This is a genomic window from Duganella sp. Root336D2 (assembly GCF_001425005.1).
Classification (GTDB): Bacteria; Pseudomonadota; Gammaproteobacteria; order Burkholderiales; family Burkholderiaceae_D; genus Rugamonas.
The window spans coordinates 393,164-508,240 of sequence record NZ_LMDB01000012.1 but is presented as its reverse complement, the minus strand read 5'-3'; the positions used below and the strand labels follow the sequence as shown (position 1 = coordinate 508,240).

General features: G+C 63.8%; 98 protein-coding genes (2 of these 98 only partly in view). 54 read left to right on the top strand and 44 right to left on the bottom strand.

What is annotated here, in order from left to right; translation table 11 throughout:
* Positions 1 to 1,144, bottom strand: partial view of a TonB-dependent receptor gene (locus tag ASD07_RS12430; protein ID WP_229207128.1) — the start only. 1,445 nt of this gene lie to the left of the window's left edge; only the first 1,144 of its 2,589 coding nucleotides appear in the window; it begins with the start codon at positions 1,142 to 1,144; the stop codon falls past the left edge of the window.
* 455 nt (positions 1,145 to 1,599) lie between these two features.
* Here ASD07_RS12430 and ASD07_RS12425 point away from each other — a divergent pair, with 455 nt between their 5' ends.
* The gene (locus ASD07_RS12425; protein WP_055930148.1) at positions 1,600 to 3,423 is read left to right on the top strand and encodes a glycoside hydrolase family 13 protein; all 1,824 of its coding nucleotides are present in this window, start codon (positions 1,600 to 1,602) and stop codon (positions 3,421 to 3,423) included.
* Positions 3,423 to 6,635, top strand: a complete 3,213-nt coding sequence (locus tag ASD07_RS12420; protein WP_055930146.1) for an alpha/beta hydrolase-fold protein — start codon at positions 3,423 to 3,425, stop codon at positions 6,633 to 6,635. Before ASD07_RS12425 ends, ASD07_RS12420 begins: the two co-directional genes overlap by 1 nt.
* Here ASD07_RS12420 and ASD07_RS12415 read toward each other — a convergent pair.
* The 4 genes from ASD07_RS12415 to ASD07_RS12400 form a co-directional block, all read right to left on the bottom strand.
* Complete coding sequence (locus ASD07_RS12415; RefSeq protein WP_055930143.1) at positions 6,632 to 8,266, bottom strand: methyl-accepting chemotaxis protein; 1,635 nt, start codon at positions 8,264 to 8,266, stop codon at positions 6,632 to 6,634. The genes ASD07_RS12420 and ASD07_RS12415 overlap by 4 nt on opposite strands.
* Before the next feature lie 106 nt (positions 8,267 to 8,372).
* Positions 8,373 to 8,879, bottom strand: a complete 507-nt coding sequence (locus tag ASD07_RS12410) for a GNAT family N-acetyltransferase (protein ID WP_055930140.1) — start codon at positions 8,877 to 8,879, stop codon at positions 8,373 to 8,375.
* Positions 8,879 to 9,397, bottom strand: coding sequence for a GNAT family N-acetyltransferase (locus ASD07_RS12405; protein WP_055931804.1), 519 nt, complete (start codon positions 9,395 to 9,397; stop codon positions 8,879 to 8,881). Before ASD07_RS12405 ends, ASD07_RS12410 begins: the two co-directional genes overlap by 1 nt.
* 34 nt (positions 9,398 to 9,431) lie before the next feature.
* Positions 9,432 to 10,733 (bottom strand): amidohydrolase family protein, encoded by a 1,302-nt coding sequence (locus tag ASD07_RS12400; RefSeq protein WP_055930136.1) that lies wholly within the window; start codon positions 10,731 to 10,733, stop codon positions 9,432 to 9,434.
* Between the two features lie 175 nt (positions 10,734 to 10,908).
* Between ASD07_RS12400 and phaP the strand changes: the two genes are divergently transcribed.
* From phaP to ASD07_RS12380, 4 genes are all read left to right on the top strand, one after another.
* The gene (gene phaP / locus ASD07_RS12395; protein WP_055930133.1) at positions 10,909 to 11,547 is read left to right on the top strand and encodes a TIGR01841 family phasin; all 639 of its coding nucleotides are present in this window, start codon (positions 10,909 to 10,911) and stop codon (positions 11,545 to 11,547) included.
* A gap of 159 nt (positions 11,548 to 11,706) precedes the next feature.
* The gene (locus tag ASD07_RS12390; RefSeq protein WP_055930130.1) at positions 11,707 to 13,458 is read left to right on the top strand and encodes an ABC transporter ATP-binding protein; all 1,752 of its coding nucleotides are present in this window, start codon (positions 11,707 to 11,709) and stop codon (positions 13,456 to 13,458) included.
* A gap of 88 nt (positions 13,459 to 13,546) precedes the next feature.
* Positions 13,547 to 15,232, top strand: coding sequence for an ABC transporter transmembrane domain-containing protein (locus ASD07_RS12385; RefSeq protein ID WP_229207151.1), 1,686 nt, complete (start codon positions 13,547 to 13,549; stop codon positions 15,230 to 15,232).
* Positions 15,233 to 15,309: 77 nt separating this feature from the next.
* Positions 15,310 to 17,184 carry a methyl-accepting chemotaxis protein gene (locus ASD07_RS12380; protein WP_082507283.1) on the top strand — a complete coding sequence of 625 codons (1,875 nt, stop codon included), beginning with the start codon at positions 15,310 to 15,312 and terminating at the stop codon, positions 17,182 to 17,184.
* Here ASD07_RS12380 and ASD07_RS12375 read toward each other — a convergent pair.
* Positions 17,181 to 18,734, bottom strand: coding sequence for a hypothetical protein (locus ASD07_RS12375; protein ID WP_055930125.1), 1,554 nt, complete (start codon positions 18,732 to 18,734; stop codon positions 17,181 to 17,183). The two genes, ASD07_RS12380 and ASD07_RS12375, sit on opposite strands and share 4 nt — an antisense overlap.
* Positions 18,731 to 19,606, bottom strand: coding sequence for an ABC transporter ATP-binding protein (locus ASD07_RS12370; protein WP_055930123.1), 876 nt, complete (start codon positions 19,604 to 19,606; stop codon positions 18,731 to 18,733). Before ASD07_RS12370 ends, ASD07_RS12375 begins: the two co-directional genes overlap by 4 nt.
* Before the next feature lie 279 nt (positions 19,607 to 19,885).
* On the opposite strand from ASD07_RS12370, the gene ASD07_RS12365 reads away from it, so the two are divergent.
* Complete coding sequence (locus tag ASD07_RS12365; protein ID WP_307144280.1) at positions 19,886 to 21,958, top strand: GGDEF domain-containing protein; 2,073 nt, start codon at positions 19,886 to 19,888, stop codon at positions 21,956 to 21,958.
* Here the strand turns inward: ASD07_RS12365 and ASD07_RS12360 are convergent.
* Complete coding sequence (locus ASD07_RS12360) at positions 21,955 to 22,278, bottom strand: hypothetical protein (protein WP_055930122.1); 324 nt, start codon at positions 22,276 to 22,278, stop codon at positions 21,955 to 21,957. The two genes, ASD07_RS12365 and ASD07_RS12360, sit on opposite strands and share 4 nt — an antisense overlap.
* Positions 22,279 to 22,329: 51 nt before the next feature.
* Here ASD07_RS12360 and ASD07_RS12355 point away from each other — a divergent pair, with 51 nt between their 5' ends.
* Positions 22,330 to 22,968 carry a hypothetical protein gene (locus ASD07_RS12355; RefSeq protein ID WP_055930119.1) on the top strand — a complete coding sequence of 213 codons (639 nt, stop codon included), beginning with the start codon at positions 22,330 to 22,332 and terminating at the stop codon, positions 22,966 to 22,968.
* Here the strand turns inward: ASD07_RS12355 and ASD07_RS12350 are convergent.
* Positions 22,952 to 23,233, bottom strand: a complete 282-nt coding sequence (locus ASD07_RS12350; protein WP_055930116.1) for a hypothetical protein — start codon at positions 23,231 to 23,233, stop codon at positions 22,952 to 22,954. The two genes, ASD07_RS12355 and ASD07_RS12350, sit on opposite strands and share 17 nt — an antisense overlap.
* A 44-nt stretch (positions 23,234 to 23,277) precedes the next feature.
* Positions 23,278 to 23,733: a hypothetical protein gene (locus tag ASD07_RS12345; protein WP_055930113.1), complete on the bottom strand. Its 456-nt coding sequence runs from the start codon at positions 23,731 to 23,733 to the stop codon at positions 23,278 to 23,280.
* A gap of 109 nt (positions 23,734 to 23,842) precedes the next feature.
* Here ASD07_RS12345 and ASD07_RS12340 point away from each other — a divergent pair, with 109 nt between their 5' ends.
* Entirely contained in the window at positions 23,843 to 24,871 is a 1,029-nt protein-coding gene (locus tag ASD07_RS12340) for a hypothetical protein (protein ID WP_229207127.1), read from the top strand.
* Here ASD07_RS12340 and ASD07_RS12335 read toward each other — a convergent pair.
* Together ASD07_RS12335 and ASD07_RS12330 are read right to left on the bottom strand one after the other, a co-directional pair.
* Positions 24,838 to 26,019 (bottom strand): DUF418 domain-containing protein, encoded by a 1,182-nt coding sequence (locus tag ASD07_RS12335; protein ID WP_055930108.1) that lies wholly within the window; start codon positions 26,017 to 26,019, stop codon positions 24,838 to 24,840. The two genes, ASD07_RS12340 and ASD07_RS12335, sit on opposite strands and share 34 nt — an antisense overlap.
* A 7-nt stretch (positions 26,020 to 26,026) precedes the next feature.
* On the bottom strand, positions 26,027 to 26,980 hold the full coding sequence (locus ASD07_RS12330) for a LysR family transcriptional regulator (protein WP_229207126.1): 954 nt from the start codon (positions 26,978 to 26,980) through the stop codon (positions 26,027 to 26,029).
* An 86-nt stretch (positions 26,981 to 27,066) separates the two neighbouring features.
* On the opposite strand from ASD07_RS12330, the gene ASD07_RS12325 reads away from it, so the two are divergent.
* The 11 genes from ASD07_RS12325 to ASD07_RS12275 all read left to right on the top strand — a co-directional run bounded on the left by ASD07_RS12325 (position 27,067) and on the right by ASD07_RS12275 (position 33,664).
* Entirely contained in the window at positions 27,067 to 27,906 is an 840-nt protein-coding gene (locus tag ASD07_RS12325; protein WP_055930105.1) for a phytanoyl-CoA dioxygenase family protein, read from the top strand.
* Complete coding sequence (locus ASD07_RS12320) at positions 27,903 to 28,721, top strand: sugar phosphate isomerase/epimerase (protein ID WP_055930102.1); 819 nt, start codon at positions 27,903 to 27,905, stop codon at positions 28,719 to 28,721. Before ASD07_RS12325 ends, ASD07_RS12320 begins: the two co-directional genes overlap by 4 nt.
* A 119-nt stretch (positions 28,722 to 28,840) precedes the next feature.
* Positions 28,841 to 29,407: a DUF4240 domain-containing protein gene (locus tag ASD07_RS12315; RefSeq protein ID WP_055930099.1), complete on the top strand. Its 567-nt coding sequence runs from the start codon at positions 28,841 to 28,843 to the stop codon at positions 29,405 to 29,407.
* Between the two features lie 26 nt (positions 29,408 to 29,433).
* Entirely contained in the window at positions 29,434 to 29,808 is a 375-nt protein-coding gene (locus tag ASD07_RS30800) for a hypothetical protein (protein ID WP_156397980.1), read from the top strand.
* 314 nt (positions 29,809 to 30,122) lie between these two features.
* Entirely contained in the window at positions 30,123 to 30,545 is a 423-nt protein-coding gene (locus tag ASD07_RS12305; RefSeq protein WP_055930093.1) for a hypothetical protein, read from the top strand.
* On the top strand, positions 30,542 to 30,979 hold the full coding sequence (locus ASD07_RS12300; protein ID WP_055930091.1) for a hypothetical protein: 438 nt from the start codon (positions 30,542 to 30,544) through the stop codon (positions 30,977 to 30,979). The genes ASD07_RS12305 and ASD07_RS12300 overlap by 4 nt, the downstream gene beginning before the upstream one ends.
* A complete protein-coding gene (locus ASD07_RS12295; protein ID WP_055930089.1) occupies positions 30,973 to 31,335 on the top strand; it encodes a hypothetical protein in 363 nt (120 codons plus the stop codon). The genes ASD07_RS12300 and ASD07_RS12295 overlap by 7 nt, the downstream gene beginning before the upstream one ends.
* A gap of 32 nt (positions 31,336 to 31,367) precedes the next feature.
* Positions 31,368 to 31,820 (top strand): nuclear transport factor 2 family protein, encoded by a 453-nt coding sequence (locus ASD07_RS12290; RefSeq protein ID WP_055930086.1) that lies wholly within the window; start codon positions 31,368 to 31,370, stop codon positions 31,818 to 31,820.
* Between the two features lie 22 nt (positions 31,821 to 31,842).
* Positions 31,843 to 32,337 (top strand): DUF4184 family protein, encoded by a 495-nt coding sequence (locus tag ASD07_RS12285; protein ID WP_055930084.1) that lies wholly within the window; start codon positions 31,843 to 31,845, stop codon positions 32,335 to 32,337.
* A gap of 21 nt (positions 32,338 to 32,358) precedes the next feature.
* Positions 32,359 to 32,664: an NIPSNAP family protein gene (locus ASD07_RS12280; RefSeq protein ID WP_055930081.1), complete on the top strand. Its 306-nt coding sequence runs from the start codon at positions 32,359 to 32,361 to the stop codon at positions 32,662 to 32,664.
* Between the two features lie 97 nt (positions 32,665 to 32,761).
* Complete coding sequence (locus ASD07_RS12275; protein WP_055930078.1) at positions 32,762 to 33,664, top strand: alpha/beta hydrolase fold domain-containing protein; 903 nt, start codon at positions 32,762 to 32,764, stop codon at positions 33,662 to 33,664.
* Here ASD07_RS12275 and ASD07_RS12270 read toward each other — a convergent pair.
* Genes ASD07_RS12270 through ASD07_RS12265 form a run of 3 tightly spaced genes read right to left on the bottom strand, consistent with a single transcriptional unit; the run spans position 33,639 to position 36,247 of the window.
* Positions 33,639 to 34,349 carry an anaerobic ribonucleoside-triphosphate reductase activating protein gene (locus ASD07_RS12270; RefSeq protein ID WP_055930075.1) on the bottom strand — a complete coding sequence of 237 codons (711 nt, stop codon included), beginning with the start codon at positions 34,347 to 34,349 and terminating at the stop codon, positions 33,639 to 33,641. The genes ASD07_RS12275 and ASD07_RS12270 overlap by 26 nt on opposite strands.
* Positions 34,342 to 34,515: an anaerobic ribonucleoside-triphosphate reductase gene (gene nrdD / locus ASD07_RS32065; protein ID WP_156397979.1), complete on the bottom strand. Its 174-nt coding sequence runs from the start codon at positions 34,513 to 34,515 to the stop codon at positions 34,342 to 34,344. Before nrdD ends, ASD07_RS12270 begins: the two co-directional genes overlap by 8 nt.
* Positions 34,516 to 34,525: 10 nt before the next feature.
* Positions 34,526 to 36,247, bottom strand: coding sequence for a ribonucleoside triphosphate reductase (locus ASD07_RS12265; protein ID WP_055930072.1), 1,722 nt, complete (start codon positions 36,245 to 36,247; stop codon positions 34,526 to 34,528).
* A 141-nt stretch (positions 36,248 to 36,388) separates the two neighbouring features.
* On the opposite strand from ASD07_RS12265, the gene ASD07_RS12260 reads away from it, so the two are divergent.
* Genes ASD07_RS12260 through ASD07_RS12245 form a run of 4 tightly spaced genes read left to right on the top strand, consistent with a single transcriptional unit; the run spans position 36,389 to position 37,960 of the window.
* The gene (locus ASD07_RS12260; RefSeq protein ID WP_055930069.1) at positions 36,389 to 36,820 is read left to right on the top strand and encodes a nuclear transport factor 2 family protein; all 432 of its coding nucleotides are present in this window, start codon (positions 36,389 to 36,391) and stop codon (positions 36,818 to 36,820) included.
* Positions 36,817 to 37,140: a low molecular weight protein tyrosine phosphatase family protein gene (locus tag ASD07_RS12255; RefSeq protein ID WP_055930067.1), complete on the top strand. Its 324-nt coding sequence runs from the start codon at positions 36,817 to 36,819 to the stop codon at positions 37,138 to 37,140. The genes ASD07_RS12260 and ASD07_RS12255 overlap by 4 nt, the downstream gene beginning before the upstream one ends.
* 32 nt (positions 37,141 to 37,172) lie before the next feature.
* A complete protein-coding gene (locus tag ASD07_RS12250) occupies positions 37,173 to 37,409 on the top strand; it encodes a hypothetical protein (protein WP_055930064.1) in 237 nt (78 codons plus the stop codon).
* Between the two features lie 38 nt (positions 37,410 to 37,447).
* On the top strand, positions 37,448 to 37,960 hold the full coding sequence (locus tag ASD07_RS12245) for a DUF6714 family protein (RefSeq protein WP_055930061.1): 513 nt from the start codon (positions 37,448 to 37,450) through the stop codon (positions 37,958 to 37,960).
* 192 nt (positions 37,961 to 38,152) lie between these two features.
* Here the strand turns inward: ASD07_RS12245 and ASD07_RS12240 are convergent, their stop codons facing one another.
* From ASD07_RS12240 to ASD07_RS12225, 5 genes are all read right to left on the bottom strand, one after another.
* The gene (locus ASD07_RS12240; protein WP_156397977.1) at positions 38,153 to 38,563 is read right to left on the bottom strand and encodes a hypothetical protein; all 411 of its coding nucleotides are present in this window, start codon (positions 38,561 to 38,563) and stop codon (positions 38,153 to 38,155) included.
* A gap of 261 nt (positions 38,564 to 38,824) precedes the next feature.
* Entirely contained in the window at positions 38,825 to 38,986 is a 162-nt protein-coding gene (locus tag ASD07_RS30110; protein WP_082507281.1) for a Sir2 family NAD-dependent protein deacetylase, read from the bottom strand.
* 163 nt (positions 38,987 to 39,149) lie between these two features.
* Positions 39,150 to 41,465, bottom strand: coding sequence for a CHASE domain-containing protein (locus tag ASD07_RS30105; RefSeq protein WP_082507280.1), 2,316 nt, complete (start codon positions 41,463 to 41,465; stop codon positions 39,150 to 39,152).
* A gap of 77 nt (positions 41,466 to 41,542) precedes the next feature.
* Positions 41,543 to 42,610, bottom strand: coding sequence for an HD-GYP domain-containing protein (locus ASD07_RS12230; protein ID WP_055930055.1), 1,068 nt, complete (start codon positions 42,608 to 42,610; stop codon positions 41,543 to 41,545).
* Positions 42,611 to 42,649: 39 nt separating this feature from the next.
* Positions 42,650 to 42,961 (bottom strand): hypothetical protein, encoded by a 312-nt coding sequence (locus ASD07_RS12225; protein WP_156397976.1) that lies wholly within the window; start codon positions 42,959 to 42,961, stop codon positions 42,650 to 42,652.
* A 123-nt stretch (positions 42,962 to 43,084) separates the two neighbouring features.
* Between ASD07_RS12225 and ASD07_RS12220 the strand changes: the two genes are divergently transcribed.
* From ASD07_RS12220 to ASD07_RS12165, 12 genes are all read left to right on the top strand, one after another.
* A complete protein-coding gene (locus tag ASD07_RS12220) occupies positions 43,085 to 43,540 on the top strand; it encodes a MarR family winged helix-turn-helix transcriptional regulator (protein ID WP_055930050.1) in 456 nt (151 codons plus the stop codon).
* A 111-nt stretch (positions 43,541 to 43,651) separates the two neighbouring features.
* Positions 43,652 to 44,650: an alpha/beta hydrolase gene (locus ASD07_RS12215; RefSeq protein ID WP_055930047.1), complete on the top strand. Its 999-nt coding sequence runs from the start codon at positions 43,652 to 43,654 to the stop codon at positions 44,648 to 44,650.
* Between the two features lie 178 nt (positions 44,651 to 44,828).
* A complete protein-coding gene (locus ASD07_RS12210) occupies positions 44,829 to 47,192 on the top strand; it encodes a M1 family metallopeptidase (RefSeq protein WP_055930043.1) in 2,364 nt (787 codons plus the stop codon).
* On the top strand, positions 47,192 to 47,680 hold the full coding sequence (locus ASD07_RS12205) for a DUF6702 family protein (RefSeq protein ID WP_055930041.1): 489 nt from the start codon (positions 47,192 to 47,194) through the stop codon (positions 47,678 to 47,680). Before ASD07_RS12210 ends, ASD07_RS12205 begins: the two co-directional genes overlap by 1 nt.
* The gene (locus tag ASD07_RS12200) at positions 47,661 to 49,673 is read left to right on the top strand and encodes a TonB-dependent receptor (RefSeq protein WP_055930038.1); all 2,013 of its coding nucleotides are present in this window, start codon (positions 47,661 to 47,663) and stop codon (positions 49,671 to 49,673) included. Before ASD07_RS12205 ends, ASD07_RS12200 begins: the two co-directional genes overlap by 20 nt.
* Positions 49,674 to 49,687: 14 nt before the next feature.
* On the top strand, positions 49,688 to 50,401 hold the full coding sequence (locus ASD07_RS12195) for a 2OG-Fe dioxygenase family protein (protein ID WP_055930035.1): 714 nt from the start codon (positions 49,688 to 49,690) through the stop codon (positions 50,399 to 50,401).
* A gap of 42 nt (positions 50,402 to 50,443) precedes the next feature.
* The gene (locus tag ASD07_RS12190) at positions 50,444 to 51,805 is read left to right on the top strand and encodes a hybrid sensor histidine kinase/response regulator (protein WP_055930031.1); all 1,362 of its coding nucleotides are present in this window, start codon (positions 50,444 to 50,446) and stop codon (positions 51,803 to 51,805) included.
* Positions 51,787 to 52,593: a response regulator gene (locus ASD07_RS30100; RefSeq protein ID WP_082507278.1), complete on the top strand. Its 807-nt coding sequence runs from the start codon at positions 51,787 to 51,789 to the stop codon at positions 52,591 to 52,593. The genes ASD07_RS12190 and ASD07_RS30100 overlap by 19 nt, the downstream gene beginning before the upstream one ends.
* 74 nt (positions 52,594 to 52,667) lie before the next feature.
* On the top strand, positions 52,668 to 53,555 hold the full coding sequence (locus ASD07_RS12180) for a DUF6662 family protein (RefSeq protein WP_055930029.1): 888 nt from the start codon (positions 52,668 to 52,670) through the stop codon (positions 53,553 to 53,555).
* Between the two features lie 10 nt (positions 53,556 to 53,565).
* Positions 53,566 to 54,105 carry an FMN-binding protein gene (locus tag ASD07_RS12175; RefSeq protein WP_055930026.1) on the top strand — a complete coding sequence of 180 codons (540 nt, stop codon included), beginning with the start codon at positions 53,566 to 53,568 and terminating at the stop codon, positions 54,103 to 54,105.
* A complete protein-coding gene (locus tag ASD07_RS12170) occupies positions 54,105 to 54,896 on the top strand; it encodes an FAD:protein FMN transferase (protein ID WP_055930023.1) in 792 nt (263 codons plus the stop codon). Before ASD07_RS12175 ends, ASD07_RS12170 begins: the two co-directional genes overlap by 1 nt.
* Positions 54,893 to 55,342: a hypothetical protein gene (locus ASD07_RS12165; protein WP_055930020.1), complete on the top strand. Its 450-nt coding sequence runs from the start codon at positions 54,893 to 54,895 to the stop codon at positions 55,340 to 55,342. The genes ASD07_RS12170 and ASD07_RS12165 overlap by 4 nt, the downstream gene beginning before the upstream one ends.
* Positions 55,343 to 55,414: 72 nt before the next feature.
* Here the strand turns inward: ASD07_RS12165 and ASD07_RS12160 are convergent, their stop codons facing one another.
* Complete coding sequence (locus ASD07_RS12160) at positions 55,415 to 56,368, bottom strand: LysR family transcriptional regulator (protein ID WP_055930017.1); 954 nt, start codon at positions 56,366 to 56,368, stop codon at positions 55,415 to 55,417.
* 92 nt (positions 56,369 to 56,460) lie between these two features.
* Between ASD07_RS12160 and ASD07_RS12155 the strand changes: the two genes are divergently transcribed.
* Complete coding sequence (locus ASD07_RS12155) at positions 56,461 to 56,991, top strand: ester cyclase (protein ID WP_055930013.1); 531 nt, start codon at positions 56,461 to 56,463, stop codon at positions 56,989 to 56,991.
* On the opposite strand, the gene ASD07_RS12150 is transcribed toward ASD07_RS12155, so the two are convergent.
* Together ASD07_RS12150 and ASD07_RS12145 are read right to left on the bottom strand one after the other, a co-directional pair.
* Positions 56,988 to 58,235, bottom strand: coding sequence for a DUF1501 domain-containing protein (locus ASD07_RS12150; RefSeq protein ID WP_055930010.1), 1,248 nt, complete (start codon positions 58,233 to 58,235; stop codon positions 56,988 to 56,990). The genes ASD07_RS12155 and ASD07_RS12150 overlap by 4 nt on opposite strands.
* A gap of 11 nt (positions 58,236 to 58,246) precedes the next feature.
* On the bottom strand, positions 58,247 to 59,608 hold the full coding sequence (locus tag ASD07_RS12145; RefSeq protein WP_055931792.1) for a DUF1800 domain-containing protein: 1,362 nt from the start codon (positions 59,606 to 59,608) through the stop codon (positions 58,247 to 58,249).
* Between the two features lie 140 nt (positions 59,609 to 59,748).
* On the opposite strand from ASD07_RS12145, the gene ASD07_RS12140 reads away from it, so the two are divergent.
* From ASD07_RS12140 to ASD07_RS12105, 8 genes are all read left to right on the top strand, one after another.
* Positions 59,749 to 61,152 carry an efflux transporter outer membrane subunit gene (locus ASD07_RS12140; RefSeq protein ID WP_055930007.1) on the top strand — a complete coding sequence of 468 codons (1,404 nt, stop codon included), beginning with the start codon at positions 59,749 to 59,751 and terminating at the stop codon, positions 61,150 to 61,152.
* A 13-nt stretch (positions 61,153 to 61,165) separates the two neighbouring features.
* On the top strand, positions 61,166 to 62,311 hold the full coding sequence (locus ASD07_RS12135; protein WP_055930004.1) for an efflux RND transporter periplasmic adaptor subunit: 1,146 nt from the start codon (positions 61,166 to 61,168) through the stop codon (positions 62,309 to 62,311).
* Between the two features lie 9 nt (positions 62,312 to 62,320).
* Positions 62,321 to 65,419: an efflux RND transporter permease subunit gene (locus ASD07_RS12130; RefSeq protein ID WP_055930001.1), complete on the top strand. Its 3,099-nt coding sequence runs from the start codon at positions 62,321 to 62,323 to the stop codon at positions 65,417 to 65,419.
* 10 nt (positions 65,420 to 65,429) lie between these two features.
* Entirely contained in the window at positions 65,430 to 65,894 is a 465-nt protein-coding gene (locus tag ASD07_RS12125) for a GyrI-like domain-containing protein (protein ID WP_055929999.1), read from the top strand.
* A 12-nt stretch (positions 65,895 to 65,906) separates the two neighbouring features.
* Positions 65,907 to 66,392 carry a DUF1003 domain-containing protein gene (locus ASD07_RS12120; RefSeq protein WP_055929996.1) on the top strand — a complete coding sequence of 162 codons (486 nt, stop codon included), beginning with the start codon at positions 65,907 to 65,909 and terminating at the stop codon, positions 66,390 to 66,392.
* An 84-nt stretch (positions 66,393 to 66,476) separates the two neighbouring features.
* Positions 66,477 to 68,825 (top strand): VIT domain-containing protein, encoded by a 2,349-nt coding sequence (locus ASD07_RS12115; protein ID WP_055929993.1) that lies wholly within the window; start codon positions 66,477 to 66,479, stop codon positions 68,823 to 68,825.
* Positions 68,822 to 69,607: an archaeosortase/exosortase family protein gene (locus ASD07_RS12110; RefSeq protein ID WP_055929989.1), complete on the top strand. Its 786-nt coding sequence runs from the start codon at positions 68,822 to 68,824 to the stop codon at positions 69,605 to 69,607. The genes ASD07_RS12115 and ASD07_RS12110 overlap by 4 nt, the downstream gene beginning before the upstream one ends.
* On the top strand, positions 69,604 to 70,122 hold the full coding sequence (locus ASD07_RS12105) for a hypothetical protein (protein ID WP_055929987.1): 519 nt from the start codon (positions 69,604 to 69,606) through the stop codon (positions 70,120 to 70,122). The genes ASD07_RS12110 and ASD07_RS12105 overlap by 4 nt, the downstream gene beginning before the upstream one ends.
* On the opposite strand, the gene ASD07_RS12100 is transcribed toward ASD07_RS12105, so the two are convergent.
* From ASD07_RS12100 to ASD07_RS12080, 5 genes are read right to left on the bottom strand one after another with little or no spacing between them, the layout of a single operon-like run.
* Positions 70,119 to 71,498, bottom strand: coding sequence for an efflux transporter outer membrane subunit (locus ASD07_RS12100; RefSeq protein WP_055929984.1), 1,380 nt, complete (start codon positions 71,496 to 71,498; stop codon positions 70,119 to 70,121). The genes ASD07_RS12105 and ASD07_RS12100 overlap by 4 nt on opposite strands.
* Positions 71,495 to 72,613, bottom strand: a complete 1,119-nt coding sequence (locus ASD07_RS12095; protein WP_055929981.1) for an HlyD family secretion protein — start codon at positions 72,611 to 72,613, stop codon at positions 71,495 to 71,497. The genes ASD07_RS12100 and ASD07_RS12095 overlap by 4 nt, the downstream gene beginning before the upstream one ends.
* On the bottom strand, positions 72,610 to 74,235 hold the full coding sequence (locus ASD07_RS12090) for an MFS transporter (RefSeq protein ID WP_055929978.1): 1,626 nt from the start codon (positions 74,233 to 74,235) through the stop codon (positions 72,610 to 72,612). The genes ASD07_RS12095 and ASD07_RS12090 overlap by 4 nt, the downstream gene beginning before the upstream one ends.
* A 38-nt stretch (positions 74,236 to 74,273) precedes the next feature.
* A complete protein-coding gene (locus tag ASD07_RS12085) occupies positions 74,274 to 76,553 on the bottom strand; it encodes a catalase (protein ID WP_082507276.1) in 2,280 nt (759 codons plus the stop codon).
* Positions 76,554 to 76,568: 15 nt separating this feature from the next.
* Complete coding sequence (locus ASD07_RS12080) at positions 76,569 to 76,829, bottom strand: hypothetical protein (RefSeq protein ID WP_055929975.1); 261 nt, start codon at positions 76,827 to 76,829, stop codon at positions 76,569 to 76,571.
* A 136-nt stretch (positions 76,830 to 76,965) separates the two neighbouring features.
* On the opposite strand from ASD07_RS12080, the gene ASD07_RS12075 reads away from it, so the two are divergent.
* The 3 genes from ASD07_RS12075 to ASD07_RS12065 all read left to right on the top strand — a co-directional run bounded on the left by ASD07_RS12075 (position 76,966) and on the right by ASD07_RS12065 (position 81,200).
* Positions 76,966 to 79,122 carry a hypothetical protein gene (locus ASD07_RS12075; RefSeq protein ID WP_055929972.1) on the top strand — a complete coding sequence of 719 codons (2,157 nt, stop codon included), beginning with the start codon at positions 76,966 to 76,968 and terminating at the stop codon, positions 79,120 to 79,122.
* 84 nt (positions 79,123 to 79,206) lie between these two features.
* Entirely contained in the window at positions 79,207 to 80,004 is a 798-nt protein-coding gene (locus tag ASD07_RS12070) for an ABC transporter substrate-binding protein (RefSeq protein WP_055929969.1), read from the top strand.
* A 71-nt stretch (positions 80,005 to 80,075) separates the two neighbouring features.
* A complete protein-coding gene (locus ASD07_RS12065) occupies positions 80,076 to 81,200 on the top strand; it encodes a branched-chain amino acid ABC transporter substrate-binding protein (protein WP_055929966.1) in 1,125 nt (374 codons plus the stop codon).
* Here the strand turns inward: ASD07_RS12065 and ASD07_RS12060 are convergent.
* The gene (locus tag ASD07_RS12060) at positions 81,163 to 82,068 is read right to left on the bottom strand and encodes a LysR family transcriptional regulator (protein WP_055929963.1); all 906 of its coding nucleotides are present in this window, start codon (positions 82,066 to 82,068) and stop codon (positions 81,163 to 81,165) included. The genes ASD07_RS12065 and ASD07_RS12060 overlap by 38 nt on opposite strands.
* A gap of 103 nt (positions 82,069 to 82,171) precedes the next feature.
* On the opposite strand from ASD07_RS12060, the gene pcaD reads away from it, so the two are divergent.
* On the top strand, positions 82,172 to 82,963 hold the full coding sequence (gene pcaD / locus ASD07_RS12055) for a 3-oxoadipate enol-lactonase (RefSeq protein ID WP_055929960.1): 792 nt from the start codon (positions 82,172 to 82,174) through the stop codon (positions 82,961 to 82,963).
* Here the strand turns inward: pcaD and entS are convergent.
* From entS to ASD07_RS11985, 14 genes are all read right to left on the bottom strand, one after another.
* Positions 82,960 to 84,189, bottom strand: coding sequence for an enterobactin transporter EntS (gene entS, locus ASD07_RS12050; protein ID WP_229207125.1), 1,230 nt, complete (start codon positions 84,187 to 84,189; stop codon positions 82,960 to 82,962). The genes pcaD and entS overlap by 4 nt on opposite strands.
* Before the next feature lie 16 nt (positions 84,190 to 84,205).
* On the bottom strand, positions 84,206 to 91,393 hold the full coding sequence (locus ASD07_RS12045) for a non-ribosomal peptide synthetase (RefSeq protein ID WP_055929958.1): 7,188 nt from the start codon (positions 91,391 to 91,393) through the stop codon (positions 84,206 to 84,208).
* A gap of 9 nt (positions 91,394 to 91,402) precedes the next feature.
* Complete coding sequence (locus ASD07_RS12040) at positions 91,403 to 91,615, bottom strand: MbtH family protein (protein ID WP_055929955.1); 213 nt, start codon at positions 91,613 to 91,615, stop codon at positions 91,403 to 91,405.
* Positions 91,612 to 92,835, bottom strand: coding sequence for an enterochelin esterase (fes, locus tag ASD07_RS12035; protein WP_055929952.1), 1,224 nt, complete (start codon positions 92,833 to 92,835; stop codon positions 91,612 to 91,614). The genes ASD07_RS12040 and fes overlap by 4 nt, the downstream gene beginning before the upstream one ends.
* Positions 92,832 to 94,484, bottom strand: coding sequence for a PepSY domain-containing protein (locus ASD07_RS12030; protein WP_055929949.1), 1,653 nt, complete (start codon positions 94,482 to 94,484; stop codon positions 92,832 to 92,834). Before ASD07_RS12030 ends, fes begins: the two co-directional genes overlap by 4 nt.
* 3 nt (positions 94,485 to 94,487) lie before the next feature.
* Complete coding sequence (locus tag ASD07_RS12025) at positions 94,488 to 94,784, bottom strand: hypothetical protein (RefSeq protein WP_055929946.1); 297 nt, start codon at positions 94,782 to 94,784, stop codon at positions 94,488 to 94,490.
* Positions 94,781 to 95,029, bottom strand: coding sequence for a hypothetical protein (locus tag ASD07_RS12020; protein WP_055929943.1), 249 nt, complete (start codon positions 95,027 to 95,029; stop codon positions 94,781 to 94,783). Before ASD07_RS12020 ends, ASD07_RS12025 begins: the two co-directional genes overlap by 4 nt.
* On the bottom strand, positions 95,007 to 98,120 hold the full coding sequence (locus tag ASD07_RS12015) for a multidrug efflux RND transporter permease subunit (protein WP_055929941.1): 3,114 nt from the start codon (positions 98,118 to 98,120) through the stop codon (positions 95,007 to 95,009). The genes ASD07_RS12020 and ASD07_RS12015 overlap by 23 nt, the downstream gene beginning before the upstream one ends.
* Positions 98,121 to 98,123: 3 nt before the next feature.
* Positions 98,124 to 99,281 carry an efflux RND transporter periplasmic adaptor subunit gene (locus ASD07_RS12010; RefSeq protein ID WP_055929938.1) on the bottom strand — a complete coding sequence of 386 codons (1,158 nt, stop codon included), beginning with the start codon at positions 99,279 to 99,281 and terminating at the stop codon, positions 98,124 to 98,126.
* Between the two features lie 16 nt (positions 99,282 to 99,297).
* Positions 99,298 to 100,131, bottom strand: coding sequence for a 2,3-dihydro-2,3-dihydroxybenzoate dehydrogenase (dhbA, locus tag ASD07_RS12005; protein ID WP_082507275.1), 834 nt, complete (start codon positions 100,129 to 100,131; stop codon positions 99,298 to 99,300).
* An 8-nt stretch (positions 100,132 to 100,139) separates the two neighbouring features.
* Positions 100,140 to 101,000 (bottom strand): isochorismatase family protein, encoded by an 861-nt coding sequence (locus ASD07_RS12000; RefSeq protein WP_055929935.1) that lies wholly within the window; start codon positions 100,998 to 101,000, stop codon positions 100,140 to 100,142.
* Positions 101,001 to 101,015: 15 nt separating this feature from the next.
* A complete protein-coding gene (locus ASD07_RS11995; RefSeq protein WP_055929932.1) occupies positions 101,016 to 102,590 on the bottom strand; it encodes a (2,3-dihydroxybenzoyl)adenylate synthase in 1,575 nt (524 codons plus the stop codon).
* On the bottom strand, positions 102,587 to 103,699 hold the full coding sequence (locus tag ASD07_RS11990) for an isochorismate synthase MenF (protein WP_055929929.1): 1,113 nt from the start codon (positions 103,697 to 103,699) through the stop codon (positions 102,587 to 102,589). Before ASD07_RS11990 ends, ASD07_RS11995 begins: the two co-directional genes overlap by 4 nt.
* Positions 103,700 to 103,777: 78 nt before the next feature.
* Positions 103,778 to 105,727, bottom strand: coding sequence for a TonB-dependent receptor domain-containing protein (locus ASD07_RS11985; protein ID WP_055929927.1), 1,950 nt, complete (start codon positions 105,725 to 105,727; stop codon positions 103,778 to 103,780).
* A 128-nt stretch (positions 105,728 to 105,855) separates the two neighbouring features.
* Here ASD07_RS11985 and ASD07_RS11980 point away from each other — a divergent pair, with 128 nt between their 5' ends.
* Positions 105,856 to 106,755 carry a LysR family transcriptional regulator gene (locus ASD07_RS11980; RefSeq protein WP_055929924.1) on the top strand — a complete coding sequence of 300 codons (900 nt, stop codon included), beginning with the start codon at positions 105,856 to 105,858 and terminating at the stop codon, positions 106,753 to 106,755.
* Here ASD07_RS11980 and ASD07_RS11975 read toward each other — a convergent pair.
* Entirely contained in the window at positions 106,706 to 107,659 is a 954-nt protein-coding gene (locus tag ASD07_RS11975; RefSeq protein WP_055929920.1) for an alpha/beta fold hydrolase, read from the bottom strand. The genes ASD07_RS11980 and ASD07_RS11975 overlap by 50 nt on opposite strands.
* A gap of 160 nt (positions 107,660 to 107,819) precedes the next feature.
* Here ASD07_RS11975 and ASD07_RS11970 point away from each other — a divergent pair, with 160 nt between their 5' ends.
* From ASD07_RS11970 to ASD07_RS11955, 4 genes are all read left to right on the top strand, one after another.
* Positions 107,820 to 108,752, top strand: coding sequence for an alpha/beta fold hydrolase (locus ASD07_RS11970; RefSeq protein ID WP_055929916.1), 933 nt, complete (start codon positions 107,820 to 107,822; stop codon positions 108,750 to 108,752).
* Between the two features lie 183 nt (positions 108,753 to 108,935).
* Positions 108,936 to 111,023 carry a type VI secretion system Vgr family protein gene (locus tag ASD07_RS11965; protein ID WP_229207124.1) on the top strand — a complete coding sequence of 696 codons (2,088 nt, stop codon included), beginning with the start codon at positions 108,936 to 108,938 and terminating at the stop codon, positions 111,021 to 111,023.
* Positions 110,998 to 112,500, top strand: a complete 1,503-nt coding sequence (locus ASD07_RS11960) for a DUF2169 domain-containing protein (RefSeq protein ID WP_162246554.1) — start codon at positions 110,998 to 111,000, stop codon at positions 112,498 to 112,500. Before ASD07_RS11965 ends, ASD07_RS11960 begins: the two co-directional genes overlap by 26 nt.
* An 18-nt stretch (positions 112,501 to 112,518) precedes the next feature.
* Positions 112,519 to 115,077: the 5' portion of an RHS repeat-associated core domain-containing protein gene (locus ASD07_RS11955; protein ID WP_082507274.1), read on the top strand. The gene runs 2,403 nt beyond the window's last position; 2,559 of the gene's 4,962 nt are visible here — the first part of the coding sequence; it begins with the start codon at positions 112,519 to 112,521; its stop codon lies off the right edge, out of view.

Sequence of the window (115,077 nt, the reverse complement as noted above, 5' to 3'; positions counted from 1 at the left end):
CGCGCCCCGGGTTCATGGTCGGGAAGCCGCCGGTGCCCAAGGCCAGCGCAACGGAGTCCAGGTATGGATTGCCGGCTGCGTCGCTGATCTGCAGGTTGTTTTCCAGGTTCACTTCGTCGCGTTTGGCCTGTGAGTGGCTCAGGTCAGCCACCAGGGACCAGCCATCCAGCTTCCATTCGTTGTTCCAGCCGATAGCGCGGATATCATCCTTGCGCTTGTCGTACATGCCGCGCACCAGCGGATACACGCCGGTTGCGGTGCCGGTGGCGAACGAACCGTTGTTGGTGGTGACATTCTCGAAGTTCAGGCCAGGCGTGTTGTTGCCGTTGTAGCCGCCGACGTGCACTTCGAACTGGTTCGCGGTGTCTTCATGCTTGAAGCGGGATGCGTAGACGTCGACCATCGAGGTGAAGTTCTTGCTTGGGCGGTATTGCAGCACGCCCATCAGGCCGTCGCGCTTGTTGTAGCCGCTGCGTGCCAGGGACTTGATGCCGTCGGTGACCATGGTACCGGCAGGCACGCCTGGGCGGGACTCATTCTTCCATGGCTCATACAGGCCGGTTTCGCGGGCCAGTACCGGGGAATCCAGGTGGGCAAAGCCGATCGCCACGCCGATGGTGCGGTTGGCAAACTGGTCGATGTAGGTCGCGCTGAAACGGCCGCCGCGCGAATCGGTGTCAGCGATGCTGCCCAGCGAGTTCTTTTCCATGCGGGCGTTCAGCGACACGGTACGGCCACCGAAAGCCAGCGGCCGCACGGTCTGCAGGTCCAGGGTACCGGACAGGCCCTGGCCGACCATGCCGGCGTCAGGGGTCTTGTAAATGGTGACCGCGCCGATCAGTTCGGACGGGTACTGGTCGAATTCCACGCTGCGGTTGTCGCCGGTGGAGACTTGCTCGCGGCCGTTCAGCAGGGTGGTGGCGAAGTCCGGCGACAGGCCGCGCACCGAAATGTTTTGCGCACGGCCGGCAACGCGTTGTGCGGCCAGGCCTGGCAAGCGGGCGATGGACTCGGCGATCGAGGTATCCGGCAGCTTGCCGATGTCTTCCGCGGAGATAGCCTCGACGATGGAAGTGGCGTTTTTCTTGACGGAGATCGCGTCTTCAATACCGCGGCGGATGCCGGACACGGTCACAGTTTGCATCGGCGCGTCAGCTGCCTGGCCGGTGGTCGTAGTCTGCGCGTACGCAGAGCCCGCGAAGGCGGATACAAATACAGCACACCCAGCCGCAACCGGACTCAGTCGGAAAGCGGTATTGCCTCGCTTGTTGGCGAAGATAGTCATCAAAGTCCCCTCACTTATTAAACATTCTTTCCCGCAACCTACACAGACCGGTTTATTTCAACTACACGGGAATCCTTGGAAAGCGAACGCTCTTACGGACGCTCTGAGGCGGATTCTGTACTAAAACTAGATTTGGTGTCAATGAATGACCATCATCATTACTATGTATTTCTGCCCTTCCCTACGGCCTCGCCCTGGGATTTCCGACCGCCACGTTGTATTTCGGCTACAAATTCAGGCGAAAGGAGGTGTAGTAGAACTACAAGCAATTTAGGTGTATTGTCGGGCCCATAAGACCTTCCACCGGAGAACTGATGAAGAAGACCGCTGTCACCGCCCTGCTTGGCCTGAGCCTGCTGCAAGGCGCATACGCCGCCCCGCCGACAGTCCAGCATTTGGAACCGCCTTTCTGGTGGGCTGGGATGCAGAGCCCCAAGTTGCAACTGATGGTGAATGCGTCCAAGGTGGCTGACCTGGAACCGTCCATCGACTATCCGGGCGTGCGGATAGCCAGCGTGAGTCGGGTCGCCAACCGCAATTACCTGTTCATCGACCTGGTGCTGGCACCGGACGTGGCGCCCGGCCGCTTCGACATCCGTTTCACCGCGCCCGGCAAGCAAGGCCTTTCTTATAGCTACCAGTTGCTGGCACGCGCGCCTGGTTCTGCGCAACGCCAGGGCTTTGATACTTCCGATGCGATTTACCAGGTCATGCCGGACCGCTTCGCCAACGGCAGCCCGGCCAACGACAACGTGCCCGGCATGCCGGACAAGGCCAACCGCTCCGAGGGCAACGGCCGCCACGGAGGCGACCTTGCCGGCATGACGGCGCACCTCGACTATATAAAGGACATGGGTTTCACGCAGGTCTGGCCAACGCCGCTGGTGGAAAACAACCAGGATATCCACTCCTACCACGGCTACGCGGCAACCGACCATTACAAGATCGACGCGCGCTATGGCAGCAACGAAGATTTCCGCACTTTTGTGGCGCAAGCGCGTTCGCGCGGCATCGGCGTGATCCAGGACGTGGTGTTGAGCCACATTGGCAGCCGCCACTGGTGGATGAAGGACATGCCAATGCAGGACTGGCTTAGCTACGACGGCAAGTTCACGCCGACCGCCCACCACCGCGTCGCCAACATCGATCCGTACGGCAGCAGGGAAGATGCGCGCAACTTCACCCAGGGCTGGTTCGGGCAGCACATGCCGGATATGAACCAGACCAACCCCTATGTCGCGAACTATCTTATCCAGAACAATATCTGGTGGATCGAGTATGCCGGCCTTTCGGGCCTGCGCGTGGATACCTACGGCTATTCCGATACCGCCTTCCTGACCGAATGGTCGAAACGGTTGCTGGCGGAATACCCCAAGCTAAATATGGTGGGCGAGGAGTGGAGCACGCGGATTCCTATCGTGGCGCGCTGGCAGGCGCTAAACGCGCCAAGCATGATGGACTTCCCTCTCAACGACGTGCTGCGCAAGGCGCTGGGCGATACCGACGGCACCTACCGCCTGTACGATGTCTATGAAACGCTGGCGCAGGATTATCTCTACCCCAACCCATCCAATCTGGTGCTGTTCGAAGGGAATCACGATCTGTCGCGCAGCTTCAGCATGGTGAACAGCGACCCGGCCCTGCTTCGGATGGCGCTGGCCTTCACCTTGACCGTGCCGCGCATTCCGCAGTTCTATTACGGTACCGAGATCCTGATGCCGAGCACCGTGAAAGGCCGCGACGATCCATCCTACCGTCACGACATGCCGGGCGGCTGGGCAGGTGATAAAGTAAATGCCTTCACCGGCGAAGGCCTGGGCGCCGAGCAGCGCGAGATGCAGGCCTTCGTGAAGAAACTGGCCAACTGGCGCAAAACTTCCAGTGCGGTCCAGCACGGGAAGATGATGCAGTTCGGGCCTGAACAGGATACTTATGTGTACTTCCGTTATGACGGCAAACAGAAGGTCATGGTTGCGCTGAACAAGAACGCCAAGGACATCACGCTCGACGCCGACCGCTTCCGTGAAATGCTGGCCGGCGTGCGCAGCGGCACGGACGTGATTTCGGGCCGCAGCATTCCGCTCTCGGGTAGGTTCACGCTCCCTGCCCGTTCGGTGCTCGTGTTGGAGCTCCAGTAATGGCGCGCCGCGCGCTGCTCTCGGCAGCCATCGCGGCCGCATTCGCCGGCGCCGGCGCGCTGGCGAGCGGCCCGGCGCTGGCGAATACCAGCGTGGAGCTCCCCTTCGGCCCCCACAAGGCAAGCTTTGCGACCCCGGATGCGCAAGCGACGCTGCGCAGCTATACGCAGGCTACCACCATGCCCTTGCGCGACAACGCGCCGCAGTCGATCACCTTCAACGAACAAGCCGGCCTGCCCAAAGTCCGCAGCGGCAGCCTGGCCTTCGACGCCCTGTTCGCACTGGCGATGACGGAAATGAAGCAGGATTCGGTGCAGGCCATCCGTGACGGCAGCTACAAGGGCGGCCAGCCAATTGCATGCGAGTGCTTCGAAACCGGCGAAAAATGGCACTACGTGTGGACACGCGACCTTTCCTATGCCGCCAACCTGGGTCTGGCGATGCTCGATCCGCAACGCACGCGCAACTCGCTGCTGTTCAAGTTATCCGGCTACCGCGGCGGCAAGCCGCCACTTGCAGCAGGCAGTGAAGATGGCCTGCAAATCGTGCAGGACACCGGCAGCGGAGGCAGCTGGCCAGTCAGCACCGATCGCGTAAGCTGGGCCTTCGGCGCAGAACAGGCACTCAAGTCGCTGCCTGCGGAAGAACGCACGCAGTTCGCCGCAACTGCCCTGCAAGCACTGCGCAACACTGTCGAAAACGACCGCCTCGCCGCTTACGATCCCACCACCGGCTTGTACAACGGCGAGCAATCATTCCTCGACTGGCGCGAACAATCTTACGCGGCCTGGATTCCCAGCGATCTGTCCAGCATGGCAACGTCCAAATCGTTGTCCACCAACGTCGCCCACTACAAAGCGCTGACGCTGACGGCCGAACTCGCGCAGCAGGCGGGCGACAGCGAGGATGCGCAGCGTTACATGCGCTGGGCGACCGCCCTGAAAGTCGCGATCAATGACCGCCTGTGGCTCAAGGATGCCGGCATGTACAGCAGCCTGGCCGCGGGCCACTTCGACGGCGCCGCCATGCACAAGTTTGACTGGCTCGGCCAGTCGCTCGCCATCATCACCGGCGTGGCCGACGCCGAGCAGGCGCAATCGATCCTGGCCCACTATCCGCATGGACCGTTGGGCGCCCCGGTGATCTGGCCGCAGCAGCCGGGCGTGCCCGTGTATCACAACCGCGCCTTGTGGCCATTCGTTACGGCCTACGGCCTGCGGGCCGCGGCGCAGTACGGCAACGTGGCGGTGGCCGATGCCGCCTATGCCAGCTTGCTGCAGGGGGCTGCCCTCAACCTGTCGAATATGGAGAATATGGAGTGGCAAGTCGGCGATCCTGCCGCACCGGCCATCAATTCGCGCCGCCAGCTTTGGTCAGTCGGCGGCTTCCTGGGGATGGTAGTGCAGCAGGTATTTGGCATCGGTGTTGATACCGAGCGGCTACACGTCAATCCGTTCATTACTTCCCGGCTGCGGCGCGAGTGGTTTGCGGGCAGCGATGTGATCGAGCTTTCCGGCCTGGTCTTGCACGGCAAACGCCTGCACATCAAGATCAAGATGCCGCCGGCGGTTGCCCTTGATGGTTATTACATGCCGGTTGGCGGCAAAGTAAATGGCAAGGATGCGCGCAGCCCGGTTGCGTGGAGCGAGCTGGCGGACGACAACCTGATTGAAGTGGAAATGGGAACGCTGGTGCCTGGCCGGAAGCAGATCACCGTTGCGGGCAACGAAGCTGCATCCACCGCGCCACCGGAACCAGTCATCCAGCGCGCGCCATCGGCCGGAGCCGCCGTTCTTCGCATCGCGCCGGGCGCAGGAACGCAGGAAGGCACCCGCTTCAATGTGTACCGCGACGGACAGCTCGCTGCCGCCAACGTCGCCGCCGGCAATTGGCCAAGTGCTGGCGGGGCAGGAGCAGGAGGAGCGGATGCGACGGCATCGTGCTACGCCGTAGAGGCGATCTCCCCGGCCAGCAGTTTGCGCAGCCATCACTCCCGCCCGCTCTGCCTCGCCGCAACAGGCAGCCCTGCCGGCGAAGGCATCGATGTCATCGGCGCGGCCGACAGCGTGACCGTCACAAAAGACGGCCGATACAACATCCAGCTCCGTTACGACAACCACGCCCACCAGGTCAACCTCGGCATCACCAACGCGGTACAGCGCCTGCAATTACGCGACAAGCACGGTGCGGTAGCAGCGGAGGGCATCATCCAGATGCCGCACAACGCCGCCGCCAATGGTCCTGCGTGGTCGACACCCCTGCCCCCCGCGCTCAAGCAAGGCAGCTACCGGCTCGAGCTGCAGCCTTTCTACAATATGAGCAGCCTGCAAGCCAATGCGAGCTATGCGGATGCAGGCGGCAGCAGCGGCGCCCGCAACCACGCCGACGTGCAGGCAGCGCGCATCCTGCCGGCGCCTGCGCCAAGCCGCCCGCCCCGGCATGGCACCTTGCAGCTGGTCGAAAAATTCAAATCGCCCCAACTCGGCAATGAACGCACGCTGCGCATCTACCTGCCGCCAAGCTACGGCAGCGACAACAAGCGCCGCTATCCCGTGCTCTATATGCACGACGGCCAGAACCTGTTCGACGCCAGTACTGCCAGTTACGGCACCGAATGGAATATCGACGAAGTGGCAGACCGCCTGGTACGCCAGGGTGAAATGGAAGAAGTGATTGTCGTCGGGATCGACAACACCACCGATCGCATCGCCGAATACACCCCCTGCTGCGATCCCAAGCACGGTGGAGGAAAGCTGAACGCCTACGCCGACTTCGTCGCAAAGACGGTCAAGCCATGGGTGGACAAACAATACCGCACCAAGCCAGGCCGCCTGCATACGGCGGTGATGGGCTCATCGCTGGGCGGCCTGGCGTCGATCGGCATTGCCCAGCGCTACCCGCAAACATTCTCGATGGCCGGCGGCGTCTCCAGCTCCTTCTGGTGGAACAACCAGGAAGAAGTGAAGCATCCACCGAAACGAATGCCGGTCAGGTTCTATATCGATGTGGGAACGGTATATGACGGCCAGGAGGACAGCGAAGCGTTCCGTCAGGCCCTGGTGAAGAAAGGCTACCGGGAGGGCCGCGACCTGCTATTCCTCGTCGACCAAGGCGGGCGCCATAACGAGCAATCGTGGGCTGGCCGCGTGCACGTAGCGCTGGCCTGGTTCTTCGGCAAACCAGGCCCCGCCGCGCAACGGAAAGCGCCTTAAGCCGGCAAGGCCCGCAAGCTGCGGCTTGCCGACAGTTTCATGTGCGGGCCGCCGCCAGCCGACTCGCGCACTTTAAACACCGACACTGCTTCCTCCAGGCTTGCCGCCTGCTGCTGCAAGGCCTCGGCGGCGGCCGCCGCCTCTTCCACCAGCGCCGCATTCTGCTGCGTCACGGTGTCCATCTGGGTAATCGCATCGCTGATCTGCTCGATGCCGTCACGCTGCTCGCCGGTAGCAATCGCAATCTCGCCGATGATCGATGTGACACGGCGCACGCTGTTGACCACTTCTTCCATGGTCACACCGGCTTCGCCCACCAGGCGGCTGCCCTCTTCCACCCGCTCGACGGAATTGCCGATCAGTTCCTTAATTTCCTTTGCCGCCGCAGCCGAGCGATGCGCCAGGTTGCGCACCTCTCCCGCCACCACCGCAAAGCCTCGTCCCTGTTCCCCGGCACGCGCCGCTTCCACCGCCGCATTCAGTGCCAGGATATTGGTCTGGAACGCAATGCCATCGATCACGCCGATGATATCGACAATCTTGCGGGACGACTCGTTGATCGCACCCATGGTCTGCACCACTTCCGACACAGTGGCGCCGCCGCGCACGGCGACATTGGACGCTTCGTCGGCCAGCTTGCGCGCCTGGGTCGCATTCTCGTTGTTCTGCCGCACAGTGCTGGTCAGTTCAGTCATCGACGAGGCAGTCTCCTCCAGCGAGCTGGCTTGCTGCTCGGTGCGGGTCGACAAGTCCATGCTGCCGGTCGCTACCTCGCTCGACGCACTGGCAATGGTCTGGGTGCCAGTGCGTACGCGGCTCACGATGTCGGACAGGTTGCCGCTCATTTGCTTGAGCGCCGCCAGCAGTTCGCCCACTTCATCCTTGGTTCGCACATCCACGTCGACGCTCAGGTCGCCCGCCGCCACATTCTTCGCGATGTCAATCGCCTGGTCCAGTGGCCGCGTAATGCCTTTTACGATCCACCACACGATCGCCGCACCGATCAAAGTCGTCACCACCAGCACCACCAGCAGCGTGATGGTGGCGGAGCGGTTGGCCGCTTCCGCGGTCGCCACCGCTTCGGCTGCATTTTTCTTGGACTGGGAATCGATGAACTCAACGATTTCGTCGATCTTCTTGGTCGGCGGGCGGTCCATGCCGGCAACGGCCTTATCGAGAATCTTGTAGCTTTCCGGATTGGCCGAATCAAACTGCTTGAGCGCTGCCATATAGTTCTTGCCCAGCTCTTCGTGCATCTTGATCGCTTCATCATCCAGCGTAGTCTGCAGGTTCAGCTTGTTCAGCATACCCGACAGCTTCTGCAGCTCGGCATTGGTGGCCTGGGCGCTTTTGACGAAAGCCGCGGAATATTTTTCCAGCTGCGCTGGATCATGGCCGCGCACCAGGATGTTTTTCCACTCCTGCACCTGGATCTTGAACTCAACCTGCGCGCCGCGCGCAGTATCGACAGCCTGTGTCAAATCGACCGAGCGCTGCATGCTTTGCGCATTGCTGGATTTGATAAAACTGATTGCGCTCCAGCCCTGGTAACCGACCGTCAATAGAGCCAGCATGAAGAAAGCGCCCAACAAGCCTAAGCGCACTCCGATCTTCAGATTGCCGAAGTTCATGATGTGTTTCCCCCAGGTAAAAATGGCAGCGTTATGCCTTCAGGACTGCAATCTTCATCATGCGCCCTAAAGTACTAAAAGCCAAGAAACCTGTTTTCGCTACAACCTAGTTGTGGCGCGGGGGAAACTCCATGCGGTAAAGATCCGTTTTCCCCGTATCCAAGCGCTCAACGAAATGCATGCCGAGTTTTTTCAGCAGACCTGACGAAGCGGTATTACCGGGCGAAACGATGCCAAGCAAGCGCGGCAAACCAACGATATCTCGGCCATAAGCCATCGCAGACGACGCCGCTTCCCAGGCATACCCCTGGCCCCAGAAGTCCGGCAGGTAGGCATAGCCTATATCGGTATCGGGCAAGGTGTCGCGCTTGATCAAGCCGCACATGCCGATGGTCGCGCCATCTTCCTTGCGGACCACCATCCACAGCGAATAGCCCAGCTGGGCCTGCATGGCGATCGGACCGGCCAGCAAGGCAGCGCGCGCACCATCCAGGTCGCGCACGCCCTTGTCGCCAATATTTTCGAGGAAAGAAGGCTCGTTCACCAGGCGCAGATAGAACGAAGCATCATCAACAGTTGCGGGACGCAGGGTCAGTCGTTTGGTATCGATCATTACTCCGGCCAATCGTTAGGGTCGGCCAGGAACTTGTACATCACATACACGTCAACAAAACCGAGCTGTTTGTGCCGATAGGCGCGCGGCAGCGTGCCTATCACGGAAAAACCGAGCCGCTTCCACAGCAGCACGGCAGAAACATTGGTACTTACAACGTAATTGAACTGCATGGCGAGGAAACCGTCGCGCCGCGCCTGTTCCAGGCAATGGCGTCCCAGCATCTTGCCGATGCCCACGCCTTGCGCGGCGGGGCTGACCATGAAGGAAGCGTTGGCAACGTGCGAGCCGCGGTCGAGCTGGTTGGGCAGCAGTCGATACATGCCCAGCAGCCGGCCAGTATTCAGCACCGCCACCCAGGTCTTGATGCTGCGCCCGAACCAGAAAGCATGGCAATCTTCGCGGCTGGTCTCCGCCGCGAAGTAATAGGTGTCACCGCTGGCGATCAACTCCTGGAAGATTGTCCACATGGAGTCGAAATCGGCCTCAGTAACCGGGCGGATGACGATGTCTTTCAAAGCTGCTCCCAACGGCAGGAATGATGCTGAATTTTCATGCATTTTTCATTGCAAGTCCAGCACGCCGGGACAGGCGGAAATCGACTTGCTGCGGCCGGCCCGGCAAGACCAGGCGCGCCGCTGCACGCGGCGATTCCGCCACCACCTGTCCGCGCCGCAGCACCAGCGTTCGTGCCGCCCGCAGCCGGATGGCCTCCACAGGATCGCCAGCACCCAGCAGTACCAAATCGGCGTGACAGCCGGGCTGCAAGCCGTAGCCATCGAGGCCGAGGATTTTCGCCGGTGTTTCCGTCACAGCCTTGAAGCAGGCGCGCATGGCGTCCTGCCCGGTCATTTGCGCCACATGCAAGCCCATATGGGCTACTTCCAGCATATCGCCCGATCCCAGGCTGTACCACGGATCCATCACGCAATCGTGGCCGAAAGCGACGTCGATGCCATGCGCCAGCATTTCCGGCACGCGCGTCATGCCGCGGCGCTTGGGATAGGTATCGTGCCGGCCCTGCAAAGTGATGTTGATCAGCGGATTGGCGATGGCGGCAACGCCAGCTTCACGGATCAGCGGCAGCAGCTTGCTGACGTAATAGTTGTCCATCGAATGCATCGATGTCAGGTGCGAGCCGGCCACGCGGCCTTGCAATCCAAGGCGCTGCGTATGGTAAGCCAGTGTCTCGATATGGCGCGACAGGGGATCGTCCGACTCATCGCAATGCATATCGACGCGCAAGCCCTTCTCGGCCGCGAACTCGCACAGCACGCGCACCGACTCGGCGCCATCGGCCATGGTGCGTTCGAAATGCGGGATGCCGCCGACCACGTCGACACCCATTGCGATCGCGCGTTTCAGGTTGGTCAGCGCAGTCGGGCTGCGCAGCACGCCATCCTGCGGGAAAGCCACCAGCTGCAGGTCAAGGTAAGGTGCCACGCGGCGCTTTACATCAAGCAGCGCCTCCACTGCCAGCAAGCGGTCGTCGCACACATCCACGTGACTGCGAATCGCGAGCAAGCCGCGCGCCACGGCCCAATCGCAATACTGCAGCGCGCGTTCCACCAGGGCCTCCTGCGTCAGCTGCGGCTTTAGCTCACCCCACAAGGCAATACCTTCCAGCAGCGTGCCGGACTGGTTCACACGCGGCAGGCCGTAACTGAGCGTGGCATCCATATGGAAATGCGCATCGACGAAAGGCGGCGCGACCAGGTCGCCTTCGGCATCGATCTCACGCGCGCCCTTGGCTTGCAAAGCAGGAGCGACTTCGGCGATGCGGCCGTTGTTGATGGCGATATCGATGCCATGGCGGCCATCGGGCAAGCTGGCATTGCGGATTACAAGATCCATCGCATAGCTCCACAGGTTGGGGATGGCCGATTGTAGGCAGGCCGCGCAGGCCACGCAATGTTGCAGCGCATAACTTTTGCTTTAATAGTCGGCAAAAATGTCTTTCCATTACCATATTTCGTCGCTAGAATGGGTTTATTGCAGCGCACCATTTCCCATCGATCCAGGAGAAAATATGTTTTCGATTCCCGAGCAATTTTCCGCAGCCACCAAGTCGCAGCTGGAAGCGCAGCTGAAAATCCTCAACAACCTCGCCACCACTGCCTTCGAAGGCGCGCAAAAGGTGATTGCTCTCAACCTGAGCACCACCAAAGCCTCCGTCGAAAAGAGTTCCGCCGCCGCGCGTGAACTGCTGGAGGCGAAAGATCCGCAAGAATTCTTCGCCAAGAGCAGCGCCCGCGTGCCCAACTTCGACGGCCTGTTCGCCTACAACCGCGAACTGTTCAGCATTGCCAGCAAGACCCAGGCGGAATTGTTCCAGGCAGCGCAAGAGCAATTGAAAGAAGCCGGCACGCAAGCCGTAAACCTGCCGAAACTGTCCGCACCGATTGCCGCGCCAGCGCCGGCGCCGGTAGCAGCCCCTGCTCCAGCCCCTGCTCCAGTCCCGGCACCTGCACCGAAGGCCGCCAAAGCCGAGCCCAAGCCGGCACCAAAAGCCGAAGCCAAAGTCGAAGCAAAGCCCGATGTAGTGGAAAGCAAGCCGGAAGTCAAAGCCGAAGCAAAAGCCGACGCCAAGCCAGTCAAAGCAGCCGCCAGCTTCCCCGATCCAAAAGCCGCCAACGCCAACGCCAACGGCAACAAAGCTCACAAGTAATTTAAAAGTCGGGGTCAGGTCCGGCAATCGGACAAATCGCATAGCGATTTGTCCGATTGCCGGACCTGACCCCGACTTTCATCGCAGAGGCGCGCTCGGCGAGAAATTCTGCGCTGAGGTATGCTTGCAGGCTCTTGGCAGCATTTTCCTTCTGAGCATATGAGTTTATCGCGCCTGATCGGTGGCTTCGTCCGTAGCCATTGGCGTCCTTACGCAGCCGCCGGCGCCATGCTGGCCGGGGTTGCCATCATCGGTATCAGTATCCCGCGCCAGATCGGCTTGATGGTCGATGGACTGGCGGCGGGCAAGCTTGGCCGCGAAGCTTTGTGGCAGGCCATCGGCTTGCTCCTCATCCTGGGTGTGGCGAACTATGGCTTGCGCGTTGCGTGGCGCATGAAGCTGTTCTCGGCCGCTTATCAACTGGGCGTTGAGCTGCGCACACGTTTCTATCGCCGCCTGTCGCTGCAAGGTCCGCAGTTCTTCCAGAAGCAGCGCACCGGCGACTTGATGGCCTTGGCCACTAATGACATTGATGCCATCGAGATGGCGGCGGGCGAGGCGATGCTGGCTGGCTTCGATGGTTCGCTTACCCTGCTGCTGGTGCTGGGCATGATGCTGGTCGGCGTCGACTGGCGCCTGGCCTTGTTTGCGCTGATCCCTTTCCCCCTGATGGCCTGGGCCTTCTGGCGCATTTCGTCGCACATCCATACCGCTTCTGCCGATTCGCTGAAGCGGTTCAGCGCTTTGAACGACCACGTTCAGGAGACGCTGTCCGGCGTGCGCACCTTGCGTGCGCTTGGACTGGAACAGCGCAGCAGCACGCGTTTCGAAGAACTGGCCGGCGCCGCTGCCGATGCCAGCCTGACCGCGCAGCGCTGGGAGGCGGCTTATGAGCCGGCAGTCGGTCTTACGCTGACAGCAGCTACCGGCCTGTCGCTGGGCCTCGGCGGTTTCCTCGTGTGGCGCGGCGAACTGACAATTGGCGAACTGACTTCCTTCAGCATGTACCTTGGCCAATTGATCTGGCCGATGTTTGCCGCGGGCTGGGTGCTGTCGCTGATCGAACGCGGCCGCGCCGCCTATGCGCGCCTGCAGCCGATGCTGGATGCTCCGCTGACCATTGAGGACCACGGCAGCTTGCCCCGCGTCGCTCCCGGCAACCTGGAATTGCACGGCGTGGGCTTCGCCTATCCCGGCCAGCACGAACCGGCTCTGTCGGACATTTCGCTGACGCTGAAGCCAGGCCAGACCCTGGGCCTTGTCGGGCCGACCGGCTCCGGCAAATCGACGCTGCTGCGCGTCCTGCTGCGCCAGGTGACGCCTACCCAGGGTAGCGCCACCTGGAGTGGCCACGCGCTGGACCGGTACACGCTGCAGGCACTGCGCGCGGCAATCAGCTGGGTGCCGCAGGAGTCCTTCCTGTTCTCGGCTTCGATTGCGGACAATATCGCACTGGCCAAGCCCGGCGCCACCCGCGCGGAAGTCGAGCGTGCGGCCGACCTGGCGGCCATCCACGACGACATCCTGCTGTTCCCGCACAAGTATGAAACCGAAGTGGGCGAGAAAGGCATTACCCTGTCCGGCGGCCAGCGCCAGCGCGTCGCAATCGCGCGCGCCCTGCTGTCGGACAACGACTTGCTGCTGCTGGACGACGCCCTGTCGGCGGTCGACACCGGCACCGAAACCGCCATCCTGCAACACCTGGAAGAACTGCGCCGCGCCCACGCCACCCGCAGCGCCATTATCGCCAGCCATCGCCTGAGCGCCGTAGTGGATGCGGACCAGATCGTGGTGCTGCAGCGCGGCCGCATCACAGAGTCGGGCTCGCACGAGGAACTGCTTGCGCTGAACGGCTGGTATGCCAGCCAGTGGCGCTACCAACAACTGGAGGCCAGCCTTGACGCAGCCTGATAAACAAAGCGCTCCCGAACAGACGCGCCAGGCTGTCGGCCTGCTGAAGGAAGCCTCCGCTGCGGACCTGCACCACCTGGGCTGGGCCATGCTATGGCTGGTCTTCGCCGCCGGCATGGAGGTGCTCGGCCCCCTGCTGGGCAAGCGCCTGATCGACGAGCACCTCCTTCCCAAGCACCTGGATTGGGCCCGCATGGCCCTGCTCCTGGGCGGCGTGCTGCTGACCGGCTGGATCGCCACCTGGGTGCGTTACCGCCAGTTGGTGCGGCTGTCCGGCGTGGCCATGCGTTCAGTGCAGCGCCTGCGCGAACGGGTCTACAGCCACGTGCTGCGCTTGCCCATGGCGTTCTTCGACCGCGCCATCACAGGCCAACTGGTTTCGCGCGTTACCAACGACACCGAAGCCGTGAAGGGCCTGTACATCCAGGTCCTGTTCGTGATCCTGGACAGCACCATCGTCCTGCTCGGCACCGTCGCCGCGATGGCTTGGCTGGATTGGCGCCTGATGACCATCGTGGTCGCGCTGCTGCCTTTCGTGCTGGTGATCGTCTGGGCCTACCAGCGCCTGAGCGCACCGGCCGTGACGCGCGCCCGCCAGCTGCGCAGCGACATCAACGCGCAGATCGCCGAATCCATCGGCGGCATGACAGTGCTGCAGGCGAACAACGCGGAGCTGCGCTTCGGTGAGCGCTTCGCCGGCACCAACGCGGAGCACTACACCCAGCGCCTGGCCGAAATTCGCGCCAACGCCTGGCTGCTGCGTCCCGCCCTGGACATGCTGAATGTCCTGTTGCTGGCGTCGGTGATCTATATGTTCGGGCAGCGCGACATGAGCGCGGCGGAAGTCGGCGTGCTGTATGCATTCATCAACTACATCGCGCGCGTGATCGAACCGCTGATCCAGATCACCATGCAGTTCAGCCAATTGCAGCAGTCGGTGGTGGCGACATCGCGCGTGGCGATCCTGCTTGCGGAGCAGATTGCACCGGAGCACCGCAGCGGCGCCAGCGCCCACACGCGCCATGCCGCCAACGATGACGGCGCCCCTGCCATCGATATCCGCGCCCTGGATTTCGAATACATCGAAGGCCAGCGCGTACTGCACCAGTTGTCGCTGGCGATCCCGCAGGGCTCCTTCTTCGGCATCGTCGGCCATACGGGAAGCGGCAAGTCGACCTTGTTGTCGCTGCTGCTGCGCTACTACCCCGCCCCGCACGGCAGCATCCGCATGAACGGCATGCTGCTGGATGAAATCGATAACGAGCAGTTCCGCGCCGACGTCGGCCTGGTGCCGCAAGACCCCTTCCTGCTTGCCGCTTCCGCGCGCGAGAACATCGACATGGGCCGCGGCCTGTCGCAGCAGGAAATCGAAACAGCGGCGCGGGCGGCGCATTGCCACGACTTCATCATGGCGACGGAAGATGGCTACGATACCGTGCTGGGCGAAGGCGGCTCGCGCCTGTCTTCCGGCCAGAAGCAGCTGGTCGCCATTGCGCGCGCGCTGGCGGGTAAGCCGCGCATCCTGCTGCTCGATGAAGCTACTTCGCGCATCGACTCGCATACGGAGCAGATCGTGCAGGTGGCATTGAACGAGTTGCGCGGCCAGGTCACCATCATCGCCATCGCGCACCGCCTGTCCACGATCCGCGAGGCGGACCGCATTGTCGTGCTGAACCATGGACGCATTGTGGAACAGGGGCCACACGAAGAACTGATGCAAATTGATAATGGCCTGTACCAGCGCCTGTATCTCCTGCAACAGCTTGCCGCCTGACTTCCTGTTTCCGCACGAAAAGTATTACTAGTCGATTGGTAGTAGAGGTATGCTGTCCTACAGAGGGGGGCAGCGCCATGCAAAAGAACCTATCCATCAAACGTATCTTCATTGCGTTTTTCGCCATCACGGTCGTGCTGGCAACGCTGACAATGCTGGCACTGCTGCGGGTCTCCAGCAAGGAGGCCGAAGCCAAGCAGGCCGCCGATTCGCGCTACCAATCCTACCTGCTGGCCGACGAGCTGCGGCAAAGCTCGGACGACCTTACGCGCCTCGCGCGCACCTACGTGGTGTCGGGCGAAGCCGCCTACGAGCAGCAATACATGGACATCCTGGCCATCCGCAACGGCCAGAAGCCGCGCCCTGAAAACTATGAGCGCATCTACTGGGACTTCGTCGCTGCCGGTTCGCCCGTGCCGCCCTCCCCGGGACAGACCATCGCCCTGTCGGAGCTGATGAAACGCGCCGGCTTCACGGGCCAGGAATTCGCCAAGCTGAAGGAAGCGGAGGCCAATTCAAACGAACTGGTTCGCACCGAAGTGATCGCGATGAACGCGGTCAAAGGAAAGTTCGATGACGGCAAGGGTGGCTTCACCCGCGACGGCCCGCCTGACCCCGAGATGGCGCGCCGCATCATGCACGACAAGGCCTACCACCAGAACAAAGCCAAGATCATGCAACCGGTGAACGAATTCCTGGCGCTGCTCGACGAGCGCACCAGCGCCGAGGTGGCGGCTGCCAGCGCTGCGTTCGACAAGGCGCAGTTGCTGGCGCAAGCGTTGCAAGCCATGTCGGTGATCGCCGCAGTTGCTTGCCTGCTGTTCGCCTACCGCTATATCCGCTCCGGCCTGCAGCAGGCGATCGATACCGCCGAATGCATCGCGGGCGGTGACCTGAGCCGCGATATCGCCTCCAGCCGCAGTGATGAGATCGGACAGTTGCTGCAGGCGATGGAGCACATCAACAAGGGACTTGCCGAGATGATCGGCAATATCCGCAGCAGCACCGACCAGATGACGGTGGCCACCAGCGAGATCGCCACCGGCAATGCCGACCTGTCCGCCCGCACCGAAACCCAGGCCTCCTCGCTGGAGGAAACGGCTAGCGCGATGGAGAACCTGACCGATACCGTACAGCAGAACGCCAGCAATGCGCAGCAGGCCAACCAGCTGGCGGCCGATGCTGCCCATGTGGCGGAACAAGGCGGCGAGGTGGTGTCGCAGGTGGTCGTCACCATGGGCGCGATCAAGGATAGTTCAGCGCGCATCAGCGACATCATCGGCGTGATCGATGGCATTGCGTTCCAGACCAATATCCTGGCGCTCAATGCGGCGGTGGAGGCGGCGCGCGCCGGCGAACAAGGACGCGGCTTTGCCGTCGTTGCGTCGGAAGTGCGCAACCTGGCGCAGCGCAGCGCGGCGGCGGCCAAGGAAATCAAGGAGTTGATCGGCGCCTCGGTTTCGCGTGTCGAAGAAGGCGGGCGGCTGGTCGATGCGGCTGGCGATACCATGCAGCGCATCGTCGCTTCGGTTCACAAGGTGGCCGGCATCATGGGGGAAATCACCAGCGCCAGCCAGCAACAAGGCAGCGGCATCGGTGAGGTGAACCAGGCGATCGGGCAGATGGATACCATGACGCAGCAGAATGCCGCGCTGGTCGAACAGGCGGCAGCTGCGGCAGAAAGCTTGCAGGAACAGGCCCAGTCACTGGCGCAGGCAGTCAGCATCTTCCGCCTGAAGGGCGGCAGCAGCGCCACCGCAATCGCCAGGACGGCCGCCGCTGCGCGCGCCGAACCTGCCGCCGCAGCCGCGACGGCAACGCGCCTGCCGGCGCCGCGCCCCCGCGCAACCCCTGCCGGCAGCAAGCCCCGCGCTGCGGTGCGCCCGAAGCCGGACACGCAAGCCGCGACCCGTACCCCCGCCCCTGCAGGCGACGACTGGGAGGAGTTCTAAGCCTGGCGCCAGCGGCTGTGGGCGAAAGCCGCCGCCCACGCCAGGCAGCCTGCCAGCGCCCATGCAACCGCAGTGCCCGCGCTGGCCGAGCCATTAAAGCCAACCAGGTCCAGCGCCGCTTCCTTGGGAGAGTTGAGCGCGATATACCAGGTGAACAGGAACAGCGCGAGGAACAGCCGCGCCCCCCGCGTCAGGCCGCCCAGCAGGCTGGCTGCCGAGGCCAGTGCCAGCACCCCGGCAATCGCCGCTGACGCCCGTACCGGCGCATCCAGCGACCAGCGCAAGGCAATAATGGCCAGCGGGAGGGCGAGCACCAGGCTGGCCGCCCACTGCCGCAGGAAGCGCCGCACGACACCGCCCGGCAGCGCGCCGGTCATGGCATCGGCCCCGTTCTGCCAATCGCGCGGCACGATGCCGCATACAATCACGCCCCAGCAAGCAACCCCGCCCATCATGACGCCAGTCAGCGCCCCGGGCGCCACCACCGATGCGGCGACCGTACCCGCGGCCAGCGCCAGCGCCGCCGAAGGCGACATTGACAGCACCAGCGCCACCTCCGCCAGCACCTCGCCCGCAAAGCCCGGCACGCGCATTGCCAGGCCAGGCAATGGCCGCACCGCCCACGCCACCGGACGCAGCGCACGGTCGACCAGCGCCAGCAGCCGGTTGCCGCGCGTCGAACGTGGCCGCACGCGGTCCGGTGAATAACGGTGGAAGAACAGCGTTGCCGGAGTTAACAGCAGCAGCGACAACAGCAAGGTAGCCACCCTGAACCCCCACGCTTTCAGCGTCCACAAGGAATCCGGGATGACCAGCACCGCTCCAGCCGGATCGAAAGCAGTGCGTCCCAAGACAAAGTTAGTGGTCTCGAAGTGCTCGCGCAGGGTCGTCACTGCCACCGACAATCCGGAAAAATCGATGAACATCGGCCATAACGCTCCCGGACTCTCGGTCACGCCAATGAGGGCGCCGAACTGCAGGCACCAGAGGAAGAAGAACAGCACGTCGCCGCGCTTGCCAACCAGCGCTCCGACATTGTCGAACAGGACCGCGCACGCAGCCGCGTAGCTGATAATCGGCAGCAGCATCAGCACATAGGTCTGCAGGTAGACCAGCAACTGGATCGGCCCCTCGCCGCGCAAAGCGTGCAGCGCCAGCGTGGAACCGAGGTACGCGAGCACGAACAGCATCAGGTACGCCATCCCGCCCAGCCAGCGTCCGACGGCCAGCAAGGCGTTGCTGGCGCCAGTGGCGGCGATCACCGCTCCCATGCCGCTTTGCAGGTCGTCGGCCACGCGGCCGCGCACCAGGTAGAAGCCCGCCAGCCCCAGCAGCATGCCGGCGATATGCGCGCTGCCAAAGGCCAGCGCCTGGCTGGTGTACAGCACGCGCCTGCCATCAATCACCATCATCGTGACGCCGTCGGCCGGATCGGCAATCGCAAGCCAGCACAAGGCCATCGCCGCCAGCAGCGCCGCCAGCGTGGACAAGCGGCGCAGCCGCAAGCGCACTTCGTTGAGCGCGATGACGCGCAAGGCCTGGGCAATCATGCGGCCTCCGCCGTTGGTTCCGTCAACGCGTAGCGCTGCGCCATCAGCGCCTCTTCCAGGCTAGGCTCGACCGCCTGCGCACCAGCCACAGGCTGTCCCGGATGCGCCACGCGCAACTGCACCTGCGCGCCCTGGCGCTGCGCCTGCAGTACATGAAAGCGGCTGCGCAACGCATCGTAGTCGGCCGCATCGACGCTGGCCTGCCACACCTGGCCGCGCGCCCGCTGCAGTATGGCGTCCGGGGTTTCCAGCGCCAGCAAGCGGCCCCTGCGCATGATGGCCAACTGGCCGGCGATGCTCTCCACGTCCGGCACGATATGGGTCGAGACGATCACCAGCTTGCCGAAGCCCAGCTCGGACAACAGGCGGCGGAAGCGCAAGCGCTCCTCCGGGTCCAGGCCAGCAGTCGGCTCATCCACGATCAGGATATCGGGATCGTTCAGCAGCGCCTGCGCGATTCCCAGCCGGCGCCGCATGCCGCCGGAGAACGAAGCTGCCGGGCGCCGCGCGTGTTCCGACAGGTTCACCAGTTCCAGCAGGTGACGGATGCGGGCCGGATCGCGCACGCCCTTCAACGCCGCGAAATACTGCATGCACTCCAGCGCCGTCAGGTTCGGATACACGCCAAACTCCTGCGGCAGGAAACCAAGGCGGCGCCGCATGGCATCAGGATTCCGCACAATATCTTTGCCGTCGAACAGGATGCTGCCGGCAGTCGGCCGCGACAGCGTAGCGACCAGCTGCATCAAGGTCGTCTTGCCGGCGCCATTGTGACCGACAAGTCCAACAACGCCGCTACCAAGTTTCAGGGAAACGTCGTCTACCGCTTTCAGGTCGCGGAAAGCTTTGCTGACATTGCGCAGTTCGAGCATTTTGTTTTCGCCTCAAGAGTGTTAGTGAGGCGGAATGTATCGGGTGCCCAAGCGCTGCGCGCGGCGCGTGCGACGAACGGTTGAATTCGAGGTCCAGGCGGAAATTTCTCTTAAGTAATTACACAAGTAGAAATTCCACTTGTATTTTCCCCACAGTTAAGGCGTCTATCATGAAAATAGTGAGTCATATTGCGGATTTCCTGCTTGCAACAGGCATATAATGAACCGCACACGCTGCTCATGCGACCCCAAGGACACAAGTTGCCAGGCTTTCCGGTTTTGACGATTTCCAAGCGCCTCCGCACGCTGGTCGGCGCCTGCCTGCTTGCGCCGCTCCTTGCGTTTGCCCAGTCGCCACTCGACAGCGAAATTGCCCAGATCCGCGAATTGGTGCGCTTCGTCCCCGAAAAAGCGCTGGTCCAGTTACAGCAGATGGAGCCGGTGGCACGCTCCGCCCCGCCCCTGACCCGCGCCGAATTCCTCGCCCAGCTCAGCCTGACCCACCGCAGCCTTGGCAAGCTCGACGTCGCGCTCGCCCTGGCCGAAGAACTGCACGACTTCGGGCGCGCACAGGACGACAGGATCATCATCGCCAAAGGCTTGCTGACCAAGGCCTATGTCCGCTCCGCGATGAACGAACGCCAGGTGTCGCACGAAATGGCCTTCGAGGCGGAAAAGCTGGCCAGCGCCACCAGCGACATGGTGCTGCGCGTGCAGTCGACCATCACCGCCGGCCAAAGCTACGCCGAACAGGGCAACTATCCCGTGGCCCTGATCCGCCTGCAGTCGGCAGTGGAATTGGCGCAGAAGGTCGAGCATGACAAGGTGCCGCTGGCCAGCGCGCTGAATGCCCTCACCCTGTTCTACACGCAGGTGCGCGAGTACGACAAGGCGTGGGAAACGCTGGGCGAAACCTTCGAAGTGTCGGAATCCCTGGAATCGCCGGGCCGCATGGCAATCGCCAACAACACCGAATATGGCCTGGCAGTCGATACGCAGCAATACAAGCGCGGCATGCGCGCCCTGCTGGCCAACCTGGAGCTGACCCGCAAGCTCGGCGCCAAGCGCATGATCGCCACCACGCTGGTGAACCTGTCCGATATCAACCTCAAGCTGCATGACTTCCCTGCTGCACTGCGCTTTGCCAACGAAGCGTCGGCGGCGGCACGCGAAGCCAAGGACGATGCCAACGAAGCCACAGCGCGCATCAATGCCGGGCAAGCCTACATGGGAACCAATAAGGTTGCCGAAGGCAAGAAGTCCTTTGCGCTCGGCATGGCCTACTTTGAGAAAACCGGCGACAAGCCGGAGCTGCAAGCCCTGTTGACCGAGTACGGCGAAGCGCTGGAGCGGGTGGGCGACTACCAGGGTGCGGTGGAAGCCTACCACCGCGAACGCCAGATTTCGAACGAACTGTTCGAGTCGCAGCGCAAGAAGACCATGTGGGAGCTGCAGGAAAAGTACGACACCGAAAAGAAGAAGCGCCAGATCGAACAGCTGTCGCATGAAAACCAGGCCAAGGGTGCGGAGCTGACCGCGCGCCGCCTGCAGCAGCGCATCTGGTGGCTGCTGGCGGTGGTGTTCGCGCTGGCTGCCGTGATCGTCGGCCTGCTGTATCGCAAGGTGCGCCAGGCCAATGCCCAGCTTGAAGTGAAGAACCTGGAGTTGAAGGCGCAAAGCTCGCTCGATCCGCTTACGGCGCTGTACAACCGCCGCCACTTCCAGGACTACATGCGCACCCACAACCAGGTGGAGCGGCGCGGCGCCAACGGCGAAGATATCGTGGGCGCCCTGTTCCTGCTGGACGTCGACCATTTCAAGCACGTCAACGACACCTACGGCCACGCGGCCGGCGACGCGGTACTGAAGATGATTGCCGAAAGCCTTCGCATTGCGCTGCGCGAGACCGATATGATCGTGCGTTGGGGCGGTGAGGAATTCCTGGCCTTCCTGCCGGCCATCCCGCGCAACGGCGTGGACGAGATTGCGCGCCGCATCCTGAACTGCATATCGTCGCAACCGGTGCCGTTCCAGGACCACATGATCCACGTCAACGTCTCGGTCGGCTTTGCGCCGTTCCCGCTGGCGCCGGGCGGCTTGCCGCTGCCTTGGGAGCGCGCGGTCAACCTGGTGGACATGGCGCTGTACCTGGCCAAGGCCCATGGCCGCAACCGCGCCTACGGCGTACGCGGCTTCAGCAACTTCGAGCAGACCTCGATGGAAGCCATCGAACAGAACCTGGAACAGGCCTGGCGCGCCGGCTTTGTCGACCTGACGCTGGTGTTGGGCGGCACGCCCGACGAGCCGCCGCCTTCCAACGTGGTGGCGCTGAAAAGCAAGTCGGGAAACTAGTTCTTTTCCTTGCGCGCGTCGCGGGCCGACTCCTGCATCTCCTTGCCAGCCTGCTCGACTTTTTCACCGATCTTCTCAGTCGCCTTGTTCAGCTTTTCGCCAGCCTGCTGGGCCGCCTGGTCCAGTTTCTCGCCGGCCTGGCCCAGTTTTTCTTCAGCCTTGCTGGCGGCCTGGTCCAGCTTCTCGCCCGCCACGCTGGCGGCTTTGTCGATCTCGCGGCCGGCCTGCTCCGCCGGGCCAATGCGCTTGTCTTCCGGTTTCTGGCAACCGCCCAGGGCCAGTACAAGCGTGGCAAACAGCACGGCAATCATGCTTTTCATGGTGTCTCCTTTCCTTCCTGCATATTGAAAATGTTACGCTAGAATACTCCAATGGACGCGCACATTCCCATCCTTAAGCGGGCGGGCATGGTGCTGGTGGTGCTGGGCACCTGCGACTTGCTGGCCATACGGTCCGGCCTTTTCCTGCTCGGCGCAGCAGCCGGTATCGGCTTGCTGTTCGGCAGCCTGCATATGGCTTCCCTGGTACGCTGGATTGCCGCCTTCGGCCTGTGTGCGCTTGGCGTGATGATGCTGGCCTGGCCCCTGATGCAGCCGGTCGACCTGACCCTGGCCCAACTCAAGCTGCAGCCGCGCGTTCTCCCCTCCCTGCTCACCAGCGCAACCTGGCTGCTGCTGCTGCACTGGCTGTACCGCACCCTTGGCGCGCCAGCCGTGCTGGCTGCGCGCCGCGCTGCCGGCCACAAACCGCGCCATATGGGACTGGCAGCTGGCAGCGGCGCCGCCCTGTCGACCATGCTGTGCGCCGCGCTGGCGCTACTGCTGCACGGCGACGATGCGGAACGCGCACGCCGCGCCGCCGAACGCCAGTTCGGGCCGGATTACCGCTATCACGTGGCAGCGCTGAAGGTCGAAGGCAAACGTGTTGAAGGGCTGGTCACTGCGTGGAACGGCAACGAGATACGCAACATCCCGGTGGCGTGGCAAGAAGATGCTAGCGGCGACCGATGACAAAGGCGCCAACCAGCGCGGCCACGCCGAACACCAGCAAGGTGCTGCAAAAAGCCAGGTTGAGGAATTTCGAGAGGTTCAGCACCCCGAGCACGGCGGCGGCCAGGAAAGCCAGTCCGATGAACAGCAGCCAGCCGGCCGTATCGGCAGCCGACAAATCGGTTCCGCGCGCTTGCACATGGCGCATGAAGGCACGCCGCATGGCGTTGGATGCCAGCAACACCAACAGGAACGCACCGCCCGCCGCTAAAAGGCTTACCTGCATCTGCCCTCCACTATTTGGCTGTGGGCAGATGGTAGCACCGAGTCTTAATCGGCGACGATCTTTTTGGGCGGCGGCGGCGGGGCAAAGGCGACGTTATCGCCATCCGGTGCGGAATCCTGGGCATCCGACTCTTCAAGCCAGCGATCCAGGCTGGCACGGCGGCGGATGGTGATGCCTTTGTTACTGATGTAGCCGATCTGCTCGAAGTTATCCAGCTTGCACACCATCTTGGACGTGGTCGGCAGGTTGTCGCGCAGGCGGTCGTAAGCCTTGCGCGCCTTCTGCTCCCACTTGGCCAGGGTCGGCTCGTTGAAGCGGTTACTTTCGTAATAGATGGTCAAAGTGTGGTCGTGATTGCCGTAGCCGACTACCGCCGCCCCCTTGCGGATGGCAGTCAGGATATCTTCCTTGATGTTGGAAGTCGGGACGAAGATGGCCGCCCGGCTATCCGCTTCATCGGGCCGCTGCAGCGGTAGGTCCTGGCCAAACTGTACACCCATCAATGTTTCTCCCCGGCTATATTCACCCGATTCTACCTCGCGCCCCTTCCCGGTTCAAGCAGCGTCACGCCGTATAATGCGCATGCCTCATCCTCTTTATAGCCTGATAATGACAGCTTTTCCACCTGCCGCCCATGATTCGGCAGCCCGCAATGTGCGCGACCTGCTCGCCCACGCCATCGAATACGCCGCGCCACAGCAGGCTTTGGTGGTGTTCGACCGGCGCAGTCCACTGTCCCAAGTGCTGGCCGACGCCTACCGCGCAGCCCTGCCCGAAGGCCGTTTCATCGATTTCGACACGGTACAGCCGGATGACGTGCTTGCGGCTTTCGAGCAACTACAGCCCGGCGACCTGGTGGTGCTGGTACAGACCACCAGCTTCCGCCTCAACGAATACCGCATCCGCATGGAGCTGTTCAAACGCGGCCTGAAGGTGATGGAGCATATGCATTTGTCACGCATGCCGGGCGAGCAAGGTCTTGTCTATATTGATGCATTGGCTTATGACCCGGCGTATTACCGCGGCGTCGGCCACGCGTTGAAGGCGCGTATCGAACGCGCGCAGTCGGGCGTGGTGGAAAGCGGCGGCGAAAGGCTGGTGTTCGCTTCCCCGTTTGAAGAGGCCAAGCTGAATATCGGCGACTACAGCGCGATGAAGAATGCCGGCGGCCTGTTCCCGATCGGCGAAGTGTTCACCGAGGCGCAAGACCTGGAAGCGGTCAACGGCCGCGCCAAGGTGTTTGTATTCGGCGACACCACCTTCCACGTCAACCGCCCAGCCACTCCAATCACCATGATCGTCGAAAAAGGCCGCGTGGTCGGCGCCGAGAACAGCACGCCGGAATTCGACAATATGCTGGCCATCATCCGCGCACACGAAGGCGACGTGTGGGTGCGCGAACTCGGCTTCGGCATGAACCGCGCCTTCTCGCGCGAACGCACGGTGGACGATATCGGCACTTATGAACGCATGTGCGGCATCCACCTTTCGCTGGGCGCCAAGCACGGCCAGTACCAGAAGCCCCAGTTCAAACGCAAGGATGCCCGCTTCCACGTTGACGTCTTCGTCCAGACCGACGCGGTCTACCTCGACGACGACCAGGTCTACCGCGACGGCGGCTGGGCTCCTGCTTCCTGAGGCGCCCACTGCCAGTTGGTAATGGCGCGCAAGAGCCATTCTGCCGGGCCGTAGGCGTGGTGCCTGAGCCACCGGGCGCTGAGGGCCATTTGCGTGAAGTAGATTGCCGGTACCAGCGCGAGCACGGCGATTGGCGGAAGTTCGTCACACAAGCGCATGCCGTAGCCGGTGAACAGCAAGGCCATGGCCAGCGACTGCATCAGGTAATTGCTTAACGCCAGCTTGCCCATCGGCGCCAGTGCCGCGATCACACGCGCGCCGTAGCGGCTTTCGAACAACAGCATCAGGGCCACGACATACGCCGCCGTCAGGATCGGCGCAGTCAGGTAGCTGAGCGCGGTGGCGAAAATCATCAGCACCCCGCCCGGCGCGAACTCGGCTGCGGCCGCATACAGCAGTGCGCCGCCCAGCCCGAACGAGGCGCCAAGGCGCAAGATGGGCCGTACCAGCTGCTCGAACGAATCGACACCATCGAGCAAATGCGCACGCCCCGCACCAAGTCCGAGCAGGAACATCGCCAGCGCGCTTGGCCCCTGGCCAAACATCAGGAACGCGACAGTCGATGGAAACTCGTCCATGATGAATGCCTGCGTGCTGCCCGCATTCGCATGGAAAGCGGCCACCTTGGCAAATACCGCCTTCAGTTCCGGCGGTCCCGCTTCCGGGGAGAGCATGAGCACCACGCCCAGCACCACCAGCATGCACGCCGCCAGCATCAGCAATAGTGCAGCACTTTCGGCAGTTCGCCACTGGCGGCCATACCAGAACAGCAGCAGTAAGCTCAGCAAGCCGTACAAGTGCAGGATATCGCCATAAAACAGAAAGCAGCCATGCAGCACGCCCAGTGCTACCAGCCCCGCAGCCCGGCGCAGCATGCGCGGGCGGAATGCGGCGCCGGCACGGTCGGCCGCCGCCAGCTGCAAAGTAAAACTGTAGCCAAACAGGAAGGAGAACAGCAGGTAGAACTTGGCTTCGAACAGCAGCGCAACGATGAAACGCACCGCCACGTCGAGCCCGCCCGCATAGCGCGGGTTGTTCACGCCGGAGGCGAAATAGGGGTCGGCGAACGACCAGATATTGACGGCCAGGATGCCGAGCAGCGCAAAGGCGCGCAAGGCGTCGACCTGCAGGAGGCGGTGTTGGTTCATCCCGTGATTATATATTTAGCAACCCCGCGTCTGCCAAGGCCTTGTCCCAAGGAGGCACGGGCTGGTATTCCGCCACCAGGAAATCGATCAGCGCCCTCACCTTCGGCGATAGCTGGCGCGTGGCCGGGTACAGGGCGCTCAAATGGTTCAGGGGCAGCTCCCAGTCGGACAGCACCGGCACCAGCCGTCCCTCGATAATGTCGCGCCATGCCAGGAAGGTTGTCGTGTAGACGATGCCGAGCCCGCGCAGGGCGGCATGCTGCAGCACCATCCCGTTATTGGCAGTGAAGGCGGGCGTCACCCGCACCGTAGCCTGCTCCTCGCCGCGCGCGAAATGCCAGGCGATGCCGCCGGTCAGGTGGCTGAAATGCAGGCACTGGTGGCGATGCAGGTCGTCCGGCACCTCCGGCCGCCCGGCCCGCGCCAGGTAGGCCGGCGAGGCGCACAGCACGCCGCGGCAAGGCGCCAGGGGTCGTATCGCCAGCGCACGGCTATCCGGAATCCCGCCCACACGGATGGTCAGGTCGAAGCCATGCTCGATCGGGTCGAGCAGCGCATCATCCACATGCAGCAAAGGCGACAACTGCGGATGCGGCAGGCTGAATCGCGCCACCGCATCGGCCAGCCATTCGCTGCCGAAGCTGGACGGCGCCTGTATCCGCAGCGGCCCCGCCAGCTCGATGCCGGCATGCGTCACCACCCGAGCTGCTTCCTGCGCCTGCAGCACCGCCAGGGCGCAAGGTTCAAGGTAGGCCTGCCCGGCATCGGTCAGGCTCACGTCGCGCGTGGAGCGATGCAGCAGGCGCGCATTGAGCCGTTCTTCCAGCGCGATCACATGCTTGCTCACCATGGCGCGGCTCATGCCAAGCCGGCGCGCCGCGCCGCTGAAGCTGCGCTGGCGCGCCACCTCCACGAAGATTTCCATTGCCTTGAGCTGGTCCACGGCAACAATTGTCTCCATTTTGGAGACAATGTGTCAACCGTTTGCGCATTGTTCGCACCCAATGGCTTCCCTACAATGACCTGCATTAAGAAAAGGAGCACAGCATGCTGACCGACGCCCAGAAAGCCCAATACGCCAAGGATGGCTTCATCGTCATCCCCGGCTTCAAGACCGCAGGCGAAATCGCCGCCCTGCGCGCCCGCGCCGCGCAAGTCGTCAACGACTTCGACCCGGCCGTTGCGCAAGGCATCTTCACCACCAAGGAGCAGGAGAAGAAAGCCGACGATTACTTCCTGGCCTCGGACAACACCATGCGCTGCTTCTTTGAAGAAGAAGCTTTCGGCCCGGACGGGCAACTGAAACAGGCCAAGGAACTGTCGATCAACAAAATCGGCCACGCCATGCACGACCTGGACCCGGCCTTCCGCGCCTTCACCGCCGATGCGCGCCTGGAGCAGATCGCCCGCGACATCGGCCTGGCCGAACCGCAAGTCTGGCAATCGATGTACATCTTCAAGCAGCCCGGCATCGGCGGCGAGGTGCGCTGGCACCAGGATGCCACCTACTTCGACACCACCCCGATCAGCGTCACCACCTTCTGGTTCGCACTGGAAGACGCCACGCTGGAAAACGGCTGCATGTGGGCTGAACCTGGCGGCCATCGCTCTCCGCTGCGCGAACGATTCATCCGCGAGGGCGACCAGGTGCGCGTGGAAAAACTGGACAACATGCCGTGGCCAACCGACGCCACCGCCGTGCCGCTCGAATGCAAGGCCGGCTCTCTGGTCTGCTTCCACGGCCTGCTGCCACACTACAGCGCCCCGAATCGTTCGCCCGTTTCGCGCCACGCCTATACGCTGCACGTGACCGATGGCCGCACTGAATACTCCAAGCGCAACTGGATCCAGCGTGACGCATCCTTCCCTGTGCGAGGCTTCCTGTGAAAATCAGTATCTTCGCGCCGCACTGGGGCAGCAATGAGTTGCCGCCGGACGTCTTCATCGCCAAGGTAAAAGAGGCCGGCTTCGACGGCATCGAAATGTCGCTGCCGCTGGACCGCGCCCAGCGCGACAACTGGGTCTATAAGGTCGCCAACGCAGGACTGGATCTGATTGTCGCCCAATGGGAGACAGTGTTTCACAGCGACTTCGAAGCGCATAAACAGGCACTCGGCGAACTGCTGCGCAACGCCTGCGAGGTGCAGCCTGTGCTGGTCAACTCGCACACCGGCAAGGATTGGTATACGCCGCAGCAAAACGAAGAGCTGATCGCACTCGCCGCCGACATCTCCACAGAATACGGCGTGCCGGTGGTGCACGAAATCCATCGCAGCCGCTTCAGCGGCCACCCGATGCTGCTGCTGCCTTACCTCGATCGCCTGCCGCAACTGCACCTGAACGCCGACCTCTCGCACTGGTGCGTGGCTTGCGAATCGCTGCTGGAAGACCAGGAACTGACGCTGGCCAAGGTGCTGCCGCGCGTGCGCCACATCCACGCCCGCATCGGCCACCAGCAAGGCCCGCAGGTGGCCGACTTCCGCGCACCGGAAAACGCCGATGCGTTGAAGGCCCACCTGTCCTGGTGGGACCGCATCATTGAACTGCGCCGCAACGACGGCGCCGAACGCATGACGCTCACGCCGGAATTCGGCCCGGCGCCTTATACCTTCACCTTGCCCTACACCGGCCAGCCGGTCAGCAATGCTTGGGACCAGAACGTGGCGATGCTGGACCTGCTGCGCAAACGCTACTGCATGTGATTCAAATCCGCTTCGTGAGCAAAGGGCATGATGATTCATGCCCTTTTTCTTTTCCCCGTTCAATGTCATACTGCTAATTGTATATTCGCAATATTTCTTTTGACGCAAACGGAATCACCATGGATAAAGCAGGCTTTTGGAGCATCATCGACAAATCGCGCAATGCTGCCGGCGGCGATCCGTATGAGCAACTCGGGACTCTTGGTGAACTCCTGCGTGAGCTTTCGCCGGACGAAATCGTCTCCTTCGACTACCACTTGAGCGCATACCATGCGCGTGCCTATCACTGGGATCTCTGGGGCGCCGCCTACATCATTGGCGGCGGCTGCTCGGACGATGGCTTCATGGACTTCCGCGGCTGGCTGATTTCGCGCGGCGAGAAAGTATACGAATCAGCAATGGCCAATGCCGATTCGCTCGCCGAATTCGTGGAAGAGCATGACGACGATTGCCAGGTTGAGGGCTACCAGTACCTTGCATCCGAGGCCTGGGAAGAGAAGACCGGCAAACCTTCCGAAGACTTCCCCGAACACGACCTCCCCAATGGGCGAGAGGTTGAAGGCACCCGATGGGAAGAGGAAGATACTTGCGCATGCGCGCATGCGCAAGGCAAAGCGTTTTCCCCCGCTCGATACACGACCCTTGGCCTCCGGGCCAACAGCCCGCTCGGCGTTTCGGCACGCTAAAGTAAAGATACCAGGAGTGATTTCAAATGGAATGCTTTGAACATTCAGGTTCCAATTCGGTCGGCGTCTGCAAGGCCTGCGGCAAAGCGGTCTGTCGGACCTGCGTGGTTGATGCAGGAGTCGCTATCGCTTGTTCCGACCGTTGTGCCAAAGAAGCGGCCGACGTGCACGAAATGAACCAGCGAGGAAAAAAGCTATACGGCATCGGGACGGATCGAAAAAATCTGCCTAGCGGCGTCGTGATGTGGCTTCTGCTTGGAGCGCTTTTCAGCGGATATGGGATCTACGCGTCGCTGCGTTCCCGCGAACCCGAATGGTTCCTCTTGCTCTTCGGCGCAGTATCATTTTTCATCGCATGGCTTGCCTACTACAGGGCGAAAGACGTCGGCATCCAGTGTTAGGAGTTAAATTGAGATCCTCGACACTTTTCTGTGAAGACCTGGCAGCGATCCTGGCTAGGGAACTCGCCAGCGGCAACTCCTTGACCGAAAAACCGGCTGTTACGGATTGGCCTGACAAAGGTTCTGTTTTCGGACATTTGACCAAAGACCTTACGACGCCAACGAGCGCTCTACCCGATACTATTGAAGCTTCGATCTGCAACGACCCGCATTACGGCTGGTATCAGGAACTTTTCTGCCGCAAGCATCGGCATCTTCTGGTAGCAGGCGTTCCAAAACCAGGTCTGCCAATGTGGACCGATTAGTCAGGGAACATGGAAAACACGAAACTGAAGGTGGGACTTATAGTCGTCATCGGCGTCTTGTCCGGTCTGGCGTGGTTGTTCGGCTCTGGACTGATGTCCGTCTATCTCGACATTGCCCTCAGTACAGGCAACGGTTCGATGCTGAAATTAGGATTATCAATCCTGCTGTGTTCCTTCCTCTTCGGCGTTGCCGGTGCTTTGCTGACGATGTGGGCTGGCGAGCGCCTGCCTGAAGCACCCTATATTCACCTGCTGGCGAACGTAGTTTGCGTCTTGTTCACCGCAGCCTTCATAGATGGACCAGTTGCGCTTGTCCTGATATTGTTTGAACAAAAGCTCTGGGCATTCTTGTCCGGTGGGGCGATTGTGTTCTTTATCGCTCGCCGAAAGCGAGTCTTTCAACCAGCCATTGCACCTGCACCTAACCGATGAAATACCCCGACGTCCTTGATCCGCTAAAAGTCGGCGAGTACCCGGCCTCCGCGAAGTCTGGCGGCGGCTACGTGTGGGACGCTGTCCTCGAATACCGCGTATGGTGTCATCCGGAGCGCGGCGCGCCTGACGAAGATGACGGAAGCGATTACTACTACGCCTTCGAAACGTTCGAAGAGGCGAAGGAGTTTGCCGACCAAAATCCCGGGACAGAAGCCCCCCTTGCCTTGGTCCTCCAGCGCGAGTACATCGACGAACCCGAGCCGGGCGAGTATGTCCATTGCCGCGAAGAGCGAATTACGGAGTGGCCTGTCACTTTCCTGACCAGGCCCGCACGCGACGAATTTACTATTCCCGACTTCCTCGCGCCTGACGCTCCATCGAACCGGCTCGAAATCCTGCGCGGGCACGCGCCACGGGCCAGGAAATGCTGACCATCGCCGCAATTCTGCTTTTCATCACCGGCGTCGCCCACTCGTATCTCGGCGAGCGCTACATCCTCATTCGCCTCTTCAAACGCGATAACCTGCCCACGCTTTTCGGTGGAACCGACTTCACAACGGGAACGTTGAGATTTGTCTGGCACCTCCTCACCTTGGTCTGGTGGGGTATCGCCGCCCTTGTCATGCTTGCATCCGGTGATCAGCTGCAGGCCGGAACGGTACTGCGTGTCTTCAGTATCGTTGCTCTGCTATCTGGCCTGTTCCCGCTCTGCTTCACCCGCGGCAGGCACCTGTCCTGGATAGTTTTCTTCGCCGTCGCAGCCCTTCTCTGGTTAGGATCGCCATGATTGCAGCTTTCAAACTGGCTAAGGAATAGCCTATGTACCACGCTATCGTACGCCGCAAAATCACGCAGGTATTTGCTGGGCTCAGCGCAGGACGCATCGAGGCCGTAACCGATGAACTGGCTCCGCACGCCACGCACTATTTTGTCGGCACACATGCATTATCAGGAACACGCAGGACTCCCGAAGCGATTCTCGCCTGGTACGAGCGGCTGCTTCGCCTGCTGCAGGGGATCAACTTCACGCTTCACGAGGTGAGGGTTTCGGGTTGGCCATGGCACACGCAGGTCGAGGCGATTTGGACCGAAACAAACAACGGCACCGACGGCGTCAAAACCACTGCGGAAGGCGTGAACCTGATCGAAATCCGCTGGGGTCGAGTAACCAGCGTCCGCATTTATCCCGATACTGCAGCGTTGGAACGAACCCTGAACCGCATTGCCGCCAAGGGCACGGCGGAGGCGATGGCAACTCCTATCATTTCATAAGCTTCGTATTGGTTCCCGCGCAATGCCGATTACCCCATTTCACTTTGGCCCAGGGGCCGCAATTCACGCAATCGCACCCAAGCGAATCAGCTTCATTGCGTTTTGCGCCGCGAACGTCCTGATCGACATCGAGCCGTTCTATTACATGCGTACCGGGCAGTTTCCGCTCCATCGCTTCTTTCATACCTATATCGGGGCGACGCTCATCATTTTCCTGGCCATTGCGCTATTTATCGCAGTGCGCGCCGGCGCCAACCGACTACGGCTGCCGAATCTGTTTGGCTGGCGCGATTTGAGCACTGCCAGCGTAGCAACGGGTGCCGCATTCGGCAGCTACACTCACGTCGTATTCGACAGCATCATGCATTCGGATATCCGGCCTTTTGCACCGCTCAGCGATTCCAATCCACTCCTGAGGGCGATCCCTCTCGACACCTTGCACTGGTCATGCGTTCTAGCTGGGGCGATCGGCATAGCGATCCTGCTCATGCGAAAGCTGCGCGGCGCAAACGATTAAATTCAACCATAAAGGGGCCCCATGATCACCTGCTACCTCCGCTACATCATCGACCCGTACAAGCTCAAGGAATTTGAGCGTTACGGTAAAGTCTGGATTCCGCTAGTAGAGAAATTTGGCGGCACCCACCACGGCTACTTCCTGCCGTCGGAAGGCACGAACAATGTCGCCCTGGCGATGTTCTCTTTCCCGAGCCTGGCGAAGTATGAGGAATACAGGATCAAGTCTCTGGCGGACCCGGAGTGCCAGGCCGCTTTCAAATATGCCGAAGATACCCGTTGTATCGTCAGCTATGAACGAAGCTTCTTCCGTCCGGTGTTCGCTTAGGCAGTATCCCGCCTGGTCAAGTCGGCGTAATTTAACCTTGACTCGACTCAGCTCCGCGTCTAAACCGTATAGTCTGACACCTTTTAAAAGCTAGCCTATGAGCGAGCTCGATCAATTGGAGGCCATGTTTCGCGCCCGGCCAGCGAACCTCAGCATTGAGCAGCGCCGGGTAGCGTGCGATGAGCTGGCCGAGCGCTATCCGACAGCGCCAGACGTTCAGGTAACGCCCGTCATCGCCAATGGCGTTCCGGCCGAATGGACTTCCACCCCTGCCGCGCGTGATGATGGCGTCATTCTCTACCTGCATGGAGGCGGTTTCGTTTCGGGTTCCCTGGCAAGCCATCGCCATTTCGTAAGCGAGTTGGGGCGCGCCGCGGAAATGAAAACACTCGCCCTCGAATACCGGCTCGCCCCCGAATTCCCCTTCCCTCATGCCCTGGAAGATGCAATCAACGGGTATAAGTATCTGCTGGATTGCAGCCGCCAGGTTACAGTCGCAGGAGATAGTGCGGGTGCTGGCCTGGCGGCTGCCATGCTGGTGCGCTTGCGGGAACTTGGCTTGCCCCAGCCGAAAGGCGTTGTCCTTTTCTCGCCTTGGGCCGACATGAGCATTTCGGCCGACAGCTACACCCGTAACGCAGAACGCGACCCGGTGCTGAACCGGGAGCTCATGCAGTTCCTGGCCGCACAGTACCTTGCCGGCCAGCCGAGGAATACTCCCCTGGCCTCTCCCGCTTTCGCGGACCTGCGCGGCATCGCACCGCTCACCATTTTCGTTGGCGCGACCGAAACGCTATTGGATGACGCGATCGCCCTCGCCCGATCAGCAACCCTGGCGGACGTCCAGGTGCGGCTGGAGATATGGCCGAAGATGTTCCACTTCTGGCCGAACTACTACCCGCAACTGGCAGAAGGCAAAAATGCCTTGGACATGGCCGGGACAATATTGAGACAGGCCGTTTCAACGAAACTGATCAGCCGTCCGCACGCCTTAGCATAAACTGGCGGAACTTCGATTTCACCTGCCCGATCAATTCGCCGTCCAGCCCGCCCTCGCTGGAGGAATTCACCAAGTCCTGGACTCGGCATCCCGCAGAGCGAAAGTCCTGCAGCACATAAGTCTCGCATCCCATGTCCGAGACCTGTTGCGTCAGTGTGACAATATGCTGGCGTGTGGTCAACTTGGGATGCACCGTGGTCCTGAATTCGTATGGCACGCCGCTTTCAATCACCAGGCGTGCCGCTGCATGGGCTGCTTGCGCACTGCCGCTGGCGCCAGTCAGTTCGTCGTAGGCATCGAATGCGGTCTTGATATCCAACCCCACCCAGTCCACCAGAGGCAGTACCTGTTTCAAACGCTCTGGGTAGATGCCTGCCGTGTGCAGGCCGATCTTAAAGCCAAGACCTTTCACGCTGCGCATGGCGTTTTCCAGCGCAGGATCGAGGGTCGGCTCGCCGCCGGAGAAAACTACGGCATCCAGCATCCCTGCCCTGCCTGCGAGGAAGGCAAGTAAATCACGCCATGCAATTGCCGGCTCAGCGTCGCGAGGCTGCAGGTGCGGGTTATGGCAGTAGCCGCAGCGCCAGGGACAGCCCTGGACAAACACCACGGCCGCCAGCTCTCCAGGATAGTCGGTCGACGTGAACTTTGCGTAGCCGCCAACCTTGAGCTCCCTGTCAGCCATTATTCTTGCGCTCGACGAAATAAGTGCGCTCGTTGAATTCGCCCTTCTTGCCGACGTTGAAGGACGAGTATGGACGGTGGTAGCCCATCACGCGCGTCCAGATTTCGCAAGGATGGCGTTCGGCGTTGGTGAGCGTGATCTCCCGGGCTGGTTGGTTAGCGGTCATGCATATCTCCTCAGTTAAGTGAAAGTTCGCGCGATTTGCGCGCAATGATGTCCTCATCGCATCTCGGACAGAATTCGTGCTTGCCGCTCAAGTAGCCGTGTCTTGGGCAGATCGAGAATGTCGGCGTAATGGTGATATAGGGCAGGCGGAAGCGCGTCAGTGCGCGCTGCACCAGGCGGCGGCAAGCATCGGCGCTGGATACCTGCTCGGTCATGTACAGGTGCAGCACCGTGCCGCCGGTGTACTTCCTTTGCAGTTCGTCCTGCCGTTCCAGCGCCTCGAATGGATCGTCGGTAAAGCCAACGGGGAGCTGCGAAGAGTTGGTGTAGTACGGCATTTCCTTCGTGCCGGCCTGGAGGATCGCCGGCATGCGGGTTCGGTCTTCCTTGGCAAAGCGGTAGGTTGTGCCTTCGGCCGGAGTCGCCTCCAGGTTGTACATATGGCCGGTCACTTCCTGGAACTCCAGCATGCGGGCGCGGATATGATCCAGCAGGCGGGTGGCCAGCGCAGCGCCGGCTTCGGTGGTGATGTCTTCCCTGTCGTTGGTGAAATTGCGGATCATTTCATTGATACCGTTCACGCCGAGCGTGGAGAAGTGGTTGCGCAGCGTGCCGAGATAGCGTTTGGTATAGGGGAACAGGCCACCGTCCATCAGGCGCTGGATCACCTGGCGCTTGATTTCCAGGCTGGTCTTGCCCAGCGCGAGAAGTTCGTCCACGCGGCCAAGGAGCGCCGCCTCATCACCCGCATAAAGGTAGCCAAGGCGCGCGCAATTCAATGTGACCACGCCAAGCGAGCCGGTTTGCTCCGCCGAACCAAACAAGCCGTTGCCGCGCTTGAGCAGTTCGCGCAGGTCGAGCTGCAGGCGGCAGCACATGGAGCGGATCATGTTCGGCTTGAGTTCCGAATTCACAAAGTTCTGGAAATAAGGCAGGCCGTAGCGCGCCGTCATCTCGAACAGCATTTCCGCGTTAGGGCTGTGCCAGTCGAAGTCCGGTGTGATGTTGTACGTCGGGATCGGGAAAGTGAAGGCGCGCCCTTTGGCATCGCCGCGCATCATGACTTCGATATAGGCGCGGTTGATCATGTCCATCTCGGCTTGCAGCTCGCCGTAGGTGAAGGGCATTTCTTCGCCGGCGATCACGGGCACCTGTTCCCGCAGGTCTTCCGGACAGGTCCAGTCGAAGGTCAGATTGGTGAACGGCGTTTGCGTACCCCAGCGCGACGGGACATTCAGGTTGTAGATCAGCTCCTGGATGGTTTGCAGTACCTGCTCGTATCCCAGCTTATCCTTGCGCACATAAGGCGCCATATAGGTGTCGAAAGAACTGAATGCCTGCGCACCGGCCCATTCGTTCTGCAGTGTACCGAGGAAGTTGACGATCTGGCCGGCGGCGCTGGACAAGTGCTTCGGCGGCGCCGATTCCACTTTCCCCGGCACGCCATTCAGGCCTTCGCTCAGCAAAGTACGCAGCGACCAGCCGGCGCAGTAGCCGGCCAGCATGTCGAGGTCGTGGATGTGGATATCGGCATTGCGGTGCGCCTCGCCGACTTCACGCGGGTAGACGTGATCGAGCCAGTAATTGGCGACCATCTTGCCCGAGATATTGAGGATCATGCCGCCCAGGGAATAGCCCTGGTTGGCGTTGGCATTCACCCGCCAGTCAAGCTGCTGGAGGTATTCATCGATCGAGGATTGCACATCCACGGTTGTCTTGCGAATCGGCGTCATCGTTTTTAATAACTATATGTTGTGTCTTTATGGATATTACACACTAAATGTAGTTAAAGACCAATGTGAACCGCCGTTTTTTGATTTCCTTGACCTGGTTTAAATTTGATAAGATTCCTGCAAAATTCCCGGAGACCAGCCATGTCCTTCATTCGCGCGCTTTGTCTTTTAGCTGCCCTTGCCTTTCATTCAGCGATGGCGGCGCCCACGCCGGAGCAGGAAGTGATGGCCCTCACGCAAGCGGCGTGTGAAGCGTTTCGATTACGGGATATTCCAGCACTGGAGCGCTTGCTGGCTCCCGAGTTCAATCTCGTGAGTTCGAACTCCGAAGTCCAGAGCCGTGCGCAAGCGATCCAGGAAGTTCGCGACGGCGATCCGCAATACGATCGCTTTGAGAATCACAGCATGACGGCACGCGTATATGGCGATGCGGCCGTTGTCCAAGGCATCACCTCACTCAAAGGACGCTCCGGCGGCAAGCCGTTTGCGCTGGATGTCCGATTCACTGATACGCTAGTGCGTGTTAAAGGAAATTGGACGATCGTAGTAAGCCACGTAACAAGGATTCAATGAAACGAGCACTTTTCATCTGCACACAAAACCGCTTGCGCAGCCCGACGGCGGAGCATGTATTCGCAAGCTGGCCTGACGTGGAAACCGATTCGGCCGGCCTGGGCAATGATGCCGACGTGTCGCTGTCGACCGAGCAGATAGCGTGGGCAAACATTATCTTCGTGATGGAGAAGGCCCATCGCAACCGCCTTTCCAGGAACTTCCGGGCGCACCTGAACGGAAAGCGTGTGATCTGCCTCGACATTCCAGACGATTACGAATACATGCAAGCGGAGTTGGTGCGGCTTCTGGAACTCAAAGCCGGCAAGTTCCTGCGCTAATACTGCTCACATATGCAAAGCGGAGAATGGGGATGCCCACCAAAAGCGTTGACGGTTACGAGATCGAGTTCACAGGCGAACTGCTGGAAGGCACGAAGCAATGGGGCGCCTACGTTTCCATCTTCGCACCATCTGCGAACCCGATGCATATGACCCACATCTATCCAAAACGGCGCGTGTCGGCGGATCTTACCTTATTGGACCAGCATGCCGCCGAGGCCGAGGCGGAGCGCGCCGCATTGAAGATCGTGGAAGACCTGCTCCCCTGAGCAAACCCGATCTGATCTTTCAGAATATTTGAGTGAACATGAACCTGGTCAGTCTAATCACAGGCATTGAAGATGCGTTTGATGGCACCGCACGTGCAGAGACGTCATTGCGGCAGTTTCAATTAACCGATAAGTATGGAATGTCGCGGGAAATTACTGCGGATGAGTGGACGGCGGCTGGCAAGAAACGGGTAGATAGAACTTGGCAAGAAATTCCCGATGAAGAGATCGAAGAATGCGACTGCTTACTTGCTCACATGGGAGCCGAAGAATTTCTCTATTATTTGCCCGCATACATGCGTTACAGTTTAAAGAACCACCATAGGTCAATCTGGGAAACTGATGTGCTTGGAATGACCATTTCTTCGCTCTTACCATCGACTAAGAATGAGGATTTACGTGCATACGCCATCGCACAGTATTCGGCTCTGAATGAGATCCAAAGGCAAATCGTCATTCATTTCCTTAAATTTACTGCGAGCTTGGAAGATGACGTAAGGCATTCAGACGCCCTTAAAGCGCTCGCCAGTTATTGGCAAAACGCAGTTTGATGTGCGCTAAGATGGCGGCCCCGCTTCAAGCCGGCCTCAAAGACTTTATAGGGCGTCCGCAATGGGGAAGCTGCCCCCATCTGACACTAGATGTCAGACTCTGTCTCGATTCTCAAGTGTTGCGCTCAGACTTGTAGCTAGGCAGGCACCACAGGCGGGTTCCGCCCATTGCGGACATTGAATTGTCGAGACTCAGACGCAGTAATTCCTTGAATTTTTTGCGTCGGGATTCATCAAGGTAACGCCGAAATCTTCGGTGCGATTGAATTCTTCTAACTGAGCCAGGACAAGTTGAGAGTTCATCGCCGCACCAAAAAGCTCAAAGAAATCGTTAGCGGCCACGCCCCTTTTCCAACAAGCTTCCATTCGAGCGCAAACGTCAGCAGCTTCAGGCCATCCTCCTTCTTGCACAGCAGAAAAGTTGTAATGGGGCCAGCCAGCGATATCCTCAAGCTGGCAAGCGTCGCCGACGCACAGTGCTGATAATTCGATAGTCCCATGCCAAGGGAATATGCCGATATCGAGCCGCCGAATTGATTTCCCTGCAAAGGCAACTTTCGCCGCCTTCAATTTCGCTACAAACGCGATTTCAATTTCCGTCAAAGTTATATCGTTCGGCAATTTATCACCCTATTCAAAGAATGACCGGCGGCTTCTGGCCGGCTACTTCCGGCCTCACGATTGTCGAAGTCGCCCAAATGCAGTCGGTCAACAGAAGGGGGCGACTGTACTTATTGCGCATTTGCTTTCTTTTCGATGCATGTTCCGAAACCAGACTTGAATGTTTCTACTGGCTGAACATTGATTACTCCATCATCGTCGATCAAACCAACAATCAAGGAGCAAGCAGACGCTTCAGTGTTCTTATAATAGACGAGCCTTCCAGCCTTCTGGGCTGGCCACCTCCTCCCAAGAATATGAGCGCCAAAGTCCGTTCGAATCGCGGAAAGTGGGTAATCCACTTTCCGCGCTAATGCCAGAACCGGTAAAGACCACTACCTTATTAGGGACGACATCTGGCTTCATATTAGGCGGATTGGATATAAAAGTTCTTCAAATTCTAATCGATGGGGCCAATGGTTGAAGGTCCGTTATTGGCCGTTTTCAATCGCCATGTCGGAAACACGTTACCACTGGAGCGGGATTCTAAATATACAACTTCAAGTTTGAGCTAATACAACTTCATCAACTACTGCGCGTGCAGCAGGTCGGTTTCCGTCAGATCGTCTTTGGCGGGAACTTTGCGCGGCAGGATGATGATCGCGGTAGTGCCTTTGCCAACCTCGGATTCAACCTGGATGGTGCCGCGCAAAACGCCGGTGACAAGGTTGTAGACGATATTCATGCCCAGCCCGGAACCGCCCTGCCCCATCTTGGTGGTGAAGAAGGGATCGTACACCTGGCGCAGCGTGCGGGCGCTCATGCCATTGCCATCGTCGGCGAAGCGCAGTTCGACGTTGTCATCGTCCATTTCAACGGCGCTGATGGTGATGTGCCCCGATTCGCGTCCCTCGAATGCATGCATGATAGCGTTCTGAATAAGGTTGCTTAGAACCTGCCCAATGCTGCCCGGGTAGGACATGAAGGTGAGCGTCTCCGGCATCCACACCTTCACTTCGCAGTTGGCGCGGCGCAGTTGGGCCGAATACGTGGCAAGCGTGTCGTGCACTACGCCATGCAGGTTGAACGAGCGCCGTTTATCGGAAGTCTGGTCCACTGCCACCTGCTTGAAGGAGTGGATCAGGTCAGCCGCGCGCGTCAGGGAATTGGTGATGATGGAGCACGCCATGCGGGCATCCTTCAGGTGCGTATCGAGCGTGGAGCGCTTGATGCCGCCATCGGCGAGCTGGCGCTCGAATTCCTTGCACATATCGCTCAAGGCCGTCGCAGTCAGCAGGCTGTTGCCGATCGGCGTGTTCAGCTCATGCGCAATGCCGGCCACCAGGGCTCCCAGCGACGCCATTTTTTCCGACGTGATCAGGTTGGCCTGCGCCTGCTTAAGTGTCAACAGCACGGCCGACAAATCCTTGTGCGCCATTTCCACATTGGACTTTTGCAGCGCCAGCTCGCTCAGGCTGCGTTCCAGCCCATGCTTGGTGTCGACCAGCGCTGCCTCGGTCTGTTTGCGCTCCGTGATATCGATAATCACCCACACGCAGCCCTTGCGCGGCTCCTTCTCGTCCAGCATGCGCCCATTCACCATGCACCACAGGCGCCGGCCATTGGCGCTGGCCAGCTCCAGTTCGAAATGCATCGAAGTGCTGTCGGTCACGCAGGCGAACGGATCACTCAGCCCGCCTGTCAGCATATTGCAGGAACGTCCGGCCAGTTGCCCCGCCTGGTAGCCCATCATCTCCTCCAGCCCGCGGTTGCAGCGCACGATCACGCCGTTGACAAACAGGCCGATGCCGACAATGGCGCTATCCTGCAGCGCGCGCAATTCGTCAGCCGTAATGCGCAGCTTTTGCGCCAGGGCACGGCGCCGTTGCAGCGTCATGATCTGCGCGCCGATCAGGGCACTGATAACAAAGCCGGCGAAGCCGATAACGGAAATCAGCCTCATGTCACGGCTGTAGCGCTCGCCCGCATGGCCCTCAAAAGCCATCACCCAACGCCGCTCTCCGACATCGAGCGGGATCTTGCCGGACAGGCCGGGCAGCGCCGGCAAGCGCGCGCCCGAACCAAGTTTTCCGAAGCTGTTGAACATGAGGTTATCGACCGTGGGCGGCATGTTGCCGCCATCACTGAGATAGCCCGCATCGTTGATGCTGACGTAGAGATGCTGCAGCATCGGGCTATCGATTGTTTCCGACATCAGGTCGTTGACGCGGAAAACAATGGCGACGAAGCCCGTCAGTGCCGCATCGCGTTCCTGTTCCGTCAACAGCGATGCGCCGCGGCGGTAGATCGGGGCGCGCGCCACGAAGCCTGGCTGGCCGCTGGCGTCCTGCACCAGCGTGATGCGTTCTGTGGCCACCACGCGGCCGCTCGCCTTGCCCAGTTGCAGGGCCTTGTAATGCGGAGGCAACGCGGCAAGATCAAGGCCGAAGGCGTTTTCATTGCCCCGCATCGGCTCGTTGTATTCAATCAGGAAGTGCTCCGGCCGCACCGATGCCGGGTGCACCTTGTAGTCGGGGTAGCCGCCGCTTTGCAGGCTGTCGTCGGCGCGGATCTTTGTCGCATAAACATCCAGTTGGCTGGATGGCACGCGCCGCACGAACTGGATGGCCTGGAAGCCGGGATAGCGGCGCTTGAGGTCCAGCTCACGCACGTAGCGGCTGAACTCCACGCGCGAGACATCGCCCTTGACCGCAAACACCCCCTTAATGCTAAGCAGCATGTCGAAATAGGTTTGCAGGCGAAGCTGGGTGTCGCGCGCAATCTTTTGCGTATCGCGCTGGAAGGCTTCATTGGTCTGGCGGTCCTGCACATTCACCACGAACATGCAGACCCACACGGTAACGCAAATACCGACAATAAAGGCCAGGTATCCGTGTATGCGCATGCTTGCTCCGACGGGACTTTGGAGACGACTATAGCATAGGGAAATCCACAATACGCCGGGGAAACGTTCAGCCGTTGTTACTCTGTCGCATCATGGTATCGAAGCGCGATTTCCTTGACGTTTTCCTCGGCGGCCAGCAAGGCGTCAACCACATCCGGGTCGAATTGCTCGCCGCTGCCCTGGCGGATCAGCTCGATGGCGGTCTCATGCGTGAAGGCCGGGCGGTACACGCGCCTGGACACCAGCGCATCATAAACATCAGCCACCGCAACCAGGCGCGCCGATACCGGAATGGCATCGCCGGCCAGGCCTTGCGGATAGCCGGAGCCGTCGTATCGCTCCTGGTGGCTAAAGGTGATTTCGCGCGCAAAGCGCAGGAAGGCATTGGAGAAGCCCAGTTCGCGCTCCACCCCGGCGATGGCATCCCGGCCATGCACGGTGTGCTGCTTCATGACCTCGAATTCTTCCGGCGTCAGGCGGCCCGGCTTGAGCAGGATCGCATCCGGAATACGCACCTTGCCGATATCGTGCAGCGGCGCCGCCTTGAACAGCAGGGGAATATGGGCTTCAACCAGTTCATCGGCGAAGCGGGGATTGCCCTGCAACTGGCGCGCCAGCGCCAGCACAATGTGCTGGATGCGGCGCAGGTGCGATGGATCTTCCTCGTCGCGCCATTCGGCCAGGCTGGCGATGGCCCAGGCCGCGGCATCGGCGATCTGGCCCAGTTCATTGAGCTGGCTGCGCTGGCGTTGCACCTTGGCGCGCGCCTCCCGCAGCTGCAGCTGGGTGGCAATGCGCGCGTGCAGCAATTCCGGCACCAGCGGGCGCGCCACCACGTCCGAAGCCCCTTCCGCAAGGGCGCTTTGCTCCTGCTCCGGCTGGCCGCGTTCGATCATGGCGATCATGGGAATGCTGGCGGTGTCCGGGTTGCCGCGCAGGCGCCGGCAAACGGCAAAGCCATCGCGCACCACATCGACCAGGATCAGCTCCGGCCGCGGCAGCTGCCCTGCCGCCGCCAGCGCGGCGTCGCCATCGTCGACCGCGCGCACGGCGTACTTGTCTTCCAGCAGGTGGCTGAGCTGTTGCAGGTGGTCGGCCGATCCATCAACGATCAGCAACAGCGGCTTGGTCTTTGGGCTCTTCATTGCGGCATGATACCGCACGGGAACTTCGCGTAGGGATGTTCAGTCGGCAAGCGCCGGCGAACCATCCGGCAGGAAAGCGCCAAAACAACGGGTGCATTCGATACAGAACAAGTGTGCCACCCGCACGTTCTTCTGGCGCAGGACCAGTTGCAGATGGCCTTCTTCGCAAATCGGGCAGGTTTCGCGCATGGTGCCGCAGGCAAGCACATCATCCGCCAGGTAGTTTTCGTCGTAGCGCACGCCATCAACGACACGCTGCGGGTCCAGTTCGACCAGGAAAAGCGCGGGCTCCAGGCCTCGCTGGTCGGGCACTGGGTAGGCGCCTGAATGATAGTGATTCATTTGATTCATTGTCATCCCCTTTGCGCAGCGCAGGTTCCGGGCACTTTAACGATAGTCAAAGATTCCTCATCAGGCAAGGTCAAGGGAAAAATTTGCTTGCAATTAGATCGTGCACTATCTATACTCCGATCCATGGATACGAAAACATTTGACCTGGAACAGGTTCCCAAGCTCGACCAGCAACTGTGCTTCGCTTTGTACTCGACCTCCCTGGCGATGAACAAGTTGTACCGCAAGCTGCTGCGCAAGCTGGGCCTGACCTACTCGCAATACCTGGTGATGATGGTGTTGTGGGAACAGGACGAGCAGACGGTTTCCGCCCTGGGCGACCGCCTTTTCCTCGACTCGGCCACGCTGACGCCGCTGCTGAAGCGGATGGAGCAGGCTGAACTGGTCACCCGCACCCGCTGTCCGCAAGACGAGCGCCAGGTGATCATCGCCCTCACCGCGCACGGCAGCGAATTGCGGAATGAAGGCGCCAAGCTGCCGGCCTGCGTGCTCGGCGCCAGCGGATGCGACCTGGAACAAGTGATCCGCCTGCAACGCGAACTGTCCGTGTTGCGCACCAGCCTGATGAATAACTCGTAAGAAGTAACGCGTAAGAACGAATGTCCACCTTTGTTCCTGACCCCAAGGTGGACATTTTTTAAAACCAATTAAGTAGTACGCTATTTAATCGTTAACTAAAGGAGCTTGACCATGAAAACCGTTATCGCCGCATCTGCCCTTACCCTCTTCGCCGGTTCCGCTTTCGCCGCCAGCCTGCCGGGCGTCGAACCGCATACCGCGCAATTCCTGAAAGCCATCGAAGGCGGCGCGCCGCTCGAGTCGCTGAGCCCTGCCGATGCCCGCCAGGTCCTGGTGGGCGCGCAGAAAGGCGCCAAGCTGCCGGCCGCCGACGTCTCCGAAAAGGTAATCGAAGTCGACGGCGAAAAGATCAAGCTGCACGTGGTGCGTCCCGCCGGCGCCAAAGGCGCGCTGCCGGTCTTCATGTTCTTCCACGGCGGCGGCTGGGTTTTGGGCGATTTTCCCACCCATGAACGCCTGGTGCGCGACCTGGTGGTGAATTCCGGCGCCGCTGCAGTGTTTGTTGATTACACCCCTTCACCGGAAGCCGGCTATGGCGTGGCAATCAAGCAAGCCTATGGCGCAAGCAAATGGGTCGCCAGGAATGGCAAGGAAATCAATGTCGACGGCTCCCGCCTCGCAGTGGCCGGCAATAGCGTCGGCGGCAATATGGCAGCGGTCGTGGCGCTGATGGCGAAAGACCAGGGCCAGCCCAAGCTGCGCGCCCAGGTCCTGTTATGGCCGGTCACCGACGCCAATTTCGACAACGCGTCGTACCAGCAATACGCCGATGGCCACTTCCTGACCCGTAATGCCATGAAATGGTTCTGGGACAATTACACGACCGACCTGGCGCAACGCAAGGAGATCTACGCATCGCCTTTGCAGGCTTCGAGCGAGCAGTTGAAAGGCTTGCCGCCCACCCTGATCCAGACCGCCGAATTCGACGTGTTGCGCGACGAAGGCGAAGCTTATGGCAAAAAACTCGATGCCGCCGGTGTCGAAACCACCACCATCCGCTACAACGGCATGATCCACGATTTCGGCCTGCTGAACGTGCTGAGCAACGTACCCGGCACCAAGACCGCCATGCGCCAGGCTGGTGAAGAGCTGAAATACCGCCTGAAGTGAAAGATGAAAGTCGGGGTCAGCTCCGGCAATCGGACATTCGCGCAGCGAATGTCCGATTGCCGGAGCTGACCCCGACTTTCACAACGGATGTTTCAGGTTTTTTACAAATAAACGAAATGTCGTAGGGAAAAGCTCTCTAGAATAGCCCAGCATTTATTACAACAAGCCTGGGGATTCGATGAAACGCTTTCAATTCGGTGTTGCCGCACTCTGCCTGACGGCGACGGCTTTCGCTGCCGATCCATTCGATGACAAATTCCGCCAGCTCGAGGAGCTGCTGCCTGCCGCCAATCAGTACCGTACCGCCTCCGGGGCTCCGGGCCATGCCTATTGGCAGCAGCGTGCGGACTACACGATCCGCGCCACGCTGGATGAGGCCAACCGCGCCATTTCGGGCAGCGGCCAGGTCACTTACCACAATAACTCGCCGGACACCCTGCATTACCTGTGGCTGCAGCTCGACCAGAACATCTACAAATCGGATTCCGATGCCCGCATGACCATGACCGCGCCTTCGCGCGAAGCCTGGGGCCGTGCCAAGAGCGATGAAGAAGGCATGAAGTACGATGGCCTGCGCAACATCCTGGCCGGCCGCGACTTCGACGGCGGCTTCAAGATCGCTTCCGTCAAGGGTCCCGGCGGCGCGCCGCTGAAGACCACGATCAACCGCACCATGATGCGCATCGAGCTGCAGCAGCCGCTGAAGCCGGGCGAGAAGTTCAACTTCTCCATCGACTGGACCTACAAGATCAATGAGCAGAAAGTACTTGGCGGCCGGTCCGGCTACGAATACTTCGCCGAAGACAAGAACGCGCTGTTCGAAATCGCCCAGTGGTTCCCGCGCATGGCGGCCTACTACGACGTGTACGGCTGGCAGCACAAGCAGTTCCTGGGTTCCGGCGAGTTCACGCTGGAATTCGGCGACTACGACGTACAAATCACCGTGCCGGCCGACCACATCGTGGCCTCCACCGGCGAGCTGCAAAATCCGAACGAGGTGCTGAGCGCAAGCCAGCGCGACCGCCTGGCCAAGGCCCGCACCAGCAAGACGCCGGTTGTCATCGTGACTCAGGCCGAAGCCGAGCAAGCCGAGAAGAACCAGGCCAAGGGCAGCAAGACCTGGCACTTCAAGGCCAAAAACGTGCGCGACTTCGCCTGGGCCTCCTCGCGCAAGTTCATCTGGGATGCACAGGGCTACAAGAAGGACGGCAGCAACCTGATGGCCATGTCCTACTATCCGAAGGAAGGCAATCCGCTGTGGGAGAAGTATTCGACCGCAGCCATCATCCACACCATCGAGCAGTACAACAAGTACAGCCTGGATTACCCATACCCGACCGCGATTTCCGTCAACGGCCCGGTGGGCGGCATGGAGTACCCGATGATCTCCTTCAACGGCCCGCGCCCTGTGAAGGACAAGAAGACCGGCGAAATCACCTACACCAAGCGCGCCAAATATGGCCTGATCGGCGTGGTCATCCACGAGGTCGGCCACAACTACTTCCCGATGATCGTCAACAGCGACGAGCGCCAGTGGACCTGGATGGATGAAGGCCTGAACACCTTCGTGCAGTCGCTGGCGCAGGAGGCCTGGGAAGACAACTACCCGGCCGGCCGCGGCGATCCGCGCTTCATCGTCGACTATATGCGTTCCAAGAACCAGGTGCCGATCATGACCAACTCGGAGTCGCTGCTCCAGTTCGGGAATAACGCCTACGCCAAGCCTGCCGCGGCGCTGAACATCCTGCGCGAAACAGTGCTGGGCCGTGAGCTGTTCGACTACGCCTTCCGCGAATATGCGCGCCGCTGGAAATTCAAGCGCCCTACCCCGGCCGACTTCTTCCGCACCATGGAAGACGCTTCGGGTACCGACCTTGACTGGTTCTGGCGCGGCTGGTTCTACACCACCGATGCGGTGGACGTGTCGATCGATGGCATCAGCGAATACGGCGTCAGCACCAAAAATCCTGAAACGGAAAAAGCCTGGAAGAAGGCGCAGCGTGATGCGGAGCCGGTCTCCATCATCGACCAGCGCAACAAAGGCATGGTGCACAAGGTGGACGAGCAGCCCGCCCTGAAGGACTTCTACAACGAACACGACGAGTTCACCGTCACCAACGCCGACCGCAACAAGTTTTCCGAGTCGACCAACGACCTGGAACAGTGGGAAAAGGACTTGCTGGCACAGGGCAAGCACCTGTACCTGGTGGACTTCTCGAACCTGGGCGGCCTGGTGACCCCGCTGGTCCTGCAGCTCGAGCTGAAGTCGGGCAAAAAGTACATCGAGCGCGTTCCTGCCGAAGTGTGGCGCTACTCGCCGAAGAAGATCACCAAGGTCATCGTGACCGACGAGCCGCTGGTGTCGCTGGTACATGACCCGTACTGGGAAACCGCCGACATCGACCAGTCGAACAACGCCTGGCCGCGCAAGATAACGCCTTCGCGCCTGGAGCTGTTCAAGTCGCACCAGCCGGATAACATGATGAAGGACTTCAACACTCCGCTGAAGAAGAAGCAGGACGCGGAAACTGAAGCCAAGTGATGATCCGCTTTAAAGCAGTCCTGGCGGCTGCGCTGCTCTGGTGCAGCGCAGCCGCGCAAGCCCATAATTTTCACGTCGGCTTGACGGAGATCAGCTTCAACCAACGCACGGGCAGCACGGAGGTGGTGCATACCTACACGGCGCATGACGTGGAAGCGCTGCTGATGAACCTGTACCAGCGCCAGTTCGACCTTGGGTTGGAGGAGGATCAGGCCGTGTTCCGTCGCTACCTCGAAAAGCAGTTCCGCATCAGCGTCAACGGCAAGCCTGTGGCGCTGCACTGGGTCGGCATGCAAGCCAATGTCGACAGCATCACCGTGTTCCAGGAGATCGAAAAAACCGCACTGCCGCCGGGTGCCGTGCTGCTGGATGGCATGCTGACTGACTTCCTGCCGCAACAAGTCAACAACGTCAACGTCAGCGCTCCGGGCCGCCCGCCGGCTTCCATCGTTTTCAACCGCGATTGCCGTGAACAGCCGCTCCCCTAAGCGGCGAACAGCACTGGCATGTGCATGCCTGCTTGCGCCCGCCGCGGCTTATGCCGATGATCCTTTCACGCAGCGCGTGCTGGTCGAAGGCGCGCGCGCCAGCCAGGTTGGCGTAGCCGATTCCGCCGGCATGGGCAGCGTGACGCAGCGCCAGCTCGAGGCGCGCACCATTTACCGTCCGGGCGAATTGCTGGAAGCAACGCCCGGACTGGTCGCCAGCCAGCATAGCGGCGAAGGAAAGGCCAACCAGTTCTACCTGCGCGGTTTCAACCTCGATCACGGCACCGACCTGCGCACCACGGTGGACGGCATGCCGGTCAACCAGCGCAGCCATGCACACGGCCAGGGCTGGACCGACCTGAATTTCATCATCCCTGAACTGGTGGCGCGGCTCGATTACAGCAAGGGGCCGTACAACGCCGGCAGCGGCGATTTTTCCTCAGCCGGCGCCACTGCAATCCATTATTCCAGCCGTTTGCCACAGGACCAGGCCAGCACCACGGCGGGGCAGAACGGCTATGGCCGCGCCCTGCTGGCCGGCTCGCGCGAATCCGGCGCCAGTGGAGCGTGGCTGTATGCGCTGGAGACCGTGCACAGCGACGGCCCGTATACACGCGGCGACAATTATCGCAAGCTGAACGCGGTGCTGCGCTACAGCGAGGGCTTCGCCAACAACGGCTACGCCATCACCGCCATGGCGTATCGCGGCGCATGGAATGCGACCGACCAGATCCCGCAACGCGCAGTGGACAGCGGCCTGCTGGGCCGCTTTGACGGCATCGACCCGACCGATGGCGGCCTGGCGCGCCGTTTCAGCCTGTCCGCCGGCTGGGCCCGCAGCGACGACAAGCAGACCAGCCGTGCCAACGCCTACATCATCAACAACCGGCTCGAGCTGTTCTCCAACTTCACCTATTTCCTCGACGACCCGGTGCATGGCGACCAGTTCGCCCAGCCCGACCGCCGCGTCACCAGCGGCTTCGACCTAAGCCATAGCTGGCATGACCATATGGACGACATGGCCTGGAGCACCACGCTGGGCCTGCAGGCGCAGAACGACAATATCTTCAACGCCTTGCAGCGCACGGCAGCGCGGCAAGTGCTGGCGACCGTCCGCGCCGACCATATCGTCGAAACCAGCGCCGCCCTCTACCTGCAGCAGCGCCTGCGCGTGACTTCGTGGCTGCGCGGCGAGGCCGGCGTGCGGCTGGACCGCTACCGCTTTGCAGTTGGCGATGCGCGCGCCGACAAAACCCTGGCCAGCCCGAGCATCAGCCTGGCCTTCGGCCCCTGGTCGCGTTCCGAGTTCTACCTGAACGCCGGCCGCGGCTTCCACAGCAACGATGCGCGCGGCGTGACGCAGGCGCAGGATCCGGCCACGCCCCTGGCCCGCTCGCGCGGCCTCGAATTGGGCTTGCGTAGCGAAGCAGTCAAAGGCCTGCAGACGGTCCTGGCCCTGTACCGCCTGGACTTCGATTCGGAACTGGTCTACCTGGGCGACGCCGGCAGCACCGAAGCGGGCCGCCCGAGCCGCCGCTACGGCATCGAGTTTTCCAACTACTACAAGCCGTTCAAATGGCTGTCGCTGGATGCCGACCTGGCCTTTGCGCGCGGCCGCTTGCAACATGCGGCGCCCGAAGGCGACCGCATCCCGGGTGCGGTCGAAGGCGTGGCCCAACTGGCCGCCACCTTTACCCCGGCCGGCCCCTGGTCGGGCGCCCTGCGCCTGCGCTGGTTCGGCCCGCGCCCGCTGGTGGAGGATAATTCGGTGCGCTCGAAAGCCAGCGCCATCGTCAACAGCCGGCTGGCCTACAAGCTGGCCGCCCGCACCACGCTGGAGCTGGAAGCCTTCAACCTGGCCAACCGCCGGGTATCGGCCATCGACTACTTCTACGAGTCGCGCCTGAAGGGCGAATCCGGGCCCAGTGCCGGCATCCATTTCCACCCGGTCGAGGCCAGGTCTTTCCGCCTCAGCCTGAATTGCATATTCTAAGTACAATAAAGGGCATGATGACGCCCTTGCCCCAATTGATCCACACCCTGCGCAGCGCCGGCTACGCCCTGCTCAAGCCGGCCGACGTGGCCAGCCTGGCTGGCTGCACCCTGGATGAACTGAATTCCCTGGTCCCAAGCTGGGACGACCTGGCCACGGACAACTACCTGAAAGACGGCGGCCGCTATCGCCGCCGCCGCCATTCCTGCTTCGTGCAGGACGGCCTGGCGCTGGACCAGACCGAACACCGCGCCCATTGGCAGCCGGTCGAATACAACGCCCTGCACGGCGGCATGCGCCGGCTGTTCGAACCTGTGGCAGCGGAGACCGTCGCCAACCCGGCCTGGAGCAAGCTGCTCGCCGCCATCGGCCAGTCCTGCGCCCAGGTGCGCGGCCAGCATCCCTGGTACGTCGAAGCCCACCAGTTCCGCATCGACACCACCGATGGCATCGGCCGTCCCACCCCGGAGGGCGCCCACCGCGACGGCGTCGACTTCGTGGCAGTGCTGCTGGTTGGACGCCACGGCATCAAGGGCGGCGAGACCCGCGTGTTCGAGGCCGATGGCCCGAACGGCAAACGCTTCACCATGACCGAGCCATGGACCATGCTGCTGCTGGACGACGCGGCTGTCATTCATGAATCGACCCCGATCCAGCCCGTGGCCGATCATGGCCACCGCGACACACTGGTCATCACCTATCGTGACGGCGGTTTCCAAGGCGGGTGAAAAAACGGTATAGTCTGATCACCCAACCATTTTGGAGGTGACTTGGACTCCAGCTACGATATCGCGCCCGATGAGCTGGAAATACTCATCGTGGAGGACAGTCCGACCCAGGCCGAGCGCCTGCGGCGGCTGATCAGGTCCTCGGGCTACCACGCCCGGGTGGCCGCCAACGGTAAACTGGCCCTGGGCGAGATCCACGAACACAAGCCGCATCTGGTCCTGTCCGACATCGTCATGCCCGAGATGAACGGCTATGAACTGTGCCGCGCCATCAAGGCCGACCCTGCCCTGCGCGACATCCCGGTCATCCTGGTCACCTCGCTGACCGATCCCAAGGACATCATCCGCGGCATCGAATGCGGCGCCGATAACTTCATCCGCAAGCCCTACGCCGAAGACTACCTGCTGAACCGCATCGGCCAGATGCTGGTCAACCAGAAGCTGCGCAAGAATTCCAGCATGGAGGTCGGCATCGCCCTCTACCTGGGCGACCAGAAGCACTTCATCAACGCCGAACGCCAGCAGATCCTCGACCTGCTGATTTCGACTTACGAGCAGGCGGTGCAGGTCAACAGCGAGCTGCAGGCGCGCGAACGGCAGGTGATCGAACTGAATATGCGCCTGGCCCACCATGCGGGCGAACTGGAAACCATCAACCGCGAAATCGCGCTGAAGAACCTGGAGCTGGCCGAAGCGAGCCGCATGAAGTCGGCCTTCATTGCCAATATGTCGCACGAGCTGCGCACGCCGCTGAACGCCATCATCGGCTTTACCGGCGCGCTGCTGATGAAGCTCCCCGGCCCGCTGACCGATGAACAGGATCGCCAGCTCAACACCATCCGCAACAGCGCGCGCCACCTGCTGTCCCTGATCAACGACATCCTCGATGTGGCCAAGATCGAAGCGGGCAAAGTTACGCTGACGGTGGAGCCGGTGCAATGCCAGCAGCTGATGGGCGAAGTGGCCGATACCCTGCGCCCGCTAGCCGGACAGAAGGGCCTGGAGGTCCTCATTGAAATGCCGCAGCAGCCGATCACCCTGCAAACCGACCGCCGCGCACTGGCGCAGATCTTGATCAACCTGGCCAACAACGCCATCAAGTTCACCGAGAAAGGCATGGTCAAACTGGCGCTCAGGCAGCGCACCGACGACGAGCAGGCGGTGATCACGGAGTTCAGCGTGACCGACAGCGGCAGCGGCATCAAGCAAGAAGACCAGGCCAAGCTGTTCCTGGCGTTCTCGCAACTGGATAGCACCTCGACCCGGCATGCGGAAGGCGCTGGCCTTGGCCTTTACCTGAGCCAGAACCTGGCCAACCTCCTCGGCGGTTCGCTGTTCTTCAGCAGCGACTTTGGCAAAGGCAGCACCTTCACGCTCGCACTCAAATGTCGGCACGCATCCTGATCATCGAAGACAACCAGGCCAATATGGACCTGATGACGTACTTGCTGCAGGCTTTCGGCCATCGCCCCTTGTGCGCCACCGACGGTGAAACGGGTGTGGCGATGGCCATCAGCGAGAAACCCGACCTGATCCTGAGCGACCTGCACCTGCCCAAGCTGGATGGCCTGGGCGTGGTGGCGCGGCTGCGCGCCGAGCCGGCCACGCAAGCAATCCCGGTCCTGGCTGCCAGCGCCCTGCCCGTCACCGACGGTTGCGCGGCCTTGCGCCGCGCCGGTTTTTCCGGCTGCCTGCCAAAATCGCTGGAGCCGGACGTCCTGATTCCGGCACTGGAGTCCTTCCTGCCTGCGCACCTGCGTTCCGGCAGCGCGCCGCCTGCACCCGCGCCTGCTGCCGCGCAGCCCGACGCCGCGCCGCCTATGGCGCCGGCCGCGCGAGCCCACGTGCTGCTGCTCGACGCCGCACCCGAGAATGCCGGCCTGGTCGCTGCCATCCTGGCGCATAGCGGCTACACGGTCAGCACGGTATCCAATCCGATGGATGCCGGCGCCCTGATGGGCGGCCACTCCTACCACCTGGTGCTGTGCGAACTGGGAATGCTGGAGGCTGGCCGACTGTCCTTCCTGAGGGATGCACTGGAAATGGCTCCCGGCCTGCCAGTGCTGGTGATTCGTCCCGACGACGAGGATGACCTGGGTGGCTTGGGAGCGGGCCGCCGCCGCCGCTTGCTATCACACCCGCTCGACCCGCAGCAACTGGTCGCCGCAATCGAGGCGCTGCTGCACGATTAAGGGTTTCCCTCACTTGAAATGATAATGATTCGCATTTATGATTGCGCATTTTTCAACTTTATCAAACCAGTTCAATGCGCAATCATGTCTTTTTGGCTGCCGGCCTGCTGGCTGCCGCCTTGCCCGCTGTAGCGGATGAAAACCTGTTCGGCTATGTCCGCGGCTCCGAAGTCCTGCCAAAAGGCAGCGGCGAGTTTTACCAGTGGGTCACCCAGCGCAACAACAAGGGCACTGGCCATTACCGTGCGCTCGACACCAAGACCGAAGTCGAATACGGCGTAACTGACCGCTTCCAGGTATCGGCTGAAGTGAACGGCCTGGCCGTCAAGAGCCAGGGCCTGCTGATCAACGGCTACCTGCCGAAAGACATCGACTCCAACCTGCGCCTGCAGGGCTTTGAAGTCGCCGCCAAATACAACTTCCTCAGCCCGGCCAAGGACGATTTCGGCCTGTCCGCCTACACCTCCGTCGAATATGGCCGCCTCGATGTGCATTCGGGGCAGCGCAAGCGCGAACTGGAATTCGAAGCGCAGCTGCAGGCACAGAAATACTTCCTGGAAGGCCAGCTGACCTGGGTTGGCAATATCGGCCTGCGCGCCGCGCACGAAAAACGCAAAGCGATTGCGGACCTGCCGGAAGATTTCGAGTGGCCTGCCGATCCTGAGATGGAAATCTCGACAAAGATCGGCACCGGCCTGTCCTACCGTTTCGCGCCAGGCTGGTATGCCGGTGTGGAAGCGCTGTTCGAAAACGAGTACGAAACCGAAGTTGGCCAGGAACGCTGGTCTGTTTTCGGCGGTCCTTCGCTGCATTACGGCGGCAAGCAATGGTGGGCGACCCTGACCGTGTTCCGCCAATTGCGCGGCGGCGGCGAGCGTTACGACGGCCAGCCGGCAAAACAGCTGCATCTGATCGAGCGCACCAAAAACGAGCTGCGCCTGAAGGTCGGCTACAACTTCTAAGGAGCCCACCATGAGTGCACATCGCTGGAATGCCTTGTTCCTTCCCGTTGCGGTGCTGGCTGGCCCTACCGCATACGCTACCGACTACCTGACGGTGGCGCAGGCGCAGGAACAGTTGTTTCCAGGCGCCCAGTTCAGCGAGCAGGCGCTGAAGTTCAGCAGCGAGCAGCGCGACCGCATCAAGGCCGCTGCCGGCGTGCGCCAGCGCAACGACGAAATGAAACTGTGGCGCGCCGAAAAGAACGGCAAGCTGCAAGGCTGGCTGATGGTCGATGAAGTGATCGGCAAGCACGAGTTCATTACCTACGCCACCGCCATCGGGGCAGACGGCAAGGTGCTCGGCATCGAGATCATGAGCTACCGGGAAACGCATGGCGGCCAGGTGCGCGAGCAATCGTGGCGCAAGCAGTTCACGGGCAAGTCAGTCTCCGATCCTTTCAAACTGGACCAGGATATCCAGAACATCAGCGGCGCTACCCTGTCGTGCCGCAATGTGACGGATGGCGTCAAGCGCCTGCTGGTGATCCAGCAGATGTTCCTCAAGGCGTGATGGGCGTCGTACGCCGCATGCGCCCTGCACTGGGCACTTTCGTCGAGGCGGGTGCCAGCGCCAGCGCGGGCCTGCCCGCCCTCGACGCGGCGTTCGACAGCCTGGCGCTGGCACAACAGCGCTGGAGCTTCCAGGACCCGTCCAGCGAGCTGTCGCGCATCAACGGCAGCAATGGCAACTGGGTGGCCGTGCATGGCCATACCGTGCGCCTGCTGCACCTTGCACGCGGTCTGATGCTGGCCAGCGGCGGCTATTTCGACTTTACCGTCGGCGGCGCGCAAGTAAGGCGCGGCAGCCTGCCCGACCATGGCGGCTTGCCGGCGCTGGAGCGCGGTTCGGCGCAGGATGTGGAGCTGCGTCCGGGCGCAGTCCGCCTGCGGCGCCCGGTGCGCCTGGTGCTGGATGGGATTGCCAAGGGTTTCGCCGTCGACCTCGCGTGCCGTGCGATGCGCGGCGCAGGCGCCCCCACCGGCTGGGTCAATGCCGGCGGAGATATCCGCGTCTTCGGCGACATCGAATTGCCGCTCGCCCTGCGTGGCGAGGATGGCGGCGTACAGCCTTGCGGCGTGCTGCGCAACGCTGCTTTCGCCAGTTCGCAGGTGGCCGCTGTGCCCAGCGATTCCTTCCCTTCAGACATTATCGGTCCCATCGGGCTGGCGCCGCAACAAGGCGTCTGGTCGGTACTGGCCCGCAGCGCGTGGCGCGCCGACGCATTGACCAAGGTGGCCGCCATCGCACCTGGCGATTCACGCAAGCAGCTGCTGGAACGCCTGCGAGGACGATTGGCATGAAAGGCTATCCGCATTGGTTCCTGCGAGCACTGATAGGCGCAATGCTCTTGATGCTGGCCACCGGCTTGCTGCTGGCGCCCGGCACCCTGGTCATGCGAGCCGAGATGGACCTGCCCTGGCGGCTGCCTGGCGGCGCACGCGTTTACACCGCCATGCTGCATGCGGCCGGCGGCTTCGGCCTGGCGGCATTTACCGGATCTTTATGGAGCCTGCATATGCGTGCAGGCTGGCGCCGCAGGAAGCATCGCGGCAGTGGCTTGTTCCTGGGTTCCTTGCTGGTGCTGCTGTGCATGAGCGCAGTAGCGGTCTACTACCTGGGCGAAGAACAAGCGGGAACGATCGCAGCGCTGCTGCACCTGTTATTGGGTGTCGTCCTGCTCGGCCCATTCGGCTGGCACTGGCTGCGCGGATACCGCAGCCGCCATCACCATGGTCCGGCGCGTTAAGCCAGCACCAGCCAACCCAGCGCAAGCAGGCTGAACACTGCGGCTGCCATGCCCAGTGTGTTCTCCGAGCGCTCATCGGCGCTGGTCAGCTTCCAAAGAAATTTCAGCATTCTTGTCCCCAACCGCGTCCCAACGCCATGCAGCCGTCAGGCCTGCCTGCAAGTAATCGAGGAAGAGGCGAACCCGAAGCGGCAAGTTGCGGCCGTGCGGCAAAATCGCCTGCAGCGGCGCGGCTGGCATGCTGTGCTGTGGCAACAGGCGCTGCAAGCGCCCGGCCAGCAGGTCATCGCCTACATCCCAGATCGATTTTACTACCAAGCCAGAACCTTGTAGCGCCAGTGCGTGCGCGGCCTGGCCGTCATTGGTGAGGAAGGTGGCCGCCACGCGCACGCTGGCCGATTCCGTGCCTTCGAAGCGCCAATCAGCCCGACTGCTGTCGCCGATCAGGATGCAGCGATGCGCGCTTAGCTCAGCAGGACGTGCCGGTGTGCCATGCTGTGCCAGGTAGGACGGTGCGGCGCACAGTACGCGAAAATTCGGGGCCAGCCTGCGCACGACGAGGTTGGGATCTGCCACGTTGCCGAAGCGAATCGCCATATCCTGGCCGGTTTCCAGCAGGTTCACCACGGTATCGGTCAATTCGAGCTGCACTTGCAGGGCGGGATGCCGGCGCTGGAAACCGGCAACAATCGGCACGATATACTGCCGCCCCAGTTCAGCGGGAGCACTCAGGCGCAGCAGGCCCTCCACCTCGCGCCGGCTATGCGTGAGCAGGGACTCCGCCTGTGCCACCTCCTCCAGGATGCGCAAGACACGCGCATGGAACATTGCGCCCTCGGATGTCAGCGTCTGGCGCCGGGTGGTGCGCTGCAAAAGCCGCAGGCCGACGTTTTTCTCCAGTTGCGCCAGGCGCTTGCTCACCACCGATAGCGGCAGCGCGAGTTCGCGTGCGGCGGCAGACATGCTGCCTGCGGCAACAATCTGCGCAAAGGCCCTTAGCGCAGGCAAGTCGTCTAGCATCGTCATTCTCCGCGAATTGGAAAATATGTATTCGTTGTCAGGCGCTATTTTAGCGATTCCCAAGCGGATAGCATGAGATCCTTTCCACAGGAGATAATATGAAACACGCTACTGCCCTGCTGTTGGCCGCGTTCGCGATGACCGCCTCGCACGCCGCGCCGGACCCGCAACTGGTCCGCCCGCGCACGCAATTCGTCGATCCCTCGCTGCCGGCAGCACTGGCTGAAGCCAGCGTACTCGCAGCCCGCCGCTATGCATCGTTCTGGAACAGCGGCGACGAGGCAATGGCGCGCGCCGCGCTGGCGCCCGGCTTCACCGACCGCACCCTGCCGCCCGGCCGCGCCCAGGGCTTGCCGGGCCCGCTGGCCGCTTCCGCCTTCGTGCGCGGCGCCGTACCCGATATGCGCGCCGACATCAAACAGTTGATCGTCAGCGGCGACCGCGCAGTCGTGCACCTGCGCTTTCGCGGCCATTTCACCGGCAGCTTCAAAGGCGTGCAAGGCAGGGGACAGGCGATCGACTTCATCGCCACCGACATCTACCGCATTGCCGGCGGCCGCATTACCGATAACTGGCACATCGAAGACAACCTCGCCTTCCTGCGCCAGCTCGGGGTGCTTGCGGACTAAGCCAGCAACTGCAAGCGCGCACCGGACGGCAGGCCGGGGAAAGTCCGAGCCAGCGCGCTATCAGGCAGGCGCAGGTGGCGCTCGGCGACATGGGCCAGCACGTGGCGGAAATCGGTGGTGACCGGCAAGTCGCGCCCTTCGTTCAACTGGGCGTCGGCCAGGCCTTTCCATTCGCCGGCCACCTTGCCGCCCTGGACTTTCCCGCCCAGCAGCCACATGGCGTTGCCATGGCCATGGTCGGTGCCGCGATTGCCGTTTTCGCGCGCGGTGCGGCCGAATTCGGACATCACCACGATCACCGTATCGTCGAACAGCGGGCCAAGGCGCTGCGCCAGGGTTGCCAGCCCTTGCCCGAGCGGCTGCAGCCGGTTGGCAAGCTGCCCGGTGCCAGCGCCCTGGTTGGCGTGGGTGTCCCAGCCGCCCAGTGCAATGAAGGCGAGCTGGATATTCTGGTTATTGCGCATCAGCGTGGCGAGCCGGCCGGCATCGTCGGGGAAGCCGTTCGGCAGCGGGGCGCCATTATCGGCGGCCTGCATTTCGGACATGATGCCGCTGTTGGCCGCGGCCATCACCTCTTCATGGGCCTGGCGGCCGGCCTGGTACACCTTGCCATAGCGCTCATTGCCGGCATACAGCGCGTCGAAGGCTTTCGCAATCTGCGGCCGGTCGAGCGGCGTGGATCGCGTGCCGGCCGCGCCGTTGGCCAGGTTGGTGGCCGGCAGCGCACCGGAAAGCACGCGCGGCATCACAGGCCCGATGCTGAGCGCCCGCGTCGGCGTGGTGTCGCCCGGCAGGGCGCCCAGCAGGCGGTTCATCCAGCCATCCTGCGTGCTCTTCACCCCCGGCGTGGCCGATTCCATATAGTCTTGCGCGTCGAAGTGGGAACGGCTGGCATCGGGCGAACCGCTGGCGTGCACGAAAGCCAGCTTCTTCTGCTCCCACAGCGGCATTAGCGGTGCCAGCGCGGGGTGCAGGCCAAAGTAGCCATCCAGGTTCAGCGCGCCGTCCTCGGCGCCCGGTTTGGCCAGCGCGATATTCGGGCGCAGGCGCGCATATTCGGGGTCGGACACCGGGGCCACCACGTGCAAACCGTCCACCGCGCCGCGCAGCATGACAACGATCAGTTTTTTCGCGGTCGGCGAGGTGCTGCCCGGCGCCATGGTGGCTGCCCAGGCATCGGGGCCGAGCGGCAGCAGCAGGCCGGCGCTGGCGGCAAAGGCATTCAGGAATTGGCGTCGTTGCATGGCGCGCTCCGTTAGCGTTGCATGAAATCGGGGCTGCCGAGCAGCATGGCGGCACGCAGGTGCTCGTTGCTGCCGGCGACGGTGGCGGCGGTCTGCCTGGATACCGACGTGCCGAGCGCCTCCTGCACCTTGTCGGCATCGGCGCCGGCAGAAAGCGCCAGCGCGTAGCTGATGCGGCGGCTAAGGCCATCCGGATTAAGCCAGGCGCCTTCGGTATTCTTGTAGCCGTCCGGCGTCTGGCAGCCGTACAGCGGCATGCCGAGGCGGTTCAGGATGCCCACCAGCGGCTTCACTTCGGGCAGCGGCATGGCGGCCGCGCGCGAGGCGGAGACCACGTACTGGTACGGCGTCTTGAACTTGGCGCCGGCGTACTGCTGGTCCATGAATTCCGGGCTGGCAAACAGGGTGCGCAGCACGGCGCGGATATCGCCCTTGCTGGCGATCCAGCCCTGCGCCATGCGCTCCACCAGGGCAGGCGGCGGCTGGTCGGCCACGAAATACTGCGCCAGCTTGCGGCTGATATTGCGCGCGGTGGCCGGATGCACCGCCAGCACGTCCAGCGCATACTCGCCTTCGGCCTCGCCGCGCGCGCTCACCGGCTTGCCCAGCCAGGTCTTGGTGCCGTTGTCGTGGCGGCGCGGATCGAACGCAAACCGGGCATCGCGCTTGGGACGGTAGGTCCAGCCGGTCAGCATGCGCGCCAGTTCGGTCACGTCCTTCTGCGTATAGCCGCCGTCCACGCCCAGCGTGTGCAGCTCCATCAGCTCGCGCGCATAGTTTTCATTCAGGCCGCCGGCCTTCGAGACCCAGTTATCCAGGTAGAACAGCATGGCCGGATGATGGGCCGTGGCGCCCAGCATCTGGCGGAAGGAGCCGAACACGTATGGACGGATCGCGTCGCGCTCATAGCTGGTGACCAGCGCGCGATCCTGCCCTTTGCCCGAAAATACGTTGAAATGGTTGTACCAGAAGTCAACCATCACTTCTTCCAGCTGGCGCGGGCTGTCGATGGCGCGCAGCAGGCGGGCTTCGGCGGCTTCAGACGCCATCTGCTGCACCACCTCGCGGCGCTCGCCTTTGTCGCCATTTCGTGCTTCCTGGAATCGTTCCAGCGCGTCGCCGGCGCTCAGTTGCAGCGTTTCCAGCTTGTCCAGCCGCTGGGCCAGCTCCACGGGCAAGGGCGGCGGCTTGAGTTGCTCATCGATATAGGCTTGCACGCCGGCCTGGCGCACCCGCTCGATGTCGCCAGGCCGCGGCCCGTATGCCAGCCGGTTCAGGACATGGATAGCAGCCTGCTCGCCAGCCAGCGGCGCCGCCCACAGGGCAGCTTGGGGTAGCGCCGCTAGCACGGCGCCGAGTATCCAGCCTCGCATGATGTCGTCCCAATACAATGATTCGCAGAGCTTTCTTTATACGCTAGGCGCCGAATTGAGGGCAAAGACTCCTTTGTATCAGGATGTTAATAGTTTGATTTGTATGCTCTAATTCACGTTGCGCAAAATGAAAGGACGGCATGAAGAGATATCAGGTCCCGCTATCGGTGGTGGCCATGCTGGCGCTAAGCGCCTGCGGCATCACCGGACCGGCGAACAAGGTCGCGGCGGATGCGCCGCAACAATGGCAGGCCCCGCTGCCGCATAACGGCAGCACCGGCGAACTGGCTGATTGGTGGCAGCGCCAGTCCGACCCGCTGCTGGTGCAATTGATTGAAGCCGCCCAGGCGGCCAGCCCCACCATTGCCAGCGCCCAGGCGCGCTTTGCCGCAGCCAGCGCCGAGCGCACCGCCGCCGGCGCCGCCCTCGCCCCTTCGCTGACCGGCGTATTGACGTCAACCCGCATGAGCCAGCAGTCCGCCAGCGCGCCAAGCAATACCACCACCCAGCTGCTGGCCCAGGCCCAGTGGGAAATCGACCTGTTCGGCGGCGGCCGGGCGCGCCGCAATGCCGCCATCGCGCGCCATGAAGGCGCCCAGGCGGGCTGGCACGAAGCCCGCGTCAGCGTGGCGGCTGAAACGGCCAACCAGTATTACAGCCTGCGCGCCTGCGAAAAGCTGTCGACCGTGGCCCGCATGGACGCAGCATCGCGCACCCATACCGCGCGCCTGACCGACATCACGACCAAGGCCGGCTTCCAGTCGACGTCGGCCAACGCCCTGGCCCGCGCCAGCGCCGCCGATGGCAATAACCGTGCAGTAGCCCAGCGCGCCGCCTGCGACAGCGAATTGAAAGTGCTGGTGGCGCTGACCGCCATCGCGGAACCGGACCTGCGCGCGCGCCTGGCCGACAGCGCGGCCAATGCCGTGCTGTCACCGGCCGCCGGCGTCGCCATCGATTCGCTGCCGGCCCGGTTGCTGGCCCAGCGCCCGGACGTGTTCAACGCCGAACGGGAAGTGGCGGCGGCCAGCTACGACGTCGCCAATGCGCGCGCCGAGCGCCTGCCGCGCCTGGGCCTGTCCGGCTCCGTCGGGCGCGGCCGCCTGCATGCCGAAGGCCAGGACATCAGCGCCAATGTCTGGACCATCGGCCCGCTGCAAATGACCCTGCCGATCATCGACTGGGGCGTGCGCCGCGCCAATGTGGATGCTTCACGCGCCCGTTACGACGCCGCCGTATCGAGCTACAAGGCCAGCGTGCGCCAGGCCGTGTCCGAAGTTGAACAGGCGCTGGTGGCGCTGCAAAGCACCCAGGAACGCGCCGGGGATGCCCAGACCGCGCTGGAAGGCTACCGCATTTTCTTCACCGCGACCGAAGAACGCTACAAGAACGGGCTGGCCAGCCTGCTCGAACTGGAAGACGCCCGCCGTACGCGGCTGGCCGCAGAAAACACAGTGGTGAACCTGGAGCGCGAACGCAGCGCCGCCTGGATCTCCCTGTACCGTGCAGCAGGCGGCGGCTGGACCGCACCCGCAGCGCAATGAGACTGGATAATCTATGAAACCACTGCACCGCACTCCCTCCGCCGTCGCCGCCATCGCCGTTGCCGCCGCCCTCGCCGCCCTGGCGCAGGCGCCTTCCGCCATGGCCGAGGACAAGAAACCGGCCACCGCCAAGCCCGCGCTGACCGTCAGCACCGTTCGCCCGCAAAAAACCAGCCTGCCGATCCGTCTTACCGCCAACGGCAACGTCGCCGCCTGGCAGGAAGCCATTATCAGCAGCGAATCGAACGGTTTGCGCCTGTCCGACGTCAAAGTCAACGTCGGCGATGCAGTCACCAAGGGCGAAGTGCTGGCCGTGTTTGCACCGGAAACCCCGCAGGCGGAAGTGGCGCAGGCCAAGGCCGCGCTGATGGAAGCGGAAGCCGCCGCGGCGGAAGCCAAGGCCAACGCCGACCGCGCCCGTTCGATTGAAGACACCGGCGCCTTGAGCGCCCAGCAAATCAGCCAGTACACCACGGCCGAAGCCACCGCCAAGGCGCGCGCCGCCTCCGCCAAGGCCATGTTGGCCTCGGCCGAACTGCGTTTGCGCTACACCAGGGTTGTCGCGCCCGATGCGGGCGTGATCTCGGCCCGCAGCGCCACCGTCGGCGCGGTCGCAGGCCCCGGCACCGAATTGTTCCGCATGATCCGCCAGGGCCGCCTGGAATGGCGCGCCGAAGTCACCGCGGCCGACCTGCGCAACGTCAAGCTCGGCGGCAGCGCCGTGGTGAAGGCCGCCAACGGCAGCGAACTGACCGGCAAGGTGCGCATGGTGGCGCCGACCATCGACCCGCAAACCCGCTCGGCCCTGGTCTACGTCGACCTGCCGCCGAACAGCGGCAAGCAGGCGCCATTCAAGGCAGGCATGTTCGCTTCCGGCCAGTTCGAGCTGGGCGCCTCCGATGCGCTGACCGTGCCGCAGCAGGCGATTACGGTGCGCGATGGCTTCAGCTACGTGTTCCGCCTGAACCAGGACCAGCGCGTGAGCCAGGTCAAGGTGCAGCCGGGCCGCCGCATCGGCGAGCGCATTGAAGTGCTGTCCGGTTTGGCGCCCGACGCACAGATTGTGGCTGCCGGCGCGGGCTTCCTGAATGACGGTGACCTGGTGCGCAATACCGGCGCGCCAGCCCAGGCCTCGACGCCGATCAAGCCGGCACGCTAAGGAGGCGCCGTGAATTTTTCAGCCCTCTCAATCAAACACCCGGTTCCGGCAATCATGCTGTTCATCCTGCTGTCGCTGGCAGGCTGGATGGCCTACCGCGCCAATCCGGTGCAGGACTTCCCGGACATCGAACTGCCGATCGTCACCGTTTCAGCGTCCCTGCCGGGGGCCGCCCCTGCCCAGCTGGAAACCGAAGTGGCGCGCAAGATCGAAGATTCGGTCGCTACGCTGCAAGGCGTGAAGAATATCTATGCCAAGGTGCTGGACGGCACCGCCACCATTACCGTCGAATTCATCCTCGAGAAGAACCTGTCCGACGCCGTCAACGAAGTGCGCGATGCGGTCACCCAGGTGCGTGCCGACATGCCCGGCGAGATGCGCGACCCGGTGGTAAGCAAGGTTTCCACCGCAGGCCGCGTGATCCTGGCTTTCAACGTCACACCGAAAGAAGGCACCAAAGTCGACGACGCGGACCTCAGCTGGTATGTGGATAATGCCGTCGCCAAGAAGCTGCTGTCGGTGCAGGGCGTTGGCGCGGTCAAGCGGGTCGGCGGCGTGAGCCGCGAAATCCGCGTCGAGCTCGATGACGAACGCATGGCAGCGCTGCGCGTATCGGCGCTGGATGTGTCGCGCATGCTGCGCCAGGTGCAAAAAGAAGCGCCGGGCGGGCGCGGCGACGTCAGCGGCGCCGAGCAATCGGTACGCACCATCGCCACCGTAAAAAGCGCGCAGGAACTGTCGCAGATGGATATTCCGCTGGGCGACGGCCGCCATATTCGCCTCGAGCAGGTGGCCAACGTGACCGATACGATTGCCGAGCCGCGCTCCGAGGCATCCCAGGACGGCAAGCAGGTCGTCGCCTTCGAAATCTTCCGCACCAAGGGCGCCAGCGAAACCCAGGTCGCCGCCGACGCGCGCGCCGCAGTGGAAGAGCTGCGCAAGGCGCATCCGACCATCGACATCACGCAATCGATCGACAACGCCGAACCGGTGGCCGAAAACTTCTCCGGCTCGATGGAACTGCTGTACGAAGGTGCCATCCTGGCCGTGCTGGTGGTGTTCTGGTTCCTGCGCGACTGGCGCGCTACGCTGGTGGCCGCGTCCGCGCTGCCGTTGTCCGTGCTGCCGGCCTTCCTCGGCATGTACTGGATGGGCTTCACGCTCAACACCGTGACCCTGCTCTCGCTGGCGCTGGTGGTCGGCGTGCTGGTGGACGACGCCATCGTGGAAATCGAGAATATCGAACGCCACCTGCACATGGGCAAGACACCGATGCAGGCAGCCATGGAAGCGGCCGACGAAATCGGCATGGCGGTGATCGCCACCACCTTCGCCCTGGTGGCCGTGTTCCTGCCGACCGCCTTCATGGGCGGCATTCCCGGCAAGTTCTTCAAGCAGTTCGGCTGGGCCGCAGTGCTGGCGGTGCTGGCTTCGCTGGTGGTGGCGCGCCTGCTGACGCCGATGATGGCGGCCCACCTGCTGAAAGCGACCGACAAGGCGCAGCAGGAAGACGGCTGGATCATGCAGCGCTACATGAAGACCATGCGCTGGTGCCTGAACAATCGCGGCAAGACCGCACTGGCGGCAGGCGCCTTCTTCATCGGCTCGATCATGCTGGTAGGCCTGCTGCCGACCGGCTTCGTGCCGCCGGCCGATCGCGGCCAGACCATGGTCAACCTGGAACTGCCGCCGGGTTCCACGCTGGCCGAGACCCGCGCCATTGCAGAACGTGCACGCCTGGCCATCATGGAAGTGAAGCCGGTGACCAATGTGTTCAGTTCCATTGGCGGCGGTTCCTCGGGCGATGCGTTCGCGCCCGGCGCCGCTGCCGAAGCGCGCCGTGCCGTGCTGACCATCACTACCAGGCACCGCAACGACCGCAAGGAATCGATGCCGCAGATCGACGATATGATCCGCGAGAAGCTGTCCGCCCTGCCCGGCGCCCGCTTCACAGTCGGTCCGCCGGATACCGGCGTGAAGATGCAGCTCGTGCTGCGCTCGGAAGACCCGGTGGCGCTGATTGATTCGGCGCGCAAGGTCGAGCGCGACCTGCGCACGCTGCACGGCATCGGCAACGTGACCTCCAGCGCCTCGCTGGTGCGTCCTGAAATCATCGTGCGTCCCGACTTTGCCAGGGCCGCCGACCTGGGCGTAACCGCCAACGCCATCGGCGAAACGGTGCGCGTGGCGACCGCCGGCGATTACGACTTCGAGCTGACCAAGATGAACCTGGCCGAGCGCCAGGTGCCGATCCGCGTCAAGCTGCCGGACAGCGTGCGCGCCGACCTCGATGCCATCGGACGCCTGACCGTTCCCGGCCGCAACGGCCCGGTCATGCTGGCCAATGTCGCATCCATCACGATGGATTCGGGACCGGCACAGATCGACCGCCTGAACCGCAGCCGCAATGTAACGCTGGACGTGGAACTGGGCAGCCGCTCGCTGGGTGAGCTGGACGAAGAAGCACGCCAGCTGCCTTCAATGAAAAACCTGCCGCCAACCGTGACCCGCGCTGAACTCGGCGACACCCAGGAGATGCAGAACCTGTTCGCCAGTTTCGGCATCGCCATGCTGATCGGCGTGCTGTGCATCTATGGCGTGCTGGTGCTGCTGTTCCACGACTTCCTGCAGCCGCTGACCATCCTGGCCGCGCTGCCGCTGTCGATCGGCGGCGCCTTCGTGGCACTGCTGGTGACGCAGAAAGCGCTGTCGATGCCGTCCATGATCGGCCTGATCATGCTGATGGGGATCGTGACCAAGAATTCGATCCTGCTGGTCGACTATGCGATCCTGGCGCGCGCCGACGGCATGAGCCGCTTCGATGCGCTGGTCGACGCCTGCCACAAGCGCAGCCGCCCGATCCTGATGACCACCATCGCCATGGGCGCCGGCATGATGCCGCTAGCCATGGGCTGGGGCGCCGACCCGAGCTTCCGCTCGCCGATGGCGATTGCGGTGATCGGCGGCCTGATTACTTCAACCCTGCTGTCGCTGCTGGTGGTGCCGGCCGTGTTCACCTATGTGGACGATGCAGAGCACCTGCTCAAGCGCATCGTCCACAAGGTACGCAAGCATCAGAAGCACGCACCGGCACCCGTTGCCGAATAAGGAGCCTGCCATGAAAGTCCGCGCCATCGAAATTGCTCCCGCCCGTGTCGCCTTCCTGCGCCACACCGGCCCCTTTGGACCGGCATTGGGCGAATTCTGGCGCGGCGTCGTGGCGCCCTGGATGCGGGACAACGGCCTGCTGGGGCGGGTCACTTATGGCGTAGCGATGGATGATCCCGGCAATACGCCGCCGGAAAAATGCCGCTACGACGCCTGCGTCGAAATCGGCCATGATGACCCGGCGCCGCCGCCGGCGGCGCTGGCCACCATTCCCGGCGGGCGCTACGCGGTGGCCGATTACTACGGCGACCCGGCCGGCATCGGCGAAGCGTGGCATGCCTTCTACAGCGAGGGCCTGCCCTCAGCGGGGCTGGCAAGCCGCCCCGGCCCCTGCTTCGAACGCTATGCCGCCGACTTCCGTGCAGATCCGGAAACAGGTGAATTTGCCTGCGAACTGTTCATCCCGGTCGACTAAGGAAAGAATGTCATGAGCGCCCAGCCAGGCCACGACGGCGACCACCTGCGCTTCCACCGCGAGCATGAACACCTGAGCAAGACGTTTGGCGCGGACACCTTCGGCCTGAAAGCGGAAGCCTTCGCCCGCTTCTTCGGTACCCCGCTATTCCTGGGGGCACAGACTATCATTGTCGCGCTGTGGATCGGCGCCAACATATGGGGCTTCGCGCATTTCGACCGCTACCCCTTCATCCTGCTGAACCTTGCATTCAGCCTGCAGGCCGCCTACGCGGCGCCGCTGATCCTGCTGGCGCAGACCCGCCAGGCCGAGCGTGACAAAGCCCATAATGATGCCGACGCCCGGCACCGGGAAGCGCTGGCGCAGCAGGCGGCGCGCCATACGGCACAGATGATGGAGCTGCTTCGCCAGAATACCGAGTTGACCGAGACCACCAAGCAGCTGGTCGAACGCATAGACAAGCTGACTGCTGAAGTGCACGGCCACCTTCTGCATTAGGCGGCGCGCAGCTTCACACGAAACACATAGTCAACGCACATTCATCAACTAGGATTGCGCTTCCCTATCCACATTGGAAGCGCAATGCCCGAACACTCCTCCGCAGAAGACCTGCCGCGCCGGCCGCGCCAGCCCCATGGCACCATCGCCTTTGTTGCGCTGTTCGGGGTGGTGCTGCCCATAGCCGCATTGCTGTTCGAATCATTCACCGGCATGTGCCGCCAGATCTTCTTCGATCCCCTGCCAACGCCGCTTCACTTCATCCTCTACGCCACGATACCGCTGGCAAATGCGCGGCTTCTGCTGGCGCTCGTGCGCGGCGAAGCCGTGCCGCCGCGCTGGGCCTTGCTGCACACCTTCTCTGCCGGCGTGGCCGTGTTTTACAGCCTGGTGTTCCTGCCGATATCCCCCATTGCAGCAATCGCGATTATCGCCTTCGGCATCGGACTGCTCGGGCTTTCGCCGATGCTTGCCCTGCTATGCGCCGTCTTTGCCCGCAAGGCTTTGAAATCTCGCAGCGGCCAGCCGCCCGGCAAGCTATGGAAAGGCATAGCGCTCGCCTTTCTTGTACTGCTGGCGATTGATGCCCCTTCCACTTTGACACGGATAGGCATGCAGATGGCCGCATCGGATTCTGCCGCGACCCGGCTGCGCGGCATCCAGCTCCTGCGCAAGGCCGGCGATGAAAAAATGATGCTGCGCCTTTGCTACCGGCAGGCGGGGCAAGCGACCGACTTGCTCGGCACCCTGTTCACCAGCCAGACGGAGAGCGACCCGGAGCAAGCAAGAACCACCTTCTATCGGGTGACGGGCACCGTGTTCAATTCCCATCCCGCCCCACTGCACCGCTCGATGCGCGATTGGGAGCGCACTTTCGACAATGACCGGGGAGGCACCAGTGTAGGCCAGCGCGTCAACGACATAGCCCTTGTGGCCTCGCGCATGGATGGCTCGATCGATGCCAATGCCGCGCTGGGCTACATGGAATGGACCATGGAGTTCCACAACAAGTCACCGGGCCAGCAGGAAGGCCGGGCCGAAATCGCCTTGCCGCCGGGCGGCGTAGTTTCGCGCGCAACGCTTTGGATTGACGGTGAGGAGCGTGAGGCTGCCTTCGGCGGCCGCGCACAAGTGCGCGAGGCCTACGCAAAAGTGGTCAGGCAGAGCCGCGATCCATTGCTGGTCACCACGGCGGGCAACGACCGGGTGCTGGTGCAGCTGTTCCCGATTCCTCCTTCGGGCAACATGAAAATCCGCCTGGGCATCACCGTTCCCATGGCTCCTCCCGCGCAAGGCGCGATGCATCTCCAGCTGCCGGCTTTCAGCGAACGCAACTTCGACCTGGCCCCGGACCTGCGCCACGCGGTTTGGTTCGAATCGACGGCCCCTTTGAAAGGCAGCCCTGGACTGAATGCACAAGCGGGTCCCCGCGACCTGTATGCCGTCCGTGGCGAGCTGGAAGAGCCGTCGCCATGGCAGCCGATGCACACGGTCTGGGCGCCCGCTAGCCGTCCGGCAGCGCTGGCCTGGAGCCCCGACCAGATAAGCAATGACGGAAAGATCGTCGTCCAGAAGTTCAGCGAAACCGCAGCCATGCCGCCCCAGCGGGTTGCCGTGGTCATTGACGGCTCCTTGTCCATGCAGCAGCGCAAACGCCAGCTGCTTGAAGGGCTGGCATCCTTGCCCGCAAACAGCGAGATGGCCGTGGTATTTGCCGACGATGAAAAGCCGGCGCTGTTCCTTCATAACAGCGCCAACTCGCTCCTCACGCGCCAGTACCTCGCGCAGCTGGAATTCAAAGGCGGACGCGATAACAGCGAAGCACTGGGCGCGGCGTGGGACTGGGCTGCCATGTCGTCACGCGGCGCGATCGTATGGATACATGGCGCACAACCGCTGGCATCGCAGTCGGCTGAAGCCTTGCGGCAGCGCTTTGAACGCCGTGCAAGCCAGGTTGCCCTGTATGACCTGGCGCTGGAGCGTGGGCCCAACGAGATTGCCCAGCAACTCAAGGGAGTAAGCGCTGTACCCGGCTTCGGCAACGTGGGCGATGACCTGCGCAAGCTGTTGGCGCAGTGGCAACCGGGAGCCACGCAAACGGTCCTGTCCCGCGAGCGCCGCAGCGGCAGCGGCATGCCGCTATCCAGCCGTAGCTCCCAGCACCTGGTTCGGTTGTGGGCAGCAAACGAAGTCACTGCCATGAGCGCGGACCCGGGCCGGAGCGGCGCTGCCGTCACGCTGGCCACGCGCTACCAGCTGGTCACTGCCGTTTCCGGCGCCGTCGTGCTGGAAACACGCGAGCAATATAAGGATGCGGGCCTGGAGCCAGTGCCGCCTGGCAGCGTGCCAACCATTCCGGAACCGGAAACCTGGGCCATGATCATGGTAGCGGCCCTCATGCTGGCATGGCATCGCCGCTACCGCAGCCAATGAAGCTGCCGCCATTTTCGCTGCTGCTGGCCGCCTTATGCCTGGCGTTCTGGCCAGCCCTGCACTGGTTCGTAGCCGGAACCTTGGATGGATCGAACGACAGTGCCGGGCTGCTGGCCATTGCCGCTGCTGCCGCCAGCATCGCTTTGACGCCGAAACGCGCTGCCTTGGCCCGTCCGCTACTGCTGCCGAGCGCATGCCTGGCCGCCTACCTCGCCGCCACTGCATGCCACGTTCCTGTTCCGGCTCGCTCCCTGGTTTTTGCGCTGGCGCTCACCACGCTGGCCAGCAGCCTGCGGCTGGGCAAGCGTTTTGACATGGCCTTGTTCGCGCTGTGCATCCTGGCGCTGCCGTTTGCGGCGACCTTGCAGTTCTACCTGGGTTATCCACTGCGCGTTATCGCTGGCGACCTGTCGGTATTCCTGCTGCGCATGAACGGCATCGCGGTCGCGCGCGAGGGCGCCATGCTGGCATGGCACGGACAACTGGTTGCCATCGATGCTCCTTGCAGTGGCGTAAAAATGCTGTGGGCCGGACTGCTGCTGGCCGCCACCTTGGCTGGCGCAGTCCGGCTGTCGTCCTTGCGTACGGCCGCCGCCCTGATGCTGGCAATCGTCGCCGTCGTCGCCGCCAACGCCGTCCGCGCCACGGCACTGTTCTATATGGAGGCCGGCATCGTGCAGCTGCCCGCTACAGCCCATGGCGCCATCGGTATTGTCAGTTTTGCTGCCGCGGGTGCAGGTATCCTCTTCATGACCCGCCGCCTGGAGCCGCCCGCAGCATGAAATCGCTCGCCACCATTGCATTTGCCGGCCTATGCGCTTTAGCGTCCCTCGCGCCGCTGGCTTTCGAGAACAACGCCGGTGCCCGCGTAACCGCCGGCTTCCCGGGATGGCCCACAAGCTTCGAGGGCCGAAAGCTCACCCCGCTTCCCCTGACGCCGATCGAGACGCGCTTCCAGCAGAACTTTCCCGGCCGTGTCGGCCGTTTCAGCGATGGCGAGCGCGAAATCGTCATCCGCTGGGTGGACCAGGGCACGCGCAAGCTCCACGCAAGCAGCGACTGCTTCAAGGCGAACGGCTACGAACTTACCGTGCAGCCAGTCAAAATCGTCGGGCAAGAGCGCTGGTCCGGCTTCATTGCATCGCGGGGAACGCAAAAGCTGGAGGTTCACGAACGCATCGCCGATGCCTACGGCGGACAGTGGAGCGACGTCTCGGCATGGTATTGGGCCGCGCAACTGGGCCAAACGAAAGGCCCGTGGTGGGCCATTACCGTTGCGCAGAACGTTGGCAGCTAGTCGCCCGCCCAGCCGCCGCCCAGCGCCCGGTACAAGTCCACGCTGGCGCCCAGCAGGCGGCTGCGCAACTGGAGGCGCGTCACGTCGGCATTGAACAGGGTGCGTTGGGCATCGAGTTCTTCCAGGTAGGACGCGTAGCCATTGCGGTAGCGGTTGCGCGCAATGCGCAGCGTTTCTGCCGCCGTGGCGCGGCGGGCGTCGTTCTGCACCGTCTGCTCGCGCAGGCGCTGCAAGGCGCTCAGGCTGTTTTCAACTTCGGCAAGCGCGACGCGCACTGTTTGCTCATAGGCTACCAGCGACTGGTCGCGCTGCGCGGCGGCGGCATCGGTCTGGGCCTGTACACGGCCGCCGTCCCAGACCGGAGCCGCCAGCCCCGCGCCCACCCGCCACAGGAAGGCCGGATCATGCAGGAACTTGCTGAAATCCGTCGATTGCACGCCGCCGGTAGCGGTCAGGCGCAATGTGGGCAGTAATTGTTCGCTGGTCGCCTGCACGCCGGACTTCGCCGCGGCTACACCATGCCCGGCGCGCGCGATGTCCGGGCGTCGTTGCAGCAGGGTTGATGGCAGGCCGACCGGGATTACCGGCGGCGACAGCTCGTCCAGGGTCTTGCCGCGCGCGATCGGACCGGGGCTGCTGCCGGCCAGCAGGGACAGCGCGTTTTCCTGCTCGCTGATCTGCCGCAGCAACTGGGGCACCTGCTCTGCTGCCGCCTCGTACTCGGCCTGCGCCTGCAGCCATTCCAGGCGCGAGGTATAGCCGGTTTCAAACTGCCGCTGCGCAAGCCGGCGCGATTGCTCGCGCAAATCCAGCGTGGCGCGCGCCAGGTCAAGCTGTGCGTCAAGCCCGCGCAACTGCAGGTAGCCGTTGGCCGCCAGGGCCGCCACCGACAGTTGCGCAGCATCCGCATTGGCGCGTTCCGCGGCCAGCGATTGGGCCGCGGCTTCGCTGGCGTGAGCCAGGCGCCCCCACAAGTCGATTTCATAGGCGGCCTGGAATTCGCCTGCAAACAGGTTGGTGATGGCTGGCACGCCGTTGTAGGCCAGCGTGCGCGTGCGCACCGGAGTCAAGGTTGCACCCAGCGTCGGCGCCCGGTTCGCATCCGCTGCGGCCAGCCGGGCGCGAAACTCCGCCACCCGCAGTTGTGCCAGCCGCACATCCGTATTGTGCCGCAGTACGCGCGCCACCAGGTCCGACAGCGCCGGATCGCCATACGCCTGCCACCACTCGCGCTCCAGCGCAGCCTTTTCCATGCCGGCTGCCTGGCTACGCCATTGCGCGGGAACCGATAGCTGCGATTCAATCGGTGCGGGGATGCGCGCGGCGCAGCCAGCCAGCACCAGGGCTACCCCTGCGGCGGCAGCGCTGCGTTTCATGGCCGCGCCCCGTCCGTTTTTTCATTCAGCACCGAGGCTGTATCGATGCTGACGATCACCGACATCCCCGGGCGCAGGCGCTGTGCCAGCTTCTGGCCCTGGTCAATCTTGATGCGAACCGGAATCCGCTGCGAGATCTTGACGAAGTTGCCTGTGGCATTATCCGCCGGCAGCACGGCGAACTCGGAGCCGGTAGCGGGCGATATGCGTTCGACCTGCCCGGTCAGCGTCGCGCCGTCCAGCGCGTCGACCTTGAAGGTCGCCCCCTGCCCCACCTGCACGCCGTTCATCTGCGTTTCCTTGAGGTTGGCGATGACCCACATGTCGCGCGGCACCAGCCCCATAAGCTGGGCGCCTGAACCCACATAGGCGCCGCGCCGCACATTCACCTGCCCCAACTGTCCATCTGCCGGTGCAATGATGCGCGTGTTGTCCAGGTCCACGGTCGCGGCCTTCAGCGCCGCCTCCGCATTCGCCACCGTAGCCTCCAGCGCGCCGCGATTGACGGTGACCGACTGCGCTTGCTGCCGCGCGATATCGACATTCGCCCTGGCCTGCGCTACCGCCGCTTGCGCCTGCGCGCGGGCCGCACGCTGGGCGTCCTGCTCGCGCACCGACAGCGAGCCGTCGCCGACCAGTTGCTCCGCACGCCTGTAGTCGGCCGAGGCGCGCGCAGCTTGCGCCTGCGCGTTTGAGAGCACCGCCTCTTGCAGTGCAATGCCTGCCTTGGCGCTGGCGCGCGACTGTTCCCAGTTCGCCAGCGCTGCCTTTTGCGCAGCCAACTGGGCCTGCGCCTGCTCGAAACGCTGGCGGTAGATGCGCGAATCCAGCTCCACCAGCAAATCGCCCTTGCGAACGAACTGGAAGTCCTGCACTTTCACGTCCGCGACATAGGCCGGCAACTGCGAGCCGATCACCGTCACCTGGCCACGCACAGTGGCATTTTCGGTCGACACGATAGGGCTGGTGAAAGGCGGCAGGCGCCACGCGTACAGTACAACCAGCACACCGATCAAGGCGATCAGGGCGAAACCGACGCCCGACAGCCATTGCGCGCGCCGGTCGGGCGCAGGGGGCGCTGCGGCAGTTTCGCTTGCTGGTGGTGATGTGCTCATTGGCCCCCCGAGTTGGAAAGTGAAACCTGTGCCATGCCAGTCTGCGCATCCTGTGCCGGCGCCGCCGCCCGGGTGGCAGTGCAGACCTGCCACGCATAATGCAGGGCCATCCACGCCAGCGTGCCGCAGGCAACAAAGAAGATCATCAGGAAAACATCGTTATAGGCCAGGATATTGGCTTCCCTCGTCGCCGCCCCGCTCAGCGACGGCAGGCCGAAAGCCTGCACGCGCGCCGCCACCTGCGGGTCCTGCAGCGTCAGGTGCTCGACCAGCTGGCTCGAATGGAATTTTTCACGCACGACCTGGAAGGTGCCCACCAGCGCCGAGCCAAGCAGGCTACCCAGGTTCTGCGTCATCGAAAACATCAGCGAAAAGCTGATCAGGTTGCACGGTTGCGCAATTACGGCGCCGAAGCCCGATACGAAGATCGGCCCCAGGAAGAAAGTACCGCTGAACGCCAGCAGGAACTGGCTGAAATACATCTGCTCCGGGCGCGTCAGGCTGCTGGCCTGCGAATCGATCCACGCTCCGGCAGCCATCAGCGCCAGCGCGAACATCAGCATTGGCTGCAGCCGCTGCGGCGTGATGATCAGGGCACTGCTCAGGATGCCCAGCGCGCAACCCGCCAGGGCCACCAGCCACAAGGTTTGCATCTGGTCGTTGTTCAACCCGATCGCCTGCAGGAAGCCCACCGCACCGCCAGCTTCCGACTGCACCACGCGGATCAGCAGCACCGAGATCGCCAGGCGTGTCATGCTGGTTGTGGTCAGCCAGCGCGTGTTGAGCAGGGGCTTGCGGCGGTTATGTTCGATTGCCACCGCCGCCGTGAACAGCACGATGAAGGCCACCAGCGCCCAGCCGATCCAGCGCGCTTCGAACCACCACACCGTGCGGCCCAGCGCCAGCACCGCGCACAGGAAAGCGACTCCGGGCGCAAACAGTGCAAAAGTCACGAAGTCCATCTTCTCGAATGCTTTCACGCGGTCGCCCGGAGGAAGCTTGAGCAGCAGCACGCAGCCGAAGGACACCAAGGCCATGCCCAGTTCAAACGAGTACAAGCCGCGCCATTCGCCGATGGACAGCAGTTCGGAGGAAAAGATGCGCGCCAGCGGCAGCGATAATTGCGCAAAGCCGATGCCCAGCACCACGCCTTTCAAGCGGTGCTGCGCTGGAAAAGCCTGCAGCACGTAGTACAGCCCCAGCACCGTCAGTGCTGCGCCGCTGATGCCGTGCGCCGCGCGCACTGCAATGGCCGACGCCAGGCCGTGCACGAACAGGTGGGCCACCGTAACCACGGCATACAGCAGCAGGAACAACTCCGTGAACAGGCGCAGGCCGAACTGCTGGCGGAACTTCACCAGCAGCAGGTTCATGGAGACATTGCCCATGACGTAGGCCGCCGGCAGCCACTGGATTTCCGCGCTGGTCACGCCCAGCGATCCCTGGGCATACACCAGGTTGACCGTCACCAGCGCGTTACCGAGGCCGCCGGTCAGCGCCACCACCAGACCTACCAGCAGGAAGGCCAGCCGCTTGGGCGCCGAGTGCAGCGGCGTAGAGGGAGAGCCCGGCAACAGCGGGCGCTCGTGAGGCAGCCATTTTTGTTGGGCGTACTCATCCATTGGGCTAGTCTACACCGCCCCAGGGTGGCTGCCTATATTCATACAACCGGCGGATCGGTCTCCCTGTCGAACACGCGCGGGCCGGCCAGGGCCGCGATGAATGCCGCCAGCGCCGGCTGCAAGTCGGCCGGCGCCGTTCCCACCAGGCCCGGGTCGGGGGCGCCGCCCGGCAAGGTCGCTGGAATTCCCGCCGCCGCCAGCAGCGTTGCGCCGGCCCCGACCACCATCAAAGGCTTGCAGTGACGGTATTGCAGGGTCACGAACTCCACTGCCAGCGCGTTGGCGGCCAGTGCCTCGGCTGCCGCACTCCCGTCCGGCACCACGACAGCATCGAACAGCACCGCCGGCCCGGTCTCCAGCGACATATCGGCTTCCAGGCCACCGACCAGGCCGACATGCGGCGCCACCAGACGCGTGACCGCCCCCTGCGCTTCCAGCTCGGCCTGCAGCGCATCCACCATGGCCTCGTCGCAGCCGGCGGCAACCAGCAGCGCCACCTTGCGCCCATGGACACCGGCCTGGCCCGGCCGCGCCATCAGCGACAGCGCCGGCGACGGCTGGTAGGTGGGCAGCTCGCCCGTGGTAGCCATCGGTTGCGGATCCGGCGCCTTGGTGCCGAGGCGCAGCGCCACCATATCCGCCAGCGCCGCATCGACATTGACCAGCATGGACAGGGTGCGTTCGCGGATCGCCGGCACCTGCACCTTGCTCAATTCGAAACTGAAAGCATGGGCGATGTGCATCTGCTCGACCGGCGTCTGGCTTTGCCAGAACAGGCGCGCCTGTGAATAGTGGTCGGCGAACAGCTCCGGCTTGCCGCGCACCTTATCTTCCTGCATCGGCTCGGGGAAGGACATGAAGCCCATGCGGCCGGCCTGGAACGGGCAACCGCCGCCCAGCGAGTTCGGTTCATAGGCAACGCGGCCGCGATGGATAGCCTGCCGGTGCATGCCGTCGCGCTGGTTGTTGTGCACTTGCGCGAGCGGCGCATTGATCGGGATTTCGTGGAAGTTCGGCCCGCCCAGTCGGCTGATCTGGGTATCCACGTAGGAATGGATGCGCCCCGCCAGCAATGGATCGTTGCTGAAATCGATCCCGGGAACCACATGCGCGGCGCAGAACGCCACCTGCTCCGTCTCGGCAAAGAAATTGTCCGGGTTACGGTCCAGCACCATGCGCCCGACTACCTGCAGCGGCACCAGTTCTTCCGGTACGATCTTGGTCGGGTCCAGCACGTCGAAGGGGAATTCGGCCGCTTCTTCTTCCGTGAAGACCTGCAGCGCCAGCTCCCACTCGGGGTATTCGCCCATCTCGATCGATTCCCACAGGTCGCGCCGGTGGAAGTCGGGATCGGCGCCGGAGATGCGCACCGCCTCGTCCCACACCAGGGAATAGGTGCCCTGCCTGGGCAGCCAGTGGAATTTGACGAAGCGCGACTGTCCCGCCGCATTCACCAGGCGGAAGGTATGCACGCCAAATCCCTGCATGGTGCGGAAGCTGCGCGGGATCGCCCGGTCCGACATCACCCACATCAGCATGTGCATGGATTCCGGCATCAGGGACACGAAATCCCAGAAGGTGTCATGCGCGCTGGCCGCCTGCGGCATCGCGCTGTGCGGCTCGGGCTTTACCGCATGCACCAGGTCCGGGAATTTCATCGCGTCCTGGATGAAGAAAACCGGGATGTTATTGCCGACCAGGTCCCAGTTGCCTTCATCGGTATAGAACTTGACCGCGAAGCCGCGCACGTCGCGTGCGGTGTCGGTGGAACCGCGCTCGCCGGCGACAGTGGAAAAACGCACAAACACCGGTGTGCGCTTGCCGGCGGCCGCGAATGGCGAGGCGCGCGTCAGTTCGGACAATTCGCTGTAGCACTCGAAATACCCATGCGCAGCGGAGCCGCGTGCATGCACTACCCGTTCGGGAATCCGCTCGTGGTCGAAGTGCGTGATCTTCTCGCGCAGGATGAAGTCTTCCAGCAGCGCGGGGCCGCGCAAGCCGGCCTTCAAGGAATTCTGGTTGTCCGATACGGGCACGCCCTGGTTGGTAGTGAGCGGGCGGCCGGCGGCATCGGTACGCAGCCGGTCGAGCGGGCCGTTGCCGGGATTGACACCCTGCGGCGGCACGCCCGCGCCGGCCTTGGGCGAAGCGGCGCTTTCGCTCGCGCTGCTGGCTGTTTCCAGCGGGTCCGCAGGGCTGGTATTGGCCCCTGTGGACGGTATGCCGGCGCCGTGCTCCGCAGCCTTGTTAACGTTATAGGGAAACTGCGCGGCCAGTCCAGCGCCGCGTTTAGCCGGGTCAGGTTTGCTTGTGGGCACGGCGCGCTCCCCGGCTTAGTGCTTACGCGTACCGAGCAGCTTGGAGACAGCGTAGCCAGCGGCCAGCGCTACCAGCAACGATTTGCCGGGGCTCTGGCGCACATAATTGCGGCCGGATTCCGCAAATCGTTTATAGGCAGCGTTCAACTGGTCGCCTTTGACGCCTACCTGGTCGGTGATGCTGGTGATATTGTCGGCTACTTTATCGATGGTGCTGTGCATGCCGGCGCGCAGGTCTTTGGCTGGGTTTTCGCTGCGGGTGATGTTGTTATCCATGATCGGGTTCCTCGTCGTTAGGGTTGCAGTGGAAGGGTCAAGATAAGGCTGCACGCCTGCGCCCACCGTGCGCCACCTAACGATGCGCGGCCGCGATTTCTGGCAACCTGCAATTGTCCCCGTTGAAAGGTGCCGCGTGATTCCTATCGACCCTGTCAGCAGTGCCACCACTGTCACTCCGGCAACGCTGGGCGATCGTGTGGCGCCTGCCACCGCCACCCCGCCGCCCGCCGAAACGGCACCTTCGGTGTCTTCGCTGGGCCTGTTCCTGTCCAACCTGGTGCTGGCGCAGCGGCGCTTGCGCGAGCTTGCCGCCAATGGTGGCGATGCGGCGGCGTTCGCCGCGGCGGCACGGCAGCTTGTCGATAACGCGAATGCCAATGCGCCGCCTTCGCTGGCAGCGGTCTTGACATCGCAGCAGGCGGCGCTCGGCCGGGCTGGCATCGATGTCGCCAGCGGCGGCACGCTTTCGGCGGATGAGGATTCATTGACTGCAGCATTCAATGCGGCACCGCAGCGCGCCTTGTCCGCGCTGGGCGAGGCGGCCGCAGTCGTCGGCGATGCTGCGGCCGCGCTGCAGCCCGATGCCGCCGCGCAGGAGTTGGCGACACCCTCCCCCAACCTGGCCGAACTGACTACGCAGCAGCGCGTTGCCGCCGATCAATTGTTGGAGGCGCGCCAAGTTGCGGGCGCGGCCCTGGCTGCCGATGAGCTTAACGATACGCAACAGCAGCGCCTGGCCGAGGCACAGGCCGCAACGACACGGCAACTGGAGAGTACGCGCGAGCAAGACCTGGCAGCCCAGGCCCTGGCTGATCGCCTCAATGCCGAACGCCGCGCGGCGCTGCAGGAAGCAGAGGCCGGCCAGCTGGGCCGCACCCGCGCCGAACGCGCCGCTGCCGACCGCCTCGACACCGCGCGCCGCCTGGTCGCCGAGCAGGCCGGAACACTTGAGTCGGAACAAGCCGTTGCTGCACGGCTGGCCCTGGCGCGCCAGCAAGCCGCGACCGCCAATGCCGAAGCCGGGAACGCAGCGACGAACGATGCGCGCACAGCCCTGGCGCGCCAACAGGCAGCGGCCACCAACGCCGCGGCAGAAGCCAGCGCAGCCGGCGAGGCGCGCCTTGCCCGCGATCGCCAGCAAGCCCTGGCCGCCGAAGCGCGCCTGGCCCGGACCGGCCAGCAAGGCGCTGGCGCCCCTGCCTCGACAGCCAGTGACGAAGCGACACCCGCCGCGCTGGAAGCCAGGGCTGCGGAAGCCGCGACGACTGCCGCACGCACGCGACAGGTCCGGAGCAATGCCACTGCAGCAGAGGCAAGACGTATGGAAGACGACGCCGAACGCACCCGCGCAGCCGCGGCCACCCAAGCACTGTCCCTGCAAGACCGCCTGACCGCACAGCGCCTGGAGGACGCGCGCGACGTCACCCGCGACCTCGAAATCGAACAAACCGAATTGCGCCTCGAAGCGCGCAGGCAAGCCTTGCGCGAAGCACAGGCCGCCGCCCAGGCCGCTGCAACCCTGGCAAGCAACGCTGCCATTGCGCCGCCCGGCGCGCCGCCCAACCCGGCCACCGCTGGCGCCCCGGCAGCACCAGACGGCACAGTTACGCCAGGCAACACGGCGATCCGCCCAGCGGAGGCCGCCATCAGCGCCGCCGGCCCGCAAGTCAGCGGCGCCACGGCCACCGGCATCGCGGCCGGCCCGGGTCCAGGGGCAGCGGCAGGCACCGGTATCGGTATCGGCCAGCCTACGCTCACCGCCGCGGCAACGGCGTCTGCCGCCGCTGCCGCGCAGGAAGCCAGCACCGCAGCCGAACGCGCGGCCCAGGCTGCCGAGGCGGCACGCCGCGCCGCAGCCCCGGCTTCGCTGCAAACCCAGCGCCAGCAAGCCACCGACCCGGCCATTGCGGCCGCCGTGGCAGCCTACCGTACCGGCGATATCGCGGCGGCGGCAGGTCGCCCACCTGCCACCGCACCCGCCATCGAGGCAGTTCCGGCACCGGTGGCCGTGCCCGCCACCACGCCGGTCGCCCCGGTCCAGTCCCGCCCCGTCCAGCGCGCCGGCGAAGCGGCAACCGGACGCGGTACCGGCACGGGCACGGGCGCGCAACCCGGGGGTGGACGCGCCGGCGCAGCGGCCGGCGAGACTGCCGGCGAGACTGGCGGCGGGACAACGGGCGGCGGCACGCCCGGCGAAGGTGCGTTGGCCCGCAACGGGCCAGCACCCGGCGCCGCAGCTGCAACGGGAACGGCACCCGCCCTCGGCAGCCGAATCGACAACAATGCCTGATCTGCAAGAGAAACGTTGCGCCCTCGCACTACCTGCTGCGCAATTTGCTAGCCCGCCCTGCCAGACCCCTGCATAATCAGGCGCATGATTTCCCACGCCCGGCGCCGCCTGCTGCGCACCGCCCCACTGCTCCTGGCCAGCGCCCTTGGCTTGCCTGCCAAGGCCGAGCCGCAGCCGGTCACGCTGATTGTGGGCGAATCGCTGGACGAAAGCGGCAAGGTCAAACCGCTGCGCCCATGGCAACGCGAACTGTTCGAATACCTGGAGGCCGAACTGGGCGTCAAATTCCAGGTCCGCCTGTACCCCTGGGCCCGTGCCGAACGCAATGCCCGCAACGGCGCGGGGCTGGTCTTCGGCCTGCCCAAGAACCCCGAGCGCCTGCGCGAGCTGCGCTACAGCGAAGCCGCCGTCAGCAACACGCTCTGGATCGTCACCCGCAGCGACGCCACCTTTCCGTTTGCATCGCTGGCCGACCTGAAAGGCAAGTCCGTCGGCGCCGTACGCGGCTATGGCTACGGCGCCGAGTTCGAACAATCGCGTAACAAATTGTTTCGCGTCGAAGAGGACATCCCCTCGCGCGCGACCCGCCTGCAGCGCCTTTTCCTGAAACGGGTGGACGCTGTGCTGCTTTACCAGCCAGGCTGGCAGAATGCAGCAGAAGTGGAAGCCGAACTGCGTACCTTTGCCGCCCCGCTGGCGCGCGAGCTGTCGCTGCCGCAAGGCCTGACCCTCAGCGTGCTGCCGCATCCGCTGCAGGTCGGGAACCAGCAGTTCTTCGCCATGTCGAAGGGCAAGGATGAAGGACTGATCGACCGTATCAACGCCGCCCTTGCACGGCAGCAGAAGCCCGCCTCGCTCCCGAAGACCCGTCGAGCGCCATGATGCGGTGCGGCTTGCCGCGCGGCCCGGATTGTGGATAATCACGCCATCGACAAATAAAGGGAGACCCCTCGATGAAGCTGAAGCACTCGGTAAGCGCGGTGGCGCTGCTGGCAATGGCCGCTGGCGCCTGCGCGCAGGACACGGTGGTAAAGATCGGCCATAGCGGCCCACTGTCCGGCGCACAAGCGTTTTCCGGCAAAGACAATGAAAACGGCGCCCGCCTGGCCGTCGAGGAACTGAACGCCAAACCGATCACCGTCGGCGGCAAGAAAATCAAATTCGAGCTGATGTCGGAAGACGACCAGGGCGACCCGAAAGCTGGCGTCTCGGCCGCACAGAAGCTGGCCGATGCCGGCGTCAAATACGTGGTCGGCCCATACAACTCCGGCGTCGCCATCCCGGCATCGCGCATCTACAACGAAGCGGGTACCCTGATCGCACCGGTGGCGACCAACCCGAAGTTAACGCAACAAGGTTACAAGAACATCTTTCGCATCAACGCCAGCGACACCCAGCTCGGCTCCAGGATGGCGCTCTACGCTGCCAATGAGCTGAAGGTGAAGAACGTCGCCGTGATCGACGACCGCACCGCCTTCGGCCAGGGCCTGGCGGAAGAATTCAAGAAGCAGGCGCGCGCTTCCGGTATGCAGGTCGCGGGCCACGAGTACACCACCGACAAGGCGGTCGACTTCACCGCCATCCTGACCAAGCTGAAGTCGAAGAACGTGCAGGCCGTCTTCTTCGGCGGCTACGCGCCACAAGGCGCCCCGATGGCGCGCCAGATGAAGCAACTGGGCATCCAGGCCAAACTGCTGGGCGGCGACACCATCTGCACCGCGGAGATGGGCAAGCTGGGCAGCGACGCCGTCGGCGACAACGTGCTGTGCGCCCAGGGCGGAGCGCTGCTGGAGAAGGCGGCTTCCGGCCCGGCCTTCAAGGCGAAGTTCAAGAAGCGCTTCAACGCCGAACCCGACGTCTACGCTTCGGCCTACTACGACGCCGTGCTGATGTACGCAGCGTCGATGCAGAAGGTGAATTCCATCGACCCTGTCAAGGTTGGCGCCGATATCTCGGCTGGCAGCTACAAGGGCGTTTCGGGCACCTACGCGTTTGATGCCAAGGGCGATATGAAGTCTTCGCCGGTGACCATCTTCAACTTCAAGAACGGCCAGCCGGCTGCGATTTCGAGCTACTAAGGAATTCCCATAATTCCTGCGCGACCGGTCCATGCGGCCGGTCGTTGCGGCGCGCCGCCACCAGCTCTTCCACGCTTCCCGGCAGGTACCTGCCGGCGATCGACAGCAGACTCCCCTCTTCCAGCTCGCGCTCCACCAGGAAGCGCGGCAAATGGCCCCAGGCCAGGCCTTGCAGGATGATCTCTTTCTTCATTTGCTGGTCCGGCACCGAACACTGGTGCGCGCCTTCGACCATGAAGTAGTCTTTGCCCGGCGTATGGCGCGCGGTGTCGCGGATCACGCATTGGGTGTACCCGCGCAATTGCACCGGCTTGATCGCACCGCTGGCGGGGAAGCGCAGGAAGCCCGGCGCCACCACCGGCACGAAGGGGATCCTGGACAATGGCATCCATTCGATGCGCGGATCGCCCTGGTCGACGCCGTGCACGATCAGGTCCGCATCGCCGTCGTATAACCGCTCGATCGGGCCGGTAACCGCCTCGACCTGCACGTGCAGGCGTGTTGCCGGGCGGTTGCGGAAGAATGCGGCCAGTGTCGCCAGCACTTCGCGCTGCGGGCACATATCGCCGATGACCACCCGCAGTTCATCCTCCTGGCCCATGGCCAGTTGCTGGGCATGCACCTGCAGCCCGCTCAACTCGGTCAGCGTGGCCTGCGCCTTGCGGTGGAAGGACTTGCCCGCCGCGGTCAACGTGACGCGGTAGCCGCTGCGGTCCAGCAGTTGCAGGCCGGTTTGCCGCTCCAGGCGCGTCACCGCCGCGTGCACCGCCGGATGGGAGCGATGCAGCAGCTCCGCGGCAGGCTGGAAGCCGCCGCTGCGGGCCACCGCGTCGAAACATTGCAGGTCGTGCAGGGTGAATGTGCTCAATGTCCATTTTCCTTACAAAGATATGCCGATCTTTATAATATATTTTTCCGGCAAGCGCACCTAAGATCCGGTCCATCAACTGCTTTTTGAAAGGACCTGCATCATGTACATCACCACCGGCGACAATGTGCGCATTGCTTACCGCTTCGACGGCTCGGAAAACCTGCCCGTCCTGATCCTGTCCAATTCGATCGGTACCAGCTACCACATGTGGGATGGCGAAGTGGCTGCGCTGTCGCAGCATTTCCGCGTACTGCGCTTCGACACGCGCGGCCACGGCGCATCGGATGTGCCGGCCGGCGACTATTCCCTCGACCGCCTGGGCCGCGACGTGCTCGAGATGATGGATGCCCTCGGCATCCGGCGCGCGCACTTCCTCGGTCTCTCGCTGGGCGGCTTCATCGGCCAATGGCTGGCCATCCATACCCCCGAACGGGTGGCGCGCCTGGTCTTGGCCAATACCGCCGCCAACCTGGGACCGGAAGGCTTTGACGAGCAGATCGCAAGCGTGCGCGCCGCAAGCGACATGCACGATACCGCCGAGGGCTTCCTTGCGCGCTGGTTCCCGGCGCATATGCTTGCCGCGCAACGCCCGCCGGTCGGCAAGTTCCGCGAGATGCTGCTGGCGACGACACGCCAAGGCCTTGCCGCCAGCCTGGCGGCAGTGCGCGACGCGGACCTGCGCCGTACCATCAGGCTGATTGAAGCCCCGACCCTGGTCATTGCCGGTCGCGACGACACTGTGACATCGGCCCGGCACGGCGCCGACATCGCGGCGGCCATCCCCGGCGCACGCCTGCTGACCCTGCCGACCGTCCACCTGTCGAACATTGAATTGCCGGAGCAATTCAGCGCCGCAGTACTGGACTTCCTGCGCCCAGCTGCCCTCGCTTAGGCAGCGGGCAGCGAGGGATCATTCAGCGGCACGCTGCGCAGGCGCTTGCACAGGCCCAGCATCGCCAGGCCCAGTATGCCCGCGGTGGCGCCGAGCACGAAGATGCCTGCCGTGGCCGACAGCAGCTTGCCCAGCAGCCCAATGCCGATCGTGGCCAGCGAGTCGCCGGCCGCATCCTGCGCTGCCCACAGGCCGTTGACGCGCCCCAGGTAGTGGTCCGGCGTGTGGCCCTGTACCAGTCCGTACTGCAGCAGCGATGCAATCGACACGCAATAGCCGAAGCAGGCCAGCAGCGCCAGTATCAAGGGGAATGCCGGCTGGGCGCCGAGCAGCATCAGGCAGGCGAACGCGGCAAGGCTGGCTGCAATCATGGCCTGCCCTGGACGCTGCAGGCGCTCGGTCCAGCCGCTGAGGATGGAGCCCAGCGTGGCGCCCAGCGACACCGCGGAGTACATCAGGCCCAGTTCCAGCGCCCCCGGCGCCATGGCCGGGAACAGCACCCGTACCGCCGTGGTCAGCGTCACCAGCGTGCCGACCAGCAACGTCGCCGCCAGCACCGGGCTGGTTGACAGGAAACGTACGCCGTCTGCCAGCGCGCGCAAGGGATGCTCGTCACTGGCATGCTGCGGCAGCATCGCGGGCAGGCGCAGCAAGGGCAGCAGCGTCAGCCCGGTGCCGATGGCGGCAATGGCGTAGGCCCAACCCACATCGGTGGCGGCAATCAGCGTGCCGCCGATGGCGGGCGAGATCACCGTCGCCAGCCGCATCGAGACCATGCTCACCGCGCGCGCCTGCATCAGGTTTTCGCGGCCGACGATGGCCGGCATGCAGGCCAGCAGCGCTGTCACGCCAAGGGCGCCGAAGAAGCCATCCCAGGCCGACAGCAGGCAGACCGCCCATAACGAGGGCGCCGGCAGCCAGGCATTGGCTGCCAGGCCGACAAAACCCAAACCGCAGATGGCGCGCGCCAGCAATATCAGCTTGCGGCGGTCGTAGCGGTCGGCCAGCACGCCGCCCAGCAGCAGGCCGGCAAACATGCCGCCCCCTTCCAGCGCCAGCGCCAGCCCCACCTGCAGGCTGTCGCCGGTCAGCGCAAACACCTGCATCGGCACCGCCACCGACAGCATGCCAAGTCCCAGCAGCGAAATGGTGCGGGCGATGAAGACGCTGCGGAAATCGCGGTTGCGCCGCAGCAGGCCAAGGTCGACAAACATTTTCATACTCATTTTCTTTCTATTCCTTTCATGCGCGGCGTTGCTGGCGCAGCCGGAGCCGCTGCCCGGCACCGTCGATAGCCCGGTCCAGCAACGGGCCCAGCGTCTCCAGCGATTGCGGCGACAGGATGTTTTCATGCGAACAGTGCGCCAGGTGGTGCACTTCCAGGTCGGCTACGTGCTTGCGCCATGCTTCGACCGGGCGGATGTAGCCAGGCAGGGACTGGCCCGCGATGAACAGCGTGACCGGGCCGTCGTAAGCCGGCGTCCGCGCCTGCGCCAGCAGGCGTACCGCATCGCGGTAGTTGGCAAAAACCTGTTCCAGCATCGCCGCCTTTTCCTGCTGCAGCACATCGTCCGTTTCTCCCTCATAAGCATCGCCCAGCAGGCGTTCCTGCTCCCGTTGCGCGCCCAGCGCCGCTTCAGCCCCTTGCGGATCGCTCCAGTCATGCACCTCGGCCGGATAGGTGTCGAGCAGCCCAAGGAAGCTGACTTCTTGACCCTGCGCCCGCAGGCGCTCGGCCACGCCATAGGCAACGGTGCCGCCCAGCGAGTAGCCAAGCAGGTAGTACGGTCCTTGCTCCTGCACGCCGCGTACGATTTCGACCTGGCGGTCCAGCAGTGCTTCCATGTCGCGGCTGGCAGCGACCAGCCCGTGCGGACGGGGCGACTGCAGGCCGACAATGGCGCGGCCGCCGCCAAGGTAGCGCGACAGGACGCTGTACTGCCAGGCAAAACCGGAGCCGGGATAGAAGCAGATCAGCGGCGGCCCATCGCCCTGGCGCAGCTGGATCACCTGGTCGAAGCCGTCGTTGCCGAAGTCATTGACCATGCCTTGTCCATTCATCAGCGCCGCCAGGCGCGCCACCGTCGGCGCCGTCATGACCTGGCCTACTGTGATGCGCCGCTGCAGCGTGCGCCGCACTTCCGCCGCCAGCTTCATGGCGAGCAGCGAATATCCGCCAATGGCAAAGAAATCGTCGTCGGCGCCGACCGATTCCAGTCCCAGCACGCGCGCGAAAACTTCGGCGAGGCGCTGCTCCAGGCCGCGCGCCGGCGCCCGGGCGTCCACTTTGCCGCCGCGCGCCGGCAGCGGCAGCGCCTTGCGATCGAGCTTGCCGTTGGCGCTGAGCGGCAGCGCCGGCAGCTCCTGCACCGCCACCGGCACCATGTGCGGCGGCAGGCGCGCCGCCAGCGCGGCCCGCAGCTGCTCGCCGTCCGGCCTGGCATCGGCTGCCGCCACCACGTAGGCCAGCAGCTGCCGCGCATCCGCGCCGCCGCTCTCGCCGCCCAGCACCGCGGCATGCACCGCCGCTTCCGCCACGCCCGGCTGCTCGCGCAGGACCGCTTCGATCTCGCCCAGCTCGATGCGCTGGCCACGGATCTTCAACTGGTCGTCGGCGCGGCCCAGGTATTCCACGATGCCGCCATCCAGCCAGCGCACGATGTCGCCGGTGCGGTACAGGCGTGCGCCGGCCACGAACGGGTCGGCCACGAAACGCGCCGCAGTCAGGCCCGGCTTGCCGATATAGCCGTCCGCCAGCTGGATGCCGCCCAGGTACAGCTCGCCGACTGCGCCAGGCGGGACCTGGCGCAGCCAGCGGTCCAGCACGCGCAGCTGGGTATTCCAGACCGGGCGCCCGATCGGCACGCCGGCTCCGCCCTGCCCCAGGTCGCCAAAGGCCGGCATGTAGCTGACGTCTACCGCCGCCTCGGTCGGACCGTACAGGTTGTGCAACGCCGCCGCGCTGTATTGTGCGAACTCGCACGCAAGCGACTTGCCCAGCGCTTCGCCGCTGCAGAACACCAGGCGCAGGCTGGCGCAGCGGCGCGATTCCAGTTCCGCCAGGTGGCCGGCAAATACCGACAGCATCGAGGGCACGAAGTGCAGGCAAGTGACTCCATGCCGCTCGATCGCCTGCACCAGCGCCGCCGGATCGCGGTGCGCATCCGGCTCCGCCAGCACCAGGCAGGCGCCCTGCATCAGCGGCCAGAAGAACTCCCACACCGACACGTCGAAACCGCACGGGGTTTTCTGCAGCACCACGTCTTCTTCGCGCAGCTGGTATTGGTACTGCATCCATGCGATACGGTTGTAGATAGCCTTGTGCGGCACCATGGTGCCCTTGGGACGGCCAGTGGTGCCGGAAGTGTAGATCACGTAGGCCGGATGCGCCGGCGTGATCTTCACTTCGAGTGTTGGCGCCGGCTCGCCGGCGCCCGCCAGTTCATCGAAGCGCAGCACCGGCGCGGCGCAGGCATCGAAGCGGCCGGCGTGGGCGCTGTCGGTAAGCAGCAGGCGGGGTGCGGCGTCGGCCAGCATATAAGCCAGGCGATCGGCGGGATATGCCAGCTCCAGTGGCAGGTAGGCGGCGCCGGCCTCAGTCACCGCCATGATGGCGATGCTGAGGCGCACCGAGCGCGGCAACGCCACCGCCACGATATCGCCCGGCTGCACGCCCTGCTGCAGCAGTTTCCCGGCCAGGATACAAACCTGGCGCCGCGTTTCGGCGTAATCCAGCCCGATTCGCGCATCGGCCAGCGCCGGGCGGCGCGGTGTGCGCTGGGCCTGGGCCGCCAGCACGTCGCGCAGCGTCAGGGAGGACAGGTCGACGCCGGTGTCGTTGGCGGCAGCCAGCGCCTGCTCCTCGCCGGATGTCAGCAAGGGGTAGCGCGACAGCGGCAAATGCGGCTGCGACAGCGCTGTGCGCAGCACCTGCACCACGCGCTGGGCCAGCATGGCCGCGTCGACGGCGGCGCCGCGCTGCTCCACCAGCAGCGACAGGCGTTCGCCCGGCAGCACCAGCAGGGCCAGCGGATAATGGCTGTAGCCGCGGTTCAGCACTTCGCCGATGCGCAGCGGCTGGCTGTCGCGCCCAGGCAGGTCCTGCGCCAGGTAGGCGTTGTCCGGATAGTTTTCCACCACCAGCAGCGTGTCAAACAAGGCAGGCACGCCGGCCGCACGCTGGATCGCCGCCAGCCCCAGGCCGTCGTGCTCCATCAGGGCGATATGGCGGCGCTGCAGCGCGGGCAGCTGGTCCCACAGGGATTGCGACGCATCCAGGCGGGTCCGCACCGGAATCGTGTTCAGGAACAGGCCAACCTGCTCTTCGATGCCGTCGATTTCGCTGTGGCGGCCCGATACCGGGCTGCCGAACAGCACATCGCTGCGGCCGGACATCATGCCCAGTACCTGGCCCCAGACCGCCTGCATCAGCACATTCAGCGTAATACCGCGGCTGCGCAGCTCTTCCTGCAGCTTCGCGCTCAGCGATGCCGGCAGTTCCAGCATGTACTCCTGCACCGGTGCGGCTTGCGCTGCGGCGTCGAACAGCAGCAAGGGCTCCGCCCCCTGCAGGTCGTCGCGCCAGGCGGCTTGCGCAGCCGCGGTATCGCGCTGCGCCAGGCGCTCCAGCAACTGGCCGTAGCCTGCCCGCAGCGGCGCAAACGCCGCGCCAGGTTCGCGGTAGGCTGCCAGCAGGTCGCGCAGCAGCAGCGGCGTGGACCAGCCATCGATGACCAGGTGGTGCACCACCAGCAGCAGTACGTGGCGGCCCGGGGCCATGGTCGCCAGGGCCGCCTGCAGCATGCCGCCGAAGCGCGTGGTCGAACCGTCCCGCGCCAGCAGGGAAGCCTGCAGCTCAGCCAACTGCGCCTGGGCCCCTGCCTCCGGCAAGCCACTGAAGTCATGCTGCTGCCATGGCCAGTCCGGCACCGCCGCCGGCGCGGGCATCAGGAACAGCGGCCGTTCGGCTGCGTCAAGGTCGAACATGCCGCCCAGCTGCGGATAGCGGCGCAGCACTGCGTTAAGCGCCACGCCCAGGCGCGCCGCATCGACTTCGCCTTGCAGGTGCAAGAGCGTGAAAGCGTTATAGCTGCCCCGCCCCTGCGCCGTTTGCGCATGGAACAGCATGCCCTCCTGCAGCGGCAGCACAGGCAGGATATCGCCATGGACGCCATGGCGCCGCTGCAGCAGTTCGCGCTGCTGCGCGGTCACGGCAGGCAACGCGGCTGCGCCGGCCGGCAATACGGCTTCCAGTGCGGCAAACGGCGCCAGCTGGACGGCCATGGCACGCGGCGTGCGCTGTGCGAACACCGCGGAGGGACGCAGCAGGTGGCCGCCGTGGCGCAGCGTGGTGCACAGCATGATGGCGGAAATGCTGTCGCCGCCGAGGGCGAAGAAATCATCGTCGACCGAAGCATGGGCCAACTTCAGCACCTCGGCCATCGCGCGTGCCACCCGCAGCGGCAATGCTCCTGCCGCCTCGTCCAGCGCGGCCGGCACGTTCGCAGCAGCGGCATGCGGCGGCGGCAGCTGCTTGCGGTCCACCTTGCCGCTGACGTTGCGCCGGAACTTATCGAGCACCACCAGCGCGGCCGGCACCATATAGTCCGGCAAGGTCTGGCGCAGCGCGGCCAGCAGTTCGGCACTGCGCGCGGCACGCCCGGCCTGGTCCAGGCCCGGCACCACGCAATAGCCGGCCAGGCGGTGCGTGTTGTTCACAGCCTGCGCCAGCACCACTACGCTTTCCACGCCCGGCAGCAGCGACAGCGCATTCTCCACTTCGCCCAGTTCGACGCGGTAGCCCCGCACCTTGACCTGGTCGTCGCCGCGGCCGAGGAATTCCAGGCGGCCGGCATGGTTCCACCGTACCAGGTCGCCGCTGCGGTACATGCGGCCGCCAGGCTCGCCGAACGGACAGGCGACGAAGCGCGCGGCACTCAGGCCACCGCGCGCCAGGTAACCCAGGGCCAGGCCGGCGCCGCTGATATATAGCTCCCCTGCCACCCCGACCGGCACCGGCATGAGGCGCGCGTCCAGCACGTGCGCCACCGTGTTGCCGATCGGGCGCCCGACCACCGGCAGTTCACTGTCGGCCAGCGCCGCGCGCAAGGTATCCACCGTGTATTCGGTCGGGCCGTACAGGTTGTGCGCCTGCAGGCCCGGGAAGGAGCGCAGCTGCTGCCACAGGGCCGCCGGCGCGGCCTCGCCGCCGATCAGCAGCAGCGTCGGCTGGTGCGCGTCCGGCGCCATCAGGCCATTGCCCAGCATCTGCGCCAGGAACGAAGGCGGCAGGTCCAACGCGTCGATACCGATACGGCGCACCTCCTGCACCAGGCCGTAGGCATCGCGCCGCAGCTCTTCATCGAACACGTACAGCTCCTGGCCGCGCAGCATCCAGAACAGCTGCAGCCACGAAGAATCGAAGGAGAACGAATGGGTGTGGGCGGCGCGCAGGGCACGGCCCGGATGGCGTTCGGCCACGGCGGCCAGCGCCGGGCCGTACACGGTATGTTCGTGCGCCAGGAACAGGTTGAGCAGGGCGCCATGGGTGTTCATCACGCCTTTCGGCCGCCCGGTGCTGCCGGAAGTGAAGATGATGTACGCCACGCTGTCGGCCGGCAGCGGACCTCCGCGCTCATCCTCGCGCAGCGGCGCGGACGACAATTGCGCCAGCGCCGTGCGCGCAGCTTCGCTATCCAGGTCGATGCGCGCGATACCGGTCGGCAGCGCGATCGCAGCCGCAGCGCTGGACAGCAGCAGCACGGGCGCCGCATCTTCGCACATCATGGCGATGCGGTCCGCCGGGTAGTCCAGGTCCAGCGGCAGGAAGACGGCACCGCACTCCATCACCGCCAGCATCGCAACCACCGATCCGGTGGAACGGGGAATGGCAATGGCCACCACCCGGCCAGGACCGGCGCCCTGGGCGCGCAGCAGGCGCGCCAGCTGCGCCACGCGGCCCGCCAGTCCGGCGAAAGTCACACTGTCGGCGCCGCACACCAGCGCGAGCGCGTCCGGCCGCGCCGCCGCTTGCTGCGCCAGCAGGGAGGACAGGCGGTCCACCTCCGGCGCCGCGACGTCCGGTCCGCGCGACCACGCGCCCATGGCGGCCAGCTCCCCCTCCGTTGCCGGCGCCAGCGCCTGCAGCTCGCGCTGCGGCTGCGTCAGCCATTGCTCCAGCATGCCGGCCAGCCGGGTCACGTGCTGCTCCAGCTCCGCAAGTTCGTAGCGTGCCGCGTCGGCGCGCAGCTCCAGCGAAATGCGTTCGGCCACCTGCAGGTTGAATTCCAGGTCGTCCACCGGCCCGGTGGCCAGGTGGTGCGTCCGGCCCTGCAGGCCTGCCAGGTCCAGACGGTAATCGAACATCTTGAAGTTCACCAGCGCGCCATACAGTTTGCGGCCGCTGCCGACGAGGCCTGCATCGCGCTGGATCTGCTCCGCTTCGTAGCGCTGGTGCGGGCGTACCGCCTGCGCGGCGGCGCGGAAGGCGCGCGATACCGAGAACCAATCCATGCTGCCTTCCATCTCCACCGAAAGCGGCAGAACATTGACGGCTGGGGCCAGTGCATTGATGGCGCGCGAGCCCATGCGGCGCATGAACGGCATGCCGATGGCCTGGCGTTTCTGGCCAGTCATGCGGTACAGGTAGGCCGCCAGCAGGCCATGCAGCAGGTCCGGCACTGCCAGGCCAGCACCGGCGGCATGCTGCTGCAGGGCTGCCGTTGCCGCGGCGGGGAATTCCCACGCCACGCTGAGCGCCTGGCCGGATGGCGCAGCATTGCGCAGCGACAGGCTGGCGGCCGGCGGCAAAGTTTCGCAGAAACCGGCCCAGAAGGCGCGATCGCGCTCGCGGGACTCGCTGCGCTGGTAGGCTTCATACTCCTCAACCGCCACGGCGACCGGCACGAATGGCGCCGCTGCGGCCTCGACACCGGCGGCGAGCGCGGTGTAGTGGGCGGCAATCCGGCGCGTCAGCGCGAGGAAGCTGAAGCCGTCAAGCATGATGTGGTGGAAGCGCTGGTACCACAGCCAGTGGTCCGGGCCGACCTGGAACAGCGCCTGCCGGTAGCACGCCTCGCCGCCGGACAGATCGAATGGCGCGGCCATGTCGGCGCGCATCCAGGCCTCGGCCTGCTGCCGTGCATCGGCATGGCTGCGCAGGTCGAGCTGCACTGGCGGCGCGATGGCATGGGCAGCATCGGCGCCGCGCAACTGCTGGCGGGCGCCGTCCCCGGTCTGCACATAGCGCGCGGTCACCGTATCGGCTTCGGCCAGTCCCAGCTGGATCGCGCGCGACAACAGCTCCGGCTGCAGGGCGCCGCGCACTTCGATGCAGTGGGCAATCACGTAGCCTTGTTTGTTTTCAGCCACCTGGTCGGCCAGCCAGATGCCAAGCTGGCTGCCGTTCAGCGGCAGGAATTGCTGGTCCATGGGGGCTCCTCAGGCGCTTGCTGCGAACGGGTTGATCGCGAGCCAGTGGCGCTCGATGAATTCAACGCATTCGCTGCGCGGCGCCGGTCCGTGCTGCACCTGCCAGCCGGCCGGCTGCGCGGCGAATTCAGGCCACAGGCTGTATTGGCCAGAGCTGTTGCGCAGCACCGTGAACTGGTGGCGCTCGTCGTCAAATGGATTGGTCGTGTTCTCGTTGTTCATGGTTGTTCGGTCTCGTCAAAGTCTTTCATCAATTCACACAAGCCTTCCAGCAGGCCGTCGCGCCAGCACAGCCAGTCGTGGCCGCCGCGCACTTCGCGCAGGAAGGAACGGTGGCCGGCAGCGCACAGCGCCTGGTGGAAGGAACGATTAGGGCCAAGCATCTCGTCTTCGTAGCAGCCGATCTCCAGCAGGAAGCGCAGCGGCTGGCCGAGCGCCGGCCCCTGGGCTACCGAGCCGGCGAGCCAGCCGCCGCTGGCGGTATCGGATGGATCCGGCCACCAGAAGGAACCCGACTGGCTCAGCACATTGCCGAAGCGCGCGGGCCAGTGCAGTGCCGCATAGGCTGCCGCCAGGCCGCCGAAGCTCTGGCCGGCGACCACCGTGCGGCCGGGCTGCGCGCTGAACGGCTCCAGCGCGTGCGCCGCAGGCAGCAGCTCCTCCAGCAGCGCTTCCCAGAACGGGGCGTGGCAAGGCAGCTCCAGCGCGCGCCGCCCGGGCGATACGGCATCCACCAGCAGGTAGACCGCCGGTGGCAGCTCCCCCTGCGCTGTCAGCACATCCAGCGCCCCGAACAGCGGCATTTGCTGCGCCCAGTACTGGCCATCCAGCAGGAGCACCAGTGGCGCTTCGCACGCCGTATGCGGCGCCGTGCGGTAGATCCATGTTTCGCGGCCGATGTCCAGCGCGGCGCTCTGCCAGCGATGGCGGGCCAGGCGACCTTGGGGCAAGGCACCGCCAGCCCGGTCCCAGGCCCGGTGCACGGCAGCATCGGGCAGCACCAGGGGCGACAGCGGCTGGCCCCAATTGCCGCCATGGGCCGGCCCCGGATTGAGCGGGTCGGCCTGGGCATTGGTCTCCAGCAAACCGACCCACCAGCGGCGCAAGGCTGCGCCACCGCCCTCTTGCGGCGGCTGCTGGCCCGCTGCCACCGGCAGCAGGAAATAGCTGCCGCGCCAGTCCCAAGGCAGCGTAGTCTCCCAGCTCCAGACATCGGTGCCGGGATGGCGGCGCATGGCGGCCGGCCCGTTGCTGGGGTGCGGCGTGTGCGAGTACACGTCAATGTAGACATCCTGCGTCTGCGCGGCCGCAGGTTCGCGCCACAGGAAAGTGACGGCGGCCATGGCCCCATCCTCGCCTTCAGCGACCCGCAACAGCGGCGTGCCGCGCGCGGCAACCCCGCTCCACCACGACGCGCTGCCAAGATCGGCGCGATCCATCATGCCCGGCGCTCCAGGGGCTGTGCCGGACCGGGCAAGGCAACGGCGGCGGCAGGAGCCGCCCACACGCTATCCACCGGGCCGCTGCGGGCACGGCGTGCAGCCAGGCGCGCCGCCCATGCCAGCAGCAATGCCAGCGCCAGCGCTGCCAGGTCGACGCCGAGCGCGCCCATGCTGCCGTGCGCCCACATGCCAAGCGAAGGCAGCAGACGCGCCAGCAGCGAGGTGGCCGGGATCGCGAACCCGGCCAGGGCGCACAGCGCCAGCAGCTCGGGCGCAGCCCGCGCAGCGCCGCGCCAAAAGGCCCAGGCCACGCATGCCAGGAACACCAGATAATAGGACGTCATCAGCGCCGCATTGAGATTGCCTGCCGATGCGTGCAGCCATTTCGCAGCCAGCAAGGCCCCTGCCACGCCGGCCACGCTGCCGAGGCAGATACCCACGGTAGCTGCCGCCAGCAAGGCCGTGCGGCGCGGCTGCTCCGGCGGCGCCTGGTCGCGCAGCTGGTTCTTGCGCCGCTTCTCGACCCACAGCAGGTTGCCCGAGTAGAACAGGAACGCCCCCGACAGCCCGAATGCGAAATAGGCCCAGCGTATCCAGTCGCCGCCGTAGCTGCCGAAGTGCAGCGAGAAGAATGGCGCCACGATGCTGCTCCAGGTGTCGCTTTTGGTCGGCAGCATGCTGGTGTTGAGCACCTCGCCGTTGTACGGATCCATCAGGAGATAGCCCGATACCGCCCCGCGCACCACATAGTCCTCGTTGGCTATGCCGACGCGAACCAGCGGCCGCGGGCTCTCCAGGTCCATGAACAGCATGTCGGTCACCTCGAAGCCCGGCGCCTCCAGCTGCGCGCGGCGCAGCAGCTCGCTGGCCGGCGCCAGCTTCGCCACATCGCCCGGGCCCGGCGTCCCGGCCGGGCGCATCCACATCTTCTTCTCGCCGTACACCACTTGCTGCAGGCTGCCGTAGAACTGGTCGTGGAAAGCAAACACGATCACCGTCAGGCTGATCACGATGTGGAACGGCAGGCTGGCGATGCCGATCACATTGTGCGCATCGAGCCAGAAGCGCTTGCGGTTCTTGCCCTTGCGCAGGGCGAAGAAGTCCTTGACCAGCGTCGGCAGCAGCAGGATCACGCCGGACACCAGCGCCAGGAAATACAGCACGCCCGCCACGCCCATCAGGTACACGCCGAGGTACTCGTCGCCCAAGGTGCCGGGAATGCCGCCGGTACGGTGCAGCATGTCCACCAGTTCGCCGAACAGGGAAGGACGCACTTCCTGCGCCACCAGCCTGCCCTGCGCATCCAGCATTCCCTGCCAGCGCATGGCATCCAGGTCGATGTCGCGGCCCGCATGCCCTGCGCTCCAGGTCACCGGCGCCGGATTGTTCTCATGCCGCAGCACGTGCAGCGTAAATTCTTCCCGTGCGGCCGGGTGCGCCGCCAGCACTTCGCGTACGACGGTGTCGACCTGCTGCGGCGCCAGCGCACCGGCGACTGCGGACGGTGCGCTGACCCAGCGTTCCAGCGGATGCTTGAACATGGTCAGTGCGCCGCCGAAAAAGCCGATGAACAGCAGGATGCCGGCGCAGATGCCGGTCCAGGTATGAAGTGACTGGTAAATGCGAAGGATATCGCTGCGGACTTTCATGGCTTACCCCAGGGTGTAACGGACATAGAACAACAGGCTGTATGCCGCCGCATTGGCGCCGCCCAGCCACAGCACGGCACGCAGGCCGCTGCGGAACAGGTAGACGGTGGAGAAAACCGCCATCCACAACGGCGCCATGATCCACATCACGAACTGCGCCTTCTCGCGGGCGCCGATACCGCCCGGGCCAGCCCAGGCGAACAGGCCGGCCACGGCCAGCGCCAGCGTGGCACCCAGCACCGCGCCGGCAAAGGTCTTGCTCCACAAGTCAGGCCGGATCGCATCGGGTTTGGCGCTCATGGTTTTCCTTTCAGCAGGGAGGCGAAGGGCAGCACGCTGAATGCCAGCATGCTGATGGCGAGCCACGCGAAAACGGCCGCCAGCGGCGACAAGGCCAGACAGGCGGAGGCCAATGCCAGCAGCAGGGCCAGCACGCCGGCCGCTACGCCGAGCGGGCCAATGGGCTGCGCCAGCCAGCCCTGGTGGCGGTGGCCGAGGTACAGCAGGCAGCAGCCCGCAATATCAAGCAATAGGAACAGGATCATTTGGAATTGCCCGGCGTTGGCCGAGTTCAAGGATGGAGAGATAGAACAGCGGAACCAGGAACACGCCCAGCGCCGTCGAGACCAGAACACCGCCCAGCACGCTGGCGCCGATGGCCTGCTGCGCCGCCGCGCCCGGCCCGCTGGCCAGCACCAGCGGCACGATGCCCGCCCCGAACGCCAGGGACGTCATCAGGATCGGCCGCAGGCGCTGGCTGGCGGCGGCCGTCACCGCGGCCCAGGGTCCCTGCCCCGCACGCACCGCCGCCTGGGCGAATTCGACAATCAGGATGGCGTTCTTGGCCGACAGGCCGACCGTCGCCAGCACGCCAACCTGGAAGAAGATGTCGCGCTCCAGGCCGAGCAGTCCGGCGCCGGCCACCGCGCCCAGCACGCCAGGCGGAATCGCCAGCAGCACGCAGAACGGGATCGACCAGCTGCCGTACAGGCCGGCCAGGCACAGGAACACGAACAGCACCGATACCGCATACAGCAGCGGCGCCTGGCCGCGCGAGAGCTGGTCCTGGTAGGACAGGCCGCTCCAGGCCAGGCGGCTGGAGGGCTGCTGCGCCACCAGCCTTTCGATATGCGCCATCAGTTCGCCCGAGCTGGCGCCGGGCGCACCGGCGCCGCTGATATGCACCGCAGGCAGGCCGTTGAAGCGGCGCAGCTGCGTCGGGCCGCTATCCCAGCGCGTACTGGCAAAAGCGGCCAGCGGCGTCATGGCGTTGCCGCTGCCGCGCACCGACCAGTGCTGCAAGTCGTCCGGGCTGGCGCGCCACTGCGCGTCGGACTGGACCAGCACCTTGCGCACGCGGCCTTCATGCAGGTAGTCGTTGACGTAGACGCCGCCCCAGGCCGCGCTCAGCGTGCTGTTGACGTCGTCCAGGTTCAGGCCCAATGTCAGCGCCTTGGCCTGGTCGATGTCGATGCGCAGCAGGGCCTTGCTTTCGCTGCCGTCGGCTTCGGCGTACATCACGCCGGCCAGTTCGCCCGCCTTCGCCGCCAGTTGCATGGCACGCCCGGCCAATGCTTCCGGCGTGGCGCCGGAGGTGTCCTGCAGCCAGAATTCGAAGCCGCTGGCCTCGCCCAGGCCGTCGATCGGCGGCGGCACCATGGCGAACACGCGCGCATCGCGCAGCTTGCCCAGCGCGCCGGTGGCGCGGGCGGCGATCGCCTGCGCCGAGTTTTCCACGCCCTTGCGCTGCGACCAGTCCTTCAGGTTGACGAAGGCCATGCCGGCGTTCTGGCCTGCGCCGCCCATTCCCATGCCGGCAATGGTGTAAACCATCGCCACATTGTCCTTTTCATTCTCGCGGAAATGGCGTTCCACCTGGCGCGCCAGTTCGGCTGTGCGCGGATAGGTGGCGCCGGCCGGCAGCGCAAAGCGCACCATCACCGTGTCCTGGTCGTCGACCGGGATGAAGGAAGCCGGCAGGCGCAGGTAGCCCCAGGCGGTGGCCCCCAGCAGCACGGCGTACACCGCGACCAGGCGCCAGCGGCGGCCAGGCAGCTTGCGCAGCAGGGCGTCGTAGCGCCGCTGCAACGCCGCCATGGCGCGCGCGAAGCGGCCGTCCGCCGCATGCGCCGCGGCCGGGCGCAGCAGGGCCGCGCACAGCACCGGCGTCAGGGTGATCGCCACCAGCACGGACAGCGCCATCGCCGTCACCAGCGTGATCGAGAACTGGCGGTAGATCACCCCGACGGAACCGGGGAAGAAGGCCATCGGCAGGAAAACCGCGCCCAGCACGATGGCGATGCCGGCCAAGGCGCCGGTGATGCCGCGCATCGACTGCAGGGTGGCTTCGCGCGCGCCGACGCGCTGCTCCGACATGATGCGCTCGACGTTCTCCACTACCACGATGGAATCGTCCACCAGCAGGCCGATCGCCAGCACCATGGCAAACAGCGTCAGGGTATTGATCGAGAAACCGGTCAGCGCCAGCACGCCGCAGGTCCCGAGCAGGACCACCGGCACCGTAATCACCGGCACCAGCGTGGCGCGCCAGCCCTGCAGGAAGACGAACATCACCAGCACCACCAGCAGCACCGCCTCGGCCAGCGTCGCCGCCACCTGGCGGATCGAGAGCTTGACGAAGCGCGTAGCATCCTCCGGATAGCCCACCTCGACGCCGGCCGGGAAGGACGGCTGCAGCGCCGCGATGCGCTCGCGCACGCCAGCCGCCGTGGCAAGGCCGTTGGCGCCCGGCGCCAGCATGACGGCAAAGCCGGAAGCCGGCTGGCCGTCCAGGCGCGATGCCGCGCCATAGGACTCGCTGCCGGTCTCCACCCGCGCCACGTCGGCCAGGCGCACCACGGCGCCGTCCGGGCGCGTCTTCAGGATCAGGTCGCGGAACTGCTGCGGGGTTTTCAGGCGCGACAGAGCAGTCACCGACACGTTCAGCGCCTGCCCCGCCGGCGCCGGCCGCGCACCCAGTTCGCCCACCGGCACTTCGGTATTCTGGCTTTCGATGGCGCGCACCACGTCGGCCGGCATCAGGCCGAAGCTGTGCAGCTTGTGCGGCTGCAGCCACACGCGCATGGCGTACGGCGAACCGAAGTTGCGCACTTCGCCCACCCCGGGCACGCGGCTGACTGCATCGATCACCTGGCTGCTCATCCAGTCGGCCAGCGCACCCTCGCCCAGCGTGCCCTGGCGGTCGCTGAACACCACTACCATCAGGAAGCTGTTCTGCATGGCCGTCACATTCAGGCCGTTCTGCTGCACCGCGCGCGGCAGGCGGTACGCCAGCTGGTTCACCTTGTTCTGCACCTCGAGCTGGGCCAGCGCCGGGTCGGCGCCTTGCGCGAACGTCAGCATGATCTCCGCCTCGCCGGCCGAGCTGCTGCTGGCGTCGAAATAGGTCAGGTGCTTGAGGTTCTTCAGCTCCTGCTCCAGCACCTGCACCACGCTGTGCTCGACCACCTGGGCCGACGCGCCCGGATAGCTGGCCGACACGCGCACCGTCGGCGGTGCGATATTCGGATACTGCGCCACCGGCAGCAAGGCGAGCGCCAGCAAGCCGCCCAGCATGACCACGGCTGCCAGCACCCAGGCCAGCACCGGCCGGGCGATAAAGAAACGTGCCACCATCGCTCAGCCCTCGTGCCCCGCCGGCGCCGGTGCGGCAGCGGCACCGAGCGCCGGATCGCGCCATTCGACAGCGTTGACGCGGGTGCCCGACGCCGCCTTCATGGCGCCTTCAACGATCACCCGTTCGCCGGCCCGCACGCCGGACAGCGCCGCCCAGCGTCCCTGGTGGCTGCCGGCCAGCACCAGCTGGCGCGGCTCGACCTCGCCTTTGGCATTGACCACAAGGGCCGAAGCTTTCTCGCCCTCGCCCAGGCGCACCGACTGCTGCGGCAGCATCACCACTTCCGGCTGAACGCCATGCTCGACGCGCGCGCGGACATACATGCCCGGCACCAGCAGCCGGTCGGGATTCGGGAAGCGCGCCCGCAGCGTCACCATGCCGGTCTGCTGGTCCACCTGCATTTCGGCGAACTGCAGCTGTCCGGCATGGGTGTACTCGCTGCCGTCTTCCAGCGCCAGCGTGACCGCGCGCGCGCCCGGCTTGACGCTGCCGCTGCGCAGCGCGCGCTGCAGAGCCAGCATCTGCTGGCTGGACTGCACCACGTCAACGTACACCGGATCGAGCTGCTGCACGCGCGCCAGCGGTTCCTGCTGCGCACGCGCCGCCAGCGCCCCTTCGGTCGCCTCCGCGCGGCCGATGCGGCCGGCGATCGCGGCCCGCACCTCGGTACGCTGCAGGTCGATGTCGGCGGCCTTCAGCGATGCTTCGCGGGCGCGCACCCGGGCCAGTCCCTGCAGGTAATTGGCCTGCGCCAGGTCGTGATCCTGCTGCGTCACCGTACGCGAATCGAGCAGGCGCACGTAGCGCTCGGCGATGACGCGCAGGTTGACCAGGCTGGCCTTCTCCAGCGCCAGCTCGGCGCTGGCCTGCTCCTGGCGCGCCGCATAGCTGGCACTGTCGATGCGGTACAGCAGCTGGCCGGCGCGCACGTCGGCGCCTTCCTCGAAATAGCGCTGCACGATGACGCCGTCCACCTGCGGACGCACTTCCGACACGCGTACCGCGGCCACACGGCCCGGCAGCTCGCTGTTCAGCGCCAGCTTTTCCAGCGCCAGCGTGGCGACCGCCACTTCCGGCAGCGCCGGCACGGGCGGCTTGTCCTCTTTCGCGCCGCAGGCGGCCAGCAGCAACAGGGCCGGCAGGTACTTCATGAATTGCATAAATGCTCCAGTGCGGTCATGCGGCCAGCGTGGCACCGCCGTCGACGACCAGGTCCTGCATGGTGATATGGCTGGCCAGGTCGGAGGCCAGGAAAACAATGGTGTTGGCAATCTCGCGCGCGGTGGCGATCTTGCGCAGCGGGATGCCGAGCTTGAACAGCTCCGGCAGGCCGGCGATGGTGCGCTGCATGCCCTCCTCGTCCGGCAGCATGGAGCGCAGCATCGGCGTGTCGGTCGAACCGGGCGACACCAGGTTACAGCGCACCCCGTACTGCGCCAGTTCCAGTCCCGCGCAGTGACTCAGGCTGACCAGTGCCGACTTGGAGGCGCAATACGCCACCATGTTCAGGCGCGGCACGTGCGCCGCATTCGACGCCACGTTGACGATGCTGCCGAAGCGCTGCGCCTTGAACTGCGGCAGCAGCCGGCTCAGGATGTGGAACACGCCGCCCACATTGATGTCGAAGCAAGCCTGCCAGTCCTCGGCGCTGGTGTTCTCCAGCCGCCCCAGGCGCAGCACGCCGGCCGCGTTGACCAGCACGTCCACCCGCGGCGTTTCCAGCAGCAGCTGGCTGCAGGCTTTGCCGATCGCGGCGCGGTCGGTGATATCCAGCTGCACCGTTTTGAAGGGATACTTCTTGCCATGCATGGAGCCCAGCTCCGAATCGAAGCAGCGGTCGATGCCGATCACGCGCGCACCCAGCTGGCGGAATGCCATCGCCGCCTGGTAGCCGATGCCGCGCCCGGCGCCCGTCACCCATACCTGGCGCCCCTCGAAATCGAGGCCGGGAGGGCGCGGCGGCGCATGCGGGCGCGCCGAAGTCAGGTTGTTCTGGTCAGCCAGGAACATGGCTCACCTCATGCGGCCAGCTTGCGCTGCAGGACGTCCCACCACGCGTTCAGCGTTGGCGTGCCGGCCAGCTCTTCGAAGCTGACGCGCACGCCCAGCTTCTCCCATTCGGCCACCAGCGCCATCACCTCCAGCGAATCGAGGCCGTAGTCGACCAGGTTGTCGTCCGGGCCGAAGCCGCCCTCCTCCAGGCGCGGCAGCAGGCTGGCGCGCAGCCACTCGATGTCCAGCTGCGGACGCGCCGCCAGCACCTGCGCAGTGTGGGTCACGCTGCCGCAGCGGCCGGCCACGTAGCGCAGCGCCATGCGGTGCTCCTCCTCGCTGAAGTCGGCCAGCGCATCGGCCACCATGAACGGCTGCACGTCGCGCATGAAGGCGTCCAGCGCCGTCGTCATGCAGCCGATATGGGCGTATACCCCGGCGATCAGCAGCTGGTCGCGCCCCCAGTCGCGCATCAGCGACTGCAGCTCGGAGCGCTGGAAGGCGCTGTAGCGCCATTTGACCAGCACCGTATCGCCCGGCTGCGGCGCCAGCGCGGCATTCACCTGCTGCAGCGCCGGATCGGCGGTGGTCAGGCCCGGGCCCCACATATCGTTCAGCAGCGCGCGCTCCTCGGCGCTCTGCTCGACCGGCTGCGCGGTGTACACCACCGGCACGCCGCGGGCACGCGCCCAGGCGCACAGGGCGCCGATATTGGCCACCAGCTTGCTGCGCAATTCACTGTCCGCGCCGTAAAAGCGCAGGAAGTAGTCCTGCATGTCATGCACCAGCAGCACGGCGCGGCGCGCCTCCAGCTGCCACGCCACCTTATTGGCGGGCAGGCTGTCGGGCTGCGGCATCGGGTAGGAAGAAATTACGGGAATGCTCATGGTCCAGGCTCCATCTCAATTCGGGATACTGGCGCGCAGCGCCAGCTTGTCGGTCTTGCCGACCGCCGTAAGCGGCAGGCGGTCCAGCATTTCAAAGCGGTCGGGCAGCTTGTAGTCGGCCACGCCCAGGCCGCGCAGGTATTTGCGCAGTTCGACCGGACGCAGGCTGTCGCCGCGCGGCACGATGCAGGCGCAGCTCATTTCGCCCAGCAGCGCATGGGGCACCGAAATCAGCGCCGCCTGCAGCACGCCGGGATGGCGCAGCAGCAGGTTCTCCACTTCCTCGGCAGCGATCTTTTCGCCGCCGCGGTTGATCTGGTCCTTCACGCGGCCGACCACGCGAAGGTTGCCGCCGGCGCCGCGCTGCACCAGGTCGCCCGTGTGGTAGAAGCCGTCCGCATCAAACACGCGCGCATTGTGTTCGGGCGCGCGGTAGTAGCCGCGGAAAGTGTACGGACCGCGCGTGGCCAGCATGCCGGTCTCGCCGTCCGCCACCGGCCGGCCATCCGCATCCAGCACGCGCACCTCGTCGGCATCGCTCATGGGGCGGCCCTGGGTGGTGTAGACCACGTCGTCGGCGTCATCCAGGCGCGTGTAGTTGACCAGGCCTTCGGCCATGCCGAACACCTGCTGCAGCGCGCATCCGAGTTCCTGCGGTACGCGGCGCGCCAGGGCCTCCGCAAAGCTGGCGCCGCCCACCTGCAGCAGGCGCAGCGACGCAAGCTGCGCGCGGCGTTCCGCCTGCTGCGCCGCCTGCAGCCACAGGGCGACAGCGGACGGCACCAGCGCCGCCATGTTCACTGAGTGCTTTTCGATCAGCGCGAAGCAGGCCAGCGGTTCCGGCGCCGGCGCCAGCACCACGGTGCCGCCGGCATGGAACACGCCAAGCGCCCCTGGAGAACTGAGCAGGAAGTTGTGGCCTGCCGGCAGCGCGCACAGGAAGCGCGTGCCGCGGTCCAGGCGGCAGATCTCGGCGCTGCGCCGCACGCTGTAGTAGTAGTCGTCATGGGTGCGCGGGATCAGCTTGGGCGTGCCGGTGCTGCCGCCGGAGAGCTGGAAGAAGGCCACTTCGGAGGCGGGCGAATGCTGCGGCCGCGGCCCGATGCCCTGGGCCTGTTCGCGGAAGCCGTCCTCCCCCAGCACCATGGTGTGCGGCACGGCCAGCTCGCGCGCGAACCCGTCGTTGGCAAACAGCGCATGGCTGGCCGAAGCCACCAGCAGCTTGGGCCGCAGCTGCTGCGCATACGCCGCGAGTTCCAGCCGCTGGTGGCTGAACAGCGCATTCACCGGCGCCACGCCGGCTTTCAGCAGGCCGAAGAAGGCAATATACAGTTCCGCCACATTGGGCAATTGCACCAGGGCGGTATCGCCCACGCCCAGGCCGCGCCGGGCCAGCACTTGCGCCAGCTGCTCCGCCTGTTCGTCCAGCTCGCGGTAGCTGAGCATGCGCTCGCCGCAGATGACGGCGATGCCCTGCGGATGTGCGCGCGCCTGGCGTTCCAGGATCTCGGTCAAAGGCAGCCCGGCCCACAGGCCCTGCTCCCGGTAGCGCTGCGCCGCCTCCTGCGGCCATGCGGTGAATTCGATCATGCGGCCTCCCTTGCGGTCAGTGCGCCGAGCATGGTCTGCAGCTTGGCCTGGGTTTCGGCCCACTCGGCATCCGGGCAGGAATCGGCCACAATGCCGGCGCCTGCAAACAACTGCACGCGGTTGCCGGCCACGCGGCCGCAGCGGATCGTCACCGCCCATTCGCCGTTGCCCTCATCGTCGCACCAGCCCACCATGCCCGCGAACAGCCCCCGGTCAAACGGTTCGACCAGATCGATCAGCTTGCGCGCAAGGCGCGTCGGGAAGCCGCACACCGCCGGCGTCGGGTGCAGGCGGCAGGCCAGCTCCAGCGCCCCCATGGCGGGATCGTGCAACGCCCCTTCGATCGGCGTGGACAGGTGCCACATGGCGGCCGTCGACAGCAGAGAAGGCCGCTCAGGAATATTCAGGTCTCGGCAGACCGGCGCCAGCACGCGGCGGATTTCATCGGTCACCAGGCGGTGCTCGTAAGCGTCCTTGGAAGAGCGCAGCAGCGCCTCGCTCACCTCGCGGTCGCGCGCCGGGTTGGCATCGCGCCGCGCCGAACCGGCCAGCGGATTCGACTCCAGGCGCCCGCCCTCCTTGCGCACCAGCAGCTCAGGCGAGACGCCAACCAGTTCGGAACCGTCCGCCAGCGGCAGCCGGAACTGGAAGCCGGAAGGATTGCGCGCCACCAGGCGGCGGAAGATATCGCCGGCATCGGCATTGCCGGCCAGCTCCACGTCCAGCAGGCGCGATAGCACGGCCTTGCGGATATCGCTCAGGCCAAAATTCGCCACAGCCTGGCGCACGCCTTGCTTGAAGCGCTCTTCGCCTGGAATGCTTTGCGTATGCAGGATGGGCGGCAGTTCCGCCGCCGTGCCGCGCACCATGTCGTTACGGTCGACGAACTCGGACGCCAGCGGCACCACCAGCGCCGACGGCTGGCGCGTATCGAAAGGAATTGCCCCCAGCACCACCGGGTGCGGATTGCCGCGCTCGCGGGCGCGGCGCAAGGCTGCCGCGACATCGGCCTGCAGGCGGCCGGCATCGTGTGCCGGCGTATCGATGCGTTCCGCAACGCCGCTGCCACGCAGCGAACGGTGCGGCGACAGGAATAAGCTTGTAGCCATGTTCTACCTCGCAAACTGTTTGAAATGTTCGCTGGCTTTACGCTGGCTACGGGATCAGGGGGCTGGCCCCTGTGTGCATCAGAAGCTGTAAGTGGCGCTGGCGTAGTAATTGCGGCCCAGCTCAAAGAAGCTGAAGTCCTTGCTCTTCTTCGACAGGTCGACATCGGTCAGGTTCTTGACGCCGGTGCGCAGGGTCCAGTGCTTGCCCGCCTTGGCGGACATGCCCAGGTCGACGCGGGTGTAGCCTGGCAGCTCTTTCTCCGAGTAGAACTGCTTGCCGGCGTAATGCGCCGACAGCGAAGCCTGTACGCCCGGTACTGCAGACCAGGTCAGCCCGACGCGGCCCACGTTTTCAGGACGGTTGTCCAGCACCGTGGTCTTGCCGTTTTCGTTGGTGTAATCCGCCTTCAGGTGGGTGAAGTTGCCCGACAGCGTGAGCAAAGGATGCAGCTGCACGCTCGCTTCCAGCTCCAGGCCTTTGGTCTTGGCCTGCGCCACATTGACCCAGCGGCGCGAATTGGTCGGTGCGTCATAGGTCGCCACAATCAGGTCGTCGACGTCGTTCTTGAAGGCGACGGCGGTCAGGTCCCAGCCCTTCTGGTGCACTTCGAAGCCCAGTTCATAGTTGGTGCTGGTCTCAGGCGACAGTTCGGGATTGCCGGCCAGGAAGCAGCTGCCGCCGCAGCTCACGATACGGTACTCCTTCGTCAACTGGTAGGCATCCGGCGCCTTGAAGGCCTTGCTGATGCCGCCCTTGACGGTCAGCACGTCATTGCCCTGCCATACCAGGTAGCTCTTGGGTGAGAAGTGGCTGCCGAACACGCTGTGGTCGTCCAGTCGGCCGGCCAGCGTCAGGTGCAGGTCTTTGGCCAGCGTCAGTTCATCTTCCACGAAGACCGCCTTGCTGTCGGTGCTGACCTTCCCGGTATCCTTGTAGCTGACGGCATCGCGGATCACCTGGCGGCGCAGGTCGACACCGGCGGTCAGCGCGTTGATGCCAAAGGTCGTGTTGCCGTAAAACTTGGCGTAGGTGTTCTCTTCCTTCAAGGTGCGCTGCTGCGGCTTGTCGTAGCGCGTGTTGAAATCGTGGATCTCGGCGCTCTCGCGGGTGATGTAGGCTGTGGTATTGCCCCAGTCCCAGTTGGCGCGATGGGTCAGGCCGTAGGTGTTGCGTTCGATCTCCTGGTCGCGGATATCCTTGGATTCGAAGTTCCATTCAGGGTAAAAGGCGTAGTAGTACATCACGCGCGGGCGCTTGTCCTTGTTGTAGCCCAGGTCGAAGTCCAGCGACTGGTTTTCCGCCAGCTGCCAGGTCAAAGTGCCGGTCAGGTTGCTGGCCTTTTTCTCCTCCAGGCGCGGGGTGCGCGTCTGGTCGCTGGCCGGGGCTCCCCACCACGCGTCGCGGTCATAGCGCTCACCCGCCAGCGACAGGCTGACGGTGTCGCTCAGCGCACCCGAGACGTTGGCGCCCACGCGATACTGGTCGCCGTCGTAGCCGCTGTCCACGGTGCGGTATTCACCGGTCACGCTGCCCTTCCATTCTTTCGTGGCCGGCCAGGTGATGATGTTGATCACGCCGCCCATCGCATCCGAGCCATACAGCGCCGCCATCGGACCGCGTACGATCTCCACCCGTTTGATGCTGGACAGCGGGATCGAGCTGAAATCGAAATCCCCGCCGCGCCACAGTGCCCCGCCGGACGAGACGCGCTTGCCGTTCACCAGCATCAGGGTGTATTTGCCGCCCAGGCCGCGGATGCGAATTTCGTCGCGGCCGTTGTCGTCGGTCTGGTTGTTCACACCGACGCTGTCGCGCAGCAGGTCGGCCAGGCCGTTGACCGGCGACCTGGCGATATCTTCGGCCGTAATGACGGTAGTGAAGGCGGGTGCATTGGCCACGGTGTGTGCTCGCATGGAAGCGGTGACCACGACGACGTTGCCATCGCCGACGCCGCCAGCATCATCGGCAAAGGCAGGCAGGCCGATGGCGGCCAGGCTTGCCGCGAGAAGGGTTTTCGAAAGGGACATAACAAGCAGTGAGTTTGAAAAAGAACGCAAATGATAATCATTCTCATTCAATGATGCAAGAAGTATAAGGCAAAAAAGTTAATCTGGTTCAATAATTAACAGCTACCATCACGTTCAGGAGGAGATTCATGGATCACGTGCACCTGATGTCGGTATTTGTGGCGGTGGGCGAACAGGAAAGTTTTGCCGGCGCTTCGCGCACCCTGGATATGTCGCCGGCCGCAATCACACGCGCCATCGCGGCGCTGGAAGAAAAGTTGGGCGCCCAGCTGCTGCAAAGGACCACCCGCAATGTCCGCCTGACCGAAGCCGGCCAGCGTTACCTGGACGATTGCCGCAACATCCTGGCCAGCATCGACGAGGCCAACGACGCCGTCGCAGGCGTCAATTCGACGCCGAAGGGCAACCTGTCGGTCACTGCTTCCGTCCTGTTCGGGAAGAACTTCGTTACCCCCTGCATCGTACAATTCCTGCAGCAGTACCCTGATGTCGACGTGTCGGCCTACTTCCTTGACCGAGTAGTCAACCTGATTGAAGAAGGCATGGACGTTGCCGTGCGCCTGGGCCCCCTGCCCGATTCCAGCATGAAGGCGCTGCGCGTGGGCCAGATGCGGCGCGTCCTGTGTGCCTCCCCCGAATACCTGGCCCGGAACGGCGTGCCGCAACATCCGGAAGAACTGCAACAGCATACGATCATCGCGGCCAGCAATATCACTCCGCGCGTGGAATGGAAGTTCGGCGATGGGGACAATGCCCTAACCGTCCGCATGAAACCGCGCTTCACCGTCACCAGCAACGACTCCGCCATCCGCGCTGCAGTGGACGGCCTTGGCATCTGCCGCCTGCTTTCCTACCAGATGGCGGACGAACTGGCGGCCGGCAAACTGAAGATCATCCTGCCGGAATTCGAAGAGGAGCCGTGGCCGGTACACATCCTGCACCGCGAAAGCAAATACGGCTCCTCCAAGGTCCGCAAGTTTATCGACCTGCTGGCGCAGCACCTTCGGACGCACCCGCACCTGAACTGAGCTTGCCGAGGAAGCTGCCGGTGATGGCAGCGACTTCGTCCAGCTTCGTATCCATCACAAAGTGCCCGCCGTCCAGGACGTGTACTTCCGCCGCAGGGTTGTCGCGTTTGAAGGCCTGCGCGCCCGGCACGGTGAACGCCAGGTCGTGCTTACCCCACACCACCAGGGTCGGCAACCGTCGCTGCTTCAGCCAGGCCTGCCACTCAGGATAGGCCGCCAGGTTGTGCTGGTAGTCGTAAATCAGGTCGGCCTGGATACGCGCCTGGCCCGGGCGATTGAGATAGGCATATTCATCCATCCACAAGTCGGGATCGTACGCGTCGATGGCAGGATCACTGCCGATATGCCTTGCACGCGTCGCAGCCACCGACTGGTGCACGGCGATGACATCCTTCTCGTGCGCCGCACGGTCCGCCCAGAATGGCTTGCGCTTGGCCCACATTGCCCCTAGCCCTTCCTCGTACACATTCCCGTTCTGGAATACCAGCGCCTGCACCGCCTGCGGCCGCGACAGCGCCATGCGCATGCCGACCGGCGCCCCATAATCCTGCATCAGCAGCACGTAGCGTTGTGCACCGACTGCATCGGTGAACTTGTGCATCACCGACGCCAGGTTCTCGAAGGTATAGGCGAACTTGGCTGGATCGGGTGCATCGCTGTTGCCGAAGCCAGGATAGTCCGGCGCCACCAGGTGGTAGCGGTCACCCAGCTTGCGCAGCAGGCCGTCATACATGCGTGAGGAACTTGGCACGCCGTGCAACAGCAGCACCGTGGGTTTGCTGACATCGCCCGCTTCACGATAAGCGATGTTGATGCCATCCACGGCGACCGTGCGGTAAGCGACAGGAGCGGCTTGCGCGGCCCCGGCAAGTGCGAGGGTGGCGGCGGCTACGAGTTTGTTCATGTTGTTCTCCAGTGGGATGTCGATGGCCCCACTTTACCGACGCCAAGGGCCGGGCGGAACGCCGCCATGCGAAATGGATTGTTTCGCTGCGCGTAGTTCCGGCGTCCAAAGGCGCTTCCTACAATCCATCCCATCACAACTATTTTTGAAGGAAGCGAACATGAACACCTCCCGCATCGCCGCATCCCTGGCCCTGGCCTTTGCAGCCGCCACCGCATCCGCCGCCTCAACGGACGTGAGCTACCGCAGCGTGAAAGTCGACGGCGTCAACATCTTCTATCGCGAGGCTGGCCCAAAAGACGCGCCAACCGTACTGCTGCTGCACGGCTTCCCCACGTCATCACAGATGTTCCGTAACCTGATTCCACAGTTGGCCGACCGCTATCATGTCATTGCGCCTGACTACCCTGGTTTCGGGCAAAGCGATGCACCGGCCGTCGACAAATTCCCCTACAGCTTCGATAACCTGGCAAACGTAGTCGACAAATTCACCACCGTCGTCGGCGCATCGAAATACGCTTTGTACGTGCAAGATTACGGCGCCCCGATCGGCTTCCGCCTCGCAGCCGCCCACCCAGAGCGGGTATCTGCCATCGTGGTCCAGAACGGCAATGCCTACGCCGAAGGCCTCGACAACGAGTTCTGGGCGCCGTTCAAGGTCTATTGGGCCGACAGGACCGAGGCGAATGCAGCCAAGCTCAAACCATTCTTCGAGATCGGTGCGACCAAATGGCAATACACACACGGCGCGCGCGACGCCAGCAAGATCAGCCCCGATGCATGGACCGTCGACCAGGCCTATATGGACCGCCCCGGCAACAAGGACATCCAGCTCGAACTGTTCTACAGCTACGGCAGCAACCCGGCGCGCTATCCGGAGTGGCAAGCCTACTTCCGCAAACACCAGCCGCCGATGCTGATCGCCTGGGGCAAGAACGACAAGATCTTCCCCGCCGCCGGCGCAGCACCATACCTGCGCGACCTGCCGAAGGCCGAGCTGCACCTGCTCGACACCGGTCACTTCGCCCTCGAAGAGGACGGCGAGCAAATCGGCAAGCTGATGGGCGATTTTCTGGCGCGCAAGACTAGGTAGCGATATGCAAGGATCTGCGCACGATTGAAATGGCAGTTGCAAATATCTAAATGCTTTTTTAATATTTAATTCGGCCATGGCTTTAATGCCATAAAGCAATCTTCGCAGAACCCTTGAATGAACACCATATCCGATCCCTTATCAGCAACCGGTGAGCTCCACCAAACCAACCGGTTGCTTCGCTTGCGCTTCCCCCATGAAGACGGGCCCGATGCCAGCTTGCTGGCAAATCGCCTTGATGCTGCCGAGGGCGTCTCGCGCGATTTCGAATTCACGGTCGAAGCGATCTCGAGCGATCCCGGCATCGCGCTGAAGGACGTGCTGGGGAAGATGGTCACAATTGAACTGGTGCGTGAAGACCGCAGCTTGCGTTACTTCAACGGTTATGTGTTCGAGTTCCGGCTCTTACGTGCCGATGGCGGCCTGGTCTTCTATGAATTGGTCCTGCGGCCCTGGCTGAGCTATCTCAAGCTGCGGCGGGATCACTACCTGTTCCACGACAAATCCTTGCTTGGGCAAAGCGACGACATCCTGGCAGACTACCCCGTGCGCGACGTTGAGTTCCGTATCAACGGCGAGGATCCCGCATACACCGATGCCTGCCAATATGGCGAAACAGATTACAACTACCTGCACCGACGCTGGGAGCAGCATGGCTGGATGTACTGGTATGAGCATCGGGCCGATGGTCACACACTGGTAGTAACCGATGATTCCACGCAGTCCGCGGCAATCGACGGCCAGCACGCCGAAATACCGTTCCAGAAAGAGGCTGGCGCCACTGAAGACGACGCCTTGGGGGAATGGACTGCGGTGCGCCACCTGGTGCCCGCCAGTTACGCCATGTCGAGCTTCGACTTCAAGAATCCGCGCCCGGTGTTTACCGACCAGCCCAGCATCAACCGGCAGGGCAAAGTCCTGAACAAGGAGATGTACGAATTCACTGGGACGTATGGCTTCCGCAACCAGGGAGAAGGCGATGCGATGACGCGCCTTCGCCTGGAGGAAATCGAAGCAAATGCCAAGCACTTTGAAGGGGCCGGCAATGACCGCACGGTACAACCCGGCCGGCATTTCGAGCTCAAAGGCCATTTCGATGGCGCAGCCGGCGGCGATGCAGCCGCAATGACCTTCCTGATTCTGGAAGCGCGGCATAAAGCCAATAACAACTACCAAGCCGGCAAGCAGGCACGCTCCAGTTACGAGAACTCGATTCGCTGCATCCGCAATACGATTCCCTGGCATCCTGGACGCGGCTTTAATAGCGAGGAACCGCAAGCCTACGGTATGGAAACTGCGCTGGTTGTCGGGCCACCAGGCGAGGAAATCTATACCGACAAATATGGCCGCGTGAGGATCCAGTTCCATTGGGACCGCGACGGCAAATACGACGATAAGAGTTCGGCCTGGGTCCGGGTTGCGACCGCCTGGTCGGGATCGAATTTCGGCATGACGAGCATTCCCCGCATTGGCACGGAAGTCATCATCCAGTTCCTCAATGGGAATCCGGATCGTCCGCTGATCATGGGCATGGTGCCGAACGCCGACACCATGCCGCCTTGGGACCTGCCTGCCAATAAGACGCAGAGCGGCATCCTGTCGCGCTCATCCCCTGGTGGAAGTTACGACCATGCCAATGCCATCCGCTTTGAGGACAAAAAAGGCCAGGAGCAGTTGTGGCTCCACGCCGAGAAAGACCAGCTCACCGAGGTGGAAAACGATGAAGACAAGTGGGTGGGCAATGATCGCCGCAAAACCGTTGACCGCGACGAGACGACCGAGGTAAAGCGTGACCGTACCGAGACCGTCGGCAGGGACGAAACCATCACGGTCCATAACAATCGCAGCGAGCGGGTCGACCACAATGAAACGATCAGCATTGGCGACAATCGGAGCGAGGACGTAGGCAAAGACGAAAAAGTCTCAATTGGCGGCAGCCGCCATGTGACAGTCGGCATGATCAAAACCGAGACAGTGGCGTTGGCCAAAATGCTGACGATCGGCGGTGCCTACCAGACTACCGTCGGCGCCGGCATGAACACCACCGTTGCACTGATGCAGGCGGAGCAGGTTGGCCTTTCAAAGTCGGTGATCGTCGGTAAGAAAACTTCGTTCACTGCGGGCGAAGAGTTCCGCATCGAAGTAGGCGAAAGCGTCTTTGTGATGAAGAAAGACGGGCGAATCGAGATCACGGGCAAGGAAATCATCATTCGGGCATCGAAGAAGATTGAACTGCATGGTGACGATGTCGACACCAACCCAAAAGGGTAATGCCGCCTTGATCCCATCCTTGCCGACACTGCGACTCGACAATCGCACCGAATTTGACGCGCTGCACTTCGATACGCTGGACCAGAACGGCGTAGCGTTCCACGTGATTGTGGCAAAAACCGGATACCGCCTGGTCCCTGGCGAGGCCGGACAAGCGACGCTCGCCCCAACCGATGAACCGCTCCCCCTGTACGACCAGGATCACTACTACGACAATGACCTGGACCACAGCGTTCGCGCGGAAAGCGACCTGGCCCCGTACAAGCCCGTTTGCGACGTCGTGGTAATCGGCGACGCCTGCCCGCCGGCAAATGCAAAGGTTCGTCAATTCGACATTGGCCTGCGTGTCCAGCTTCCCGACACCAAGGCGCCTTTGCCCGAACGCCCGCGGCCGTTGAACCCTATGCAGGCATTGGCACCAGCCGTGTTCGAAGAGTGGCAGGAACAGTTGGCCATTGCAGAAAATACCCGCATCCCCGGCAAAGTCCTGGTCGACAAGACGCTGCATGTAAGCGGCAAGCGCTATTTGCGCCGTCGCCCTGCCCTGCTGCGAGCACTGGGTAGCGTGCTGCGTTTCGCGTCACTAGGTGTGGTAAAGCCTTGCCCGTGGCGCCTGACGCCGGCCGAAGCAGCAACGGCAATCCCATTACGTTATGAAGCAGCTCCCGGCGGCGAGTGCCGCATCGAACGCGCCAGCGGCTTGTCCAAACGGATACCCAAGAAGCATCGCCTGCCGCAAGACCAAGCCGCCAATTACCCGACACCGCCTGGTCCACCCGAAGCGCACGACAGCAGCCAGCGCAATCCGGTGGGCCAGGGCTTCAGCCGTCGCTGGTACCTGGATGCGACGCGCACTTCCGAACTGCCTGCACCCTGCATCGAATATTCCGATGCTCCGCTTACTGCAGAGCTATTCTGGCAAACTGCCAATGGCGGGGAAGCCATGTCCGCGGCCGGCCTGGGATTCGTAGGCCGCGGCTGGCTGCCGCGCCGGCAGCTGGTTGGCAAAGTGGAGGAAAAAAGCGACTGGGGTGAGGACGAATTCCCGCAACTACCGAAAGAGTTTGATTTCCGATACTGGAATGGCGCTCCCGACGACCAGCAATGCCCTCACCTCACCGGCAGTGAACAGTTCACGTTGACCAACCTGGGGCGCGAGAGCTCGGTGTTGGGCCAGGCCGATGCGAGCGGCAACCGCAAGCTCACGTTCGGCCTGCCGCAGCAGTCACTGTTTGCGCTCGGGGCAAATGAGGATGGCGCAGTGGCCGTCATGCCTCTATCCATAGATACCGTTCTGATTGACATGGAATCCGAGCAAGTCGAACTCACGTGGCGCATCGCCATCGTCGCCGATGGCGATTTCGAAGAAGTGAGGTTGATGCACGCAACGGATCCAGCTCAGTTGACACGCCTGAAGGAATGGCAGTCCGGGAAAGAAGATCCCGCGTCCCAAACGAACACCCTGCAGCCTGCATAACCGCTCCATTTACACGCCATGGCTCACGAAACAGTCACCAAATCCGCACGCTTCTATTGCGTCAGCATGACGCCGGACTTTTGCAAAACACCGGTAGGTAGCAGCGTCGCCGTGCTTCCCTATAACATCAAGGGTGAGTTCAAGGGTGCAGAAAGCGTCTCCAAAAGCGTCAAGACGCACAGCGAACCGGTCCTTCTGCACAACAAGAGCTACATCCCCAGTATTACTGGCGACGAACGGGGCACCTTGGGCGGTATCAAGAGCCAGACTTACCTCAAACGCGCCCAACCGATGGAGTTCAGCTCCACGAAGGGTTCGAATGGCGCCCAGACAATCCAGGAATCGCGCTTTGTCTACATGAACGACAAGAACACGGTCGGGCGCATCCAGGAACGCAAGGTGCAAGGAGCTCGTCCACGCTTGAAGATCTTCGGCGTCGAAGTCCCTACGCTGAAGGAAGCAGCACAGGAGTACAAGGACAACATCTCCGAACCGCTGCACGATTTCGGCAATAAGGCCATGGACGTGGGCGGCAAGATCGGAACTGGCAGCGCAGCGCTGGGTGTCGCAGGCGCCGGCGTCGCAGCCACCGGTGTCGGCTTGCCCGCTGCCGCCGCAATGGAAACCGGCGCTGTCGCTGGCGGCATCACCGCGGGCGCGGTAGCCGGCACTGGTTTCGCTGCAGACTCCTCGGCCACCATGCTGGACAACGCCGCGGACTACATCCTTAGCGGCAAAACGCCGGACGTGATGGGCACCTTGGGAGGCATGGCAACCAACGCTGCGGAAAACTTCGTACTGAAAAAGATTCCCGGCGCCAGCGGCTTGCTGAAACGCCTCTTCAAGAAGAAGCAGGCACCAGGCCATACGCCCCCGCCACCGAAAAAGCCGCCCGAGTCGAAAAAGGGCGGCAACGATGGCGACGGCAGGGATGGCGGCAAGACCAAACAGGAAAAGCCGAAGAAGCAGGACAAGCCGGCATCGTGCTGCCCCAAAGATAAAGGTCCGGGGAAGAAGAAAGCCAGCAGCAACAAGCCGGTACACTTCGGCACTGGCGAAGAAATCCTGTACCAGGAAGATTTCGAACTGAGCGGCGCGATTCCCATCATTTGGAGCCGCACCTACCGCTCCGGATCGGAGACTGAGGACTGGAGCATGATGGGCGGACGCTGGGCCCTGCCGTTCAACTCTGGCGTCTCGGTCTGCCGCGAAGGCATCGTTTACCACGATGACACCGGCCGTGCAGTACGCCTGCCCTACCTGGAGATTGGCGCCGAACACGAGCACCGCGGCGAAGGCTTCACCCTTTGTCGCAACAGCGAAGCGATGTTCACCCTTGCATGGCGCAACGGCAACGTCGACACCTTCCATCGCGGTCCGGACGGCGTTCTGCCGCATGGCTATCAAGGCGTCAACGCCATGCTTAAGCCGCGCGACCCTGCGCTTACGCAACGCTTCTACCTGACGCGCGCAGTCGGCCGGAATGGGCGCGGCACCAGCATCCAGCGCTTCTTCGACGCCGCGCCGGATGAAATCCTGCTGCGCGTGTCGACTGACGACGGTTTGCAGGTGGAAGCCTTCCGGGGCCCCCTGCTGCCGGGCGAGGTCGTCTCCGGCCCACAGCGTGCCAGCGCGCGCATCGGGCGCGTCGAGCAAGTATTGGACGAAGAAACCCGCCTTTGCCACGCGCGTTATGACTTCGAAGTGGAGCCTGCCGGCACCGATGCGGCGCTTCCGCAACGCTGGCGCCTGGTACGCCAGTCCAACATCGCCGGCGATGCACGCACCTACGCGTATTCTCACGGCTTGCTCACCGTATGCACCACCTACAGCGGTTTTTCCTACGGCCTGGAATGGGTCAGCCTGGCGCACATTCGAGAACGCTGGGCTGGCAGCAAGCTAAGCGATGCCGAACTTGCCCAACGCCACCCACTCACGCTGGCCAACAGCTACAGCGCGCGCGCAGTACGCACTACCACCGCTGATGGCCGCGACCAGGTGCAAATTGAGTATCGCGATATCGACACCACCATCGTGACAGAGGCCGATGGCGGAAAGCTCGAATACAGTTTCGACCACAATTGGCTGATTACAGAGATTCGCCGCATCGACGCCACAGGAAAGCCAGTATCACTGGGCAAGCGAGAATGGGACAAAGACGGCAAGCTGCTTGCGGACATCGACGCGATGGGCAACGCAAGCCGCTACACGTACGACGCCAAAGGCAACCTGCTGACAGTGACCGACGCCTTGGGCTACGTCACCACACTCGCCTACAACGCGCAAAACCAGCTGATCGCCGAAACTGACGCCCTGGGCCATACGTCGACAATGGAGTACGACGGCCAGGGCAATCTCATTGAAACCAAGGATGCACTCGGCCGCAGTACCCGCTACCGTTACGACTCCAGCGGCCAGTTAATCCAGATTGTCGATGCGCGTGGCGGCATCAAGCAGCTTCACTACGACGCTTCAGGCAGGCTGGCCTCTTACACGGACTGCTCGCAACTGACTACGCGCTACAGCTACGATAACCGTGGCAGCCTGTCGCAGGTCGAAGACGCTGCAGGCCAGCGC

What these genes read in the sequence shown, in the direction of transcription:
- ASD07_RS12425 (WP_055930148.1), top strand. Translation starts at nt 1,600, where the DNA reads ATGAAGAAGACCGCTGTCACCGCCCTGCTTGGCCTGAGCCTGCTGCAA.
- ASD07_RS12420 (WP_055930146.1), top strand. Translation starts at nt 3,423, where the DNA reads ATGGCGCGCCGCGCGCTGCTCTCGGCAGCCATCGCGGCCGCATTCGCC.
- ASD07_RS12415 (WP_055930143.1), bottom strand. Translation starts at nt 8,266, where the DNA reads ATGAACTTCGGCAATCTGAAGATCGGAGTGCGCTTAGGCTTGTTGGGC.
- ASD07_RS12410 (WP_055930140.1), bottom strand. Translation starts at nt 8,879, where the DNA reads ATGATCGATACCAAACGACTGACCCTGCGTCCCGCAACTGTTGATGAT.
- ASD07_RS12400 (WP_055930136.1), bottom strand. Translation starts at nt 10,733, where the DNA reads ATGGATCTTGTAATCCGCAATGCCAGCTTGCCCGATGGCCGCCATGGC.
- phaP (WP_055930133.1), top strand. Translation starts at nt 10,909, where the DNA reads ATGTTTTCGATTCCCGAGCAATTTTCCGCAGCCACCAAGTCGCAGCTG.
- ASD07_RS12390 (WP_055930130.1), top strand. Translation starts at nt 11,707, where the DNA reads ATGAGTTTATCGCGCCTGATCGGTGGCTTCGTCCGTAGCCATTGGCGT.
- ASD07_RS12385 (WP_229207151.1), top strand. Translation starts at nt 13,547, where the DNA reads ATGCTATGGCTGGTCTTCGCCGCCGGCATGGAGGTGCTCGGCCCCCTG.
- ASD07_RS12380 (WP_082507283.1), top strand. Translation starts at nt 15,310, where the DNA reads ATGCAAAAGAACCTATCCATCAAACGTATCTTCATTGCGTTTTTCGCC.
- ASD07_RS12375 (WP_055930125.1), bottom strand. Translation starts at nt 18,734, where the DNA reads ATGATTGCCCAGGCCTTGCGCGTCATCGCGCTCAACGAAGTGCGCTTG.
- ASD07_RS12370 (WP_055930123.1), bottom strand. Translation starts at nt 19,606, where the DNA reads ATGCTCGAACTGCGCAATGTCAGCAAAGCTTTCCGCGACCTGAAAGCG.
- ASD07_RS12360 (WP_055930122.1), bottom strand. Translation starts at nt 22,278, where the DNA reads ATGAAAAGCATGATTGCCGTGCTGTTTGCCACGCTTGTACTGGCCCTG.
- ASD07_RS12355 (WP_055930119.1), top strand. Translation starts at nt 22,330, where the DNA reads ATGGACGCGCACATTCCCATCCTTAAGCGGGCGGGCATGGTGCTGGTG.
- ASD07_RS12350 (WP_055930116.1), bottom strand. Translation starts at nt 23,233, where the DNA reads ATGCAGGTAAGCCTTTTAGCGGCGGGCGGTGCGTTCCTGTTGGTGTTG.
- ASD07_RS12345 (WP_055930113.1), bottom strand. Translation starts at nt 23,733, where the DNA reads ATGGGTGTACAGTTTGGCCAGGACCTACCGCTGCAGCGGCCCGATGAA.
- ASD07_RS12340 (WP_229207127.1), top strand. Translation starts at nt 23,843, where the DNA reads ATGACAGCTTTTCCACCTGCCGCCCATGATTCGGCAGCCCGCAATGTG.
- ASD07_RS12335 (WP_055930108.1), bottom strand. Translation starts at nt 26,019, where the DNA reads ATGAACCAACACCGCCTCCTGCAGGTCGACGCCTTGCGCGCCTTTGCG.
- ASD07_RS12330 (WP_229207126.1), bottom strand. Translation starts at nt 26,980, where the DNA reads ATGGAGACAATTGTTGCCGTGGACCAGCTCAAGGCAATGGAAATCTTC.
- ASD07_RS12325 (WP_055930105.1), top strand. Translation starts at nt 27,067, where the DNA reads ATGCTGACCGACGCCCAGAAAGCCCAATACGCCAAGGATGGCTTCATC.
- ASD07_RS12315 (WP_055930099.1), top strand. Translation starts at nt 28,841, where the DNA reads ATGGATAAAGCAGGCTTTTGGAGCATCATCGACAAATCGCGCAATGCT.
- ASD07_RS30800 (WP_156397980.1), top strand. Translation starts at nt 29,434, where the DNA reads ATGGAATGCTTTGAACATTCAGGTTCCAATTCGGTCGGCGTCTGCAAG.
- ASD07_RS12305 (WP_055930093.1), top strand. Translation starts at nt 30,123, where the DNA reads ATGGAAAACACGAAACTGAAGGTGGGACTTATAGTCGTCATCGGCGTC.
- ASD07_RS12300 (WP_055930091.1), top strand. Translation starts at nt 30,542, where the DNA reads ATGAAATACCCCGACGTCCTTGATCCGCTAAAAGTCGGCGAGTACCCG.
- ASD07_RS12295 (WP_055930089.1), top strand. Translation starts at nt 30,973, where the DNA reads ATGCTGACCATCGCCGCAATTCTGCTTTTCATCACCGGCGTCGCCCAC.
- ASD07_RS12290 (WP_055930086.1), top strand. Translation starts at nt 31,368, where the DNA reads ATGTACCACGCTATCGTACGCCGCAAAATCACGCAGGTATTTGCTGGG.
- ASD07_RS12285 (WP_055930084.1), top strand. Translation starts at nt 31,843, where the DNA reads ATGCCGATTACCCCATTTCACTTTGGCCCAGGGGCCGCAATTCACGCA.
- ASD07_RS12280 (WP_055930081.1), top strand. Translation starts at nt 32,359, where the DNA reads ATGATCACCTGCTACCTCCGCTACATCATCGACCCGTACAAGCTCAAG.
- ASD07_RS12275 (WP_055930078.1), top strand. Translation starts at nt 32,762, where the DNA reads ATGAGCGAGCTCGATCAATTGGAGGCCATGTTTCGCGCCCGGCCAGCG.
- ASD07_RS12270 (WP_055930075.1), bottom strand. Translation starts at nt 34,349, where the DNA reads ATGGCTGACAGGGAGCTCAAGGTTGGCGGCTACGCAAAGTTCACGTCG.
- nrdD (WP_156397979.1), bottom strand. Translation starts at nt 34,515, where the DNA reads ATGACCGCTAACCAACCAGCCCGGGAGATCACGCTCACCAACGCCGAA.
- ASD07_RS12265 (WP_055930072.1), bottom strand. Translation starts at nt 36,247, where the DNA reads ATGACGCCGATTCGCAAGACAACCGTGGATGTGCAATCCTCGATCGAT.
- ASD07_RS12260 (WP_055930069.1), top strand. Translation starts at nt 36,389, where the DNA reads ATGTCCTTCATTCGCGCGCTTTGTCTTTTAGCTGCCCTTGCCTTTCAT.
- ASD07_RS12255 (WP_055930067.1), top strand. Translation starts at nt 36,817, where the DNA reads ATGAAACGAGCACTTTTCATCTGCACACAAAACCGCTTGCGCAGCCCG.
- ASD07_RS12250 (WP_055930064.1), top strand. Translation starts at nt 37,173, where the DNA reads ATGCCCACCAAAAGCGTTGACGGTTACGAGATCGAGTTCACAGGCGAA.
- ASD07_RS12245 (WP_055930061.1), top strand. Translation starts at nt 37,448, where the DNA reads ATGAACCTGGTCAGTCTAATCACAGGCATTGAAGATGCGTTTGATGGC.
- ASD07_RS30110 (WP_082507281.1), bottom strand. Translation starts at nt 38,986, where the DNA reads ATGAAGCCAGATGTCGTCCCTAATAAGGTAGTGGTCTTTACCGGTTCT.
- ASD07_RS30105 (WP_082507280.1), bottom strand. Translation starts at nt 41,465, where the DNA reads ATGCGCATACACGGATACCTGGCCTTTATTGTCGGTATTTGCGTTACC.
- ASD07_RS12230 (WP_055930055.1), bottom strand. Translation starts at nt 42,610, where the DNA reads ATGAAGAGCCCAAAGACCAAGCCGCTGTTGCTGATCGTTGATGGATCG.
- ASD07_RS12225 (WP_156397976.1), bottom strand. Translation starts at nt 42,961, where the DNA reads ATGAATCAAATGAATCACTATCATTCAGGCGCCTACCCAGTGCCCGAC.
- ASD07_RS12220 (WP_055930050.1), top strand. Translation starts at nt 43,085, where the DNA reads ATGGATACGAAAACATTTGACCTGGAACAGGTTCCCAAGCTCGACCAG.
- ASD07_RS12215 (WP_055930047.1), top strand. Translation starts at nt 43,652, where the DNA reads ATGAAAACCGTTATCGCCGCATCTGCCCTTACCCTCTTCGCCGGTTCC.
- ASD07_RS12210 (WP_055930043.1), top strand. Translation starts at nt 44,829, where the DNA reads ATGAAACGCTTTCAATTCGGTGTTGCCGCACTCTGCCTGACGGCGACG.
- ASD07_RS12205 (WP_055930041.1), top strand. Translation starts at nt 47,192, where the DNA reads ATGATCCGCTTTAAAGCAGTCCTGGCGGCTGCGCTGCTCTGGTGCAGC.
- ASD07_RS12195 (WP_055930035.1), top strand. Translation starts at nt 49,688, where the DNA reads ATGATGACGCCCTTGCCCCAATTGATCCACACCCTGCGCAGCGCCGGC.
- ASD07_RS30100 (WP_082507278.1), top strand. Translation starts at nt 51,787, where the DNA reads ATGTCGGCACGCATCCTGATCATCGAAGACAACCAGGCCAATATGGAC.
- ASD07_RS12180 (WP_055930029.1), top strand. Translation starts at nt 52,668, where the DNA reads ATGCGCAATCATGTCTTTTTGGCTGCCGGCCTGCTGGCTGCCGCCTTG.
- ASD07_RS12175 (WP_055930026.1), top strand. Translation starts at nt 53,566, where the DNA reads ATGAGTGCACATCGCTGGAATGCCTTGTTCCTTCCCGTTGCGGTGCTG.
- ASD07_RS12170 (WP_055930023.1), top strand. Translation starts at nt 54,105, where the DNA reads ATGGGCGTCGTACGCCGCATGCGCCCTGCACTGGGCACTTTCGTCGAG.
- ASD07_RS12165 (WP_055930020.1), top strand. Translation starts at nt 54,893, where the DNA reads ATGAAAGGCTATCCGCATTGGTTCCTGCGAGCACTGATAGGCGCAATG.
- ASD07_RS12160 (WP_055930017.1), bottom strand. Translation starts at nt 56,368, where the DNA reads ATGACGATGCTAGACGACTTGCCTGCGCTAAGGGCCTTTGCGCAGATT.
- ASD07_RS12155 (WP_055930013.1), top strand. Translation starts at nt 56,461, where the DNA reads ATGAAACACGCTACTGCCCTGCTGTTGGCCGCGTTCGCGATGACCGCC.
- ASD07_RS12150 (WP_055930010.1), bottom strand. Translation starts at nt 58,235, where the DNA reads ATGCAACGACGCCAATTCCTGAATGCCTTTGCCGCCAGCGCCGGCCTG.
- ASD07_RS12145 (WP_055931792.1), bottom strand. Translation starts at nt 59,608, where the DNA reads ATGCGAGGCTGGATACTCGGCGCCGTGCTAGCGGCGCTACCCCAAGCT.
- ASD07_RS12140 (WP_055930007.1), top strand. Translation starts at nt 59,749, where the DNA reads ATGAAGAGATATCAGGTCCCGCTATCGGTGGTGGCCATGCTGGCGCTA.
- ASD07_RS12135 (WP_055930004.1), top strand. Translation starts at nt 61,166, where the DNA reads ATGAAACCACTGCACCGCACTCCCTCCGCCGTCGCCGCCATCGCCGTT.
- ASD07_RS12125 (WP_055929999.1), top strand. Translation starts at nt 65,430, where the DNA reads ATGAAAGTCCGCGCCATCGAAATTGCTCCCGCCCGTGTCGCCTTCCTG.
- ASD07_RS12120 (WP_055929996.1), top strand. Translation starts at nt 65,907, where the DNA reads ATGAGCGCCCAGCCAGGCCACGACGGCGACCACCTGCGCTTCCACCGC.
- ASD07_RS12115 (WP_055929993.1), top strand. Translation starts at nt 66,477, where the DNA reads ATGCCCGAACACTCCTCCGCAGAAGACCTGCCGCGCCGGCCGCGCCAG.
- ASD07_RS12110 (WP_055929989.1), top strand. Translation starts at nt 68,822, where the DNA reads ATGAAGCTGCCGCCATTTTCGCTGCTGCTGGCCGCCTTATGCCTGGCG.
- ASD07_RS12105 (WP_055929987.1), top strand. Translation starts at nt 69,604, where the DNA reads ATGAAATCGCTCGCCACCATTGCATTTGCCGGCCTATGCGCTTTAGCG.
- ASD07_RS12100 (WP_055929984.1), bottom strand. Translation starts at nt 71,498, where the DNA reads ATGAAACGCAGCGCTGCCGCCGCAGGGGTAGCCCTGGTGCTGGCTGGC.
- ASD07_RS12095 (WP_055929981.1), bottom strand. Translation starts at nt 72,613, where the DNA reads ATGAGCACATCACCACCAGCAAGCGAAACTGCCGCAGCGCCCCCTGCG.
- ASD07_RS12090 (WP_055929978.1), bottom strand. Translation starts at nt 74,235, where the DNA reads ATGGATGAGTACGCCCAACAAAAATGGCTGCCTCACGAGCGCCCGCTG.
- ASD07_RS12080 (WP_055929975.1), bottom strand. Translation starts at nt 76,829, where the DNA reads ATGGATAACAACATCACCCGCAGCGAAAACCCAGCCAAAGACCTGCGC.
- ASD07_RS12070 (WP_055929969.1), top strand. Translation starts at nt 79,207, where the DNA reads ATGATTTCCCACGCCCGGCGCCGCCTGCTGCGCACCGCCCCACTGCTC.
- ASD07_RS12065 (WP_055929966.1), top strand. Translation starts at nt 80,076, where the DNA reads ATGAAGCTGAAGCACTCGGTAAGCGCGGTGGCGCTGCTGGCAATGGCC.
- pcaD (WP_055929960.1), top strand. Translation starts at nt 82,172, where the DNA reads ATGTACATCACCACCGGCGACAATGTGCGCATTGCTTACCGCTTCGAC.
- entS (WP_229207125.1), bottom strand. Translation starts at nt 84,189, where the DNA reads ATGAGTATGAAAATGTTTGTCGACCTTGGCCTGCTGCGGCGCAACCGC.
- ASD07_RS12045 (WP_055929958.1), bottom strand. Translation starts at nt 91,393, where the DNA reads ATGGACCAGCAATTCCTGCCGCTGAACGGCAGCCAGCTTGGCATCTGG.
- ASD07_RS12040 (WP_055929955.1), bottom strand. Translation starts at nt 91,615, where the DNA reads ATGAACAACGAGAACACGACCAATCCATTTGACGACGAGCGCCACCAG.
- fes (WP_055929952.1), bottom strand. Translation starts at nt 92,835, where the DNA reads ATGATGGATCGCGCCGATCTTGGCAGCGCGTCGTGGTGGAGCGGGGTT.
- ASD07_RS12030 (WP_055929949.1), bottom strand. Translation starts at nt 94,484, where the DNA reads ATGAAAGTCCGCAGCGATATCCTTCGCATTTACCAGTCACTTCATACC.
- ASD07_RS12025 (WP_055929946.1), bottom strand. Translation starts at nt 94,784, where the DNA reads ATGAGCGCCAAACCCGATGCGATCCGGCCTGACTTGTGGAGCAAGACC.
- ASD07_RS12020 (WP_055929943.1), bottom strand. Translation starts at nt 95,029, where the DNA reads ATGATCCTGTTCCTATTGCTTGATATTGCGGGCTGCTGCCTGCTGTAC.
- ASD07_RS12015 (WP_055929941.1), bottom strand. Translation starts at nt 98,120, where the DNA reads ATGGTGGCACGTTTCTTTATCGCCCGGCCGGTGCTGGCCTGGGTGCTG.
- ASD07_RS12010 (WP_055929938.1), bottom strand. Translation starts at nt 99,281, where the DNA reads ATGCAATTCATGAAGTACCTGCCGGCCCTGTTGCTGCTGGCCGCCTGC.
- dhbA (WP_082507275.1), bottom strand. Translation starts at nt 100,131, where the DNA reads ATGTTCCTGGCTGACCAGAACAACCTGACTTCGGCGCGCCCGCATGCG.
- ASD07_RS12000 (WP_055929935.1), bottom strand. Translation starts at nt 101,000, where the DNA reads ATGAGCATTCCCGTAATTTCTTCCTACCCGATGCCGCAGCCCGACAGC.
- ASD07_RS11995 (WP_055929932.1), bottom strand. Translation starts at nt 102,590, where the DNA reads ATGATCGAATTCACCGCATGGCCGCAGGAGGCGGCGCAGCGCTACCGG.
- ASD07_RS11990 (WP_055929929.1), bottom strand. Translation starts at nt 103,699, where the DNA reads ATGGCTACAAGCTTATTCCTGTCGCCGCACCGTTCGCTGCGTGGCAGC.
- ASD07_RS11985 (WP_055929927.1), bottom strand. Translation starts at nt 105,727, where the DNA reads ATGTCCCTTTCGAAAACCCTTCTCGCGGCAAGCCTGGCCGCCATCGGC.
- ASD07_RS11980 (WP_055929924.1), top strand. Translation starts at nt 105,856, where the DNA reads ATGGATCACGTGCACCTGATGTCGGTATTTGTGGCGGTGGGCGAACAG.
- ASD07_RS11975 (WP_055929920.1), bottom strand. Translation starts at nt 107,659, where the DNA reads ATGAACAAACTCGTAGCCGCCGCCACCCTCGCACTTGCCGGGGCCGCG.
- ASD07_RS11970 (WP_055929916.1), top strand. Translation starts at nt 107,820, where the DNA reads ATGAACACCTCCCGCATCGCCGCATCCCTGGCCCTGGCCTTTGCAGCC.
- ASD07_RS11960 (WP_162246554.1), top strand. Translation starts at nt 110,998, where the DNA reads ATGTCGACACCAACCCAAAAGGGTAATGCCGCCTTGATCCCATCCTTG.